The sequence below is a fragment of the Bacillus sp. FSL K6-2839 genome (genome assembly GCF_038003365.1).
Lineage (GTDB): Bacteria > Bacillota > Bacilli > Bacillales > Bacillaceae > Bacillus.
The window spans coordinates 1954272-2068701 of sequence record NZ_JBBOOZ010000001.1 but is presented as its reverse complement, the minus strand read 5'-3'; the positions used below and the strand labels follow the sequence as shown (position 1 = coordinate 2068701).

The following is a 114430-nucleotide window of genomic DNA, read 5'->3' as shown; positions in this document are numbered from 1 at the left end:
GGTTGTTGAAGTAGGAGAAGGCGTGAGCAATTACAAAGTAGGCGACCGAGTGGTTGTTGAGCCTATTTTTGCGACTCACGGACACCAAGGTGCTTACAACTTAGATGAAAACATGGGCTTTTTAGGACTTGCCGGAGGCGGCGGTGGATTCTCTGAATATGTATCTGTCGATGAAGAATTACTTCATTTATTACCAGACGAAATCTCATATGAGCAAGGTGCGCTTGTAGAGCCTTCTGCAGTTGCTTTATATGCGGTTCGTTCTAGTAAAGTACAAGCTGGGGATACAGCGGCTGTGTTTGGCTGCGGACCAATTGGCTTACTTGTCATTGAAGCATTAAAAGCAGCTGGTGCTACTGATATTTACGCAGTAGAATTATCTAAAGAACGCCAAGAAAAAGCTAAAGAGCTTGGAGCGATCATTGTTGATCCTTCTCAATATGAAGATGTTGTTCAAGAAATCGCAAGCCGTACAAACGGTGGCGTCGATGTTTCTTTTGAAGTGACAGGTGTACCTGTTGTATTGAAGCAAGCAATCCAATCAACAAGAATTTCAGGTGAAACAGTCATTGTGAGCATTTGGGAAAAAGGCGCAGAAATTCTGCCAAATGACATTGTCATTAAAGAACGTACAGTCAAAGGAATTATCGGCTACAGAGACGTATTCCCATCTGTATTAAACTTAATGAGAAAAGGCTATTTCTCTGCAGATACGCTCGTCACGAAAAAAATCAAGTTGGACGATGTGATCGAAGATGGTTTCCATGCATTAATCAATGAAAAAGATCAAGTGAAAATTTTAGTTAGTGCTGAATAAGTAGGATGACAAAGGGAATGGCAGAGGCCATTCCCTTTTTTTGTGCACATATTCTGCTCATTTTCATAAAGAGGCATGCGGTTGAATAGTGATAAGTGAAAAGATGTTTTGATAAGGGAGATGACATCATGTTTTATCACATCAAAGAACTGCAATATGAAGCAAAGCCCTCAAAGCCTGATCCGCTTTACGCGAAAAAGCTGCAAGAAGTATTAGGCGGACAGTATGGAGAAATTAGTGTCATGATGCAATATTTATTTCAAGGCTTTAATTGCCGGGCAGATCAAAAATACAGAGATTTATTGTTTGACATAGGGACAGAGGAAATTGGTCATGTCGAAATGCTGGCGACGATGATCGCGCGTTTACTAGATAAAGCACCAGTTAAGGAACAAGAAGAGGCGTATCAAAGTGACCCCGCACTAGCAGCTGTTATGGGAGGAATGAATCCTCAGCATGCAATTGTTGCCGGTTTAGGAGCAATGGCAGCGGATAGTCAAGGGTATCCGTGGAATGCCAAGTATATCATTGCAAGCGGAAATTTAATGGCTGATTTTAGGGCCAACTTAAATGCAGAATCACAAGGGAGGCTTCAGGTCACAAGGCTCTACGAAATGACCGATGATCGCGGCGTGAAGGATATGCTTTCTTTTCTTATTGCCCGTGATACATATCATCAAAATATGTGGCTTGCGGCCATTAAAGAATTAGAAGAACGAGAAGGGGACGTCGTCGTACCAACCACCTTCCCGCGCTCACTAGAAAAACAGCAAGTATCCTATGATCTGTTTAACTTCTCAAGAGGAGAAGCAAGCAAGGAAGGCAGATGGGCATATGGCCGAAGCATGGATGGAAAAGGGGAATTCAGATATATTTCTGCACCAGTCGTGTTCGGTTCCGCACCAAAACTAAAACCCGCACCAAAGGAACTGTTTAACACACCGAAAAAAGGCGAATAAAAAAAGCCGGTCAGGTATTTGAGCCTGATCGGCTTTTTTAACGTCCAAGAGATCTTCCGTACACGCTGACACGTTTCTCTAACAAGGCAAAAGCGAGTTCAAAGAAAATGCTCAGCAGCCAATAGATCAAAGCAGAGACGAGGTACGTTTCTAAAAACTGATAGCCGTCATTCGCAATGATCCGGGAAATCCCCATGATTTCAAGTACTCCAATCGTAAACGAAAGAGAGGTGGCTTTTAATAGCTGAATGAGCTGATTGCCTAGGTTCGGTAAGGCGACCACAAAGGCCTGCGGCAAAATAATGCGCATCATCGCCTGGCGCGTCGTCATACCCACAATTTTTGCCGCTTCAAGCTGCCCTTTGTCTACCGCAAGGAGTGCACTCCGAACCACCTCTGTTAAATGGGCGGCTGAATGGAGGCTGAAGGTAATGAGGGCAACAGCTAATGGGGAGACCATATCTGGATGAAAGGTCAGCCCGAATGTACCGCTCACTTTGGTTAGAACAAAAGGGAGCCCATAAAAGAAAGCGAACAGCTGAACAATAAGAGGCGTTCCTCTAAAAAAGGAGACATAGAGTGTCACAAGCTGCCTGAGTACAGGAATGCGAAAGAGACGAATGAAAGCAAAAACAGATCCGATCAAAAGGCTCACAGCCATGGAAACGAGTGCAATCAATAAAGTAAAAGGAACGCCTTTTAGAATATGAGGTACTTGGTCAATCGCAAATTGAATATCAATGGTTTGCATCAAATCGCCTCCTTAACGTGACAGGCTGGTGCGGCCTTTTACAAATTTCCTTTCAAGCAGCATGGTGATCAGTTCAATGCTCATGCAAATGAGCCAATACACAATCGCAATGATCGCGTACACTTCAAACATGCCGATCCCGTAGTTATTTCCTAAAATGATCTTCACCTGTCCCATGATATCAATAAGTCCGATTGTAAAGGCAATCGCTGTGTCTTTCACGAGATCAATGGTGTAATTTCCGAGGTTTGGCAGTGCAATGAGAAAGGCCTGCGGGATAATAATCCTGATCAAGGCCTGTGTATCTGTCATCCCAACAATGTAGGCGGCCTCCAGCTGGTCCTTCCCAACAGATGAATACGCACTGCGAAAGACTTCAGATAAATAAGCGCCAGTATGTAAAGAAAACGTCATCATCACAAATAACACACGATCCCAATGATTGATTTGAATCCCTGCCACAAGTAAAAGCTGAGGCAGTCCAAAATAAATCAAAAACAACTGAACAATTAAAGGCGTACTTCGTGTAAAAGATAAATAGATAACAGCCAATTGCTTCAGCACTGGGATTTGCTTGATACGAATGAAAGCAAATAGCAACCCGATGATGATAGCAAAAAACAATGACACCATAATAATGAGAAAAGTGAGTGGCAGGCGTTCAAGCACCTGTAAAAAGATGCGCAGCCAATCTCCAGCTGTAAACGTCATGACGCTTCCTTCCTTTCTTCATTTTGATCCCCTTGCTCTGAGATGTCATCAATATTTTGAAAGAAATCAACACCAAACCACTTTTTCGCAAGCTTAGGCAGTGTTCCATCATCAATCATTTCTTGTGTGATCCGGTCCAAATCTGCTGCAAGCTGCTTCTCGCTTGGCTGTAAGACAAGATAGATAGGCTCCTTTGACACAATGCCGCCAACTTTGACCTTTAGGTTCAAATGCTTTTGAATGGTATCAAAGGTTGAAATGTTCATAAATGCTGCATCGGACCGTCCGCTTTCAACACGTTTTAAGTTGAGTTCATTTGAAGGACTTTCAATGGTCGTCAGTGGAATATCCGGATCATGCTCTTTATTATATTGATTTAATATCGAACGCAAGCCTCCGCTAGGACTGACAGGAGCCAGTTTTTTAGATGTCATATCATCAAGCGATCGAATCTCCTTGTCTGATTCATTCACAATTAAACCTGTCATCGAATAGCTATACGGGACCTTAGGGTAAAGGAACCGCTTTTCACGTTCAGGGTTACTAAAAAACCAATTAGCCGCCATTTCAAACTTCCCTGCGCCTACACCGATTAAATTGGATTCTTCCTCGCCAAAAATGTAATCAAAATGTACGTGGGGAAGCCTCTTTTCCACTTCATTTAAATAATCAATGTTATAGCCAATCGGTTCGTTTCGGTCATTTGTTGCTAAAAAGGGTGGATTGACCTCTGCACTCAGTGCGACTTTCACAATTTGTCTGCCGTCATCTGTCGTGGTTTTCACACTGCTGCAGCCAATCAGAGAAAGGAGAAACAGAAGGACACCGGACATCATGAATGCTGTCTTTTGCTTCATTTGTCTTTCTCCGATCCTTGCCACATTCCGCGATGAATCCTTGATAAAAATTGTTTCGTTCGTTCATGCTGTGGTTTCAACAGGACGTCTTCTGGTGAGCCTTTTTCAACAATTTCGCCATCTGCCATAAAGATCACCGTATCCGCCACGTCCTTTGCAAAAGAAATTTCATGTGTCACAATGACCATCGTCATTCCTTGGCTCGCAATATCTTTGATCATTTCAAGAATTTCTCCTACCATCTCTTGGTCCAGTGCCGACGTAGGTTCATCAAACAAAAGCACCGAAGGGTTCATCGCAAGAGCGCGGGCTATGCCAATTCGCTGCTGCTGACCGCCAGATAATTCACTCGGAAATGCATCTTTTTTATGAAGCAGTCCAATCCGCGTTAAAAATTGCTCTCCGACCTTTTCTGCTTCTTTCTTAGACATGTTTTGAGACACAATCAATCCTTCTGTAATATTTTCAAGTGCTCGTTTATTTTGAAACAAGTGATAATGCTGAAACACCATGGAAGATTGCTGCCTGAGTTTTAGCAGATCTTTTTTTTGATATCGTTCAAATTGAATCGTGGCTTCACCAACCGTCAGCTCTCCTTTATCTGGAATGTCGAGGCTGTTTAAACTGCGAAGAAGTGTTGTTTTTCCTGAACCGCTCGGTCCAATAATTGCGACCACTTCACCTTCCTGTACGGTGAAATCAATGCCTTTTAACACATGGGTCTGCCCATAAGATTTATGTAGATTAGTAGCTGAGATCATAAAAGCATCACGTTCCTTTGACATATGTACTTAATATTGATAAAATTTAACACATTAAATCCTATAAGTAAAGTGTGTTTTATTTATTCCGATTGGAAAAATCAGATATGATAGATTGTAAGAAACAGAGGAGTTGGATACGTTTTGTCTAAAGCATTATTTGTCGATACCGATTTTCAAAAAACATGGCTCAATCAACTAGAATCTCTTCGTGAAACGATCGAACAAACGGCAAAAGAACATGATGAAGGCGCATATTTTCCTGAAAAAAATATTGAATCATTAGTAGAGATGGGCTATACGACGTTGTCTCTTCCTGCTGAATACGGAGGCGGAGGTCAATCTGTGAAGGATATGGTTCTGTTTCAAGAGACGCTCGGCAGCATGGACGGAGCAACTGCCTTATCAATCGGCTGGCACCAAGGGGTTGTAGGCGAAATCTACGAAAAGAAACAATGGAGTGAAAAGCAGCTGCAATTCTTTGCGAAAGAAGTGAAGAAGGGCGCCCTTGTCAACCGTGCTGTGAGCGAGGCGCAGACAGGCAGTCCAACAAGAGGCGGGAAGCCTGGGACAACAGCCACTAGATCAGGTAATGAGTGGATCATCAATGGACGTAAAATTTTCACAACGATGTCACCAGCACTTACATACTTTTTAGTCGGCGTATGGATTGAAGAAAAAGAGGCAATGGGCTTCTTCTTAATTCATCGCGAGACAGAAGGTGTCTCAATAGAAGAAACATGGAATGTTGTGGGGATGAGAGGAACTGAAAGCCATGATTTAATCTTAGATCAGGTGAAGGTTTCAGATGACATGCTTGTTGAGGTGCAAAAAGGGCCGCGCGGTGGTACGCTAAATCCTTGGATTGCACATATTCCATCCTGCTATTTAGGCATTGCGCAAGCGGCAAGAGACTATGCTGTTCAGTATGCCATCACCCATTCACCGAACAGTATCAGCGGAACGATTAGTGATCTACCAAATGTCCAAACACTTATTGGTGAAATTGACTTACTATTAAAGCAAGCACGCCACGTCATCTATTCAACGACCACATTGTATGAAAAGCCGGAGAAAAGAGAGCTGTTAACCAATGAATTCGGCGCTGTGAAACATACAGTCGTCAATCACAGTCTGCAAGTTGTTGATAAAGCCATGCGTTTAGTCGGTGCAAAAAGCTTAAGCCTTGACTGTCCGCTGCAGCGTTACTATCGAGATATTCGTGCCGGGCTCCATAACCCGCCAATGGACGATATGACGATTTCAAAAATCGCGAAGCAGGCCATTGAAGAGAAAAAAGAAAGCTAATATACAGCAAAAAGCCGGATGAACCGGCTTTTTTTGTTTGAAAGAAAAGAGGACAAGCGTACCTTATATCTCATCGCTCAACATGCTACAATCAATGGAATCATGGGAAAAGGAGCGATTGTTTTGAAGAAAAAGTATATAAAATGGCTCATTACTGGCATGATGCTGATGGCACTTTGTATAAGCCAGCCTTCATCAACTGAGGGAACATCACCAGCATGGTCAGTAGATGAATTCTTGAAAGACCGAGAAGGCACATTTGTGATTCAAGAAGTAAAAGAAAAGTCGCCCTGGGTGTATAACAAAAAAAGAGCGAAAGAGCGCTTTGCACCTCAATCGACATTTAAGGTAGCAAATGCCTTAATCGGACTCCAAATAGGCGCAGTGAGAGATGAATACGACATCAAATATTGGGATGGAGTGAAAAGAGAGATTGATAACTGGAATAGGGATCATACACTTGGTTCCGGCATGAGAGATTCAGTCGTCTGGTACTATCAAGCCATGGCCCGTGACATCGGTGAAGAACGCATGAGTCAGTGGGTGAAAGCCATTCATTATGGGAACGAAGACATATCTGGCGGAATCGATCAATTTTGGTTAAGCAGTACGTTACGTATTTCTCCAATTGAACAAGTTCGTTTCCTCAAACAGCTATATGAAGAGACTCTCCCATTTGACCTAAACACCATGAGAACGGTCAAACGAATGATGGTACAAGAAGAAGAGAAACACACCACCCTATACGGAAAAACAGGCTCCGGCTCAGGCATCGGCTGGTACGTAGGCTTCATCAAACATGAAAACAAAACCTACATCTTCGCCACAAATATCGAAGGCACCGGAATAGAAGCAAAAGAAATCACCTATCGCATTTTGAAAAAATATCATTTGATTGAAGCATCCGTTTAGGGTGCTTTTTTATATGAACTTATTATGGTTATCTACAAAACTAATGTTTTATTAATCAAAAAATTTGACGAGTAAGAGAATAGATAATGACCGTTGAATAAAGAGTTGTCATATAAATTAGTGAATAGACAAACATAATTGATGCCCACTTCTCGGAATGCATTCGCTTGTAACCCAAAATACTTAAGCAAATCCATATAAGGCCTAAAAAAAAGGATACAAGCACAAGCCCTATGCTTAAAGAATGGAAAAGAAAACTGCTTAAGGTAATTGCTAAGATATAAAGATTCGTTTGTAAGTATGTTCTTTTCATTCCTTTTACAACCGGTAACATGGGAATGTTTGCTGCCTTGTATTCATTTTGTTTTCTAATAGCTATCGAATAAAAATGCGGCATCTGCCAAATAATTGTAATGAAAAACAACCCCATAATAGCTGGGTGTGATATATCTGGTGAAATAGCTGCCCAACCAATGAGAGGAGGCATTGCTCCAGAAATACTACCAATTTCTGTGTTGTATACGGTTTTTCTTTTACTCCATATTGTATAAGGAAAAATATAAAAAAATAAACCAATCAATCCTATAATAGCTGCTAGATAGGTTGTAAATGCTAAAAAGCCTAGTCCTAAAACAGACATTAAAATACTAAGCCATAGAACTTTTTTAGGATTGACTTCTCCTGTTACAGTAGGTCTGTTTTTTGTTCTATTCATCACTGAATCTATGTCCCTATCATACAAATTGTTTAAAGCTCCAGCAGCACCAATTAATAAAATTGAACCTGCAAAAGCCAATAGTATCTCAATAGATTTATGAAGGATGTCAATTTGATATGTGTATAATGCCAAGGTTAAGCCAGCACACATTGGGATCAAATTTGATTTAATAATCCCTGATTTAACTGTTTGAGCGATTATTTCCATTTTCGTTTTGTGAATTTTTTTCCCCATCTGTCGCATTGTTTTTCTCCTTTTCACATTATATACCCTTTTGAATTTATATACTAATTGGTATATTAATTCTATATGGTATGATTGTCAAGAAAAGGAGGTAAAGGAATGATTAGACAAAGAAAGACGCAAAATGAAAGGAAAGAAGAAACAAGAAAATTACTCTTAAATTCTGCAGTTGAGAATTTCGCCAAGTATGGTTTTCATGGGGTCTCCATTGATAAATTGACAGAACATGCGGGATTTAGCAAAGGGGCCTTTTATGCGCATTTTCATTCAAAGGAAGAGATCTTTTTGGCACTATTGAAACAACAAATGCAATTACATGTAGAAAAAATTAATGCTTTAATAGCAGAACAACCTTCTCTTTTACATTTTTCAGAAAAAATGAATCAACAGTCTATTCAAAGTCGTGAAGAAAATCGAACGTGGAGTCTGCTAAACATGGAATTTCTTCTGTATTCAATGAGAAATGAAGAAGTAAGGTGTAAGTGGTCAAATATGATCCTACAATCGGTAAAACAAATATCGCAATCCCTTGAGAATTTGATGAAAAAAGAGAACCTTCCATGTACTCTTTCACCTGAAGAAATGGCATGGGCAATTCTTTCACTGGAAAATGGTGTAGCAATATTCCACTATATTAGTCAAGACCATATACCAATTGATTTATTAGAAAAATCCCTAAAAAGAATAATTTCATATAAATAAAAATTATGGTCTATCAGTTGAATATGGAAGGTGTTTTTAGTCAAGATTTGAAAAGTAAAAAAATAGCTCAAACTCAACATGAAATACGATTTATGAATGTGGCGTGCCTTTACCCTAATGGGGAGATGGTGATTCTAGAAAGGAGGTATAAGGAGTGTACTTAAAATATATCCAATTAATGTCAGATGATGACCGTGGGAACTTAGCCAGCCAATCCCTTTGTGTGACAGAAATGTTTTTATGGGAATTAGGGAAAAAAATTTAAACGAAAGATTGTGAGGCTATTATTTTTATATGTGGCTCTTTTAAAGATTACAAATTACTGAGTACTTCTAAAAAAGAACCTGACATCTTATTTTTAAAAAATACGTACGAGCTAGAATTACCCTTTAGTTACAGTGAATTTGAAAATGTAACAAATAAGAAAAAGATCTTAGCTGATACTTTGGAAAAAGCGATGCTCTATCTGTGTGAATTAAAAAACTGGGACAGTCAGCAAGTCAAAGCGGCATTTCAAAAAATGAAAGAAAAGGAATATAAAGCAGAGATAAAAGGAAAACAAAGAAAATTAAGTCCTGATAAAACAAAGAAAGCATATACTCTGATTGAATTAGATTTAAAGCAGTTTACTCTTTATCTTGTAGTTGCAGACAATAAAAGAAATATCTTCCTACTTAGAAGATATTTCGTATCATATGAGAGAGCTTAAATGGTTAACGGATCATGAAGTGGCACTTTTCAAACGTGCACATAAAACAGTTTATACAAGTATACGTTTATCATGATAAAGCAAAATGAGAATAACATACATAACACTTGATGTTCTTTTTCTTATGTTCTTCTTCCCAAAAGCCCATTTAAAATACACTCCTTATATATTGCGTTCTTGATACTAGATATTTTTGAAGAAGCGATCGAACAATTTTATGAAATGACTGAGGAACATTTGGAAAGAAAGCCAACGATTGATGAGATGCTTTTGACAATCATGACGGTCTTAAACAATGGAGGCAGTCACTATTTTGATGATTTAAATGAGAAAGAAGTAACGGATATTAAAGTAACAACTAAAAAAGCAAAAACTTTAAGTGACATTGAACCAGGAGCTATTATTGAACTCCCATTAAAAGAAGTTGGAAAATTGAGCTATGCTTTGATCATTTCAGGTGAGGGAAAAAATCAATATGATGAAATTTTAATCCAATACTATGATTTGTTTGTTGATGAAAGAATAGAAAAAAGAGAATTAAAACAATTGATGAAAAAGGAGAATGAGCTATTTGTTGCAAGTACAGGTTTGACAGGCTTTTTAAGTGGTTCATGGAAAGTCATCACAAAAATAAATAAAGACTTTATAAAAGAAGAGGATCTTCAAAATCTGAAATTCGTGACATATAGAGATGAAAATTATTACGTAAGCGAGGGGAAAGAAGGTTCAACTGCACCTGTAATGGACTTAGAGGTTGCTGATCCAAAAACGGCTAAGACTATATTTAACCCGATTGGTATATATGGCGAATACACTATTACGAACATTCTTTCTTTATATTTTAAAGGTATGTCAATGGAGGATATTATCAAATATGAAATATAGGCAGTTTACAACGTGAAGTGAGTTTTAAGAAAGGAATGGTGTAATGAATGGATGAACCCAAAATGCTAGACTGTTTAAATAAAATAAGACAAGTCTTGAAGGGGACGATCACAAGAGAACAAGTATCTGATTGGGCTGAAATTTACGTTTCTGCAGACGATTCAGAAATAAACGATGATCAAGTTTGGGATATGCTGATTCTTTTGAGTGGAATTGATTTGAAAGATTCACCTAATTCTTACTTGCATTGTGTAGATGATTTGAATGATTGGATAGAAAAGTACCAATAGCTCCTATATATCAGCTTACTATATTCTTATGGTTAAGCCCCCATCTATTAAAAGGAGTGAATGTTATGCCGAAACAGTCATCGCAATTCCAGGATTTTGGTCACATCATTTAAAAGAACTTGAAGAATTGAATGATTATATATTCGTGAATGATCGAATCATACATAAACGAACTGGAACTGATTACGAACTTGAAGTAGTGGATCATATTGATCAATTAAGCGAGACTTTCTTTCCAAATGAACAATTCAATTCAGAAGAACTTAAACAAATAGATACGCATCAAACATGCTTGTATATCATTGGGATGACTGAATCCTTAGAAGAAATAAACGCGTTTGTACAAGTTACTACGGATTTACTAAAGATTGATGGCATGGCGATAAAAGTTGATTCATCAGGTCGTTCTTTTATGAAGAAGACATGGCAAAGTTTAATAGAAGAATTCAATCCTTATCAATATATGCAACAATTTGGAGAGCCGGAAATGATGTTTGAAGGGTTTCAAATGAAGACGAAGACTCCAATGCCGCTTATTGTGCGATTGAACAATGGGGAAAATCTATGCCAGAAATGATTGATATAGACGATTCTTTAGAAGAGTGGCTGCCGGGAATGATAGCAGATGGAATCAATCCGTCCATTTTCTATAATCGAAATGATTCGGTTTCAATTGAAATTCAAACATTAAAAGAAGATATAGAGGAAGAATTAAAAAACTACTAGTTCGACAAGAGTGGAGGTAGTTGTTTGAAACGGCTTGAAGACTTATTTATTCGTTCAGAAAAAGAATTCAAATTCTATCAGAATTTAGTAGACCATGTGTTTCACACAAATAAAGAGCTACCACAACAAGTCTTCCGTAAGACATTTGATTGTTTTTTGTTTCAAGAGTTTGATTGGGCATTGAGTGATGATATTTTACCAACCATTAAAGAGTTATCAACTGTTACACAAGATAGAGAATTTTTGACTGCAGTCCTTCAACCAGATCCAACCGAATATTATTTGAAGGAATTTGGTTATTTTAATTGGCTGAAAGCGAGTGTGAACATTTCAGGTGAGGGTTATGTAAATGCACTATGGATGCACCCAAAAGGGTCTTTAGCAGATGATATCATAACGAATTCAAACATAGTGGTCTGGCTATCGCATTCGTTGCAGTGGGCGATTTGGGCAGATAGAGATATGGATATTTGTATCATAGGGTTGGTATCAACAAAAGATTCTGTGAAAAATAGGTTATTGAAAGAAGGATGGAAACCAATGGATCATCCTGTTTTAACAAATTGGCTTGAAGGATTATTGAAGGATCAAAAAACATTCAATGACTATTACACTCAAATGCTATCTCATTATGCGTCATGTTACAAGCGTTGAAATGGAGTATTAGTGGCTGATGATAGACCTATCCGAAGATATGAAAGGAGCATAAAGTGAAACAATTGTTTATATCCAATCCAAAAGAATTTGAACATGTTCTATCGTTTGTTCATTCGCTCGTTCACAGTACAAAGACATTCCGATCAAGTGTTGAAAACGAAAACACCTCATTATTTATTCGAAGAATTCCATTGGTTGTTATCAGACGATAGCTGGGAAATCATCATGATGACTATATACTCATGGCTGTATTAGATGAGCAGAAGACTATGGATGATTATTATCGTGATTTTGGTTATTATCACTGGGTGAAAATCCCGTTAAACCTCACACCAAGTGATTACCTTGCTGGAAATTATGGTCATATTTTGATACTGTAATATATTTTTAAATTAGTCTTGTGTTTTAAATTGATGAGGTGGAGCAAGTAATGAGAATCGTATTAGCAAAAGAAAAAGATTTATTCGAAGCAAATGAATTAATAAAGAAAATCAATTTAAACGTAGAAGAGTATCATTGGGTCATAAGTGATGTGACACTCACAATGCTTTATGATCGGAAAAATCAATCCCATTCAGAAGTAATGCCTGATTATACGGATTTTTTATTTCTGAAGGGTGAACATTTCAAAAAATTCTTAAATGACTATTCTTATTCTTTTATTTTCGCTGTTTGGACCGCATTGCCTCGTCATGTACATCATTTGAATATCAACTCAATACCTCAAATTGAAGACCATGATCTATATTGGAACGTGAATTATACACCCGTTATTCCTCAAGCTGTGTTTGAAATCGGTTTTTTTGATTCGACAGATGTTATTTTTACAAGAGATCAGAAAATCTTAAGCGAATTTCGAAAAAAAGCAGACTTTATTTCATTTGAAGAATATTTACAAACTCCGTGACACGATAAGAATAGGGTTCATTCTGAAAAATACGTTAGGAGAGTGAATGATTAAAAACATTAAGAGAAAGGGGAAAGGTCCATGAAAATCAGCCGTGATAAACAAGGTTTATTCGATGATTTAAAACAACGTTATCAATACTTATTAGATTCCGCTTATCCAGATGATATCGTCTTTTTTGAAGAAGAAACTGGTATGTTCTCAGATGATTTTTATGAATTTTTCACACTTGTAACAGGCAGCTTAAGTTATGTGATCGATAACAAACGAATACCGAAAAAACAGTTAAACGTGTTGCGTCAGTCATTTGAAGAGCAATACCCTCAAATCAAATCGTATCAACATATCCTTGAATCGTATCCTTTATTACATTCCTATATCCAGTATCATGAAGAAACAAGAAAACGAATCATTGCACTTATACAATAACCTCTTGGGGGACAAACGATGACATGGTTTTTAGATGAAAAAATCCAGAAACAAATCCCTGATTTCGATATCAACCTTCTAAAGCAAATCAATGAATTTCACTACTTTAAAGAGTATAATGAACATTACGACTTGATCAACTGTATTGTCCTGCAAATCTCATACGAATCTGCGACCCAACAAGCAGAAATCCATCTAAAATTCACCAATGTATCTTCTGTTCAAATCAAAGATTTGGACTTAACAAACGATTCTAGTCTATATTTAAATATTGAGCCTTTGAATAGAGGCTGGGAAAACATCAATTATTTCGTAGAAGACTATGAAGAAGATTATTTTTCATTTTATTGTCAAACGGTTCAAGTCATACAAGTCGTATCAAATGAATCGTGCTAGTCTACCTACATATGTGCCAATCATGCTTCTCCATCCCAACATAGAAAGGTGCAATGACATTGAAACGAATCACGAAATGGCTCTTATTTGCGGCAGTCATCGCTGGCTTATTGGTATGCGCATTCTTTGTGTTCCGTTTAAACCAGCCTAAGCCGACAACAAACATCCATTATGCAGACACACAAAACAAACAGCAAACACTCGATATGTACATGCCGAAGGGCAAAGATGAAGACAAAAAGAAGAAGCATCCAGCCATGATTTATCTCCATGGCGGCGGCTGGACAGGCGGCGATAAGAATAGAGTCGCTTCAAAGGCTGATTATTTTACGGGTCAAGGGTATGTGTTTGTTTCGATGAATTACAGGCTTCACCCTGATGCCAACTATGAGCAGATGGCAGATGATACAGCAAACGCCATTAAATGGGTCAAGGATCATGCAGGTGAATATCAAATCGATTCATCAAAAATCAACGTGATGGGACATTCGGCAGGCGGTCATTTAACGGCATTGGTGGCCACAGATTCAACTTATTTAAAACGTGTTGGATTGTCGCCAAAAACGATCAATTCCATCGTGATTCTAGATGGTCCGTTAAACATCAATCAATTTATACAAGCCATTCCATCGTATAAAAAAGTATTTGGTAAACAGGAGAAGAACTGGACAAAGGCATCACCTGTCACTTATATGAATCAAGCGAATGTACCGCCTGTTTATTTGGTCACGGGCTGGGAAAATCCTGAGGTATACCAATTTGCTGAAAAACTGAATCATGATAAAGGCTCTCGGTTTGTTTTTCTGGTTCATTCGCTGAGCCACAGTGACTTGAATAAATGGTTTGGATCAGACAGGGCGCCAAAAGAAGCGCAAGACATGACAAAAGCTGTTATGGCTTTTGTCAAAAAACAAAATCAATAACGAAGACCGTATGCTAGGCAATCCATTTTGCCGCAGTATATGATAAAGCGTAAATGGTTTGTACCAAAGGAGTGTATGTCGTTGTCATCACGTATGGAAAATAAAGTGTTTAATTGCGAAAAAGAGCTGACGCTGAATATTATCGGCGGTAAGTGGAAAATGCTGATTTTATGGCACCTTGGCAGAGAAGGGACAAAACGGTTTGGTGAGCTAAAGACGTTAATGCCTGGGATTACGCAAAGAATGCTTGTCAATCAGTTAAGAGAATTAGAGGAAGATCACATTGTGCATCGGGAGGTTTATCCTGTCGTTCCGCCAAAAGTTGAATATTCCCTCACAGAACTAGGAGAAAGCTTAATGCCGATTTTAGAGGCGATGTATGATTGGGGAAAACAATATCTCGACAGCAATTTTTTAAAGGATGATAAATAGTAATACTGCAAAAGATACTGGTCGAAAGACAGTATCTTTTTTGTGACCATATGCGAAAAAGTATAGTATGTAAAAAAAAAGTGCGTACTTGGATTGCTGCCATCCTGTTGTTATACTCATTTCATCGTTCAAGAAGCACCATCCGCGAAGCTCTTGAAGATGAGATGAAAAAACGGGAGTGAAAGTGAATGAAATTACAATTAGCATTAGATTTAGTGAATATACCAGAAGCGATTGAGCTGATCAAAGAAGTAGAAGCATCTATTGATGTGGTCGAAATTGGGACACCTGTTGTGATCAATGAAGGCTTGCGTGCTGTAAAAGAAGTCAAACAGGCTTTTCCGAATTTACGTGTACTCGCTGATCTGAAAATTATGGATGCGGCCGGTTATGAAGTGCAGCAGGCATCTGAAGCTGGAGCGGATATCGTCACCATTCTTGCAGCGGCAGAAGATATGTCCATTCAAGGAGCGGTGAAAGAAGCGAAAGCAAGAGGGAAACAGATTTTAGTTGATATGATTGGCATCAAAGATATCGCTGGCCGGGCAAAAGAGCTGGATGAGCTTGGAGTCGATTATATTTGTGTGCACACAGGCTATGATCTGCAAGCGGTTGGTCAAAACTCATTTGCTGACCTTATGACCATTAAACAAGTCGTCAAACAAGCGAAAACAGCCATTGCAGGCGGGATTAAGCTTGATACGTTACCTGAAGTCGTGAAATTAAATCCTGATTTGATCATTGTCGGCGGCGGTATCGCAAGCCAGGACAATAAAGCAGAAGTGGCCGCACAAATGAAGCAGCTGATCGCACAATCATGAAGACCAGTGACTATGTGAAAGCCATTTTGAATGAGCTTTCTGAGCACTCGCCCGCTATTCAAGACGAACAAACGGAGCGGCTTGTCTCAAGCATTTTAGCTGCACGAAAGGTCTTTGTGGCAGGTGCTGGCAGATCTGGTTTGATGGGAAAATCATTTGCCATGAGACTCACACATATTGGCGTCAAGGCTTATGTGATCGGTGAGACCAATACTCCTTCCTTTACAGAAGAAGATCTCTTGATTGTTGGGAGCGGCTCTGGTCGAACAGAGACATTGCTAATCCTTGCAAAAAAGGCAAAAGCAATTGGCGGAAAAGTGGCAGCATTCACGCTTTCAGTTGACTCACCTCTAGCTGATCTATCGGATGAAGTCATTTTACTGTCAGGTGCGCCTAAGGATCAAAAGGAAGGAAGCCATCATACCATTCAGCCAATGGGCTCGCTATTTGAGCAATCGCTTCTTCTGACATACGATGCGGTCATTTTGCGTTTAATGGAAATAAAAGAGCTCGACACACATACAATGTACGGTCACCATGCAAATTTAGAATAGATATTTTCAAAGCCTTTCCTTTCTTAGAAGGAGAGGCTTTTTTTATCTAAATCAAGAGCAGAATCTTGACATCATCTATTTGATGTAACTATAATTGTTACATCGTTAAAGAAAAAGCGTAAGCTCGGAAGGAAGATGAAGATGAAAGTACAAATCTGGTCAGATATCGCCTGTCCTTTTTGTTATATAGGAAAAAAACAACTAGAAACAGCGCTTGAACAATTCCCTCAAAAGGAACAGGTAGAAATCGAGTTTAAAAGCTTTGAGCTTGATCCACATGCACCCGTTGATGTCGATTATGATGTCCATGATATGCTCGTCAAAAAATATGGGATGAGCCGCAGCCAGGCCATGGCGATGAATGAGCAGGTGAAGCAGGCCGGCAAAGAGAAAGGAATCGATTTTCAATTTGATCCACTCGTGTTGACAAACACCTTTGATGCCCATCGATTGGCGCAATATGCTGGTCAAATGGGGAAAGGCGATTTCGTCATGGGAGAGCTGTTTCAAGCATATTTTACAGATGGAAAGCATGTTGGTGATCGTCAAACCCTTTTAGATATTGCAGAAAAAGCAGGTCTTGATTTGCAGGAAGTACAGCAAGTTTTAGGCGGCGAAGAGTTTGCAGATCATGTACGAGAGGACGAAAAAGAGGCGAGACAGCTTGGCATTTCTGCTGTTCCTTTCTTCTTATTGAATGGCAAATATTCAGTGGCAGGTGCACAGCCACCCGATACCTTCCTTCGTGCACTTGAAACGGCTTGGACAGAAGAAGCAGCTCAAGCTGAGAAAGCGGCTGCCAATTCATTTGAAGCAGCATGTGCAGACGGCGTATGCGCAGTTCCTACCCCTAAAGAAGAGATCTAATCATATAAAAAATGAGCCTCCTCCAAAAAGGGCTCATTTTTTTCTTGCATTCATATGTTTGATCGTTTCACCTGGAACCAATTCAGGTTCGTAAAAGGTTTGATGAGGGAGATTCTTTTTTCCTTGAACTTTTTTAATCATCCAGTCTGCCGCATCCCGGCCCATTTGCTCCTGAGGGTGGGTCAATGTTGTCAGCTTCACATGGGCATTTTTCTGGGCAATATACGAATTATCCTGTCCAATAATGGAGAGATCCTCTGGAATGGACAGCCCGATGTCACTGCATACATTGGCAACTTCTAATCCAACCTCGTCGTTATAGCAAACAAGGGCAGTCAGCTCATGCTGATGCTCTATTAAGAAAGTTTTGATATCATCTCCCAAATGCTGCTTCGATTCTGTATCGAAAAAGAGGACGTGCTCAGGCAGAAAGTTAAGCTTGGCTTCACCGAGCGCTTGAATATATCCCTTCATTCGGTACTTTCCCTGTAAGTCATCTGTTTTTGAGATCAGGCCGATTTGCTGATGTCCAGAGGCGATCAGCTCTTTTGTGGCTAAATAACTGGATTTCACATCATCTAAACAGAGAAAAGGAACCTCTAACTGTTCATAATAGGCATTGATCATAATGAGCGGTACATCCTGTTCTTTAAAAGATAGGTAGTACGAGATGTTCGGATTATATAAATTGCTTTTCGTCGGCTCGACAATGAGTCCGTCCACACCAAAGGACAGCATCATTTCTAGCGCTTTTTTCTCCTGTTCCACATCATTATTCGTACTTGCCAGTAACAAAGAATAGTTCTCTTCGTTTAATCGGCTTTCAATGCCTCGAATGATGGAAGGGAAAATGTAATCGGATATGTATGTCGTCATGACGCCAATCGTTTTCATATGCGTATGTCCAGCAGGCTTTGTTTGATATTGATTGGTCACAAATGTGCCTGAACCTTTTTCACTTCGTAAAAACCCTTCGCTCGACAATTCTAAGATGGCCTTTCGAACCGTATGCCTGCTCACTTGATACATCTCCTGCAGGCTTGATTCGGTTGGAATACGTTCCCCGATCCGGTAATCCCCTGTGAGTATTTTGCTTTTTATATCATCGATAATGATCTGGTACTTCTTTTTCATCGTTTCACTTCTTTCTCAGTTGATCATCTACTCGGATTGAGAAGAAATTGTATGGACATATTTTAACATGGTTGTCGAATCAAAAACAGGCGCTTTCCCTTTCTGTCGTCTCAGCTTTAGAAAAGTGAAGGTTTTTGTCATATTGTGTATGTACAACTACATTTAATGTTGACATATGTACGTACAAATATTATATTGTGAATGTGCACAGAGAATCAATGAATCTAGAAAATTAAAATTGAAACCGCTATCAATAATGGAGGTGAACGCAGAATGGATCATGAAGAGACGACCAAAGCCTTAAAAGAAGGACGGACATCTTTAGGCATTGAATTTGGTTCAACACGAATTAAAGCCATTTTAATAGATGAAGCGTTTCAGCCGATTGCTCAAGGTACATTTGAATGGGAAAGTTCTCTCCAGGAAGGAATTTGGACGTACAACTTAATTGATATCATTACAGGTCTTCAAGTGGCGTACCGGGAGATGAAAGAGCAAGTCGAGCAAAGGTATGGCGTGACCATTCAAACCATTGGCTCAATTGGAGTATCAGCTATGATGCATGGCTATGTGGCATGTGATCATACAGGAGAGGTCCTCGTTCCATTCCGAACATGGCGGAATGCAACAACCATTGAGGCGAGTCAAAAACTGACGAATGTCTTCCAATTTCATATTCCAGAAAGATGGAGCATTGCCCATCTGTATCAAGCGATATTAGAGGAGGAAAAACATCTTTCCCGTTTAGAATATATGACCACCCTATCAGGGTACATTCACTGGCTGTTAACCGGAAAGCAGGCCATTGGCATTGGTGATGCGTCAGGCATGTTTCCAATTGATGAACAAACGAAGGACTACAATGAAGTAATGCTCCATCAATTTGAAGACTTGATCGTAGAAAAAGGCTACCCGTGGAAGCTGCGTCACCTTCTGCCACGTGTTTATTTAGCAGGCGAGGAGGCTGGCGTGTTAACGGCAGCAGGAGCAGCCATTTTAGATCAAGGCAAACACTTGAAGCCAGGCATCCCATTTTGCCCCCCGGAAGGTGACGCCGGAACGGGAATGGTGGCAACAAACAGCGTAGAAAAACGGACAGGGAACATTTCAGTTGGGACATCTGTTTTTGCCATGATTGTGCTAGAGCAGGAGCTAAAGGGTGTGTATCCAGAAGTGGATATGGTCACAACGCCAGACGGACTGCCAGTCGCAATGGTTCATGCGAACAACTGTACAAGTGACTTAAATGCTTGGATGAATATATTCAGAGAGGCATTTGAAGCATTGGGTATGCAAGTGGCGTCAGAAAAGGTATACGAAGCCTTATTGCAGCAGGCGTTAGAAGCAGATCGAGATGGCGGCGGACTCTTAAGCTATGGCTATTATTCTGGTGAAAATATTACAAGATTTCCAGAAGGAAGGCCTCTTTTTGTCAGATCAGCTGAAAGCCGCTTTAATCTGGCTAATTTCATGCGTACCCATCTTTTTTCTGCTTTTGGTGCAATGAAAATAGGGATGGATCGTTTAAAAGAACATGAACAGGTTGTGATTGATCGGTTACTAGGGCATGGGGGGTTATTTAAAACCCCGCTCGTTGGTCAAAAAATGGTGGCCGCAGCGCTTGATACACCTGTATCAGTCGTTTCCACTGCGGGAGAAGGCGGTGCGTTTGGAATGGCTGTCCTTGCTTCCTATATGGTCCATCATCAAAAGCAAACATTGGCTGAATTTCTCACGCATCAAGTGTTTGCCCATACATCAGAAGAACTCATAGAACCCGATCCGCTTGATGTCAAAGGCTTTGACGAATTTTTAAAGCGCTATCAAGAGGGCCTTGCGATTGAAGAAGCGGCAGTAGCACATCTGATGCCAAAGAAAGGAGTGACAACTGTATGCTAGAGCGCTTAAAAGAAGAAGTATTTGAAGCGAATTTAGATTTGCCGAAATACGGACTTGTGAAATTTACATGGGGCAATGTCAGTGCGTGTGATCGTGACAGCGGTCTATTTGTTATTAAGCCGAGCGGTATAGCGTATGACCAATTATCAGCAAAAGACATGGTTGTGGTCGACTTTGACGGTGAAGTAGTGGAAGGGGAATTCAGTCCTTCATCAGATACAGCAACACATGCTGTTCTTTACAAACACTTTGAGGAAATTGGCGGTATATCACATAGCCATTCCATGTGGGCAACCGTTTGGGCGCAGGCGGGTCTTGATTTACAGGCAATGGGCACAACGCATGCCGATACATTTTACGGCGCTGTTCCGTGTGCTCGATTTCTGACAGAAGAAGAAGTCAACCGCGGTTATGAGGTAGAAACGGGCCGGCTGATCATCGAAACGTTTGAGGAAAGAAACCTAGATGTGATGGCGGTGCCGGGTGTATTGCTTCAAGGTCACGGCCCATTCACGTGGGGAAAAGATGCAAAAAGTGCGGTCACAAACAGTGTGATTTTAGATGAAGTTGCCAAAATGAATCTGTTCGCAAAGCAATTAAACGAATACGCGGAGCCTCTCCCGCAGCGAATTTTAGATAAACATTACTTAAGAAAACACGGAGAACATGCGTATTACGGACAAAAACCTTCAAGATAAAGAAAAGAGGGATTTCTATGTTAACAAGTCAACATAAAGAATGCTGGTTTATTGTTGGATCGCAGCATTTATATGGAGATGAAGCACTGCAGAAAGTAAAAGCAGATGCTCAAAAGATGACGGATGCCTTAAATGAGAGTGGTTTACTTCCTTACCCAGTGATCTTGCAGGAGCTGGCTGTCAGCGCGGATCAAATCACAAAGCTCATGAAAGAGGTCAATTATCGCGATGAGGTTGTCGGCGTGATGACGTGGATGCATACATTTTCACCGGCAAAAATGTGGATACGCGGAACCGATCTCTTGCAGAAGCCTCTTTTGCATCTTGTCACACAGTATTATGAGAAGATTCCGTGGGACACGATCAACATGGACTATATGAATCTTCATCAATCTGCACATGGAGATAGAGAATATGGCTATATCAATGCACGCTTAAATAAACAAAATCAAATTGTCGCCGGTCATTGGTCTAAGCCGGATGTGCAGCAGCAAATCGCTGATTGGATGGACGTGGCGGCTGCTTATCATGAGAGCTTTCAGATTAAAGTAGCTAGGTTTGGTGACAACATGCGCCACGTGGCTGTAACAGAAGGCGATAAAATTGAAGCCCAGATTCAATTAGGGTGGACTGTTGATTACTTTGGAATAGGCGATCTCGTCGAATATGTCAATGCAGTAGAAGAAGCAGAGGTAGATGCATTATTTGCGGAGTATTTAACGCAATATGATGTGGATTATGGAACGTATTCAGTTGAAGAATGGGAAAAAAGTGTCAAGGTGCAAGCGCGTTATGAAATTGCCATCAAACGCTTCTTAGATGAAGGCGGCTACAATGCCTTTACGACAAACTTTGAAGATTTACATGGAATGAAACAGCTGCCAGGACTAGCGGTACAGCGGCTGATGGCAAAGGGATATGGCTTTGCTGGGGAAGGCGATTGGAAAACTGCTGCACTGGACCGATTATTAAAGGTGATGAGTCATCATCAATCCACTGGTTTTATGGAGGACTACACGTATGAAATGACCTCTGGACAGGAAGCGGTGCTGCAATCTCATATGTTAGAAGTAGATCCAGCGCTCGCCCATACGAAACCAGTGATTGTCGTATCTCCACTTGGTATCGGAAACAGGGAAGATCCAGCGCGTCTTGTGTTTGATGGAAAAGCAGGCGAAGGTGTTGTTGTTTCCATTGCTGACTTTGGAACCCATTTCAAATGGCTCATACAAGAAGTCGAAGCCTTTGAGCCGGAGGAAGCAGCACCTCATTTACCGGTTGCACGTGTGCTCTGGAAAATCAAGCCGAATTTTCAGGATGGCGTCAAAGCGTGGATTAAGCAAGGCGGGGGTCATCATACAGTCGTATCCCTTAATTTAACAGTTGATCAAATTGTTCATTTTGCAAAGCTTGTCAATGCAGAATATGTGGTTTTATAGAAGGGTGAAAGGTCTTCTACTGATTGCAGTAGAAGCACGGGATGAAATGAAAGCGGTTAATTAAGTGAGGGGGTCATCCACTTGGAGAAAAAAGTGTCAAGCAAATTTATCTTCTTTTTCGGGTCCTTTGCAGGCATCTTATTCGGATATGATATTGGAATTATTGCAGGGGCAGAAGGACATATTCAGGAAGAATTTCAGCTAAGCCCATTATGGCTTGGAATAGTCGTCTCTTCATTAATGGGCGGAGCAATCATTGGTTCGATTTTAAGCGGCCTCATGGGGGATAAGTTCGGCCGCAGAAAGCTCATTTTGGTCTCATCGATCATCTTTTTTGTCGGAGCTATAGGGTCAGCCATCGCACCAGAAGAGATTTCATTAACCATTGCTCGTATCTTTTTAGGGACAGCAGTAGGAACAGCCTCATCTTTGGTGCCGGCTTACATGTCTGAAATCGCTCCTGCTAAAATCCGCGGGAAATTGTCTGGGCTCAATCAGCTTATGATTGTGAGCGGACTATTGCTGAGCTATATTGTCGCGTTTGTGTTTGAACCTATTCCAGACAGCTGGCGCTGGATGCTGGGAAGTGCCGCTTTATTTGCTATCGTGCTTTATATTGGTATGCTGAGGCTCCCTGAATCTCCGAGATATTTAATTAAACACGGAATGGCTCATAAAGCACGGGAGGTATTAGGATCACTGCGTTCTTCCCGTGAAGAAATCGAAGCAGAAATGCAGGAAATTTTAGAAGTCGCGAAAGAAGAACGCTCTGGTATTCGTGAATTGTTCCAAAAGAAATTCAGAATGGCTCTTTTCATCGGGGTTGGGATGGCGACCCTTCAGCAAATTCAAGGCGCGAACTCCATTGTGTATTATGCAACGAGTATTGCTCGGAATGTAGGCCTTGCGCCGCAGGTCGCAGCAGGCTTTACAGTCATTGTCGGTGTCATTTTTGTCGTGACAACCGTTATCTTTTTACAATTTGTCGACCGGTTCGACCGCCGAACGATTCTCACCGTAGGAGGCACAGGTATGGCACTTTCCTTCTTTGCACCAGCGGCATTAGGTGCACTTGGCGTTAGTGAAGGGATTTTAAACTGGGTGACATTGATTTCCCTTTGCTGCTTTATCTTGTGCTATGCTTTCTCATGGGCACCGATCACGTGGATCATCATCGGCGAAATCTTCCCACTCTCTGTCAGGGGCATTGGAGCAGGCATTTCATCTGCCTTTAACTGGACGGGATCGTTAGCTGTTGGACTCGTTTTCCCTATCTTAGCTGATAAGTTCAGCTTTGGGGTCATTTTCTCCTCATTTGGGGTTATCTGCTTAATCGGACTATTGTTCACCCGCTTTGTACTAGTTGAAACAAAAGGAAGAAGCTTAGAGCAAATCGAAACCGATATGGCAGCACGTGTATAAAGAAACCCCTCTATCCTATGTGGATAGAGGGGTTTTTTACTCAAGCGTCTGTTTTAGCTCAGCGGGCAATAAATCAATCAATTGATCATAAGAAGATAAATCCAGCACTTCAAGCAGCGCATAATATTTCGCATAAACCTCACTCAACTGATCAGGATGACTCGTTTCATATCGATTCAAATGCAATTGAGTCAGTTCAAGTGCAATGTCTAGCTTGTTTCGTTCGATTGGTTGTGTCGTATTGATCATATCGTTCACCTCGTATTTGATAAGTGGGAAGGTTATGGGCCACAATTTCTTCTACCACAATATATCATTTGTATAATATGTTAAAATTGTCCTTTTGTAAAGGAAGAGAAAACGAGATGAATAGTGGATTTTTTTAAAAATAGACAAGCATCTAGTCACGAAAGGCGCTTCTTACATACGATAGAGTGTAAGTGAAAGACAACTTGAAGGGGTGTTGAGATGAGCCGGAATCGATTAGATGACTTTTTCTTTGGTCCTCGCAGAGGAAACCAAGGAGGAGATGAAACGGTTGTTTTCCCCACACGTCAAATTGTCAACACGACAACGAATGAACAAACCATCAGAAAAATTCATCCAACGCATATCACAAACGTCAATAAAAACATCAAAAGAATTGAAAACTACTACCCTGTCACTCAATCTACTCATAACGAGTACATTGTGGAAGAATACGATTGCGGCAGGGATATCAAAAACCCTTGCTGCCGTCCAGTGAAACGCTGTAAGTGGTAATGTGATCGAGAAAAAGAAGAGAGGCATCCTTTTATGGGATGCCTTTTGTATGTCTAACGTTCCACTTCGTTTAATTGTCCTTGATCCAGCTGGAAGAAACGATTTCCTAATTCTGAATAAAGGTAGCGCTGATGGCTGGTAAATAAAACACATCGATGTGAGAATTCTTTTTTTAATAAAGAAATCGATTGTATCTGTGAGGCCTCATCAAGAGAGGTAAAAGGCTCATCAAGAATGATCAGCTCTGGAGATCTTGCCACCATACAATTAAAGAAAAGTTTATATCTCATGCCCAATGAATACTGTTTGACTGGCATCTTTAGGGCATGCGTTAAATCAAATGCATCACAAAGCGATAGGAAAGTCTCTTTGTATAATTCTTTTTCTGACTTGTTCATTTTCCATAAAGACTGGACAAGCTCCATGTGCTCAAGACCAGTGAGCGCATCATAGACTAAAGGCTTATCAGGGATGTACGCCACCAGACTTTTATATTGAGTGGTCCCGGGGTGAAGCTGTTTGTTGAGTAAAATCGTTTCTGATACAGAAGGAAGCAGACCAGCGATGATCTTTAAAAGAGTCGATTTACCACTGCCGTTCTTTCCAATGATACAAGCTCGATCACTTCCTTTCAGATCAAACGAAACTTGATCGAGGAGGAGAGAGCTTTCTTCTGTTGTTTCATAGCGAAAAGATAGTTGAGACACTTGAAGACTAGCCATTGATGAATCCTCCAATAACAAACACAGTGGTCACCAGCATATACAAGATCACTGTCGCAAGGGCAGCCTTTTTCGACCCTTCTGCATAGTAAATGATGCCATCATAAAGGATGCGCAAAAGATATAAGTTGATGAAGAAGGAAATTGCTTGTATCAAGATAAAATAGTGATCTAATTGTAACACCATCACACAATAGATCGCTGCACTATTCACTAATAAAAGAAATGCATTATAAACCAAAATGACAAGATACATTTTGCGTAAAATAAAAGCTTTATGAAAAAAATACATATAAATAGAAGTGAGAACGGTACTGAGAAAATTTAAAATGAAATACAGCGGGATCGTCAGCAAAAAAATAAAAACAATGCTGGCTACTTGTTTTCCAGCAGATAACGGTTCATCTACTAACAAATCAATAATAAAAAATGTTAAAAAGACAGTCGAAACAAATAATGATAGTAAGACAAGGCCTACAATGGTTTTAATCGATTGATTCTGATTGAAAAATTCCTTAGGTCGTAGAAGTAGCTCCATGGAACCACATTCCCCTTTCTTCTATGGTAGATGTACATGGCTAACGTATTCCTCTAAAAGAGATGCTGCGAATAAGAGAACAATTGCTGCAAAAATCAATTGAAGCACAGTCACAGTCAGCTTTTTTAAATCAATTGTTTCTCCTTTTATAAATCGATAAAGATAAATAAAAGGAAAAGAGCTGACTATTGAAAACAGGATGAAACCAAGAATCTCTACGAAAGCATGAGGCAGTAATCCTGTGAATATCTGCTGCACTTCTTGATTGACAATCAAATACTGAACTAGTTTGCCAATAATGTATCCGTTGTAAAAAAGAATGCCAGCAGCCATGATGCCGCCTGTAAAAGCTCCGATCCCTAATATCGCCATCCCAACTTGCAAATTGTTTAAGAAAATAGATAGAAAAAACATCTCTTCATCCTTTTTTAAATAAGGAATCTGATCATAAGGAAGAAGGCTACCAATCAGCACTGCTGCAATAAAGATAGCAGCATAAATGTAGCCGAGTCGTAAAATCAGTCTATTCTCCGATAGAAAATATCTTATTTTTTTCAACATACTCAATCCCTTTATAGATGGTCTTGCGGCATAACACCCAGCAGATCAATGAAACGATCACAAAATATAAAGCAAACAGAAAGTTTATGAGACCTGAGGATTGCTGCAAAATAGGTAGAAAAGAGGTCAAGATCATGTAGTACATAAAAGGTAATACAAGAAAGTTTCTTGCAAAAGCCTGCCCTTTATCGATAACTTCTATTTCCTCATTGGTTGTCCCTATTTCATGCTCATGAATAAAATTGAATTTCGTTGTAAATGGAAACAAGTAAAGCTGAATCAAAGGGAAAATGAAAAAACCAATCCCTAATGCCACAAATTGAATGAGCATCTGAATATCAAAAAGCTGATATACACCCATGATTGCTAGATTAATGAATAGCAGAAAGAGAGCTGGTATGGAAAATAAACAATAAAATAACTGGATTTTTGATAAGAAAAACTGAATAAGAGATGTTTGAGAAAGCTCAAAAAGCCAAATATTCTTTTTTTCAGCACTTAAAGAAAAAATAGAAGGGGTCAGCATTCTCATCTCATACGTTTGATTTGCTAAAATCATCACATTTAATGTAAAAAGCAGCTGAATCTGCAAAGCCGGATGATCAATAATGGAGATCAAACTAGTCATAACCCCGATATAAAAGAAGGCTTCATATGACATAAACATATAATTAAAAAACTCTTTAGACAGCAGCCATCTTTTTTCTTTTAACACCTTGAGGTCTTTTTGGATCAACATATTCTTTTGAAACAGCGAGCCTTGAATTTTATTAAGTACTTGAAAGTACCAATAAAATAAATCTCGAAAATGTGTTGAGTTTTGATCATGATCTTTCCCAGTTGGAATCCAGCGTACAGGACTCTTCATGACGAGTATAGCTGCTAATATCACCACGAAAAATGTGACAGGTGAAGTGAAAAGCGCTTGAAATTGTAGAAATACAGAATCCTTTGAGAATAAAGCATGATGGATATGCTGAAGATCATTTTGATATAAAGCCACCAAATTGTTGGAAAGTGTAATCCAAAACGAATCCTCTGCAAGCGATGAAATCGACTGAAAAAGTTGTTGGAAGGTGTGATAAAAAGGGAAAATAATGTTCAATATCAGGACTCTTCCAAATAAGAAAAAAAGTAAAGAGATGCTTGCGAAAAAAAGAACACGAATGATCCCGATTTTTTTCACGACAATATTATAGATGTAAGCACCAAATATCTTATTGCTGACGATAAAAAGGAAGAAACCTGTCAACATGACATTGAGATGCTTTAACCAGAATATCCAGTCATGTGTTTGTGCAATGGAATATTGAAACAGAAAATAGATTAAATAAGTACTCAAACTGGTCAACATCAACCAGATCAGTTCTGAAAACAAAAGCGTTTGGAAAAGGTGTCTTGAGGAAACAGGTGCAAGCTGTATCAATTCTTCAAAAGGAAGAATATGAGTTCTTCTATAAGATTCAATCCCTTTGACGATAGAGAAAAGAAACAAAAATATCACAAAAGCACTTTCCCATTCTATTTGATAGATCGGAGAGTAAAGAAATGAAGAAATAACGAATACAATCACACATCCGAATAAAGTATCAAGGATACAAGAAAATAATATGTACTGTTTAGAAGAAAACGATGTGAAAAATGGAACCTTACGTATTATAAACTGAGCTAGATTTGAATATTGTTGTTGAATTCTAATTGATAGAAGTAGTGATAATAATGGATATAACATCTTCTCACCTGCATCAAAATTTAAATAGAAGGAGAACAAAGTCTCCTTCTATTGAGTCATAAAAATGAATTACCAAGCAATAACGGCTTTACGGCCTTTTTTCTTAATTTGGGCTTTAAGGTACTGACGAATGGTCTCTTTACCAGCCGCTGCAATAAGAGAAAGACCACCTGATCCTACAGCAGTTAAAATGGAGACGATTGTTGTAACAGCTCCGCCCGCTTCAACAACGTTCAAAACAACAGCTGCAACACTGCCTGGAATACCAAATTCTTTTGCTAGATCAGCAACTGGCAGCATCTGTAGCGAGAAGGAAAAAAGAGCTAGCATAAGGAAACCTACTGCTAAAGCACCAAAAAGAACATGTAGTTTGATTTCGTTTCTTGTTTCTGTCATATCAAATTCCTCCCTTTTTTGTCTTTTTATTACTATTCTATCTTATGATATCTTTTCATTCATAGCAATCCTTTTTTTTCTTTTTTTTCATGAATTAGTTATAGATTAATATAAAAAAGGTGAAAAGATAAGTGAGAAAAGAATCGTTTTTGCTAGGATAAAACGAGTAAACATGATCGGAAATACCTTGTTTTCACAGATGGATAAGCAAGTCTAATTGCATATAAGAAAAGAGATTGGTGCTAAGGGATCAATATCCTTTGATCAAAACCTCCTTTCAAGATAAAATTGGAAGTATCAATCATTCTGTTGGAGGTGGTTGTCTGAATATTCAATTGTTAACGCAGGTGATGCTGAAGAATTTACAGCATTAAGACTAGAAGCACTGCGATTACATCCAGAGGGCTTTGCGATGAGCTATGAAAAAGAACAAATAGATACAAAAGACAAATATGCGGCTCGTTTTACTTCGGCACAATCTATGTGGACCTTTGGCACCTTTTACCAAGGGCAGCTTGTGGGGACGGTCACACTCATCCAAGAAACCTTACAGAAATTAAAGCACCGAGCGAATGTAGCAGCGATGTATGTAACGGCTGGTGCCCGCGGAAAGGGAGTAGGCAAGGCTTGATGACGGAAGCTCTTTCCTTCGCACGAGAACGACAGGACATCGAGCAAATGTATTGATCAGTGCACTAAAATGGACGGATACATATGCAGATGAAGAAAAAATGGGTTTATTTTTATCATCGTTTGGAGGAGATACAAGTGGAACAACAGACCATGCGCATCACATTAGCAACAGGACCAAATAGTGAGCTAGAATCTTTTGCCCTGCGTGCAGCATTTGAGAACTTTGGTGCAAAAGTCGATATGCATTGGATAGGCAGACCCAATGATCTGATTGATGTGTTATCTGGGAGAAATAGAAGGGAGACGGACTACTTTCTTTTATCTTTTCATGGGGAAGAAGGAGCGTTTCTCATGCCAGAGTTAGGGGAAGATGTATACGAAGATGGGGAGCCTAGAGGTGTAACTTTTGGAGCGGATGAAATCAAGCGGTATGCTTCGTTAAAAGGGGTTCACGTCATATCAACCGGCTGCACACTAGGTGAGAAAAAACTTGCAGAAGCCTTTTTAGAAGCAGGTGCTTTGTCCTATACAGCGCCTGATGATTACATTGATGGAGATGCGGCATTTATCTTTGTCCTGACAATGCTGTATGAGCTCATGAACAATACGAAGACGGTTAGAGCGGCTTTTGATCGAGCGAGTTCTATTGATGAAGAAACGAAATTATTTCAACTATATATGCAAAAATAATCAAAGGGCTGAGAGATCAAGCCCTTTTTTTCAACCTCTCTTAATTGTGACGAAAATGTGACAAATGTGTTTTTTGAAAACTAAATCGAGTTCGCGCAAAGTCTATCCTACAAACACACGTCATCAAGACATGACGCCATCACGAGAGGGGAATCATTGTGTCAATGAAATGGAAAATTAGTCTCGTCCTATGCGGACTTGCAATCATCATCGGAATCGCTGCGTTTTATCATAATCAGCAGGCAAGCGGGACAGAGAAGAAGAAGGTAGAACCAGATGCGAGCTATAAAGAAGTTGAAATTGTCACTCTCGTGAATGACGGGAGATACTTGAGATATGCTGTGAACTATCCAGTGTTTCATCAAAAAAAGCTAGATCAAGAGATGAAAAGATTTGCAGAAACAGCGCTCGACAAATTCAAAACATCATTTAGTGAAGCAAGCGATGTCGATGAAGATCATCGATACGAATTAAACATAGATTACGAGATTACTCATTATGCCAAACAAACCGCTGCGATCAAATTCAATACATATGAATTGAAAGGCGGAGTAAAAGGCGCACATCAAACGAAGTTGTTCAATTTTGATTTCAAGAAACAGCATTTTTTATCAATAGATGATTTATTTTTATCAAAGAAAGAAGATCTGCAAAAACTGTCTCAAATGACATTTGAGGAATTAAAGAAAGATCGCACTCTTGCTGAAAACGAGCATTTGCTCAAGCAAGGAACGTCTCCTGCGGCAGAGCATTATCAGTATTTTGCCATCAAAGATCGTTTTATTGAATTCTACTTTCCAGCAGGACAAATCGCACCAAGCAAACAAGGTCCTCAAGTGCTGGCGATTAAAAAAACGCTGCTTAAAGGAATGTTAAAGCCTGAATACATTCATAAAGAAAAGAACAAAAATGAGAAAAAAGAACCGATCTCAAAAAGAAAGCTTGTAAAACTGCCAAAACAGGCAACATTCAACCCAAATCAAAAAGCCATTGCCCTGACATTTGACGATGGACCAAATCCATCCACGACCTCAAAAATCTTAAAAGCCTTAAAAGAAAACAAAGGACATGCGACATTTTTTGTATTAGGCAGCAGGGTTCAATATTACCCCGATATGCTGGGTGAGATCAGAAAGGGTGGGAATGAAATCGGAAATCATTCCTATAGCCATCCTTTACTCACAAGACTGCCGTTAAAACAAGCTATCAAACAAGTAGAAGATACGCAGCAAATTATTGAAAAAGCAGGCGGATTCACACCGACTCACTTTAGACCGCCATATGGTGGAACAAATGGGCAGATCAACGAAGCTGTCAACATGAAAGTCACGCTTTGGGACGTAGATCCTGAAGACTGGAAATATCGCAACAGCCAATACGTCGCCAACTATATTCTTACACATGCGTCTAGCGGAGAAACCGTCTTAATGCACGACATCTATGACACCTCGGCAAACGCAGCTGTCACAATTATCAAGGAATTGACCAAACAAGGATATCAATTATTAACAGTTTCAGAGCTTGAGCAGTGGAAGGAAGCGCGGGCGAAGAAACGTGAATTGAATACGTAATGATTATGCGAATCTTAGTGGATTCGCATTTTTTAAAGCCAATTATGAAAATAAAGGGAAATCATGTTAAAGTGAGTGTAGAAAGGGAGGGCTTCGTATGATATTGATGAGGTTGATCAGTCTGTATATGCTGACAGCGTTTTGTTTGGGTTTTATCGTCAACTATGTACCTGGTTTGATGCTCCCCATCTATATTCTTGCGATGATCGGGCTCATTTTATGTCTCGTTCATATTGCACTGCATTATATTCGTCGAATCAGATATATGTTGCTTCATGAGAAATGATAAGAATAATTGCTTACTCTAAAAACCTCTCTCTAAAAGGGTGAGGTCTTATTTTTTAGGTTTTTGATGTTTTAACAGTTGTATGATTTTCTCGTTCGACTCTTTCATCTGTCTTAATAAAGAAACGATATTCCCTGTAAATCCAATGAGGACAATAAGTAAAATGATGATGATCCACATGCTGTGGCCTCCAATCTGCCCACGAATGCTGTTTTGCTTTCTTATCCATTATCTTGTATCAAGGATACAGTATAATGAATGTATTGAAATGAACAGTTCGTGCTATTTATTCGACAATTGATGTGAACAGAGAATGATTGAGGGGGATTCATTTGAAACGAGTAGACGTAGTATCAGCTATTATTTATGATGAGGAAGAAAATATGTTAATGGTCAAAAATGTAAAAGGATATTGGGAACTTCCGGGTGGTGCTGTAGAAAAAGGAGAACACCTGAAGCAGGCCGTGATCCGTGAGGTGAAAGAAGAGACAGGATATGTTTGCAAAGTAAATGAACTTCATTCGGTTCGAGAAGCGTTTTTTCAAGATAAAAAGCATCATGCGCTGATGATCACCTTCTTTGCTGAAATCACCGGGGGACAAATGAGTATTCTCGATCCGGATCATGATATTGAAGAAGTAAAATGGGTCAGCACGCAAACCTTTCAAAAGCTAAATCCAAAGTTATATAACATGCTAAAATTAAACGAAGAACCACAAGCTTTTTATAAATTTGAAGGAAATAGAACAGTTGGTTAACAAGTTGATATAGGTATGAAGGAGAGATATGGATGTTTTTATACTACGGCCCCACAGGAGCTCCAGTAGAAAATCCGGGAGAAGAATTCATGAAAAGAATTTTCTTTCAGGAGGGTGAAGAGTATTGGAAACAAGGAAATGGCGAATCTTCCATTGAGATAGAAGAAGAGTGGGAATGTGAAAGTCTAGTTTTCTTTTATACGGAACCGTATGGTTTCTTGATCATGAGGTATCCAAATTTTTTGGTTCCTTTTAAAAAGGGAGAAAAAATTGAAACTATCGAGCATTTGGTCGCAGGAGCCCCATTGTATGTGCCATCGTGTAGCTACATCAATCGGGATCAAGCTTATCAAATCGTTCACCTTTTTTTGACGACAAAAAAGGTACCTGATTTTGTTGAATGGGTCGAGTTGAGGGATATTGATTTTCAGCATGATATGGAAAGTTAAGGGGGTAAGATGAAAGTGAGTACAGCAGAAAAATTACATAGTTTAGACGATACTATGCATTTACATGTAGGATATTATGAACATGGTTTTGATTATGAAGGCGTGTTTTTTAAGAGTTTAGAAACAGGAAGATGGCTCTTGTTTTTTAATCAAAAAAGTTATGGGATAACGCTTTTAAAGGAATATGAGAAGTGGAATGATCTAGGGCTATTGATTGGAAAATATCTTGTTGAAGATGACCAAATTGAGGAAGAAGGTCATAAACTTTTTGAGCGTTTTTTAAAAGAAAACAATATAGTGAAATAAATGAGGATAAAACATGACATAGTTTTCTTTTGTGTATGTGGGCTAAATTGTGATGATAAAATAAAAACAGACCCAACAAGGTCTGTTTGTTATTAGAAGTTGGAAAGAGTTTGTTTTCACTTCCCCTTTTCCCGCTTCCGTTTCTCCTTCTCCGCCCGGTAAAACTCATGAAACATCTTCATCAGCGCCCGCTTCTCAATACGGGATACATAGCTCCGCGAAATCCCGAGCTCCTTTGCTATTTCCCGCTGCGTTTTTTCTTTCTTTAAATCAAGACCGAACCGGCCGACGATGACTTCTTTTTCCCGGCCGTCGAGAATGTCGATATACTCCTTTACTTTTTCAAGCTCCATGTTGAGCTGAATGGTATCGATCACATCTTCACTTTCTGATTTTAAGACATCAATTAAAGAAATTTCGTTGCCTTCTTTATCCTGACCGATGGGGTCATGTAAGGAGACATCCTTTTTAGTTTTTTTGAGTGCGCGTAAATGCATCAGAATTTCGTTTTCAATACACCGCGCCGCATACGTTGCCAGCTTTGTTCCTTTTCCAGAGGAATAGCTTTCGATGGCTTTAATGAGTCCGATCGTCCCGATGGAGATGAGGTCTTCAGCGTCTTCCCCGGTATTTTCAAATTTCTTGACAATATGGGCGACGAGCCGAAGGTTATGTTCAATCAGCATATTTCTCGCGTGTTCATCGCCCTGTGCCATAAGGGCTAAGTATTTTTTTTCATCATCTCCTGAAAGGGGCTGTGGAAAGGCATTGTTTTTGACATAGGACACTAAGAACACCAATTCTTTGACCATCAATCCCATCGCTGTAAATACTCCTGCCACGATTTTCACCTCCACCATGTTTAGGCCACTGCCTATATCCTCAAATGTATGTGAAGGGGGGATTGTCTGTGTCTGTACGATGAAAAAATCATCTTTTTCGAAAAAAACGGGCTTCTGTTCGTCTGTTTTTGCTGCCCTTCTCATATGTTTGCGGTTTCTTTGCGGTGCTTGGCGGTCAAGAAGCGTGCTAAAATATGTAATATTAGACCGAAAAGGAAGGGGTTTTTTCGGAACATGGGGAAGGTTCTTTCTTCACATGTAGGTATGAAAATTAATGAATGGTATCGAATGATACGGCAGTTTAGTGTTCCAGATGCGGAAATCCTGAAAGCAGAAGTAGAAGCGGAAATTGAACGGATGGAAGAGGACCAGCATTTACTGATTTATTATCAGCTCATGTGTTTTCGGCACCAAATCATGCTTGACTATATACACCCTTCAAAATATCAACCTTTCTCAGTATCTAATCTTGTCGATAAAATCGAAAATTCCAATCATGAGTTATCTGATATGCTGCATTATTACCATGCATTTTTTCGTGGCATGCATGAGTTTAGTCAAAAAGAATATTTAGAAGCCGTCAAATATTATCGAGTGGCAGAAAAACAGCTGTCCATGGTATTTGATGATATTGAGCAGGCTGAGTTTCATTTTAAAGTAGCAGAAGCCTACTATATAATGAAGCAAACGCATGTCTCGATGCATCATATTTTAAAGGCGCTGGAAATATACGATCAGCATGATGCCTACTCTATTCGCATCATTCAGTGCCTTTTTGTTATCTCAGGAAACTATCAAGATCTAAAACGAAAAGACCGGGCACTGCCTCATTTAAAAAAGGCAAAACAGCTCGCATCACAGATTGATCACCCGCGGATATACAGTTCAGCGCTTTATAATTTAGGAAAATGTTATGGGGAGCTGGGCTATAGAGAGGAAGCAGAACGCTATTTAACGGAATCGGCTGACATTGCCTGTAAAGAGCAGCTTCCGACGCTTCCGCATACGCTCTATACGCTGGCAAAACTGCTTTTTAGACAAAATGAACAAGTGGAAGCACGCCGCATATTAGAAAATGGAAAATTAGCTGCAAAGAAGCATGAAGACCAGCTGTTTTGTCATATGTTTGAGTATCTGGATGCTTTATATGTTCAAGGAATGAATGAAGAACAACTGCAAAAAACCATTGATTATTTGGAAAAACTTAGCCTATACTCTTATATAGAGGATATCTCACTAGAAATTGCGACAGCCTTAGAAGCCTCTCAACAATACCAGAAGTCCAACCAGTATTATCAGAAATTATTATGGGCTCAAAATCAAATCCAAGAAGGAGAGTGTCTGTATGAATTCTAAGCAACGTTCGACAGTTGAAGAGAGAAACCAAACGTGAAACAAAAAGCGGGCCTGATGGGCCGGCTTTTTTTTATGTCAAAAAAGAAGTCAGAGATGCGGACCGTGACTATGAATGCTGAATGATTCATCAAAAAACGGGCAATTTAATCTGTAAGAATGTTCTGTGGAGGCGGTCAAATGAGAGGGTTGCATGTCTTGATGTGTATATTGCTGCTATGCACGTTTGTTCCTAATAAAATAGAGGCTCGAACATTAAAAAGGATCGACCTAGAAAAAACAGGACGAGCTTTTTGGGACATGAGACAGGAACGAAAAAAGATTGCACTGACCTTTGATGATGGACCTCATCCAGTGTACACGAATCAAGTATTGGATGTGCTGAAGGAGCATCAAGTGAATGCCAGCTTTTTTGTTGTAGGCAGCCGTATCCATACATATCCAGAGATTGCGGAACGAATCGTAGGCGAGGGAAATGAGCTTGGCAATCACACGATGAATCATACGTATTTTGACCTGTTATCATCAAAGGAGATCAAGCAGGAATTAAAAGAATCAGCGGCTCATATCGCTTCACTTCAGCCTGGCGGACCCTTATTATTTCGCCCCCCTGGTGGCCGCTTGACGATGACATCATTCCGCATTTTGTCAAAGCAAGGATATGATGTGGTCATGTGGTCCTTTACGCAAGATCCGAAGGACTGGTCAAGACCAGGCTCACGCAAAATTGCGAGCCGGATTATTGATCATATTCAAGGCGGCGATATCATTCTTTTGCATGATGGCGGGGGCAATCGGAAGCAGACGGTAGAAGCACTGAAACAAGTGATTCCTGAATTAAAGGATCGAGGCTATGAATTTGTCAAAGTGAGCGAACTGCTGCATCATGACAAAGCGTATGTACCTGTTCACCTGCAATAGGAAGCATTCGTCAAAAACAGTCATTCATTGAAACCAAAAGTCTTGTCGTTTACTATATGAAGAGGGCTTTTGGAGGTGAATGTTGTGAAGAAATGTGTTGTCCTTTTTATCCTGCTTTGTGTCGCTGCTGGGTGCTCAAAGCCAGAACAAGAAAGTGTCATTGCATTTGGCGACAGCAATACAAGGGGATCAAACTGGGACTTTCGAGATTATCCAACATCTGAAAAATGGGTGAATCTCATGAAAAACGTCGAGCGCGGCCAAATTCAAGTGAAGAATGCAGGCATTGGCGGGCAGACAACTGAAGACGCGAAGCTTCGCTTTGAGCAGGATATTTTAAAGCAGAAACCAACTTACGTCCTCATCATGTTCGGTACGAATGATGCGGCGATTTTAGATGGGAAACATCCCCGCGTGACGAAAAAACGATTTAAAGAAAATGTATCCTACTTCATTTCTGAAAGTAGAAAAGAAGGCATTACCCCGATTCTCATGACCTGTGTACCTGTTGTAGAAGGCGGAAAAAAGGGCTTGTATTACTACTCTAGGTATAAGTCATCTTATTTTGCTGAGAGAGGCGGGGCAAGAGCTTGGCAAAATTCCTATAATGACATTACGAGAGAAATAGCCAAGGATCAGCAAGTACCGCTTGTCGACAATTGGAAAGCGTTCATCCGTGAAGCTGGTGAAGATAGTGACAATGCGCTGATTCAATCAGGTTTGATCGACCCTTCTGGCAATCATATGACGCCAAAAGGGGCAAGAATTATTTATAACGAAATCAAAGAGCGTGATGTTATCAAACATTTTTAAATGATGGCCATCTGCCTAAACAAGACCATCCAACCAGCATAGTCTAACAGTATATCTTCCTAGAAGGAGGTAACTGATATGTGGGGATGCCCTTATCCTTACCCTGCGTGTTCACCTTATCCAGCTCAAGGAGCAGGAATCGGTTACGCTTTTCTTGTTGTGTTCCTTGTGGTCATTTTGGTCGTAGGCGGAGGGTTATGGTTTTGGAATGAACAGCCTTGCAAATAAGACACCTCTTCTTTGATGAGAAGGGGTGTTTTTTACGGAAAATAGTAGTAAGCCTATAGCGCAAGTGATATAATATCAGTCACCTGAGTTTAAAAAAGGAGAGTGCTCGGGAGGCATGGTTCCTGCGAAATGGAATTAAGAGGAAACAGAGAGCATATGCCCGAGCGAACGTCTTTTCATTTCTGTCTCAATTAATTCAATGAAGTCGCGATTTAAGTTCATTTCATTTGCTTTATAATACGATTCTATAAGTAAATCATCTGACAGCTTTTTCATACTAGAAACCCATATGATGGGAAAAACACCTCCCCTGAAAAAGTTGGCATAAAACTTAAGGAAAAGACATATCATCATAGGTTGATCGAATGTCTCTGAAGTACCTTTAATCTACCATGAATGGGAAACAAGAACAATCGTTCTGTTATCCACATGGTGAAGTGGATAACTTGTGGGTAGAGTGTTTATAATTGAATGAAAGCGTGATGAAATATAGGTGGATAATGTGTGTAAAATTATCCACACCTGTTGAAGGTCCTCGTCATATGTCGAAAACTTTTTCATTGTATTCGATAGACAGACAAATTGTGATTTGATTCGACACCATCGCTGAAAAACCAATGGAAGAAAGGGTGCAAATTGTGCTAAAGAAGTATTTCTTACCGGATGAATTTGTGAAAAGCATTTTCCACATTTCACCGCAAAAACTAAAAGAACGAAATGTAAAAGGAATTATTACCGATTTAGATAACACACTAGTAGAATGGGACCGTCCAAGTGCGACGCCCCGCTTAATTGAATGGTTTCAAGAAATGAAGGATCACGGGATACAAGTGACGATTGTATCGAACAATAATGAAAAAAGGGTCAAGCTTTTTTCTGAACCAGTTCATATCCCGTTTATTTATAAAGCGAAAAAGCCTATGGGAAGAGCCTTTAATAAGGCAGTCTCTGATATGCAATTGAAAAAAGAAGATGTGGTGGTCATTGGGGATCAGCTCATGACCGATGTACTAGGCGGGAATCGTCATGGCTTCCATACGATTTTGGTCGTCCCTGTCGCTGCCTCGGACGGATTTTTCACCAAGTTTAACAGGCAGATTGAACGCAGAATTTTAGGAGCCTTAAAGCGTAAGGGCCACATTCAGTGGGAGGAAGAGTAATAATGGAAAAGGTTGTTTGTATTGGCTGCGGTGTAGCCATTCAGACGGAAGATAAAGATCAATTAGGATATGCGCCGGCAGCATCTCTATTGAAAGAAGATGTGATCTGTCAGCGCTGTTTTAGGTTAAAGAACTACAATGAAATACAAGATGTTTCTTTAACAGAAGACGACTTTTTAAATATATTGCACAGCATTGGAGAGACAGATTCTCTGATTGTAAAGGTCGTTGATATTTTTGACTTTAACGGAAGCTGGATCAATGGGCTGAGTCGTATTGTCGGTGGTAATCCGATTTTACTCGTCGGCAATAAAGTAGATATTTTACCGAAATCCGTGAAAAAAGATCGTCTGATTCATTGGATGAAACGGGAAGCGAAAGAAAACGGATTAAACCCGATCGATGTTTTCTTAATCAGTGCAAGCAGAGGTCAGGGCGTACCTGAGGTGATGGAAGCGATCGATCATTACCGCGAAGGAAGAAATGTCTATGTCGTCGGCTGTACGAATGTTGGAAAATCCACATTTATCAATCGAATCATCAAAGAAGTATCTGGCGAAGAGAACGTGATCACCACATCCCAATATCCAGGTACAACACTTGATGCCATTGAGATCCCGCTTGATGACGGGTCTGCTTTATTCGATACGCCGGGCATTATCAACCGCCATCAGATGGCGCACTATGTCAGCAAAAATGACTTGAAGATCTTAACGCCGAAAAAAGAATTGAAACCGAGAACGTTCCAATTAAATGAAGCACAAACGCTTTATTTTGGCGGGCTTGCTCGATTTGATTATGTAAAAGGCGGCAGAACGTCATTTGTCTGCTATATGCCAAATGAGCTGAACATACACAGAACAAAGTTAGAGAACGCAGATGATTTATATGAAAAACATGCCGGAGAACTGCTATCACCGCCATCAAAAGAGGGGATGGAAGATTTCCCTCCGCTCGTTCCGCATACCTTTACGATTGATCAGCCGAAAATGGACATCGTCTTTTCAGGCTTAGGATGGGTAACGGCAAATGATGCAGGGAAGCAAATCAAAGTCTATGCGCCAAAAGGCGTTCATGTGTTTATGAGACGTTCGTTAATTTAAATGTTCAAAGGGGGAGAGACCTTGAAACCTTTATACGGATTAATCGGTAACCCTGTTGGTCATTCAATGTCTCCGGATATTCATAATGCAGCATTGAAGGATGCTGGGATTGATGGACATTATCATGGCTTTCAAGTAGAAGACGAAGACCTTAAAGATGCCATTCGCGGTATGAAAGCCTTAGGAATAAGCGGCTTTAACGTCACTGTTCCGCACAAGGTAGACATTATGCAGTACCTTGATAAAATTGATGTGACAGCTGAACGCCTGCGTGCAGTCAATACGGTGCGGCTTGAAGGAGGTCAGCTCGTCGGGTACAACACAGATGGAGAGGGCTTTCTTCATTCATTGCTTGAAGCCTTGGATCAGCCTTTAACAGAGCTGTCATTTCTAATGATTGGTGCTGGCGGAGCAGCAAGAGCGATTTATACGACAATCGCTAACTATGCACCGAAAAGCTTTGATATCACCAACCGCACCATTGAAAAAGCTGAGGCTTTAATTGAAAGTGCAGATGGGAACATCACATCTAGTGCCATTACTTTAAAGACAGCAGAAGAACGACTTGGGGAATATGATGTCATCATCCATACGACCTCAATCGGTATGTACCCGAATGTTGAAGAAACCCCGATTTCTTTAGCAAACGCAAAAAAAACAGCGGTCGTTTGTGATATTGTGTATAATCCAATAGAAACAAAGCTGCTCAAAGAAGCAGCCGGGTTAGGTTTGAAAACAGTAGATGGTGTCGGCATGTTTGTTGGACAAGCAGCAAGAGCCTTTGAACTGTGGACAGGCATCACGCCTGATGCCAGAAAAATGAAGTCAATTGTAATAGAGAAATTAGGAGGAACACCATGTTAAAAGGGAAACAAAAACGTTTTTTACGTGCAAAAGCACATCATTTATCACCTATTTTTCAAGTAGGAAAAGGCGGGGTAAATGACAATATGATCAAGCAAATTTCCGAGGCGCTTGAAGTAAGAGAACTGTTAAAGGTCAGCGTATTACAAAACTGCGACGAGGACAAAACGGAAGTTGCGAAAGCACTTGTAAAAGGTGCAAAAGCTGAACTTGTTCAAACGATCGGAAATGTGATTGTCCTTTATAAAGAATCGAAGGAAAATAAACAAATTAAGCTGCCGTAAAGGTGGATGTGATATGAAAAAAATAGGATTGTTCGGCGGTACGTTTGATCCTCCTCATAATGGTCATTTGCTGATGGCGAATGAAGTGCGTTTTCAAGTGGGGCTTGATGAAATGTGGTTTATCCCAAATCACAAGCCCCCTCATAAAACAGACCGGAAACGAGCAGATAGTCGTCACCGGGTGAAAATGGTGGAAGCGGCGATCCGGTCAAATCCTTATTTTCGGCTGGAGCTCATTGAAATGGAGCGAGAGGGACCATCTTATACAGTGGATACGGTGGAGCTTTTAAAGAAGCGTCATCCTGAAGATGAGTTCTTTTTTATGATTGGAGCGGACATGGTCGAGTATTTGCCAAAATGGCATCGGATTGATGATTTGCTTCAGATGATCACCTTTATTGGGATGAAAAGACCGGGTTATGCCGGAAGTACGGCATATCCTCTTTTATTTGCAGATGTTCCAGCTTTTGATGTATCATCGACATTGATTAGGCAGCGAATAAAGCAGGAAAAACCTGTCGATTATTTGATACCGAAAGCTGTTGAGCGTTATATAAAGGAGCATCATTTATATGAATCGTGAAGAAGCATTGAACTGTGTCAAAGAGCAGTTAACAGAGCATAGATATACACATACACTCGGGGTCATGAGTACAGCCATTTCATTAGCGGAACGGTTCGGTGCAGATGTGAAAAAAGCAGAGATCGCCGCTATTTTTCATGATTATGCGAAATTTAGACCAAAGGAAGAAATGAAGGGAATTATCCAGAAGGAACAGATGAACCCTCTATTGCTTGAATATTCGCCTGAGCTTTGGCATGCCCCGGTTGGTGCTTATCTGGTTAAAAAGGAAGCTGGAATTGACGATCAAGATATTTTAACTGCCATTGAATTTCATACATCAGGCAGACCAAACATGACATTACTTGATAAAGTCATTTATGTCGCTGATTATATCGAACCAGGTCGTCATTTCCCTGGTGTCGAAGAAGTAAGAGAGTTAGCAGAGCATGATTTGGATAGCGCGCTGGTTCAGTCACTAAAAAACACCATCAGCTTTTTAATGAAAAAGAATCAGCCGGTCTTTCCAGATACGCTTGCTACTTACAACTCGCTTGTGCATAAGAACAACTAAGGAGGAATTTGGATGGATTCATCATCAATTTTAAACGTCGCGGCAGGAGCGTGCGATGATAAACGGGCTGAGGATATTATTGCCCTTAATATGCAAGGAATCTCACTTGTTGCCGATTATTTTCTCATTTGTCACGGGAACTCTGATAAGCAAGTGCAGGCCATTGCAAGAGAAGTAAAACATCTTGCAGAGGAAAGTGGAATCGAAGTGAAGAAGATGGAAGGCTTTGATGAAGCAAGATGGGTATTGATTGATCTTGGTGATGTCATTGCCCATGTGTTCCACAAAGAAGAAAGAGGATACTACAACCTAGAGAAGCTATGGGGAGATGCGCCGAGAGAAACGCTTTCACTTGGCATTAACTCATGATTTATCAAGGGTTTGCAGGTGTGTATGACGAGCTCATGACACATGCACCTTATGATGAATGGGTTCAGTGGATCCAGCAGAATATCAAGCCGAATGCTGCCATTATTGATGTTGGCTGTGGAACTGGAGAGATTTCTCTTCGGTTAGCTGAAAAGGGCCACACAGTCACAGGAATTGACCTCAGTGAAGAAATGCTGGTCTTCGCGCAGCAAAAAGCACAGGCGAAAAAGCAGTCCATTCAATTTTTACATCAAGATATGAGAGAGCTTACGGGTTTTGAGCAAGTCTTTCAAGCAGCGGTTATTTGCTGTGATTCCTTGAATTACTTAAAAAACGAAAATGACGTCAAAAAAACCTTTAAAAACATGTTTCAGCTTTTAGAGGAAGATGGGGTTTTACTCTTTGATGTTCATACACCTTATAAAATGGAAGAGGTATTCCCAGGTTCGACTTATGCCGATCAAGATGAAGAGATCAGCTATATTTGGCAGAGTGATAAAGGGGATGACGTGTATTCGGTCATTCACGATTTAAGCTTTTTTGTAAAGGACGGAGACGTGTATCAGCGTTATGATGAGACACATGAACAGCGTACATTTCCATTTGAGACATATGCGGCGTTCCTTGAGTCCGCTGGCTTTGAACAGATAGAAGTGACCGCTGATTTTACAAATGAAGTCCCTGGGGAATTCGCCGAAAGATATTTCATTTCAGCTAAGAAACCAAAAACCATCGTTTAATGGAACGATGGTTTTTTAAAACCCTTTTTTCGCTTGTTGCAGAGATGATTAATTTCTGCGATCATCAGTAAACACACTTGGCGGGTATTGATGCGCAACCGCTTCAAGGTCTTCATCGAATTTTTCATGGGTGTTTTGAAAGAGGCGGTGAAACATATCTTGAACACCTGCTTCAAGTGCTTTAATCCCTTCACCAGTGACGCCGCCTTTAACACACACTTTGTCTTGCAGTGTCGGAAGGGTATAGACTCTTTTTTCAATCAAACGGCCAAGTCCTACAAGCATATCTTCTGATAAGGTGGTGGCTTCTTCTTTAGAAATATCTGTTTCTTCGACAGCTGCTTCAATCATTTTCTGAACGAGAAAGCTGATAAAGGCAGGACCGCAGCTGACGATATCTGACGCCGCTCTTGTAATCGAATGATGAATCTCAATGGGTGTTGAAATGCAGGAAGCTAACTGTCTTAACGCTGTTTTCGTCGCGACATTGCATGACGATCCAAATGTTAAAAGTGACGCCCCTGATAAAGCGCGGTTCGTAATGCTTGGAATCAGCCGGGCTGTTTGACAAGGAACGATATCCTGAAGCTGTTCAGGATGTACCGGGCTTGTGATGATGACAATGGTTTGGTGCTCTGTTAAAAGAGGGCTCAGCTCTTTTAAAAGTGGATAAATATCAAGTGGTTTGACACAAACAAAGATAAAATCTTTATTCGTGACAGCTCCTGTAAGCTGTTTCGTAACTTCAAGCTCTGGGTGGTTCTTTTTTATATTGAACGCTTTTTCAATGGTCCGGTTTGTGATGGTGATGGATGAGGGATTGACTGCCTTTGATTCAATAAATGCCTCAGTAAGTATGGTACCCATGTTTCCTGTACCGATTATCCCGATATTCAAACGTTCTCCCTCCTTAGACGCATAGGATCTGTTATCTTCTAAACAGTATGTTGAGCAATAGAAAAATATGATTGAAAGAAGCGTGAGCACGTGAAGCGACTCATTCCATTGAAAAAATACAGTCTTTATATCGGAGCTGGGCTCATGGTCGTGATCATCATCACTTTCTTCCTTTTCGCAGGAAATAGGGAGAGCAGCAGAGATCCAAGTGTATTGAAGGAAGATAAAGACATACAAGTCACATTAGAAGACAAACGAGAAAAGACCGATCATGAATCATCTCCCATTTTTGTAGAGGTCAAAGGAGCTGTGAAAAAGCCAGGGGTTTATACGTTTCAATCTGATGCACGGGTAGAAGAAGCGATTCGGAGAGCAGGGGGCTTTACTAGTAAAGCAGACACGGTTGAAATCAATCAAGCAGCAAAATTAGAGGACAGTATGATGATTTATGTCCGGAAGCAGGGAGAAGCGGAGAGGCAGACACAAATAGCAGCTGCTGACGCTCCATCGGGTAAAGAAAAGAGTCAAGGTGTCAATGTCAATCAGGCTGATGCTGCGGAATTGCAAACCATTAACGGAATAGGGCCAGCTAAAGCAGAAGCCATCATTACGTACAGAGAGGAACACGGAGAATTTCAACAAATTGAAGATTTGCGGAACATTTCAGGTTTTGGGGAGAAGACCATTGAACGGCTGAAAAGTGAATTGACCGTTAAGTAGAATTGACGGTATAGAAGGAAGGCATGTACACTTAATACCAACCATCATTCTGGAGGGATCAGCTCGTGGAAAGAATTTCATGGAATCAATATTTTATGGCACAAAGCCATTTGCTTGCTTTACGAAGCACCTGTGAGCGGTTAGCTGTTGGGGCGACCATCGTCAGAGACAAGCGTATCATTGCAGGGGGATATAATGGCTCAATTGCTGGTGATGTCCACTGTGCAGATGTGGGATGCTATGTCATTGATCATCACTGCGTTCGCACCATCCATGCGGAAATGAACGCTATTTTACAATGTGCCAAATTTGGTGCACCTACAGCGGATGCTGAAATATATGTCACGCATTTTCCTTGTTTGCAGTGCTGTAAAGCCATTATTCAAGCAGGTATTCGAACCGTGTACTATGCAAAGGATTATAAAAATCACCCATATGCCGTTGATTTATTTGAGCAGGCAGGTGTTCAAACGGAACAAGTTGAACTGGATGAAATGATCATCGACTTAAAAAATCAAGAAAAATTGGCCTTTGTTGCAGATTTAATTGGCAAGCTAAGTGAATCAGGACTTAGTGAAACAGAAATTCGCGTTATGCATGAGAAGGCGAATCAATTATTTACTTCCTATGTTTAATTATTTGCCGTTTGGGGCAATTTCAGCAGCTGTTGGAATTGCTCTGGCTGCATATCATCTTCATGTGTATTTCCTTCTCCTTCTTCTCATCATATTACTTCTCAGCCTACTGAAAAAAATTCCCCGGCTCTTTCTGATGGTCAGCCTATGTGGAGCTGTTTATACTCTTATTTTTATGGTTCATGAGTTTTTTGAAACGGATCAACCTGTACAAGAAAAATTTCTTTCCGGCTCCGTTGTGATTGAAAGTATTCCGAAGACAGATGGCAATCGTTTTTCAGCAACTGTGTCTACAGAACATGAACGGCTAGCTGCTTTCTATACCATTCAAACAGAGCGTGAAAAAGAGGCGCTAAAAGATGTAGAGCCAGGTATGAGCTGTCATATGACAGGTGAAGTTCGGCCGCCTAAACAGGCAACCATTCCTAACGGGTTTCAATACGATCAATTTCTAAAATCAAAAGCTATTAGCGCCATTTTCTTACCGCAGTCAATCAAAGGCTGTGCAAAAAAAAACAGACCTTCCTATTATCTTCAAGCGATGAGGCAAAAGGGCTTAAAATTCTTAGAAGATCATGTGCCAAAAAACTCTGTAGGCATTGTACAGGCCCTTATTTTTGGTGACCGTGAGTTGATTGATCCTGACACATTAAGAGACTATCAAATGCTCGGCATTATTCATCTGTTAGCGATCTCAGGACTGCATGTGCAAACGCTTCTTGCCTGTTTATTTTGGTGTCTGCTTCGTGCCGGTGTGACAAGAGAGACAGCACGTATTCTTCTATTATGCTTTCTTCCTGTTTATGCTTGTTTGACAGGTGCTGCACCATCGGTTTTAAGAGCTTGTCTCATGGCAGGAATCTATTTAGTGATGACGAGCCTGCCGAAAAAAATGAAACAGCCTTCTGCTGTCGTATTAAGTGCAACGTTTTTACTCTTATTAGCGATTCATCCTCTATATCTATTTGATATCGGATTTCAGCTTTCATTCGTGGTAACGTTCTTTATTTTGTTATCGACCAAAATCTTATCACAAGCGAAAAGTGCAGTGATGCAGTTATTCCTTATATCCTTTGTTGCGCAGCTTGCCTCGCTTCCTGTTCTTTTATATCATTTTCAGCAATTTTCTTTGCTGAGCATCCCATTGAATATGATGTTTGTCCCTTTTTATACGACGGTTGTCCTGCCTCTGTCCTTACTCTTTTTTCTTTTGTCCATCATTTATCTCCCTCTTGGACAAGCATTGTTCCAGCTGCTTGATTCGGTCATCCAGCTAAGTCATCAGTTGTCAGCACATATGGCAGTTTTTGATGGGTTTAACTTGATTTTTATGAAATCTACTTGGTGGCATATTCTTCTGGAAGTGAGTGCCATTGTTTTTCTGCTGTTTGTGATGGAGTGCAAAGCTTCTGTGAAATCCTATTCTGTGCCAATTCTTTTTTTTATTGGTGTTTTGAGTGTACACTTTTTTACTCCGAACTTTCTCCAAAAAGGGGAGGTCACGATGCTGGATGTAGGGCAGGGGGATAGTTTGTTTATTCAACTGCCCTATCGAAAGGGGCATCTGCTTGTGGATACAGGGGGCAGACTTTCTTTTGAAGAGGAACCGTGGAAAAAAAGACGTAAAGTATCTACGATCGGTGATCAAACGCTGATCCCGTTTCTGCATTCTAAAGGTATAGCAAAACTTGATGTGCTGATTCTTACGCATGCAGATCAAGACCACATGGGAGAAGCGGTTCGTTTAATCAACCGAAATAAAGTAAAGCGGCTGGCCATACCAAAAGGCTTTGCCCGAAGTCCAGAGGACGCAAAGCTGCTAAAAGAAGCAGCTAAAAAAGGGATATTTATTGATGAATTAGAAAGAGGAGATCAGCTCCGAGTTGGAGAGCACATATTTGAGGTTCTGCACCCTTCGCAAGACCGGGTGACAAGTAAGAACAATGATTCACTCGTTCTAGCTTTTACTCTTGGTGGGAAACGTTTTCTGTTCACTGGAGACCTTGAACAAGAAGGGGAACGAGACATCATAGAAGCCTATCCCCACCTGCGAGCGGATGTCTTAAAGGTTGGGCATCATGGCAGTAAAGGGTCAACAAGTGAGGAGTGGCTTCGACATCTGGAGCCGTCCTATGCACTCATTTCGGCTGGTGAACGCAATCGTTATCAGCATCCTCATCAGGAAGTTTTGAAAAAACTAAAGGATCATCAAATGGAGGTGTACCGCACAGATCGAGACGGAAGTGTGACCTATGAATTTCTTGAGAAGAAAGGAACGTTTTACACGCAACCTCCATATGATATCTTACAAAATCAATAAAAAAACTGCCAAAACGGCAGTCATTTAGCAATCATGAAGTTAAGATCCAACGAGGTGTATAATTGTTGCCAAAATAAACATTGAGGCGAAAAATCCGAATGTGACGATAAAACCAACGGCTGAGTCGGTCACATCATTCCGCTTGCTTTGAACATTTTTTTCAAATTCATTCATTTTCATCCCTCCTGGCTAATTTTAGTATACTTGAACTCATTTGGAATTGCTAGAAGGTAAAGTAACCGTTTTCCATTTTCATGATCATTTTATGAATATCGTCTGACAGCGAGCTGACCCGGGAGCTTGCACCAGACGTTTACTATAAATGAGGAGGCGGCACTTTCAGCTTCCTCTTTACTAATGTCTTCACACACTTTAGGATAGAGGAGGAAGTGAAAGAGAGGGATTCAATTTATGGTCTTTGAAGTTTGGAACAATTTAAAAAGAGGGGATATCCATCCCGTTTATTGCTTATATGGAAAAGAAACGTATTTACTGCAAGAAACAGCAGCTAAATTAAGACAAGCTGTAGTAGACGAGGAGACGAAGGATTTTAATTACTCCGTCTTTGATATGGAAGAGGTGCCGCTTGAACAGGCTGTGACGGATGCAGAAACCTTTCCGTTTATGGGAGAAAGGCGGCTCGTTGTGATCAAGAATCCTTATTTTCTTACAGCGGAAAAGAAAAAGGAGAAGATTGAGCATGAGCTTTCTGTGTTAGAAGCTTATTTAGAAAAGCCGGCGCCTTATACCATTCTCGTGTTATTAGCACCATATGAAAAGCTGGATGAACGGAAGAAAATCACCAAATTGCTAAAAAAGAAAGCGGCTATGGTTGAGGCAAAAGAGTTAAACCCAAAAGAAACAACGGATTTCACCATTACACTGGTGAAAACAGAAGGAAAGGCGATGACATCTGAAGCGGCTGAGCAGCTTGTGATGCTATGCGGTGGGAGTCTATCCTCATTGTTTCAAGAGGTCAGGAAGCTGAGTACATATATTGGAGAACGAGAAGAAATTGAATTAGCGGATGTCAATCAGCTCGTTGCAAGAAGCTTAGAGCAGAATATTTTCGAATTAATTAACCAAATTGTCAACAGACGCCGCTCTGAGGCCATGCAGATGTTTTATGATTTGCTGAAACAAAATGAGGAACCCATTAAAATATTAGCACTCATATCAACCCAATTTCGATTGATTTTGCAGACGAAGTATTTCGCTCAGCAAGGATATGGGCAAAAACAAATTGCTTCAAATCTAAAAGTCCACCCATTCCGCGTCAAACTTGCTATGGATCAGGCAAGGCTGTTTTCAGAAGAAGAGCTCAAGCAGATTGTCAAAGAGCTATCAACGATCGATTATGAAATGAAAACCGGTAAAAAGGACAAGCAGCTATTGTTAGAATTGTTCCTGCTTCGACTATTGGGCGCTTGAACATAAAAAAACGACCTTCTAAAAAGAGGGTCGTTTTTGTTTAGATGTATAATTGCCAGTCTGTCCTAATGGCTGAGCCGGTCAGGACGGACGTACAGTTAAACAGTTGCCTCATCACTGAGGCGTTGCAAGCATTATGCAGAAAGTCCGTTTACTTGTTTAGCAAGTCTTGACTTGTAACGCGCAGCTGCGTTTTTGTGTACAAGACCAGTTTTAACGGCTTTGTCAATGCGTTTTGCAGCAGAAGAAAGAGCAGCTTTTGCTTGCTCAGCATCGTTGTTAGCTACAGAAACTTCAACTTGTTTAATCGCAGTACGCATCGCAGACTTGATTGTTGCGTTGTGTGCACGGCGTTCGTTATTCGTTTTTGTACGTTTGATCGCTGATTTAATATTTGGCATGTGTTTCACCTCCTAAGATACAACCTAAACACAATTGTCTTAAGGTTAAATCTTCACAATAGAACAAGTTGTATTCTATCAAACACACCTTTAGAATGCAATATAAATGTAAAGTATTTTTCATTGATGAAGCGCTCGAATGTTTCTTTAAAGAGATGGAAAGACTACTGTTAATTACTTGGTGGAAGGAGTCTTTTTATGGAGAAACAGAAACTTGATTTAAGTGCTTATCAAATCCGGACAGACTTGGCTGTTGAAACAAAAGAGATACTAGAACAAGAGAACGATCCGAATGTCGTCAAAAAGGACGGAATTCAAGGGATTGTCGAAAAGGAAAAAGAGGAGCACGGCATCCGTATACGCACAGTGGAGATCACGAAAGAAGGGGAGGAGCTCACCAGCAAAAAGGCAGGAACATACTTGACGCTTGAGGCGCAGGGCATTCGGGAGAAAGATTCTGAGATGCAGGAAAAAGTCGTCGAAGTATTTGCGCGTCATTTTGCTCAGTTTTTAAAAGACCGAGGCATTCAGGCTGATGCGAGCTGTCTTGTAGTAGGACTAGGAAACTGGAATGTCACGCCAGATGCGCTAGGCCCGCTCACGGTTGAAAGCCTGCTTGTGACAAGGCATCTCTTTGAATTGCAGCCGGAAAATGTACAGGAAGGGTATCGCCCAGTGTCCTCTTTATCACCGGGAGTGATGGGACTGACCGGTATTGAAACAAGCGACATTATACAAGGTGTAATCGAGCGGTCCAAACCTGATTTTGTCATTGCAATCGATGCTCTTGCTGCTCGTGCAGTGGAACGGGTGAATACCACGATTCAAATCTCTGATACAGGCATCCATCCCGGTTCAGGTGTAGGGAATAAGCGGAAAGAATTAAGCAAAGAAACGTTGGGAATTCCAGTGATTGCGATTGGCGTTCCAACAGTGGTAGATGCAGTAACCATTGCAAGTGACACAATTGATTATGTCTTAAAGCATTTTGGTAGAGAACTGAAAGATGACCGGCCGTCCCGCTCTCTTGTGCCGGCTGGTTTGACTTTTGGGAAGAAAAAAGTGCTAAACGAAGAAGACTTACCAGATGAGGAAACGCGTCAATCATTTTTAGGTATCGTAGGGACTCTTCCGGAAGAAGAGAAACGGCAGCTGATCCATGAAGTACTTGCGCCGCTAGGGCAAAATTTAATGGTCACGCCTAAGGAAGTGGATACATTCATTGATGATATGGCAAACGTACTCGCCAATGGATTAAATACAGCACTCCATCAAAAAATCTCTCAAGATAACATGGGTTCTTATAATCATTAATCGGTTCTACTTTCTCTAGCTCGCTCATAGTGTAATTACTAGAAAGCGTGCTGGAGGGAGTAAATCATGAAAAAAAGACCCCGCCGTCCTCGACAGTTGGTCGTTGCGATTAATGGAACAAAAGTAGTGAAAAGCATTTTCTTATTTATAGCCTCGCTTGTTGTGGTGTTTGTGATGTCAGGGGCGTTGACATCTTTAAAGCCAGAGCTGAGGCCACAAGCCTCACTATATGGTGTAGCAGATGAGCTTTCCGGAGCGTTCTTCGCTACATTAATGGGTATGGAAAATCAATATTTCGCCTCAGCAGTCCCGAAAGATCAAAAAGGGTTTCATTTCTCTGGACTGTCACTCAAGCTTGCGACTAGTATCAATTTAGAAGACCCGCGTAGTTTTCTAGGGAGAGAACTCCCAGGTTTTGAACATTTTGATACAAAAATCATCTTAGCGGGTGAAGGAACAGACTATACCAACATGCCAATGGAATCGCCGCCGCCAAGTGAAGTCATCCAAGATGAAAAAGAAGCAAATTTGGCAGAGCTGGACAAGCTCGACAAAGATGTGCCGAAAAAGCCTGCGAAAGAGCCGGACCGGTCGACAGGAAAACGAAAAGCCGTGTACATTTACCACACACATAATACGGAATCATATTTACCATTTTTAAAAGGAGAAACGAATCCAAACAATGCACGGCACTCAAAAGTGAATGTCACCCTTGTCGGCGACATGTTCGGAAAGGCGCTTGATCAGCAAGGAATCGGGAATACGGTCGACAAAACGGAAGTTGAAAAAAGGCTCCTGCAAAAAGGATTAAAGTATCCCCAGTCTTATAATGAATCAAGATTGGTCGTAAAAGAAGCCTTAGCGAAAAATGATGACCTCGAATACTTAATTGATATCCACCGTGACTCAAGAAGAAAGAAAGACACCACTGTCGACATCAAAGGAAAAAAATATGCGAGAATTGCGTTTGTTGTGGGGAAGAAGAATCAAAGCTATGAGAAAAACCTCAAGCTTGCGACGGAGTTCCACCATTTGATGGAGAAAAAATATAAAGGTCTCAGTGTTGGTGTGTTTGCCAAAGGCGAAATTGGCGATAATGGAATTTATAATCAAGATTTATCCGACAAAGCCCTTCTTTTAGAATTTGGCGGAGTGGATAATAATATGGATGAATTGAAAAATGCATCCAATGCAGCAGCTGATGTCTTCAGCGACATTTTCTGGGACGCGGAAAAGGTAAACGGCAAAGCAAAGGATGAGAAAAAACGCTCTTAAGGTGGTGACGGTGCATGGGATCATTTATTGGAAAAACCATTATTTTAGGACTTGTCTTGCTATTTGGCGTCTTTTTAGGAATGCAGCAGGCGAATAATGGCATGCTGCAAATGAAGGGTTACCATGACCCGCAATTAAAAGGCGCTTTCTCCATCCAAATGAACGAAGATGAAGAACGAGAAGCCTCTATCTTAGGAACGGCTGTTACAGAAAAGGATCTTGCCGAAAAACAAAAGCAGCTTGAGGAAATAGAGAGCTTTAATGCCTTCTCCAAGGCAGGAAAAGCGCTGTCTGATGGCATGACACATGCAGCCCGTTCTCTTTATGATTGGATGAATGGGAAATAAACAAATCAACACCATATGACTAAAGCCGCTGACCGATGAGCGGCTTTTCTTGATTTCGATTGAATCTTTACAGCCCTATTGATATAATCTAAGCTAGCGCAACCCGCGTTTTATAGTAGGAGTGATAGATTGTGACAGATAAAGAAAAACGATTAGAACGGCAATCAAGAATTCGAAATTTCTCCATTATCGCCCATATTGACCATGGGAAATCCACATTGGCGGACCGTATTTTGGAAAAAACAGCGGCGATTACTCAGCGAGAAATGAAAGAACAATTACTTGATTCCATGGACTTAGAGCGTGAACGCGGCATAACGATTAAATTAAACTCTGTCCAGCTGAAATATAAGGCGAAGGATGGAGAAGAATATATTATGCACCTGATTGATACACCAGGGCATGTCGACTTCACCTATGAGGTATCTCGAAGCCTAGCTGCCTGTGAAGGTGCAATTCTTGTAGTAGATGCAGCACAAGGAATTGAAGCACAGACACTTGCGAATGTTTATTTAGCTCTTGATAACAACTTAGAGATTCTTCCGATTATCAATAAAATCGATCTGCCAAGTGCAGAGCCTGAGCGTGTAAGAGAAGAAATTGAAGATGTCATCGGGTTGGATGCGTCTGAAGCTGTTCTCACCTCTGCTAAGGCGGGTATTGGGATCGAAGATATTTTAGAACAAATCGTCGAAAAGGTGCCGGCACCTGCTGGAGACCCAGAAGCACCGCTTCAAGCTCTTATTTTTGATTCTCTCTACGATGCGTATCGCGGCGTTATTGCGTACATACGAATTGTTGAAGGAACCGTCAGACCAGGTCAGAAAATCAAAATGATGGCGACGGGCAAAGAATTTGAAGTGCTTGAAGTCGGCGTATTCACACCAAAAGCCATGCCAACAGATGAACTCACTGTTGGAGATGTTGGCTACTTAACAGCAGCGATTAAAAATGTCGGTGATACACGTGTGGGGGATACGATCACAAGTGCGGAGAACCCAGCGAAAGAAGCGCTGCCAGGATACAGAAAGCTGAACCCAATGGTGTACTGCGGGCTTTATCCGATTGACACAGCGAAATATAATGACTTACGTGAAGCCCTAGAAAAGCTTGAATTAAATGATTCTTCCCTTCAATATGAGGCAGAGACATCCCAAGCACTTGGCTTCGGTTTCCGCTGCGGCTTTCTTGGAATGCTTCATATGGAAATCATCCAAGAACGGATTGAACGTGAATTCAAAATCGATCTTATTACGACAGCACCAAGCGTTATTTACGATGTGTATATGACAGACGGAGAAAAAATCGTCGTAGATAACCCGTCCAATCTGCCTGATCCGCAAAAGATTGAGCGAATTGAAGAACCATACGTGAAAGCAACAATGATGGTGCCGAATGACTATGTAGGCTCTGTCATGGAGCTTTGCCAAGGAAAGCGCGGCAATTTCATTGATATGCAATACCTTGATGCAAACCGAGTGAGCATTGTGTACGAAATTCCTTTGGCGGAGATCGTGTACGAATTCTTTGATCAGCTAAAGTCCAACACAAAAGGCTATGCGTCCTTTGACTATGAGCTGATTGGCTATCGCCCATCTACTCTAGTGAAAATGGATATCATGCTGAATGGCGAAAAAATCGATGCTCTATCCTTTATTGTTCACCGTGATTACGCATATGAACGAGGCAAGATCATCGTAGAAAAGCTGAAAGAACTCATTCCACGCCAGCATTTTGAAGTACCAGTTCAAGCAGCGATTGGACAAAAAATCGTGGCTCGTTCTACCATTAAAGCGATGCGTAAAAACGTACTTGCTAAATGTTATGGTGGAGACATTTCCCGGAAAAGGAAGCTTCTTGAGAAGCAAAAAGAAGGGAAAAAGCGCATGAAACAAGTGGGCTCTGTTGAAGTCCCGCAAGAAGCATTTATGGCTGTGCTGAAGATGGACGACAGCACACCAAAAAAATAACACCCTCAAGGCAACCTGCTTTACAATGTCAGCCTTGGCGTTTATAGTCGAAAACAAACAAAGGTGCCGCAGCGATAAACTGCGGCTCTTTACCTGTAAAGAAGGTGTCATCAAATGAAAGCAGCATACATTCATATTCCATTTTGTGAGCACATTTGCCACTATTGTGATTTTAATAAATTTTTCATTAAAACGCAGCCAGTCGATGAATACTTAGCGGCTCTTGAAAAAGAGATGCAGCACACGATCGAGCAAAAGGGCGAGCAAGAACTAAAGACGATCTTTATTGGCGGGGGAACTCCGACATCACTGACCGTCAGCCAGCTAGACCAGCTCATGAACAGCATTCACCGTGTGTTAAAACCGGCAAAGCATCTGGTTGAATTTGCAGTGGAAGCGAACCCAGATGAATTATCACTCGAGAAGCTGCATGTATTAAAAGCAGCCGGCGTCAATCGGCTAAGCTTTGGGGTGCAAACCTTTGAAGACGATTTACTCAAAAAAATCGGACGAGTTCATCAAAAGAAAGATGTCCTCACGTCTTTCCAGCGAGCAAGAGATGTTGGGTTTGACAACATTAGCCTTGACCTCATGTTTGGCTTGCCGCATCAAGAAAAGCATCATGTCATGAATTCACTTGAGACAGCTTTCTCATTAGGGGCAGAGCATTATTCTGTCTACTCACTGATTGTGGAGCCGAAAACAGTTTTTTACAACTTAATGCAAAAAGGCAAACTGCATTTACCGCCGCAAGAACGTGAGGCTGAAATGTATGAGCTTGTGATGGATGAAATGGAGCGACATGGATTAAAGCAATACGAAATTAGCAATTATGCCAAACCTGGCTTTGAAAGCCAGCATAACCTGACCTATTGGAGCAATGAAGACTACTTCGGTTTCGGTGCAGGAGCACACGGGTATGTAGATGGCATCCGAAATGTGAACGCAGGGCCTGTGAAGCATTACTTGGAACTGATTGAGCAAACTGGGTTCCCGTATAAGGAAACTCATCAGGTCACAAAAGCAGAACAGATAGAAGAAGAAATGTTCTTAGGCCTTCGAAAGATCGAAGGGGTGGAAAGTGCCGATTTCCAAGCCAAATATGGTGTTGCACCAGAAGCTCTTTTTTCCACTGTTCTTGAAGAATTAGAAGAAAAAGGTCTCATTGTAAAAGATGACATCGGCATTCGTTTAACAAGAAAAGGGAAATTGTTAGGAAATGAAGTATTTCAAGCGTTTCTCGGTGAGTTATAATTGACATTTTAATTTGAGTTTGGTAATTTTGTTTATACAATTAGCACTCGTTGAAAGAGAGTGCTAACAGGGGTGATGATGATGTTAACAAATCGTCAGCTTTTGATTCTGCAAGTCATCATTAATGACTTTATTCGTTCGGCGCAGCCAGTGGGGTCAAGGACTCTTTCTAAAAAAGAGGACATCACATTCAGCTCTGCGACGATTAGAAACGAAATGGCTGATTTGGAGGAACTTGGTTTTATTGAAAAGACCCATTCTTCATCTGGAAGAATTCCTTCAGAAAAAGGATATCGTTATTATGTAGATCATTTGCTCTCTCCGCGAAAACTGTCGTCTAAAGAGCTTGTGCTCATCCAGTCGGCTTTTCAGGAGAAAATTTTTGAGCTGGAAAAAACAGTTCAAAAATCGGCGGAAATTTTATCAGATCTCACAAACTATACATCGATTGTGCTTGGTCCAAAGCTGAGTGAAAATCGATTAAAGCAAATTCAGCTTGTCCCCGTTCAGCCAAACAAAGCAGTAGCGATCATGATTACAGACAGCGGGCATGTTGAAAACAAAACCATTACCTTCTCTGAGCATCTCGATGTCTCCGATATTGAGAAGCTGATGAATATTTTGAATAGCCGATTAGCTGGCGTTCCAATGGACCAGCTGAAGGACAGGATGTATAAAGAAGTGGTCATGCTTCTGCGCACACATTTAAAAGATTATGATCACATTTTAGATGCGCTGGGCAACACATTTACATCGACACAAAATGAATCAAAACTTTTCTTTGGCGGGAAGATTAATATGTTGAATCAGCCAGAGTTTCATGACATCGACCGCATTCGCTCACTCATGATGCTGATTGAGCAAAAGAATGATGTCATGCAGCTGTTTCATCCAAATCAGCAAGGAATCACCATTAAAATCGGTTCAGAAAACAATTTGGAAGCAATGGAGAACTGCAGTTTGATCACAGCCACTTATTCGATTGATCAAAAATCACTTGGCTCGATTGCCATCATCGGTCCAACCCGCATGGATTACGGGCGAGTCGTTAGTCTTTTGCATCATGTATCAAAAGACTTGTCAAACGCACTTTCCAATTTGTATGATGAGTAGGGTGATAAAAGATAGGGGCATTGCCCCTTCGTATTCTTGAATCTTTTGAGGGAGGTGAACACAATGTCAGAAGAAAAACAGACACCTGGGCAAGAAGCAGAGGTTGAAGCACAAGAAGAAGCAGTTCAAGCAGATACTGAGGAAGTAACACATGATGAACAGTCTGCCTTCCAAGAGAAAATCGATGAATTGCAGCAGCTTCTAGATGAAAAAGAAAACAAAATTCTGCGTGTTCAAGCAGATTTTGAAAACTATAAACGCCGTGCTCGAACTGAAGTGGAGACCGTGCAAAAATATCGTTCTCAACATGTTGTCAGCGATCTTCTCCCAGCTCTTGACAACTTTGAAAGAGCGCTTGGAATTGATCCAGACAATGAGCAGACGAAAAGTTTGTTAGAAGGAATGCAAATGGTTTACCGCCAGCTGGTAGAAGCGTTGAAAAATGAAGGCGTTGAACCGATTGAAGCTGTCGGCAAAGAGTTCGATCCAAACCTTCATCAAGCCGTCATGCAAGTTGAAGATGAAAATGTCGATTCAAATATCGTAGTAGAAGAATTGCAAAAGGGCTATAAACTCAAAGACCGAGTTATTCGTCCATCAATGGTAAAAGTAAATCAATAACTACATAATGGGAGGTCATCGATTATGAGTAAAATCATTGGGATTGACTTAGGAACAACAAACTCATGTGTTGCAGTACTTGAAGGCGGAGAGCCAAAAGTTATTGCAAACGCTGAAGGAGCACGTACAACACCATCTGTTGTCGCTTTTAAAAACGGAGAGCGCCAAGTTGGTGAAGTAGCGAAACGTCAATCAATTACAAACCCGAACACGATCATGTCTGTTAAAAGACATATGGGTACAGATTATAAAGTAGAAGTTGAAGGCAAGAACTATACACCGCAGGAAATCTCTGCAATCATTCTTCAACACCTTAAATCTTATGCTGAAGGCTATCTTGGCGAAGAAGTAACAAAAGCTGTAATCACAGTTCCTGCTTACTTCAACGATGCAGAACGCCAAGCGACAAAAGATGCTGGTAAAATTGCTGGTCTTGAAGTAGAACGTATCATCAACGAACCAACAGCAGCTGCACTTGCGTATGGTTTAGATAAAACAGAAGAAGATCAAACGATTCTTGTATACGACCTTGGCGGCGGTACATTTGACGTATCAATCCTTGAGCTTGGAGACGGGGTCTTTGAAGTACGCTCAACTGCTGGTGACAACCGTCTTGGTGGAGACGATTTTGACCAAGTTATCATTGATCACCTAGTAGCTGAATTCAAAAAAGAAAATGGTATTGACCTTTCTAAAGATAAAATGGCGCTTCAGCGTTTAAAAGATGCTGCTGAAAAAGCGAAAAAAGATCTTTCAGGTGTATCTTCTACACAAATCTCATTGCCATTTATCACAGCTGGAGAAGCAGGTCCTCTTCACCTTGAATTAACGCTGACACGTGCTAAATTCGAAGAGCTTTCTGCAGATCTTGTAGAGCGCACAATGACACCTGTACGTCAATCATTGAAAGATGCTGGTTTATCTGCTAGCGAGATTGATAAAGTCATCCTTGTTGGTGGATCAACTCGTATTCCTGCAGTACAAGAAGCAATCAAAAAAGAAACAGGCAAAGAGCCTCATAAAGGTGTAAACCCTGATGAAGTGGTTGCTCTTGGTGCGGCGATCCAAGGTGGAGTCATCACAGGAGATGTCAAAGACGTTGTTCTTCTTGACGTAACACCACTTTCTTTAGGAATTGAAACAATGGGCGGCGTATTCACGAAGCTGATTGAACGTAATACAACCATTCCAACAAGTAAATCTCAAGTATTCTCAACGGCTGCTGACAACCAAACAGCGGTAGATATCCATGTCCTGCAAGGTGAGCGCCCAATGGCAGCAGACAACAAAACATTAGGCCGTTTCCAATTGACTGACATCCCGCCAGCACCACGCGGCGTACCACAAATCGAAGTATCTTTTGATATCGATAAAAACGGTATTGTCAACGTACGTGCGAAAGATATGGGTACAGGCAAAGAGCAAAACATCACAATCAAATCTTCTTCAGGTCTTTCTGATGATGAGATCGAAAAAATGGTAAAAGAAGCAGAAGAAAATGCTGAAGCAGATGCGAAGAAAAAAGAAGAAATCGAAGTGCGCAATGAAGCAGATCAATTAGTGTTTACAACTGAAAAAACATTAAAAGATCTAGAAGGCAAAATCGATGAAGAGCAAGTGAAAAAAGCAAACGACGCGAAAGATGCACTAAAAGCTGCGATCGAAAAAGGCGAGCTTGAAGACATCAAAGCGAAAAAAGATGAGCTGCAAACAATCGTTCAAGAACTAACGACAAAGCTCTATGAAGAAGCTGCAAAACAAGCACAAGCTCAGCAAGAAGGCGGCGCTGAAGGTGCTCAAAAAGCAGATGACAATGTAGTGGATGCAGAATACGAAGAAGTAAACGACGATCAAGAGAAAAAATAATCACCTTTACTTTTGAAAAAGACTGCTGAAACGTACTCGTCAGAAAGTCAAAGTCAGGATCTCTTGGCTTTGACTTTTTTTCTTTCCAATGATGAAAGCAATTGAAAAAGGTCAAATCAAAATGATACAATCGTATTTATGTGAGAAAATCGGGAGTGTGAAGAGATGAGTAAGCGTGATTACTATGAAGTGCTTGGCGTGAGTAAGAGCGCCTCAAAAGACGAGATCAAAAAGGCATACCGCAAGCTTTCAAAAAAGTATCACCCTGATATTAATAAAGAAGCTGGCTCAGATGAGAAATTCAAAGAAGTAAAAGAAGCCTATGAAACCCTTTCTGACGATCAAAAACGTTCGCAATATGACCAGTTCGGTCATACCGATCCAAACCAAGGCTTTGGCGGCGGCGGTTTTGGCGGCGGCGGAGACTTTGGCGGCTTCGGCGGCTTTGATGACATTTTCTCTAGTATTTTTGGCGGCGGAGCCAGAAGAAGAGATCCAAATGCACCGCGTCAAGGAGCAGACTTGCAATATACAATGACGCTTTCATTTGAAGAAGCAGCATTTGGGAAAGAAGCAACGATTGAAATCCCTCGCGAGGAATCATGTGAAACATGTCATGGATCAGGGGCAAAGCCTGGGACAGAAGCGAAGACTTGTTCACATTGCGGCGGCTCTGGTCAATTAAATGTTGAGCAGTCAACTCCGTTTGGTAAAGTGGTCAACCGCAGAGTATGTAACTACTGCAGCGGAACAGGAAAACAAATCGATCACAAATGTTCTACATGTGGCGGCTCTGGTAAAGTGCGTAAGCGTAAGAAAATCAATGTAACGATCCCAGCAGGTGTTGACGATGGTCAGCAGCTCAGAGTGTCTGGTCAAGGGGAACCAGGTGTAAATGGAGGACCTCCAGGCGATCTATTTGTTGTGTTCCATGTGCGTTCGCATGAATTCTTTGAACGTGACGGAGATGATATTTACTGCGAAATGCCGCTAACTTTTGCACAGGCTGCATTAGGTGACGAAATTGAAGTGCCGACATTACACGGTAAAGTGAAATTGAAAGTCCCTGCTGGCACGCAAACTGGCACGAAGTTTAGACTTAAAGGAAAAGGTGTGAAGAATGTACGCGGCTATGGCCAAGGTGATCAGCATATCGTTGTACGAGTCGTCACACCGACAAATTTAACGGACAATCAAAAAGATATCATTAGAAAATTTGCTGAAGTGAGCGGAAATAAACCGGACGAACAAGAAATGAGCTTCTTCGATAAGGTGAAACGCGCATTTAAAGGCGAGTAAGACGGATAAGGAGTTGGTAGTATTGAAGTGGTCAGAAATTAGCGTCCATACAACAAATGAAGCGGTGGAACCGATCACCAATATTTTGCATGAAGCAGGTGCTAGTGGTGTCGTGATTGAGGACCCGCTTGATTTAGTCAAGGAACGTGAAAATGTATACGGTGAGATCTACCAGCTCGATCCGAATGACTATCCTGAAGAAGGGGTCATCGTTAAAGCCTATCTTCCAATGAACAGCTTTTTAATGGAAACGGTAGATGAGATCAAAGAAGCCATCAATAATCTTCTTCTATACGATATTGATCTTGGACGAAATACGCTGTCCATTTGTGAAGTAAATGAAGAAGAATGGGCCACCGCATGGAAAAAATACTATCATCCTGTGAAAATCTCTGAAAAATTCACCATCGTTCCAACATGGGAAGAATATACTCCGGTTCATTCTGATGAGCTGATTATTGAAATGGACCCAGGAATGGCCTTTGGAACAGGGACACATCCAACAACCGTTCTTTGTATTCAGGCGCTTGAGCGCTATGTGAAGGAAAACGATACGGTGATTGATGTTGGAACAGGCTCCGGGATTTTAAGTGTGGCAGCAGCGATGGTTGGTGCAAAGGACATTCAAGCCTTTGATCTCGACACCGTTGCGGTTGAAAGTGCGAAGCAAAACATCGAGCTAAATGGTGTAAGCAAACAAGTGACGGTCAAGCAAAACAACTTACTTGATGGGATTTCAGGTGAACGTGATGTGATCGTCGCCAACATTCTCGCAGAAGTGATTTTGCGCTTTACAGATCAAGCCTATGACTTATTGAAGAAAGATGGCTATTTCATTACATCAGGCATCATTGGACAAAAGAAATTACAAGTCAAAACAGCATTAGAAGAAGCAGGTTTTGACATTGTTGAAGTGCTGTCCATGGAAGATTGGGTCAGCATTATAGCGAAAAAATAAAGCGAGTAGGTGTCAGGACACGTATGCAACGATATTTTATCGACCTCACGAAAGAAGAAGTGATCGCAAAGGGATCTATCGTCATCAATGGTGAAGATGTACATCACCTTTCCAACGTCATGCGCATGAAAGCAGGGCAGGAAATCCTTTGCTTAACGACAGACGGCTTTGAAGCGCTCAGTAAAATTGATACAATAACAAAGGAAGAAGTCATTTGTCACGTTGAAGGCTGGACAAATCAGGACAGAGAGCTTCCGGTAAAAGTAACAATTGCGAGCGGTCTCCCAAAAGGAGATAAGCTTGAGCTGATTATCCAAAAAGGCACAGAGCTTGGCGCAAGTGCATTTATCCCGTTTCAAGCGGCTCGTTCTATTACAAAACTTGACCAAAAGAAGTCACATAAAAAACGAGAACGCTGGGAGAAAATCGCGAAAGAAGCAGCTGAGCAGTCCTACCGGAATATCATTCCTCGTGTTTATCCAGTATCAACGTTTAAAGAGCTGACTCAATTAGCTGGTGAATTCGATAAATGTGTCGTTGCATACGAAGAATCATCGAAAGAAGGAGAGCAAAGCCGCTTTCAAACTGTGCTCCAACAGATGAAAGGCGGACAAACCTTGCTCGTGGTTTTTGGCCCTGAAGGCGGTTTGGCAGAAAAGGAGATTGACGAGCTTGAAACGCTTGGTGCAGTCATTTGCGGGCTCGGACCACGCATTTTAAGAACGGAAACAGCTCCTCTTTACGCGCTTTCTGCTATATCTTATCAAACAGAGTTATTAAGAGGTGAATCATGATGGGAACAGTAGCGTTCCATACACTTGGCTGTAAGGTCAATCACTATGAAACAGAAGCGATCTGGCAGCTGTTTAAAGAAGCTGGCTATGAAAGAAAAGATTATGAATCAAAAGCAGACGTATATGTCGTAAATACATGTACGGTCACGAATACAGGCGATAAGAAAAGCCGCCAAGTTATTAGAAGAGCCATTCGTCATAACCCGGATGGTGTCATTTGTGTAACAGGCTGTTATGCGCAAACATCTCCAGCAGAAATCATGGCGATTCCTGGCGTTGATATTGTCGTGGGAACACAAGACAGACATAAATTACTCGGTTACATTGAAGAATATCGCAGAGAAAGACAGCCGATTAATGGGGTTGGCAATATCATGAAAGCACGTGTGTTTGAAGAACTCGATGTTCCTGCATTTACAGACAGAACACGCGCTTCATTAAAAATCCAAGAAGGCTGTAACAATTTCTGTACATTCTGCATTATTCCTTGGGCTCGCGGACTTCTTCGTTCTCGTAACCCAGAAGAGGTCATCAACCAAGCGCAGCAGCTTGTGGATGCCGGCTATAAAGAAATTGTATTAACAGGTATTCACACAGGCGGATACGGAGAAGACTTAAAGGATTATAACTTTGCAAAGCTTCTGAAAGAGTTAGATGAACGTGTCATCGGTTTAAAACGAATCCGTATTTCATCGATCGAAGCAAGCCAAATTACAGATGAAGTGATTGAAGTGCTTGATCAGTCAGATAAGATTGTCAGACACCTGCACATCCCGCTTCAATCTGGCTCGAATACAGTCCTGAAAAGAATGCGCCGTAAATATACGATGGAATTCTTTGCAGAGCGTTTAACAAAGCTGAAACAAGCATTGCCAGGCCTTGCTGTCACCTCTGATGTGATTGTTGGATTCCCTGGGGAAACAGAGGAAGAGTTTTTGGAAACGTACAATTTTGTCAAAGACCATCAATTCTCTGAACTGCACGTATTCCCTTACAGCAAACGTACAGGTACGCCAGCTGCAAGAATGGAAGATCAAGTGGATGAAAATGTGAAAAACGAACGTGTCCACCGCTTGATTGCTCTTTCTGACCAGCTTGCAAAAGAATATGCATCAGCTTATGAAGGAGATGTCCTAGAGATTATTCCGGAAGAATCCTTCAAAGAACAAGAAGGAAAGCACAATCTTTATGTGGGATATACAGATAACTATATGAAGGTTGTTTTTGAAGGAACAGAGGACATGATCGGCCGTTTGGTCAAAGTGAAAATCATGAAAGCGGGTTATCCTTATAACGAAGGACAATTCGTTCGTATGAGCGATGATGTGCAAACAGACAAAGTGAGAATGACCTCATAATAGATAAAAAAACCGGCTGCCAAAAGGGCAAGCTGGTTTTTTTATTTTGACTGATTTGGTAAAAGACATAAGATCAATGTGTGAAATGGATGAATGAACGGGAAGAAAAGCAAAGAGCTTGCCACATTAAACAGCAGGCTGAAGTGCGCAATTTGCTGGGCTGGAGCGTTTGCAAGAAGGGCGACGAATTCCGTCATCATGGCGAGAAATGGGAGACATAAAAGCACGCCGAGCACATTAAACAAAACGTGTGCATAAGCCGTTTGTCGTGCTGCATAGCCGCCAGATATGGCAGCCATTACGGCTGTAATACATGTCCCGATATTTGACCCTAACACAAAGCTTATGCCTTCCTGAAGCCCAACAGTTCCTTCATTCATAAACCCCATTAAAATGCCGATACAGACGGAGCTCGAATGAACAATCGCTGTGAAAATGGTACCCGAAAGCAGCGCCGTCCAGTCAGAATGCTGCATCATTTCAAGAAAGCGCAATGTCTCAGGCTGACTTGTCATCATACCTGCAATTTTAGAAAAGCCTTGAATACAAAAAAAGATCATCCCGAGCCCAAATATACTTTTTCCTGCATGCCTAAAAGATTTTCTGCCAAACATGATGCATATCAGACCAGCTAGGATCAAGACCCACATGAAAACATCCATTTTAATGGCTATAAATTCTGTTGTAAACGTGGAGCCAATATTGGTGCCAAGAATCATTGGAATGGATTTTTTAAAAGAGAGAATGCCTGTACTGACAAAGCCGATCACGATGACCATAAACGCTGAACTGCTTTGAAGAATCCCTGTAAATACGATGCTGACCAAGAATGCTTTTATTGGGTGATCTGTAAAGAGTAGAAGTGATTTCTCAATACGAGACGACGCAAGCGCCATTAATCCTTTTCTCAGCAAACCCATTGACCATAAAAAAATGAAAATAAGTGCACAAAAATAAATGATCGCCATCATAGAAAAGTCCTCCTCTTACCAATGAATATATGGACTTGTCTACCTGCTCATGACGAAAATATATTTCCAAATCACTTAGTTGACCTCACACTAGGCTTATATTATAATGTCTAGGTACATGTTTTGCATGTATATCTTTTTTTAATGCAGTCGATTGGTGTATTCGGAGGGAGGGAAAGAGAATGTCAAAAACGGTCGTTAGAAAAAACGAATCGCTTGAAGATGCTCTTCGTCGCTTTAAACGCAGTGTATCCAAAACTGGAACATTGCAAGAAGCAAGAAAGCGTGAATTTTATGAAAAGCCTAGCGTAAAGCGCAAGAAAAAGTCTGAAGCTGCTAGAAAACGTAAATTCTAAAGAGGGTGGATTTTATGAGTCTTCTTGAGCAATTAAATACTGATATGAAGCTTTTTATGAAAAACCGTGAGAAAGACAAGCTTGTTGTCATTCGTATGGTAAAGGCTTCGCTCCAAAATGAAGCAATTAAGCTTAAGAAAGACAGTTTGACCGGCGATGAGGAACTAACCGTCCTTTCCCGCGAGATTAAGCAACGTAAAGACTCCCTCCATGAATTTTCGAAAGCTAATCGCTTAGATTTAGTAGATAAAGTTCAAAAAGAGATTGACATCTTAGACGTTTATTTACCTGAACAGCTTTCTGAAGAAGAACTGCAAACGATCGTGAAAGAAACGATCGCTGAAACAGGTGCTTCATCGAAGGCTGATATGGGTAAAGTCATGAGCGCTATTATGCCAAAAGTAAAAGGTAAAGCTGATGGTGCTGTCATTAACAGACTTGTCAGCGAGCAGCTGTCTCAATAAAAAAGTATCCTTCTATTGTTAGAAGGGTACTTTTTTTATACCTTCATCATTCTGTCATATAAAAATGAAACCTATGATACATTTGTAACGTATGTAAAGGAACGGTAAAATGGAAGATAGAGAGGAGGGATCACCAAATAGATGAAAAAAATAAAAATTTCTATTGCTCTCTTCAGTTGTTTTATAATATGCTTGTTATTAGGGGTTCAATTGACCGCGAAATCAGCAGATCAGAAAGTTCATGTTATCCCAATTGAAGATACAGTAGAAAAAGGACTTTCAAAATTTATTGAACGATCATTTGAGCAGGCAAAGTCCGAACGAGCGAAACATATCATTCTAGACATCAATACACCAGGTGGTGCAGTCGATGCGGCGCTTGAGATCGCAGATACCATTCGTGCGTCTGATATCCCTGTGACAGCATTTGTGAATCATAGAGCGCTTTCAGCTGGGGCATTCCTTGCACTAAATGCCGACGAGATTTATATGACCCCAAATGGAAAGATGGGAGCTGCTGCGATCATTGATGGGGAAGGCAATGCTGCCGATCAAAAATCTGAATCGCTATGGCTTGCTGAAATGAGTGATGCTGCCGAAAAGCAGGGGCGTGATCCGAAATATGCGCTTGCGATGGCTGATCCAGACATAGATGCGAAAGATGCTGGTGCACCAAAAGGAGAACTGCTCACCTTTAATACGGATCGAGCGCTTCAATTTGGTTACGCAGAAGGTGAAGCGAAGAATTTAGATGACTTGCTTCAGAAGCTGAAATTAGCAGACGCTTCTGTTCAATACGATGAAGTGAGCTTTGCTGAAAAGGTTGCGCGCTTTCTCACGCACCCAATCGTCATTCCAATCCTTTTATCCATCGCAAGCTTAGGGTTAATTGTTGAGCTCTATTCTCCTGGCTTTGGGGTTCCAGGCACCATGGGAGTGACAGCGCTTCTTTTATTCTTTTATGGACATCTCGTGGCTGGTTTTGCAGGATATGAGACGTTGTTCCTGTTTTTAGCAGGGATATTGCTCATTATTCTGGAATTGTTTTTGCCGGGGGGAATCGTAGGTGTCATTGGACTGATCTGTGTTGTTGCCAGCTTATTTTTAGCAGCTGGAAGCTTTACAGAAATGGCGATTTCCATCTTGATTGCCACTGCTGTTTCAATCATAGCAGTTATTTTATTGACAAAGGTGTTGGGGAAACGTATGAAATTTTTTAAAAAGTTCATTTTAACCGATTCAACCAATAAAGAAAGCGGTTATGTCTCAAATGAAACAAGAGAGGATCTTGTTGGACAGATCGCTGTTACATTAACAGCGCTTCGCCCATCTGGGACGGCTGTACTCGGAGATGAGCGCATTGACGTTGTGTCAGAAGGTGCGTTTATTGACAAGGATGAACAGGTTAAAATCGTCAAAGCGGAAGGCTCACGCATTGTCGTGAGGAAAGTATAGATAACTGATTTTATAGGAGGAATAAAATGGATCCATCTACTTTACTATTATTTGTGATTATCGCAGCAGGTCTGATCGTTCTATCGATCTTCTTCACCTTTGTACCGGTGATGCTGTGGATTTCTGCCTTAGCGGCTGGCGTAAGAGTGAGCATTTTTACACTTGTAGGAATGAGACTTCGTCGAGTCATTCCAAACCGAGTGGTCAATCCGCTCATCAAAGCACATAAAGCAGGTCTTGATGTGACGATTAACCAATTAGAAAGTCACTACCTGGCAGGTGGTAACGTTGACCGTGTTGTGAACGCATTAATCGCAGCTCAACGTGCGAATATCGAATTGAACTTTGCACGTTGTGCAGCGATCGACCTAGCAGGCCGTGACGTACTTGAAGCTGTACAAATGAGTGTAAATCCTAAAGTCATTGAAACACCATTTATCTCTGGTGTGGCAATGGACGGGATTGAAGTAAAAGCCAAAGCACGTATTACAGTTCGCGCAAACATCGAACGACTTGTCGGTGGTGCAGGGGAAGAAACAATCATTGCTCGTGTAGGTGAAGGAATTGTCTCTACAATCGGTTCATCAAATAATCATAAAAAGGTTCTAGAGAATCCTGATATGATTTCTCAAACGGTTCTAGGAAAAGGATTAGATTCAGGTACTGCATTTGAAATTCTCTCGATTGATATCGCAGATGTGGATATCGGTAAGAACATCGGGGCGATTCTGCAAACGGACCAAGCAGAAGCAGACAAAAACATCGCACAAGCGAAAGCGGAAGAACGCCGCGCAATGGCTGTTGCCCAAGAACAAGAAATGCGTGCAAGAGTTGAAGAAATGCGCGCGAAAGTCGTAGAAGCAGAGGCTGAAGTACCACTTGCAATGGCTGAAGCATTACGCGAAGGTAATATTGGAGTCATGGACTACATGAACATTAAGAATATCGATGCTGATACGGATATGAGAGATTCATTTGGTAAAATGACAAAAGGTCCATCTGATAATGAAAACAAATAAGCATCCTCTCACGCTTTAAGGAGGGAGCCCAATGGACATTCTATTTGAAAATCCGTTACTAATTGCGATTATCATCGGTATCATCTCTGCTGTATTTGGGAAAATCGGCAAACAAGAGGAGAAGGAACAAAACAACCAGCAACATAAGCCGGCTCCTCAGAATAAGCCTATGCCTCAAAAGAAAGCAGAACAAACTAGCCCGAACCCAGTCAAAACAGACCAGTTGGACGATTTCGGCGATGTACATGATCATGGCGGGATGAAGAAACAAGGTTCACAGTCCTTACAGGATCGTTATACCGCTACACTAGCTGAAATGGAAGAAAGAAAAAGCGAGCTGAATAAAGAGTTCAAATCTCTTGAAAGGCAGCTGACCAGACCGAAAGCTTCTGCTGCGGAAATGAAGCCGCACGTCATTGACAGGCTTAACCAAAATACTGTTGTTCAAGGCATGCTTCTTGGAGAAGTATTTGGAGAGCCGCGCGCGAAAAAGCCGCACAGAACGATGAAACGGCCATATAAAAGATAAAGAAGAAAGTCCCTTTATATAAAGGGGCTTTTTTGTTTTTCCTGATGGAGATTTCTCGCAATAAAAATGATGAAACGGCTGTTTTGCGGGATTCATTAGCATGATCTGAACCGCTGAGGAATAGGATGATATAGAGGCTTTCTCATCAGTCTCACCATCTTTCAGTTTGATCTCATACACATGGGGCGGGAAGGGGTTCTTATTGAATGGGAAAAAGAAAAAATCGACTTAAAGCATGGCTGACAAGAACACTTGAAATCCCTCCAGACGTCATGATGGATCTTCCCCGTATTACGATGGTTGGCAGACTCCACATTTACATAGAGAACCATAAAGGGCTTTTGCTTTTCAGTGATCAAGAGGTAAGGCTGATGCTCAAACAAGGACAATGCATTATTTCAGGGAAAGATTTTGTGATTAAAACGATTTTGCCAGAAGAGATCTTATTAGAAGGGAGAATCGATGAGGTCCGTTATATTGATTCTTAACTGACGGAGGGGAGAAGTGTGAAGAATAAATGGTTCGCCTATTTTATTGGCAGAGTGGAAGTGGAGATCAAGGGAAACGGCATTGAGCGGCTCATCAATGAGTGCACGAGACAGGGGATCACAATGTTTCAAGTGAGCCGCCGTCAAGACAGCGTGCGCTTATTTATTCGCTTATCAGATGTACATGCCTTCAGAAAAGTACAAAGACATCATGAGGTAACATGTTCATTTCATCAAAAGAAGGGATTTCCGTTTCTTCTCCTATGGTCAAGGAAGAATATTGGGTTTACCCTTGGGATTGTGTGTTTTCTAGCGACGATATTGGCGCTTTCAAACATGGTGTGGAAAATTGAGATTAAAGGAGCCAATCCAGAAACTGAACATCAGATGAGAAAGCATTTAGACGAGATTGGAGTGCAAAAAGGCCGTTTTCAGTTTCTAATGGGAACACCTGAGAAAATTCAAAAATCACTGACCGCCAATATTCAAAGCATTACTTGGGTCGGCGTTGAACTAAACGGTACAACATTTCAAATGAAAGTTGTGGAAAAAAATGAGCCGGAAAAAGAGAAATATACGAGTCCTCAGCACATCGTTGCCAAGAAGAAGGCTGTCATCACGAGAATGTATGTGGAAAAAGGGGAGCCGCTTGCCGCAGTTGATGAGCATGTGAAGAAAGGGCAGATGCTCGTCTCTGGCCTCATCGGCAGCGAAGACCAGCAAAAAACGGTGGGTGCTAGAGCGAAAATTTATGGTGAAACGTGGTACCGTTCTGAAGTTTCTGTCCCTCTTCGAACATCTTTTGATGTCTTTACGGGTAAAATGAAGACAAAGCACAAGCTCTCCGCATTTGGAGGTTCAATGCCATTTTGGGGCATTTCCTTTAAAAAGGATGATTTTAAGCAGCCAAAAACAGAAACAGAAGTTCACCCACTACATTTCTTAAACTTCCAGCTCCCATTTTCCTATGAAAAAGAAATGACACGCGAAAGTGAAAAAATAAATCGGACATACACAAATAAAGAAGCGGTTCAAGCAGGGATTAAAATGGGTAAAAAAGAATTAGAAGAGAAGCTAGGTCAAACAGGAGAGGTGAAAAGTGAAAAAGTTTTGCACGAGACAACAGGGAATGGTAAAGTTAAGTTAATCATCCTTTACCAAGTAATAGAAGATATTGTTCAACCAACACCTATTGTTCAGGGAGACTAGAGAATGACAGAACATTTACTTGAAATTCAACAAAAATTAGATAGCCCAAACGAAGCGATTGCTTTATTTGGAAATCAAGATGCTTATCTGAAACTGATGGAAAACGAGCTGAATGTCTCCATTATTACGCGGGGAGAAAAAGTGTATGTTTCTGGTCAGGAAGCATCAAGAGATACAGCGAGCCGTCTGATTACATCTCTCTTACATCTCATCCGAAAAGGAATTGAGATTTCTGAACGGGATGTCGTCTATGCCATTAAAATGGCGCAAAAAGACAAGCTCAATTATTTTGAAAATATGTATGAAGATGAAATTACGAAAAATGCTAAAGGGAAGTCAATCAGGGTAAAAACCATTGGCCAGCGGGAATATGCTGCGGCGATGAAAAAAGATGACCTGGTCTTTGGAATTGGACCAGCTGGAACAGGGAAGACGTATTTGGCAGTCGTCAACGCGGTACATGCACTGAAAAATGGACATGTGAAACGGATTATCCTGACAAGACCAGCTGTTGAAGCAGGAGAGAGTCTTGGCTTTTTACCAGGTGATCTAAAGGAAAAAGTAGATCCTTATTTAAGACCACTATATGATGCCTTGCATGATGTGCTTGGCAGTGATCATACGGAACGTTTAATCGAGCGCGGCGTGATTGAAATAGCGCCTCTTGCCTACATGAGAGGACGGACACTCGATGATGCATTTGTTATTTTAGATGAAGCGCAGAATACAACGCCTGCCCAAATGAAAATGTTTTTGACGAGACTTGGGTTTGGCTCTAAAATGGTCATTACAGGAGATATTACACAGATTGATCTGCCGAAGGGCATGCAGTCTGGCCTTGCAGCTGCAAAGGACATGCTTGCAGAGATCAAGGGCATTTCATTTATTGAGCTAGACCAGACAGATGTGGTCAGACACCCGCTTGTGGCGAAGATCATCGGAGCATACGAAAAGCAAAAATGAACTTAGTGACCCGATCGTCTTCATCGGGTCATTTTGTTTCGATCGTGGTTTAAAGTAAAAAAGGAGGTACTTTCCTTGAGAAAGAATCAGAAAGACAGTAAGCGCAAAAGACTGCTGTCTAAAAAAGAACCTCAGAAAATGGAGCGCTCACGTTATTTAAATGTTTTGCTATACGCTGGTTTAGCAGCCATTCTATTCGTGGTGCTCTTCTTCCATGTAAAGCCTGAATCGCTCGACTTAGATTTATTTTCAGTGAGCGAACAGACCATCTATTCTCCATCAACCGTCGATGATCAAGAAGCGACAGAAGAAAAGAAGCAAGAAGCAACAGATCAAGTAGAGGATCAATATACACTCAAAAAAGCGTATTCTGACAATCGTGTTGACCTCATCTCCTCCCTTTTTGAAGCCATTAAAGAAGAGAAGAAAGCAGCTGATGAAAAAGAGAATCCGCCATCAGATAAAGAAATGGTCAAGCGTGTCAAAGAAAAACTCACATCAGATATGCAGGAGGCTGTTTCAGACCAATCCATCAAAGCACTGCTTCAGGCAAGTGACGAAAATCTCTCTTTTACTAAGGATTCCATCATCACAGTGGTGAATTCACTGATGAGTAAAGAAATCACAGCAGCGAAATTACAAGATGAGAAAAAACAAGTGAAAACAGAGCTTGAAAATAACTCAATTCCATCAAAATACTTAAATGCAGCAAAAGAAATCGGTGAATTTGCGATCATTCCAAACTATGTATTTGATCCAGTGGCTACAGAGAAGAAAAGACAAGAAGCCGCTGATAATATTCAGCCGGTTCAGATTAAGCAAGGGCAAATTTTAGTCGAAGAAGGAGAACTTATCGACCGGGAAGTGTATCGTAAATTAGAACTGACAGGCCTCTTAAACAGCTCCAATTTGATTAAGCCTGTAAGCGGTCTTATGATATTGATTGGTCTGTTTTTAGCAGCGATTATTCATTCACTTGAAACGAGGAAAAAATCGCTTGTTCATAAGAATAAGTCGCTTCTGCTCTACTCGCTTATTTTCACCATTATTTTAGTCATCATGGAAGTATTCAGTCTCTTCCAGGAAACGAAGTATACGACGATAGGTTATGTGGTACCAGTGGCACTTGGCACGATGCTGATCAAGCTGCTTATCAATGAGCGGCTAGCGATCTTCTCTGGCCTTGTATTTGCTCTTTGCGGCAGTATGATGTTTAATCAAGGAGTAACCGGCGTCTTTAACTATGTGATCTGTGCTTATTACCTTGTGAACGGGATGGCGGGCATTTTATTTTTGAGAAAGCATAATGCACGTTCAAAAATATTGCAGGCAGGGCTTTGGGTCGCTTTGGTGAATGTCCTTGTGGTTCTATCCATTACGCTGATCCAAAACTCCTCACCATCAGGGCTTGAAATCGGTGTGAACCTCATGATGGCGTTTGTGTCAGGGTTTGCATCATCTATTTTGGTCATTGGGTTAATGCCTGTGTTTGAGAGTATGTTCGGCATCCTTTCAACAATGAAGCTGATTGAATTATCAAACCCAAATCATCCACTGCTCAAAAAGATTTTAACAGAGACACCAGGTACATATCATCATAGTGTCATGGTGGCAAATTTAGCGGATGCTGCATGTGAAGCAGTCGGCGCAAACGGTCTTTTAGCAAGGGTTGGCGCTTATTATCATGACATTGGGAAAACGAAAAGACCGCAATACTTTATCGAAAACCAAATGAACATTGATAATCCGCATGACAAGCTTTCTCCTCAGCTAAGTAAAAATATCATTATTGCCCATACGACAGATGGAGCTGATATGCTGAGAGAAAAGAAGTTTCCTGAAGAGCTTGTCGATATTGCAGAACAGCATCACGGGAAGTCACTGTTAAAGTTCTTTTACTATAAGGCAAAAGAGCGTGATGATCAGGTGACAGAGGAAGAATTCCGTTATCCTGGTCCAAAACCGCAATCAAAAGAAGCGGCAATTATTTCTGTAGCGGACAGCGTTGAAGCGGCAGTACGATCGATGCATAATCCAAATCCAGAGCGAATCGAAAAGCTCGTCAAAGGCATTATTTCAGATAAAATGCAGGATGGGCAATTTAGTGAGTGTGATCTGACATTTAAAGAATTAAGTATTATTGGTCAAACGATTTGTACAACATTAAAGGGGATTTTTCATTCTCGGATTGAATATCCAGATGCCCCGAAGCAGAAGGTGAAGTAAATGACATTGTTAATCGATTTAATAGATGAAACAGGACAAGTATCAAAAGAGCAGCTTGAAGAAGTGGAAAAGCTTCTTCAGTTCGCTGCAGATGCCCTTGAGGTCAAAGATCAAGCGGAGGTATCAGTGACGATCGTCTCGAATGAAGAGATTCATCAAATCAATAAAGAATACCGCGGGAAAGACGCACCAACGGATGTCATCTCCTTTGCACTTGAGGAAGAAGGAGAAGGGGAAATTGAAATCATTGGTGCTGATGATATTCCGCCTGTACTCGGCGACATCATCATTAGTGTGGACCGTACGAAAGAGCAGGCAGAGGAATATGGACATTCCTTTATGAGAGAGCTTGGATTTCTCACAATTCATGGGTTCCTTCATTTGCTCGGGTTTGATCATATGACAGAAGAAGATGAAAAAGAAATGTTCGCCAAACAGACAAAGATCTTGGATGATTATGGCCTTTCAAGATCTTCGTAAGAAAAGAAGGCCGCTTGTCCGTTTTTTTCGGAGTTTTTATTATGCATTTAGAGGAATATGGCGAACTTTCTTGAATGAACGGAATTTTCGATTTCACACAGTCGCAGCCATCATCGTGGTGATCTGCGGCTTTTGGTTTCACATTGAACCATTCGAATGGACGATCGTTTTGCTTTTATGCGGGGGGATGTTTGCGCTTGAACTTGTCAATACAGCCATTGAACATACAGTGGACCTGATGACAGAAGAGAAGCACCCTCTTGCAGAGAGAGCGAAGGACGCTGCAGCAGGCGCTGTTTGCGTTTACGCCGCGATTTCGGTTATGATTGGGGTGATCATCTTCTTACCGAAGATCATGCAATAGAACAATATTACTATTTATTAACATTTTTAGAAATGGGCGTGAAAATGTCACGTGAATTATGTAAAATATAAATGTGACAGTGGGTCCATTTCTTCTGAAAGTGGGAACTAGGAATGAACAAACAAGAGTTGATTTCAGAAGCAGTTAAAGCAAGAGATTTTGCATATGTACCCTATTCAAAATTCAAAGTCGGTGCAGCATTATTGTCGAATGATGGAAAAGTGTATGGCGGCTGCAACATTGAAAATGCAGCATATGGCATGTGTAATTGTGCGGAAAGAACAGCACTTTTTAAAGCCTATTCAGAAGGCATCACATCGTTTCAAATGCTAGCGGTAGTGGCTGATACAGACCGACCTGTTTCGCCGTGCGGCGCATGCAGACAGGTCATTTCAGAGCTATGTGCACCTGATATGCCAGTGATTCTAACGAACTTAAAAGGACATATATACGAAACAACAGTAAACGAACTATTGCCAGGCGCATTTTCACCGGAGGATTTAAATGACTAACGAAAGCTTCAAATCAGGATTTGTATCAATTATTGGAAGACCAAATGTAGGAAAATCAACCTTTCTTAATCGTGTGATTGGACAAAAGATCGCGATCATGAGTGATAAGCCCCAAACGACACGTAACAAAGTGCAAGGTGTCTTAACAACAAACACGTCACAAACGATCTTTATCGATACACCAGGGATTCATAAACCTAAGCATAAACTTGGTGATTTTATGATGAGAGTGGCTCAAAATACACTGAAGGAAGTCGACCTGATCTTGTTTATGATCAATGCAAAGGAAGGCTATGGCAAGGGTGATGAATTCATCATTGAACGACTCAAGCAAACATCTACACCGGTATTCCTAGTCGTCAATAAAATCGACCAAATTCACCCAGATGAGCTGTTCCTTTTAATTGATGAATACCGCACACGTTATCCATTTAAGGAAATTGTGCCAATTTCAGCTCTTGAAGGAAACAACATTGACACGCTTCTTCAGCAAATTGAAGGTTATCTTCCTGAGGGCCCTCAATTTTATCCGGCAGATCAAGTAACAGATCATCCAGAGCGGTTTATTATTTCTGAATTAATTCGTGAAAAAGTGCTGCATTTAACGAGAGAAGAGATCCCGCACAGTATTGCAGTTGCGATCGAATCCATTAAGCCAGATGAAAATGGCAAGATCCATGTTGCGGCGACCATTGTCGTAGAACGTGATTCACAAAAAGGGATCGTCATTGGTAAACGAGGCAGCTTATTAAAAGAAGTGGGACAAAAAGCGCGCAGAGATATTGAAGCACTTCTCGGTTCAAAAGTGTATCTGGAGCTTTGGGTAAAGGTTCAGAAGGACTGGCGTAATAAATCCACTCACCTTCGTGACTTCGGATTTAGAGAAGACGAATATTAAAAAATCGCTGCTGTTGTCATAAAATCTGACAATGGTGCGGTTCGATTAGTAAAAATTGTTTATCATGAAATGGAGGTAGCTTGGTCAAGATAAAATTAATATGTTGGATGTAGCGTTGCTGCTTCTAATAAAGAAAGGTGGGGTTTTTATGTTGAATTTTACATGGAACGTATTTTCACAAACAGGAAGCGTTGACACGTATCTGCTTTTCAAAGAGTTAGAAAAGGAGAACCTGGAAAGACCCGATGTACTTGAAGAAGAGATAGCACGATTTGATTTTCCAATCTTATAATTCTTGACCCCCTCCAATGCTCGGAGTGTAGACAAATGCTCATTAAAAGTGAAGGAATCGTCCTTAGAACAACAGATTATGGCGAAACAAACAAAATTGTCACGCTGCTCACTAGAGAACATGGGAAAATTGGCGTGATGGCAAGAGGTGCAAAAAAATCAAACAGCCGCCTGTCAGCCATAAGCCAGCCGTTTTTATACGGAACCTTCCTGATCCAATCATCAACAGGACTTGGAACGCTCCAGCAAGGCGAAATGATTGAAAGTATGCGAACCATTCGGGAGGATTTATTTTTGACCGCATATGCCGCATATATGACAGAGTTACTCGATAAAGGCACAGAAGAAAAAAAGCCAAACCCTTATTTGTTTGAGCTCCTGCTTCAATCTCTGCGTCATCTGAATGAAGGCACAGATGCTGATATTATCTTATTTATCGTAGAGGTCAAAATGTTATCAGTAATGGGAATGAAGCCTGAACTTGATCAATGTGTCCATTGTGGTCAAAAAGAAGGGCAGTTTCATTTCTCTATTAGAGATAACGGCTTCATTTGCCAAAATTGCTTTTCTAAAGATCCGTATAAACTGCCCTTATCCCCAGCAGCTGCAAGGCTGCTCCGTTTATTTCATTATTTTGATTTATCAAGGCTCGGTCAGGTTGATGTGAAACCGCAGACGAAACAAGAAATTCGTCAAGTGCTCGATCACTACTATGACGAGTATTCAGGCCTTTATTTGAAATCAAAAAAATTCATGAATCAGATGGAATCCATGAAAAAGCTAATGGGCGGGGAAAACAAAAGTTGACATCTCCCATGACTTTTTGTAAGATCATCTAAGATAAAATATGTTGCATTGACAGAAAGAAGTACTTACGCAGAATTCATTAAAAGCGACCTTAGGGCGGTGTGAGCTAAGGATGGAGGCGTAACGAAAGGCATTCTTGAGCAACGTAAAACAAAGCGGCTGGATGCTACGACACCAGCAAATAGGGTGGAACCGCGGGAAAAACTCTCGTCCCTATGTTTGCAAGGAGCCTTGCGAGCATAGAGACGGGAGTTTTTGTGTTCTCTTGCGGGGTTCTCATCCCCACCCGCCATATCATAGCGGATGGTGTAGAAAAGATGGAGGTGCGATCATTGAATATTCAAGACATGATTTTGACGCTGCAAAAGCATTGGTCAAATGAAGGCTGCGTATTAATGCAGGCGTATGACACAGAAAAAGGTGCCGGAACGATGAGTCCATACACGTTCCTGCGAAGCATTGGCCCAGAGCCGTGGAAGGTAGCATATGTAGAGCCTTCAAGACGCCCGGCTGATGGCAGATATGGAGAAAACCCAAATAGATTGTATCAGCATCATCAATTTCAAGTGATCATTAAGCCGTCACCTGACAATATTCAAGAACTGTATCTTGAATCATTGAAAGCACTTGGTATTGACCCGCTGAAACATGATATTCGTTTTGTGGAAGACAACTGGGAAAACCCATCTCTTGGCTGTGCAGGACTTGGCTGGGAAGTATGGCTTGATGGGATGGAAATTACACAATTCACGTATTTCCAGCAAGTCGGCGGCTTAGAATGTAAGCCTGTTTCCGTTGAAATCACATACGGTATTGAACGTCTTGCTTCCTACATCCAGGACAAAGAAAATGTCTTCGATCTTGAATGGACAGACGGGTTTACAGTCAGAGATTTATTCTTAATGGCTGAATATGAGCACTCTGTTTATACATTTGAAACATCTAATACTGACATGCTGTTTGAGTTATTTACGACCTATGAGAAGGAAGCGCATAGCCAAATGGACAAAGGGCTTGTTCACCCAGCATACGATTATGTGCTCAAATGCTCTCATACGTTTAACCTGCTCGATGCAAAGGGCGCGATTTCTGTTACCGAGCGAACTGGCTATATCGGAAGAGTGCGCCAGTTAGCCAGAAAAGTAGCCAAAACATATTATGAAGAACGAGAAAAATTGGGATTCCCTATGCTAAAAGAGGAGGCGGCTTCTCATGAATAAACAAGATGTATTACTCGAAATTGGCTTAGAAGAGATGCCGGCTCGTTTCATGCCGGAAAGCACAAAGCAGCTAGGTGAGAAAGTAAAAGCATGGTTTGAAACGCAAAATATTTCATTTGAAGATGTTGCTTTATTCAACTCACCAAGACGTCTTGCTGTACTCGTGAAAGGTGTCGCAGAAAAACAAGAAGACATCAAAGAAGAAGCAAAAGGCCCAGCTAAAAAGATTGCGAAAGATGCTGAAGGCAATTGGACAAAAGCAGCAGAAGGCTTTGCCCGCGGACAAGGTGCCTCAACAGCTGATCTCTATTTTAAAGAGATCAAAGGAGTGGACTACGTTCATGTCCAAAAGTTTCAAGAAGGAAAGCAAGTCAAAGACCTTCTGCCAGCGTTAGGTGAGATCGCCGCCTCATTAAGTTTTCCAAAGAACATGAGATGGGGAAGCAAAGATTTACGCTATATCCGTCCGATTAAATGGATTGTTTGTTTATTTGGAGAGGAGATTGTACCTGTTGAAATTGCTGGAGTGAAAAGCGGCCGTGAGACAAGAGGACACCGTTTCCTTGGTAGGGCAGCCACCATCGACTCGCCTGCTTCTTATGAGCAAACATTGCGCGATCAATTTGTCATTGCAGATTCAGATAAAAGAAAACAATCCATTACTAAGCAGCTAAATGCTCTATCTTCAGAAAAAGGCTGGGTCATTCCTGTTGATCCTGAGCTTCTAGAAGAAATCAACGATCTTGTAGAATATCCAACGGTGCTTTCTGGTTCCTTTGAAGAAGAATTCCTTGCATTGCCGGAAGAAGTATTAGTGACCACAATGAAAGAGCATCAGCGCTACTTCCCTGTGAAAAATGAGCAAGGGGAATTATTGCCGCACTTTATTACGGTCAGAAATGGAAACAGTGAGGCGCTTGAAAATGTCGCAAGAGGGAACGAAAAAGTACTTCGTGCACGTTTATCAGATGCTGCATTCTTCTATAAAGAAGACGAAAAACTAGTCATTGATGACAATATTAAGAAGCTTGATAAAGTTGTATTTCATGAGAAACTTGGCACAATTGGCGACAAGCTAAAAAGAGTGACAGACATTGCGACCCGTCTAGCAGCGCATGTCGGTGCAGATGACGAAACGACAAAACGAGTGGCAAGAGCAGCAAGTATTTCGAAGTTTGATCTTGTGACTCAAATGGTCTATGAATTCCCAGAATTACAAGGAATCATGGGCGAGAAATATGCAAAAGCACTTGGCGAACATGAAGAAGTGGCAAAGAGCATCAACGAGCACTATATGCCGCGCTTTGCCGGTGATGAGGCGCCCTCCACTTTGATTGGTGCGATTGTGGCAGTAGCAGATAAGCTGGATTCTATTTGTTCCTTCTTCTCAATTGATGTCATTCCAACAGGCTCTCAAGACCCTTATGGACTGAGAAGACAAGCGAGCGGTATCGTTCAAATCCTGCTCGATCGTCATTGGAATATTTCATTTAAAGAGCTTTTGGCACTTGCTCAAATAGAAGCAGAACATGAAGCTGCTCTGATTGAATTTTTGACACACCGTTTAAAATATGTCCTCCAAGCAGAGCATATCCGTCATGATGTTGTGGATGCAGTGCTGGATGTTGAAAATATTGAACCTTATGCAGTCGTGAAAAAAGCAGCTGTTCTTGAAGAGAGCGTGAAACAAGAAAGCTTCAAAGAAACGGCAGAAGCATTAGGACGCGTCATTTCAATCAGTAAAAAAGGGGAAGATGCAGAGATTCAGCCTGAGCTGTTTGAAAATGAGCATGAGCAAAAGCTATATGAGGCGTATCAACAAGTAGAGACAGCTGTCAAGGAACATGTAGCAGCAGGGCAATACAGCGCAGCACTTGAGGCGCTAGATACGTTAAAAACACCGATTGTTCATTATTTCGATCACACAATGGTACATGCGGATGATGAAAAGCTGAAGCGAAATCGTTTGGCGCAAATGGTCAAACTAGCCAAAGTCATTCAATCATTTGCGAATATGAACAATTTAATTGTAAAATAAATACCTAAGAACGGTTGCCTTTTTCGAAGGGCAATCGTTTTTTACTCATTTAATTCACGGTTTTTGAGTGGATTTTTGTTTCATTCGGACAAAGATGCGCTATAATATGATGAGTTATGAAAATGATATACATAAAGTAAAGATTCGCTCTCTCTATTTAAAGGTGGTGAGTACAATCGAGTTAAATAAACGGCAAGAGCAGATTTTACAGATTGTCAAAGAGAATGGTCCGATCACTGGAGAGCATATCGCCGATCGGCTGAACTTAACTAGGGCGACCCTCAGACCGGATTTAGCCATATTAACGATGTCAGGCTTTTTAGAAGCAAGACCAAGGGTCGGCTACTTTTTCACAGGAAAAACAGGCACGCAGCTTCTAGCAGATAAGCTGAAAAAACTTCAAGTAAAAGATTTTCAATCCATTCCAGTGGTGATACATGAGAATGTTTCAGTTTATGATGCGATTTGTACGATGTTTTTAGAGGATGTGGGCACATTATTCGTTGTGGATGATCACTCTATTTTAACAGGCGTGTTGTCAAGGAAAGACCTCCTTCGCGCAAGTATTGGAAAACAGGAGCTTCCATCTATCCCTGTCCATATTATTATGACAAGAATGCCGAACATCACCGTTTGCCGCAAGGAAGATTTTATTATGGATGTGGCGAAGCACTTGATTGAAAAGCAGATAGATGCACTTCCTGTTATAAAAGATACGGATAAAGGCTTTGAAGTGGTCGGCAGAATTACGAAAACAAACATGACGAAAATACTTGTTAGCTTATCGGAGAATGAAATAATCTAATGACAGAAGACTGCGAGGGGATGTTATGAGTAATCGCGTAATTTTTGTGGTATCAGATTCAGTAGGAGAAACGGCAGAGCTCGTGGTCAAAGCGGCACTTAGCCAATTTGATGGCGGCTCATCAGACCATTCAAATATTAGAAGAATTCCGTATGTAGAGGATGTCGGTACGATTAAAGAAGTCATTTCACTGGCGAAAGCAGATAACGGAATCGTCTGCTTTACTCTTGTTGTGCCAGAAATGCGCCAATTCTTAATTGAAGAGGCAGAAGCAAACGGAGTCGTTTATTATGACATCATCGGACCACTCATCGATAAAATGGAGACTGCTTATGGAAATGAAGCGAAACATGAGCCGGGGCGTGTACGTCAATTAGATGAGGACTATTTTAAAAAGGTTGAAGCCATTGAGTTCGCAGTGAAGTATGATGACGGCAGAGACCCAAGAGGCATTCTAAAGGCTGATATTGTGCTCATCGGTGTATCACGCACATCTAAGACACCATTATCTCAATACTTGGCGCATAAACGGCTGAAGGTAGCGAACGTTCCAATTGTTCCTGAAGTAGATCCGCCAGAGGAGTTATTTTCAGTTGATCCAAAAAAATGCATCGGTCTAAAAATCAGTCCAGACAAACTAAATCATATTCGTAAAGAGCGTTTGAAATCTCTAGGTTTAAATGATCGCGCAATTTATGCGAACATTGAGCGGATTAAAGAAGAACTAGAGTATTTTGAAAAAGTGGTGGACCGCATTAACTGTCAAGTCGTTGATGTATCGAATAAAGCAGTTGAGGAAACGGCAAATGTCATTCATCAAATGCTGACCAAAAGAGGTTCCGAATAAACTCAGGATGCTCCTCCTGGGTTTTTCCTATGGTGGGAAACGGGTAAACAAAAACAATGGCATATTTGCTGCATTTGTATTATAATAAAAAATTGTGATAAAATGATTGATTTTAGGTTTAAGTTAAGTCAAGAACGAATAAACTAATATTGGCAGAAGTCAAGTGATTCTGAACATAACTTTTCGACAAAATGAGTTTTACTGTTGTTTGCTATATGGGGGGAAAGTATGGTCTTTTTGCTTCTCTAAAGCAGGAATAAGGTGGAGGGATGGAGAATTAGTCACCTGAATGAACATAAACAAGAGAGGACGATTTATGTCGATGCAGATGCTTGTCCTGTAAAAGACGAAATCCTTTCTGTCGCATCTCAATTTCAAGTACCTGTGATGTTCATTGCTTCATATGAGCATTTTCAAACCAAAAGATCTCCACTTGAAGATTGGCGGTTTGTAGATACACATAAGGAAGCAGCGGATTTAGTCATTGCGAACTCAGCTGCCGCGCATGATATTGTCGTCACCCAAGACATTGGTCTTGCCTCCTTACTGCTTCCAAGACAGGTCATTGTACTGTCTGAAAGAGGACGGATGTACACAAACGAAACAATTGATTTTGATTTGGAACGCAGACATGTTTCCAGTAAACAGCGAAGAAAAGGTGTATATGGAAAAGGTCCCAAAAAGCTTTTAGAAGAGGATAAAAAGCGATTTATTGCGCAGCTACAAAAAATCCTGTCGAATCATGAAGGATTTTTGAATTAAAAGGCGAATAATGTACGACGGAGTGTTATAGGATGAGCAAACGTATACCAGATGAACTTTTGGAGCAAATCCAAAAAAACGCAGACATTGTCGAAGTGATTGGAGAATACGTACAGCTTAGAAAGCAAGGTCGAAATTACTTCGGTCTTTGTCCATTCCATGGTGAAAATACTCCTTCATTCTCTGTTTCAGCAGATAAGCAAATCTTCCATTGTTTTGGCTGTGGTGCAGGAGGTAATGTATTTTCGTTCCTCAGACAAATGGAAGGCTACTCATTTATTGAAGCCGTTTCACATGTTGCTGATAAGTACCATATTGATTTGCCTGATCATGTAGCAAATGCTCAGGTCAGCTCCTCACAGCAAGAGGACACTGCAGATCATAAAATGATTGAAGCGCATGAGCTTCTTAAGAAATTTTACCACCATTTGCTGGTAAATACAAAGGAAGGTCAAAACGCACTCGATTATTTACGGGCGAGAGGCTTTACGGATGAAACAATTGCCAAGTTTGAGATCGGATATGCTCTTGACTCTTGGGATTTCGTGACCAAGTTTTTAGAAAAACGAGGGTTTGATCCTGTGATGATGGAGAAGGCTGGTCTTTTGATTCAACGTGAAAACGGAACAGGCTTTTTTGACCGCTTTAGGGATCGTGTGATGTTTCCCATTCATGATCATCATGGGACAGTTGTCGCTTTTTCCGGAAGATCGCTTGGTGATCAGCAGCCTAAGTATATGAATAGTCCTGAAACGCCACTTTTTCATAAAAGTAAGCTGCTTTATCACTTTCATGACGCGCGTATGCATATACGAAAACGCGAACGGGCGGTTCTTTTCGAAGGATTTGCTGACGTCATTTCAGCTGTCACATCAGGTGTCGGCGAAAGTGTTGCAACAATGGGTACGTCTCTAACAGAAGAACACGTAAAACTTCTCAGACGTAACGTAGAAGAGATCATTCTTTGCTATGACTCTGACACGGCCGGTTATGAAGCCACCATGAAAGCATCAGATTTGCTTGGAAAAAGAGGATGTAAAGTTCGCGTTGCCATGATACCAGATGGACTTGATCCAGATGATTACATTCGTAAATATGGCGGCGAGAAATTTAGGAATGACATCATAGATGCAAGTGTGACATTAATGACTTTTAAGATGAACTTTTTCCGTAGGGGAAAGAATTTATCTGACGAAGGAGACCGGCTTACTTATATGAAGCAGGTACTCCGAGAAATTAGCCGGTTAAACGGTTCCTTGGAACAAGAGATTTACATGAAACAGCTTGCTGGAGAGTTCTTGATCTCACTTGATTCATTAAAAGAACAACTGGAGCTCTTTGAAAAACAGCAGCGGCAAGAAGCCAAAAGCACACAGGAAGAAAGCGGGCTTGAAAAACGGCGTGCACATCTGTCAACACAGGTAAGAAGAAAGCGTCTGCGGCCAGCATATGAAAATGCAGAGCGAATGCTGCTTGCTCATATGTTAAAAAGTGATGACGTGATCCGAAAAGTACTTGACAGAGTAGGGATTGAATTTAATATAGATTCTCACAGGGCGCTGGCCACGTACATTTATGCTTTGTATGAAGAAGGGAAAGAACCAACGCCCCAGCATCTGATGAACCGTATAGAAGATGATATTATCAATCAGCTTCTGACGGATATATTCATGATTCAAGTTGGAGACGAACTAAGTGAAGCTGAATTAAGTGATTATGTAAAAAAAGTGTTGAATCATCGGAATTTGTCAATGATAAAGGAAAAAGAACTAGAACGTGCAGAAGCGGAGAGGCAAAAAGATTTCTTCAAAGCGGCAACACTTGCAAAAGAAATTATTCAGTTGAACCGTTCGCTGAAGTAATACGTCTAATATTTATGACAAGACTTACGGCTGGCAATGAATCCTTTACGGGAGGAGCATAAGACCGCAAGCATCTTGCCTTCATCATTATTTATTTTATTCCTATTTGCTCATCTGTTTGATAAAGAGAGAAAAGCAGAGCGAAAGCAAATCGCAAGTTACTTTAGAATTCGTTGCAAGCTTTGGAAGGAGGGATCCATAATGGCTGATAAACAAGCCCACGAAACCGAAACTGAATTAACCTTTGAACAGGTGAGAGATAAGCTCACTGAAACGGGTAAAAAACGGGGCGTTTTAACATACGAAGAAATTGCAGAGCGTATGTCTAGCTTTGAAATTGAATCAGACCAAATGGATGAATACTATGAATACTTAGGCGAACAGGGTGTAGAGCTCATCAGTGAAAACGAAGAGACAGAAGACCCAAATGTTCAGCAGCTGGCTAAAGCAGAAGAGGAATTTGACCTGAATGATTTAAGCGTACCACCAGGTGTCAAAATTAATGATCCTGTTCGTATGTACTTAAAAGAAATCGGACGCGTCAATTTGTTATCTGCTAAAGAAGAAATTACGTATGCTCAAAAGATCGAAGAAGGCGATGAGGAATCAAAAAGAAGATTAGCGGAAGCAAACCTTCGTCTCGTTGTCAGCATCGCGAAACGCTACGTCGGTCGTGGTATGCTGTTCCTTGACTTGATTCAAGAAGGAAACATGGGTCTTATGAAGGCAGTTGAGAAGTTTGATTACCGCAAAGGATACAAATTCTCAACATATGCAACCTGGTGGATTAGACAGGCGATCACGCGTGCGATTGCCGATCAGGCCAGAACAATCAGGATCCCGGTTCATATGGTGGAAACCATTAATAAATTGATCCGTGTTCAAAGACAGCTTCTGCAAGACCTAGGCAGAGAACCAACGCCAGAGGAAATTGCTGAAGACATGGATTTAACTCCAGAAAAGGTAAGAGAAATTCTTAAAATTGCGCAAGAGCCTGTATCTTTAGAAACACCTATTGGTGAAGAAGATGACTCGCATCTTGGTGATTTTATTGAAGACCAAGAGGCGACATCTCCATCTGACCATGCTGCATACGAATTGTTAAAAGAGCAGCTTGAAGATGTATTAGACACGCTAACGGACCGTGAAGAAAATGTACTGAGACTACGCTTCGGACTAGATGACGGAAGAACACGTACGTTAGAAGAGGTTGGAAAGGTGTTCGGCGTCACAAGAGAGCGTATCCGCCAAATTGAAGCGAAAGCTCTGCGTAAATTAAGACACCCAAGCAGAAGTAAACGATTAAAAGACTTCTTAGAGTAGAAACTGGACGGATCTTGAAAGAGATCCGTTCTTTCTTCATCAAAAATGAAAACGCTTTTTTCAATCTGATTATATTTTACTGAATAACAAATGAATTTGCAACGTTCTTAGAGAAAAGATGTATAAAAAATACATCAAAATGTGCTGAAGTCTTCATTTCTCATCTTGCATCATTTTTGTCTAATCTGTGAACTTGACCAAAGTTTTGTATCATAATTCGTTTACTTTTTGTAAAATTAAAGTAGAATTAGAATTGTTTGCATAGTCTCAAAGGGGTTTTCACAAAGGGGAGGATGAAAGAAATGAAACGGAATCCACTTATACCATTCTTATTGATTGCCATTTTAGGTATTGGACTCACTTTTTTCTTATCAATGAAGGGGTTGAAAGATGAAGACAAAATCGCCTCTGGAGGCGAGGAGCAAAAACAAGAAGAGACAGCGAATGCGACGCCGGAAGAATTGTATAAGCAAAACTGTTTGAGCTGTCACGGGGAAAACTATGAAGGCGGCGCAGGTCCTGCATTAAAAGGCGTTGGAGACAAGCTTGAAGTGGCAGACATCAAGAAGAAAATTCAAGAAGGCGGCAACGGGATGCCAGGCGGGCTGATCCCGAATGAAAAGCTCGATGAAATGTCGGAATGGGTATCCAAAATTAAATAATGTTACGCAAAAAGCTCTTTTTCATCAGAAGAGCTTTTTTCATTTGAAAACGACTTTTAAAAAGTCCATAATTTATATAAGATAGACAAGTATGAACATTAAAGAAAAGTAGTGATACGTATGAATGAAATGAATTTATCAAAACGATTAAAAAGAGTCGCAGACTTTTTACCACATGAGGCCGTCTTTGCTGATATCGGCTCAGATCATGCCTATTTGCCATGCTATGCGATCCTGCATCAAAAAGCAGTAAAAGCCATTGCTGGTGAAATTACAGAGGGACCGCTTCAATCGGCGAAGCAGCAAGTACATAGACTTGAATTAGATGACCAGATCTCGGTCAGAAAAGGTAATGGCCTTGAAGTTATTGAAAAGGGCGAAGTGAATGCTATCACGATTGCAGGTATGGGCGGAGCACTCATCGCAAGCATTTTAAATGACGGCAAGCATAAGCTCGCAGGCCATGAGAGGCTCATTCTTCAGCCAAATATCCATGCTCACCACATTCGTTTATGGCTCTATCAAGAGGGGTATGAATTGATGGATGAAGTCATTTTAGAAGAGGATGGCAAAATATACGAAATCATGATCGCAGAAAAAGGCGACAAAGATAAAGCCTATGAAGGGATGTCGATTGAAACAGGCATGCTAGTTGGTCCGTTTCTTGCGAAAGAGCAAAACGACGTCTTCCGGCGCAAGTGGATGCAAGAGCTTCAGCATATGGAGAAAATAGAAAGTCAAATTCAGCAGGCAGCGCGGGCAGAAGAGAATAAGGAGCGCCTTGAAGAGCTGCATGTAAAAATAAAGATTCTAAAGGAGGTTTTGACTGTTGGCTAAAACAGTAAACGGACATGAAATCATCCAATTATTTGAACAATTTTCACCAAAGGCGTATGCCGTAGAAGGTGACAAAATCGGTCTCCAGATTGGGACGTTAAATAAAAAGGTAAACAATGTCATGATCACCTTGGATGTATTAGAGAATGTGGTAGATGAGGCGATCGAAAGAAATGTGGATCTCATTATTGCTCACCATCCACCGATCTTTCGTCCGTTAAAACATGTAGCGACAGATCAGCCAGCTGGACGGATCATTGAGAAATGCATCAAACATGATATTGCGGTATATGTGGCACATACGAATTTAGATGTGGCTGATGGAGGAGTCAATGACTTGCTTGCGGAGGCTTTAGAGCTTGAAGAAACAAGTGTGTTAGTCCCGACATATGAAGATCAAATCAAACAGCTTGCCCTGTATGTCCCGCAGGAATTTGAAGAAGCCATCCGTACAGCTTTAGGAAATGCGGGCGCAGGCCATATTGGCAACTACAGCCATTGCGCGTTTTCAAATGAGGGGACAGGCAGCTTTTTGCCATCAGAAGATGCGGATCCGTTCATTGGTGAGAGCGGTCAATTGGAATTTGTCAAAGAAGTGCGGATTGAAACCATTTTCCCGGCAAGTATAGAAAAACAAGTGATTCGTGAAATGATCAAAGCACACCCTTATGAAGAAGTCGCTTATAGTGTACACACGACAGATCTTCCTCCAATTCAAAAAGGCCTTGGCCGTATAGGGGAGCTAAGAGAGCCTATGACCCTTGGAGATTTTACACGATTTGTGAAGACAAAGCTGGATGTAAATGGTGCTCGCTTTGTAGGTGATCAGGACGCTGTTGTGAAAAAAGTGGCTGTGCTTGGCGGAGACGGAAATAAATACATTCATCAAGCGAAAAGAATGGGTGCTGATGTGTATGTGACAGGGGATCTTTATTTCCATGTCGCCCATGATGCCATGATGCTCGGGCTAAACGTAGTGGACCCAGGGCATTATGCAGAAAAGATTATGAAAGAGGGCGTAAAGGCGAAGCTTCAATCGCTATGTTCAGATAAAAAGTATGATGTACAGCTCTTTGTTTCTGAATCGAACACAAACCCATTTCAATTTATGTAAACAAAAAAACGTCAGAGCTGCTATGCTCTGACGTTTTCTTTATTTCTTTGTTTTCACGCGCGGTAGTATTTTCGAAAGAGGAACCGACCGTTCAATCTTCCAAGTTGCTTCATCATCCGGCTCGTAGTTTTCTAAGAAACGTATGACTTCCTTTGTAATAGGTGTTGGTGTTGAAGCACCAGCCGTAACGGCAACGGTATTTACGCCTTGCAGCCACTCCAGCTTGAGCTCACTTAGGTCACCAATACGGTAAGCCTGCGTTCCAGCAATCTCCATGGACACTTGTGCCAGACGGTTGGAGTTATTACTTTTTGGATCGCCGACAACAATGGTAAGATCAGCTTGGCCAGCTTGCTCGGAAACAGCTTCCTGACGTACCTGTGTCGCAAGACAAATTTCTTGATGGTACTCGACGTGAGGGTATTTCTCTTTAATCAGCTCCATTAGATCGTGAACATCCCACTGAGACATCGTCGTCTGATTGGTGATGAGCAGTTTATCTGATGTTAAATCGAGCGCCTCAATGTCGGCTTCTGTTTCGACAAGATGCACCTTGTCAGGAGCTACTCCGACAGCTCCCTCTGGCTCAGGATGACCCTTTTTCCCAATATAAATAATGTCATATCCATCGGCTGTTTTCTCTGAAATGAGTTCATGTGTTTTCGTTACATCGGGACAGGTTGCATCAATGGTGATAAGGCCTTTTTCTTCTGCAATTTGACGAACCTCAGGTGAAACGCCGTGAGCGGTGAAAATGACTGTTCCGCTTTCAACCTGCTTTAAAATGTCCATGCGGTTTGGTCCGTCCAGTGTGTAGATCCCATCTTCTTCGAAGGCATCTGTCACGTGCTTGTTGTGCACAATCATACCTAATATATAAATTGGGCGTGGCAAGTTTTTATCAAGTGCGGCATTTTTAGCAATGACCATTGCATCCACAACGCCATAGCAATAGCCACGCGGCGAAATTTTAATTACATTCATTTATTCGTCCTCCTGTAGGGAAGTGCTGCTAGAGAAGAACAATATAAAAAGCCGTAAAAAACGGCTTTTTATCATTCTCTAGCTTCCATTATAGCCAAAGTAAGCGCATATATCAAAGATTGTTATACGCAGTGAACACTTCGCCGTTAAAAGATCACTAGACATATAGTTTTGGAACAGAGCTGCCAGGTCTTTTTTTCGGTTTTGCTTCAGGAGCAGGTGATGTGTGAGGAGCTGCTTTTTTGACGAGGATGTCCTCTGGTTCTTTGTTTTCTTCTATTTCATCATCTCGTGCTGCTTCTTCTTGCGGCACTTCTGTTTCCTTGCCGATCTCTTTAGGATCTTCATCTGCGCTTGTTTCATCATCATCCGCACTGCCGAGCTGGCTGTACAGCTTAATCATGGCAGGCAGATTTCTTACTAAAGGACCGTATTGCTGAATCATTGGTGTAAATTGCTGCGCCATACCGAGCACTTTTTGTACATTTCCTAACATGCTTGAGAGGGTCGCAGGATTTGTGAAGCTCTGGATTCCTTGTAATCCCGCACCACCTCCAGAGACCCCTGCTCCCCCTGCGCCAGGAAGAAATTTAGCGAGCATGCCTTTCATTCCTGCTCCGCCGCCTAGTGCGCGGCTCTCGCCTCCTGGAATTCCGTCCATCCCGCGTATACCGCCTCCCTGTACAGACGGGGAGCGAGGCATCATTTGCTGAAATTGATTGCCTTGCCCTTGAAAAGGCTGTTCGATAGGAGGCTGCTGCCCTCTTTGAAAAATCCCGGGTTGTCCGCCATTTCCAAGATGCCGGCGTGAGGGACGGTGCGGCTGAAAATCGCCCATAGGCCTTTGCCCTAACATACTTGTACCTCCCTTACTGCATTCTCTTTCTCTTCATAGGTTATGCAAGGAAGCATCAATTGGTTTCCTGTAAGAAAAGCGGACATGGTTTTTTTGCTGAAAATCAGCTATAATGAGGAGATGAGCAAAAAGGCATTGCCTTAAGGAGTGAAAACATGAACGAAACAAAATTTACGACATATGAATTAAAGTCTTTTATAATAGATGCTATTCATGAACTGGGCTTTTATGAGCCAACTGATATTCAAAAAAGAATCATCCCTGCTGTGTTAAAAGGAGAAAGCGTGATTGGTCAATCACAAACAGGAACAGGAAAAACTCACGCGTACTTATTGCCGCTTATTCATTCAATTGATCCAAGCAAAGAGCAAGTACAAGTTGTGATTACTGCACCTACAAGAGAATTAGCCAATCAAATTTTCAAAGAAGCCCAAACGATTTTAAAGAATGCCTCTCCAGAAGAAGAGATGAAAGCAAAGCTTTACATTGGCGGAACGGACAAGCAGAAATCCATTCAAAAGCTAAAAACCCAGCCGCATTTGGTTGTCGGTACACCTGGACGTATTGCTGACCTCATTCATGAGCAGGCGCTGAACGTTTACAAAGCGACATCTCTTGTCATTGATGAAGCGGATTTAATGCTGGATATGGGATTTTTAGAAGATGTGGACCGTATTGGTTCACAAATGCCAGAACAGCTGCAAATGCTTGTGTTCTCAGCAACTATTCCAGAAAAACTAAAGCCGTTCCTGAAAAAATATATGGACAATCCAAAATATGCCCATGTTGAACCAAAACGAATTACAGCTGAAAACATTCAGCATATTTTAGTCCCATCTAAACAGCGTGACAAGCTAAAACTGCTCCATGAAATGGTGACGAATGTACAGCCTTATTTAGGCATCATTTTTGCCAATACAAAAACAACCGTTGATGAAATCGCATCATTCTTACAAGAAAAAGGAATGAAAGTTGGAGTGCTTCATGGCGGATTAACGCCGCGCGAACGTAAAAAAGTAATGAAACAAATTGATGATTTAGAGTTCACTTATATTGTGGCATCTGATCTTGCAGCCCGCGGAATTGATATTAAAGGCGTCAGCCACGTGATCAACTATGAACTTCCATCTGATCTTGATTTTTATGTTCACCGTGTTGGTAGAACAGCTCGAGCTGGTTCATCTGGAATTGCAATGACTATTTATGAGCTTGCTGATGAGGATGCACTCATTCAAATCGAGAAAATGGGCGTTGTGTTTGAAAACAAAACCATTGTTCATGGCGAATGGCGAGATGCAGATGATCGCTTGAAGCGTCAAAGACGTAAAAAAGCACCTAATGAAATTGAAGAAAAAGCAAAGCGTCTTGTGAGAAAACCGAAAGCCGTCAAACCTGGATATAAAAAGAAAATGACACGTGAGATGGACAAAATCAAGAGACAGGAACGTAGAAAGTCAAAGCGTAATGGAAAGTAGGGGGAAACATTGTTGAAGATTGGTTCACATGTATCCATGAGCGGAAAACATATGCTTCTTGCAGCGAGTCAAGAAGCTGCCTCTTATGGTTCGAATACGTTTATGATTTATACAGGTGCACCGCAAAATACGCGCCGCAAAAAAATTGAAGACCTCAATATTGAAGCTGGACAAGCGCATATGAAAGAGCATGGTATGACAGATATCGTCGTACATGCACCGTATATTATTAATATTGGGAACACCGTCAATCCAGCGACATTTGAGCTTGGCGTGGACTTCCTTCGCTCTGAGATTGAACGTACAGAAGCGCTAGGTGCAGGGCAGATTGTTCTCCACCCAGGTGCACATGTCGGAGCAGGACCAGAAGCAGGAATCCAAAAAATCATTGAAGGTTTAAACGAAGTCATCGTAAAAGGGCAAAAGGTTCAAATTGCACTTGAAACAATGGCAGGCAAAGGATCAGAGTGCGGAAGAAGCTTTGAAGAGCTTGCCCAAATTATCGACGGAGTGACACATAACGAAGCACTTTCTGTCTGCTTTGATACGTGTCACACACACGATGCTGGTTACCCGATTGTGACTGACTTTGATGGGGTGTTAGAAGAATTTGATCGAATCGTCGGTATTGACCGAATCAAGGTTCTTCATATTAATGACAGTAAAAACGTACAAGGCGCAAGAAAAGACCGACATGAAAATATCGGCTTTGGTGAAATTGGCTTCGATGCACTGAACTATATTGTGCATCACCCGCAGCTTCAAGATGTGCCCAAAATCTTAGAAACGCCTTATGTAGGTGAAGATAAAAAGAACAAAAAACCACCTTACAAATTCGAAATTGCGATGCTGAAAGAAAAGCAATTTGACGAAGGCTTACTAGATAAAATTAAGGGTCAGTAAAAAAAGCATACAACATCATGAGGTGCCGCTAAATGCGGCCCTTTTTTGCTTAACTTGTAAACTGATTAAACAGATCATTGACAGTCTGAGCTGTCTGTTTAGAAGTAATCGCTTCCACTTGCTTAAGAAGCCGGTTACGCTCTGCATCATTAAAAATATTGACGTTTTTCCCATTCATGAGTTTGGCCACCTCGACAGCTTGGTTTGACGTTAAACTGACACCATACTGTTTCGCATACCTTAACAGATCATTTGCTGTGATCTGATTGAGCCGCTGCAGGACAATTTTTTGAATTAAAATCAATTCCATTCCTCCCCTCTGTAACAATGTATGGGCGAAAACGGAAAATGTGCAAAAAATTTTATTTTATCCTGTGAAATGATAAAATAGTAAAGTGAATAAAATGTTCATTGAAAATTTAACATGTGTAGAAGGGAGAACGTATGGCAAATAGTAAACAGCATAGAAAGGAATCAGTGCCTCATTTTATTTTGAGAATTTTCCTGATTCTAGTAGGAGCTACATGCGCAGCAGTCAGCATTGAATTATTTTTAGTGCCAAACAATATTATTGATGGAGGCATCATCGGTATTTCGCTTATTTTGGATTATCTCTTTACAGATAACCCATTCATCAATTTTGCGACGATTGTTGTCATTTTAAATATTCCATTTATGATATCAGGATACAAACATATTGGGAAAACTTTTCTGGTTTCCACAATGATTGGGATTGTCAGCTTAGCCGTGATTGAATCTTCACTCCATCATGTAGAGGCATTTACAAATCAGCCGATCTTAGCCACTGTATTTGGCGGGCTATTACTTGGTTTTGGTGTTGGACTTGTCATCCGTAATGGAGGCTCAATGGATGGAACAGAGATCTTAGGAATTCTTCTGACGAAAAAAATTCCTTTCTCCGTCGGTGAGTTTGTCATGATCGTCAATGTGTTCATTTTTATTTGGGCAGGCTTTGTCTTCGGACCAGAGCAGGCTATGTATTCTGTCATGACATATTATTTGGCAATGAAAACAATTGATGCTGTCATTCAAGGGCTTGATGAAACAAAAGCTGTCATTATCGTGTCAGATTATTATGATGAAATTTCAGATGCGATTCTTCATCGACTTGGCAGGGGAACGACAAAGCTGAGAGGGAAAGGCGGCTATACAGATGAAGAAAAGGATGTCATCTACGCCGTTGTCACAAGACTTGAAATTACAAAGCTAAAATCCATTGTATTTGAAATTGATGGTCAAGCATTTATTACGATTATGGATACGCATGAAACAAAAGGCGGTAAGTTCAAAACAGCCATTCATTAGCTTTTATTTTACTTTTTAATCTTTCTTTTATATAATGAAATGTATGTATGGACAGAGAAAATGGCAAAAGCCATTTTCTTTTTGTTGTATAAATCGTAATCATTCTTTTTATATTGATTAAAGGTGGAAAGATTCATGGCAAAGCCAATTATTGAAATGAAGGACATTTCGTACTCGTATGGACAGCGAAATGTCATTGATCACATTCATTTAACAGTAGAGGAAGGGAACTTTCTAGCACTTGTTGGACCGAATGGATCTGGTAAAACAACCTTATTAAAATGCCTGCTTGGGCTCATTAAACCACAGCAAGGTGAATTAAAGCTATTTGGCACGCCTGCGTCAAAATTTAGAGACTGGGATCAAATTGGATTTGTTTCTCAAAAGGCGAATAGTTTTAATACGGGTTTCCCTGCTTCTGTTTACGAGGTCGTTGCAAGTGGATTGACGGCGAAAATTGGTTTATTCAAACGAATGAGCAAGCAGGACAAATGGCAAGTTGAGGATGCCATTCGCTCAGTTGGCATACAAGATTTAAAGCACCAAAACATCGGTGAACTTTCAGGCGGTCAGCAGCAACGTGCTTTTATTGCCCGTGCGCTCGTCAGTCAGCCAAAGCTGCTCATTTTAGATGAACCGACGGTTGGTGTAGACCAGCGGACAGTAGAAGGCTTTTATCAGCTGCTCGAAACATTGAACAAAGAAAAAGGAATGTCTTTAATTCTCGTTACACACGACGTTGGCACCGTTTCTGATAAAGTCACCCATGTGGCTTGCTTAAATCAGACACTTCATTTCCACGGGGATGCAGAAACGTTTGATTCAATGGATGATCAAGCGTTATCTCAATTTTACGGACATGACATTCAAGTGATTCATCACGACCATCACCATCATGGGGGACATGAATAATGCTATTTCCATTTTTTCATTATGAATTTTTACAAAATGCGTTTATCGCAGGAATGCTGATCGGCTTTATTGCGCCCTTACTTGGTGTATTTATCGTCGTGAGAAGGCTCTCGCTGATTGCAGATGCCCTCAGTCACGTATCACTTGCCGGTATTGCAGCAAGCTTATTCCTTGATAAAAAGTTTGGCCTCTTGACAGGGGTGAGCCCGCTGTACTTAGGGATGGCGTTTTCTGTTGCCGGTTCATTGTTTATTGAACGTCTGCGCTCCGTGTATAAGCATTATCAGGAGCTTGCGATTCCTATTATTTTATCAGGTGGTATCGGGATTTCCGTCATCTTCATTTCACTAGCGAATGGCTTTAATACCGATTTGTTTAGTTATTTGTTCGGAAGTGTCAGTGCGGTTTCGAGATTAGATCTTTGGATTATTGTTGGGATTTCACTCGTTGTTGTGTTAGTTGTCGTGCTTTTATATAAAGAATTGTTTTTACTTTCTTTTGATGAAGAGCATGCAAAGGCTTCTGGTATTTCAGCGAAATGGATTCATTTTATTTTTATCTTAGTCGTCGCACTCGTCATTGCGGCATCAATGCGTATCGTAGGCACACTGCTTGTCTCCGCGCTTATGACGCTTCCTGTTGCGGCAAGTATCCGTATTGCCAAAGGATTCAAACAGGCGATCTTCCTTTCGATCTTGTTCGGTGAATTGTCTGTATTGGCCGGATTAATCTTAAGCTATTATCTAGATTTAGCGCCAGGCGGAACCATTGTGATGCTGTCCATTTTGATTTTAATCGGATGTATTAGTATTGGAAAATTCAGAAGGGGGAATCATCATGAACGTACAAGAAGCGCTTGATTTATTAAAGGAAAAAGGCTACAAATATACAAGCAAACGTGAAGATATGCTTCAATTGTTTTCTGATTCTGATAAATATTTGACCGCTAAAAATGTGCTAACGGCACTAAGTGAAGACTACCCAGGTCTTAGCTTTGATACGATATATCGAAACTTATCGCTATATGAAGACTTAGGTATATTAGAAACAACGGAATTGTCAGGGGAGAAGCTTTTTCGTTTTAAATGCTCATTTTCTCATCACCACCATCACTTTATTTGTCTTGCATGCGGTAAAACAAAGGAGATCGATGCCTGTCCTATGGACAAGCTAGACGCCGATTTAGAGGATTATCACATTAGCGGACATAAATTCGAAATCTACGGAACGTGTCCTTCCTGCGAACCGAAGGAAGTTCACTCATGAAAAAGCCAGCCGCAGAGCTGGCTTTTTCTTTTGTCTTTTTGAAAACGTTTTACAAAGGGCGGCTGTTTCATTAAAATGAGAACAAGGTACGATTCAGCAATTAGCGTCTTTTGGAGTAAAGGGAGGGGTCAAAAGTGGCGTATTATGTCGTGTTCGATGTAGGCGGGACGAGAACAAAACATGGATTAATGGATCAGGATGGGGAGCTGGCCACGAGCGGTGACTATCAAACGAACTGCCGGCAGCTTGAACCGTTTTTAGAAGTTATGGCGGATGTGGTCAAGCAATATCAGAGAACGTCGGATGTCAGCGGAATCGCCATTAGTCTTCCGGGCTTTGTGGACAGTGAAACAGGTTATACAGAATTTGCAGGAGCCATCATCGCCTTAAATGGTCAAAATGTAAAAACACTTTTAGAAGAGAAAACATCTCTTCGTGTTGAAGTTGAAAATGATGCGAATTGTGCAGCTCTTGCAGAAAAATATAGTGGCCATGCGAAAGATTGTGACAGCTTTATTTGTATGACGATTGGCACAGGTGTTGGCGGTGGTCTTTTCGCTGGCGGTCAGCTTGTGCGCGGGGCTTCCTTCCGCGGCGGTGAATTTGGCATGATGCTGACAGAGACAGAAAATGGACAATTTACAACACTCAACAGCAGTGCTTCAACGGCTGGATTAATTCGCAGCTATAAAGAAAAGCAAGGAATTCCGCAAAGTACTCAAATAGACGGTCAAGAAATTTTTGAAAAGGCAAAGCACGATCCGTCCATTGAGAAGCTGGTGGATCAGTGGTACAAACGAATCGCCATTGGTATTTACAATGTAGCAACTGTCCTTAATCCAGAGAAAATCCTCATTGGAGGCGGCGTAAGTGCAAGACCGGATTTACTATCAAGCATTGAGAAACATTTACATACACTGCATGCGTGGAAGAACATTCAGGTGAAGCTGGAAACGTGCCACTACTTGAATCAGGCAGGCATGAAGGGAGCACTGTACCATTTTCTCATGAAAGAAGGTCAGCTTGTTCCATCAAAAAAGCCGATACATTAAGGGTTTTCAACTATGCTGAAATGAAGCCAAAGAGATAAAATAAAAATCATTTTATCTCTTTGTGCGCAATCAAAAGCCGATACATTAGCGTATCGGCTTTTCTGTATTAATAAACAGTTTCAAAACGCTGCTCGTATTGTTTAATCCATTGAGATGCTTCCTGCCAGTTGTTGACGCGTATAATCCTGTCATCTATGGGCATTTGATTATATGGGGAGTTAAAAAGAATAACCGGTATGTCAGCCTCTTTTGCAATCATTGTGGCATTCCCATGATGATCCTCGAAAAACACATCAATCTTGTGCTTTTGAACAGCTTCGAGCTTATGATGACCGCCAACCAGCTCAATGTCATCATAGTGCACGTGATGTTTGTGAAACCACTCGTAGGTGATATCCGCATGATGCTGCCTTCTCGCTGTAATATAGATCAGCCTGTGTTGATGTTTCATTTGATCAAGAATCTCTTTTGCGTCCTTAGCAGGCTTTGCCTGTTTATATATATGAGGCTCATGCTGATTCATCCAGCCCCAAAACTCTTCTTGAGAAATATTTAAAAGCTTCGTCAAATCATATTCTGTCATATCATCTAGTGTCATGGCACATTGGAACGACTCATTTAAATAGGGAACAAAGGTATCCTGCGCCGTCACTGTGCCATCTATATCAATTCCTAAACGTAACATGCCCACACTCCTCATTTTTATACTCTTAAAGTGTAACATAATCAATTCACAATTCCAGCAAGTTTTAGCAAACATGAAACAGACATTTTTGCTCATACTAAAAAAGCTCCTTTCTATTAACCAAAAGGGGGAATTGATCATGGAAAGAGACGAAGATTTCAGAAGAAATGATCGTGAAATCGACACACACTTTAGTAATGATGATGGCTATCTAGAGGAAACAGCTGCTGAAATTGCAGAGCCATATCAGGCTTCAAGAGATCGAGTAGATAGACGAGAACGTGACCAAGCTGGTGACGATTCAGGCAGTAAGGGGATAGGCTATACAGCACTCGCGATTGCGATTATCTCGTTATTTGTCTTGCCGGTGCTATTAGGAGTAGCGGCAATCGTCGTTGGTTATATTGCAAGAAGAAAAGGAGCACATGCGCTTGGCGCATGGTCAATCGGGATCGGAATTGTTTCCGTCATCCTTGGCATATTTATCACCCCGTTCTTTTAACAAGAACAGAAAAACGCCTGACAGTGACGTCAGGCGTTTTTTGTTATGCGTTGGCTTTTGCTTTTTCAGCTTCCATTTTTGCATAATGCTCTTCAGCGATTTTATCGATTTCTTTTTTCAGTTCTTCAACCATTGTTTCTTCTGGCACTTTACGAACAATTTCACCTTTACGGAACAATAGGCCTTCGCCTCTAGCGCCGGCAATTCCGATATCAGCTTCACGCGCTTCACCTGGACCGTTTACAGCGCAGCCGAGAACAGCTACTTTAATCGGTGCTTTAATCGTGGAGATATATTCTTCGACTTCATTTGCAATGCTTATGAGGTCGATTTCAATTCGGCCGCAAGTTGGGCAAGAGATCAGTGTGGCTGCATTTGATGCAAGACCAAATGATTTCAACAGTTCACGTGCTACTTTTACTTCCTCAACTGGATCAGCACTTAATGAAATGCGGAGTGTATTCCCAATCCCCATATTCAAAATAGCGCCGAGACCAGCTGCACTTTTGACCGTACCTGCAAATAATGTACCTGATTCTGTAATTCCAAGGTGAAGAGGGTAGTCAAACGCTTTTGCTGCTTTTTCGTACGCCTCAATAGCTAGGTTGACATCAGATGCTTTCATGCTGACGATGATATCATGAAAATCTAGATCTTCTAGAATTTTAATGTGGTGCAGTGCACTTTCGACCATACCATCTGCTGTTGGGTAGCCGTATTTATCAAGAATTTTTTTCTCTAATGAACCAGCGTTTACCCCAATACGGATTGGAATGCCTTTTTCTTTTGCTGCTTTTACAACCGCTTCGACTTTTTCTCGTCTTCCGATGTTTCCTGGGTTGATTCGAATTTTGTCTGCACCTGCTTCAATGGCCTTCAGTGCAAGCTTGTAGTCAAAATGAATATCGACAACAAGCGGGATGTTGATTTGTTTTTTTATGTCTGCAATCGCATTTGCTGCACGCTCGTCTGGGCATGCGACACGCACGATTTGACAGCCTGCTTCTTCAAGACGCTTAATTTCAGCTACTGTCGCTTCGACATCATGTGTTTTGGTTGTTGCCATACTTTGAATGACAACCTCATTATTTCCACCTATAGTTAAAGGTCCCACTTTGACGGGACGCGTTTTAGTACGATGTGTGACTTCACTCACTTGTCAATCGCTCCTTAGTGTACAAGCAATCATTTGCCATGTACGTCTTGTTTTACAGTTCATATTGTAACAGTCTCTTTGTATGAATGACAAGGAATTAACGTTTTATCTCTTATATACCGGAAACTTATATGTGCTGCCTGCCCGAATTTCGTTTGCTTTGACGCCTTGATTCAGCTCTTCAAAATCCTCAATGACTTCATCAAGTGGCTTGTTTGTATGGACGATAGAGACGACAGTTTCACCTTGTTTCACCGTGACCTTCTTATATGCTTTTTTCTCAGGTGTTTGAAAGGCATTTGCAGGGACAGCTGGACCTTCTTCAACGGGGATGGTGCCATTTTTTAAATCAAAAAAGATAATAAAGAGGACAAACAAACTGATTAGCAAAAAAATAATACGCCGCATTTCACTCACCGCTTTTAAGAGTTTACTTCAGTCTATGCATGTCCTGAAATGATAGAACCAACATGAGGAGAAAAGGTGAAAAGGGAGGTTCTAGTTCGTTCTAGTGAGTCTTGTATTGAATTTACGCTCGGCGATGCTTTTTCAAGCTTCTATCACCATTATGATAAAATAAAAACAGGGGGAGAGTTTATGTCTCGTCAAATTGAACGAATTCAGCGCAGTGTGGAAAGGTGCGCAAAGGATGAAGCCTACATGCACGGTATTTTCTTAAATGAAACAGATGACTTAATTGGGACAATCTCATTAAGTTCTGTCGTTAGAGGCCCGGTAGAAGGAGCTTGGCTAGGGTATGTACTTGATGAAAAGCATGGCGGGAAAGGGTATATGACGGAAGCCATTCGTTTAATCATTGATTATGCCTTTGATGAACTGCACCTTCATCGTATTGAAGCTGGAGTAAAGCCGAGTAATATAGGTTCTATTCGTGTACTTGAAAAGACAGGTTTTGAAAATGAGGGATTGAATCGTAAAAAAGTAAAGATTAATGGTGTGTGGGAGGATCATTATTTGTTTGCGATCATTCATCCAGATGAATCATAGAGCATGAACATACATAAAAAGCTCCTCCAAGTTGGGGGAGCTTTCATTTACTCATTAACTTTTGACAAGTGGTTTATGTTTAGCGGGTATTTCCTTTACGACGAGATATAAGAAGATAAAGTTAATGATCCAATTTAATAAAAATGAGTTCGCAACAGGCGTGTTTAATGCACTCATGATAGCGAAAAAGACCGTTGTTAATGTGAGTGAATAAGCGGAGAGCTTCCATAGCATTTGGAAAGACAGCTCTTTTTGCTGCATGCGTTTAATAAATGTACCAAGCATCGCAAGGAATGTTGCGCTAATGAACATGAGAGCCGCAGTTGATAGATACAGCAGCACCCAGATAACTGGGATAATAATCGCTTGATTCTGATTTGTGACGCGGGCGAGTTCGTCTTTTGTCAGCGTTCCGCCAAGCAGCTGGTATGGGATATCTGTCATTTGTCCATCAATGGCAATCACTGCTTTTTCTTTTAATAATGCGATGGCCGTTTGCTTTGATTCAAGCTCACTTGCTTTTATTTTTTCAGCAGGATCAAAGATGATCGTAATGCCGTTTTCTTCTTTTTCTATCGGTGCACTTTGATCCGCTTGAAGCTTTCCTTTTTCGATTGAGAAATCAGGTAAATCTTTTTTGATCACATGCTGAAATCCTGACATCGCATTCGAGATCTCCTGACTCATATGATAACCCTGAGGAACTGCTGCGATGATCGAAAGGATAAAAATGAATAAAATCGCTTTGCCAATCCCTGTAAACCGTGCTTTAGCAATATCTTTTGGTGAATAAATGCCTTTTAACAATAGTTTAAATACGTTCAATCAATTCACTTCCTACATTCTTTTCTATTTCTCATATTGTATCAATGTCTATCTATCAAGTACAAGTATGGCCTTCATCGCTGGTTAAGATAGATGGAATGAGGCATAATGTATACAGCATATAAAAAGGAGGCGGCAGTGACTTGGACGTGCTGTATTGGATTCTGGTTATCTGTGCATTTATCATTGCGTTTGTTGGACTTGTGTATCCAATTATCCCTAGTGTGGTCTTTATGGTTCTCGGATTTATTCTATATGGTTTCTTTTTCAGCTTCGAGCCGCTTACACTGACGTTCTGGCTCATTCAAGCCGTGTTTACCGCGGTATTATTTGCGGCAGATTATGTCTCAAACCTCATTGGGGTCAAGCGTTTTGGCGGCAGCCGCGCAGCCATTTGGGGAAGCACCATTGGGTTATTAGTTGGTCCTTTTGTGATTCCCATTGCAGGAATTATCATTGGTCCATTTATCGGAAGTGTTATTGCAGAGCTCCTTGTTCATCAAAAAGATGTGAAGACGAGTGTGAAAGTAGGATTAGGCTCATTAATCGGATTTATATCAGGTGTATTTGCCAAAGGATTGATTCAAGCGCTGATGCTGGGCATCTTTTTATTTTATGTCCTTCGCTAAATAGAAAAAGGGAGTTTAAAACTTTTTCTAAAGGGCTAAATACAAAATAAACACTGAAATGTTTCAGATCATGAGCAATAACATTGAAACAAGCCAATTCTTTTGATACTCTTTGAGTAGGTTGAATTGCTTGCTTACGACCTAAGGAAGCATTTCAGTACATACATTTCTAAGGAGGAATTTAACCATGGCTTTTAAACTTCCAGAATTACCATATGCTTACGATGCATTAGAACCACATATCGACAAGGAAACAATGACGATTCACCACACAAAACACCACAACACATACGTAACAAACTTAAACAAAGCAATCGAAGGTGTATCAGCTCTTGAAGATCAATCAATCGAAGAGCTAGTGGCTAACCTAAACTCTGTGCCTGAAAACATTCGTACAGCTGTACGTAACAATGGCGGAGGACATGCTAACCACTCATTATTCTGGACGCTTCTTTCACCAAACGGTGGCGGCGCACCAACTGGTGAACTTGCAGATGCAATCGAAAAAGAATTAGGCGGATTTGAAAAATTCAAATCTGATTTCGCTGCAGCAGCTGCAGGACGCTTTGGTTCTGGTTGGGCATGGCTTGTTGTGAACAATGGCAAACTTGAAATCACAAGCACGCCAAACCAAGATTCTCCTTTAACTGAAGGAAAAACACCAATTCTAGGACTTGACGTTTGGGAGCATGCTTACTACCTAAACTACCAAAACCGTCGTCCTGATTACATTTCAGCTTTCTGGAATGTTGTGAACTGGGATGAAGTGGCTCGCCTTTACAGCGAAGCTAAATAAATCATTCGATTTGAAAAGACCTGCTCTTTAGAGAAGCAGGTCTTTTTATATTTTCCCTCCTTTTTTTACATATCTGTCTTTTGATGAGACAGACTATTGTGTAGAAAAGGAGAATGAAATATATGAGCAGATTAAAGAAAATGTTCGGGGACATGGATGTTACAAGAGATTTAATGCTCCTCCTCACGATTGGCGGATTATATGCACTTGCCATTGCGCTTTCAAATACGTTTGTAAACGTGTATTTATGGAAACAGTCTGGGAAATTCACGGATCTTGCAATTTACAATCTGGCTATTGTTGTGCTTCAGCCCATTACATTTTTATTCGCAGGCCGGCTCGCTAAAAAAATAGACCGGGCGTTTGTCCTTCGTTTCGGCGTTATCTTTTTAGCCGCTTTTTACTTAATTGTCTTAATGGCAGGAGAGCAAGCGGCCGCGCGGCTTGTTTTATTAGGGAGTGTCCTTGGGATCGGCTATGGTTTTTACTGGCTTGCTTTTAACGTACTTACCTTTGAGATCACTGAGCCTGAAACAAGAGATTTCTTTAATGGGTTTCTCGGAGTGCTGTCATCTACTGCTGGCATGATCGGTCCTCTCATTGCGGGGATTGTCATTTCTCAATTAACGGATGATACAGGCTATACGGTGATTTTCACGTTATCGCTTTTTTTGTTTTCACTAGCGGTTGTGATGAGCTTTTTCCTCAAGAGAAGGCAGTCAAAAGGGAAATTTATCATCAAGCAAATATGGAAAGAACGCCATGCCGACGAGAATTGGCGTAAGATTACAACAGCTCACTTTTTTCAAGGGCTTCGTGAAGGGGTATTTGTCTTCTTAATCAGTGTCTTTGTGTTTATTGCAACAAACAGTGAGCTTGCTCTCGGGACGTTTGGTTTAGTGAACTCCGGTGTTGCTTTTTTCGCTTATTTCTTCGCTACACGTTTGATTAAGAAAAAATGGCGAAAGAAGGCCATTATGCTTGGCGGGCTGATTTTATACGGCGCCTTGTTCTTAATCGTCTTTCACTTGTCCTATGTATCACTTCTCATGTATGCGGTAGCCATTGCGATAGGATACCCGCTTCTGCTTGTTCCATATGTATCCTTAACATACGATGTCATCGGTCATGCAAGGTATGCAAGGAAAGCCCGAATTGAATATATTGTGGTCAGGGAGCTGTTTTTAAATGCTGGCCGTATTTGTTCCATTGTGTTGTTTCTTCTATCTGTCACCTTACTGGGTGATGAGCTTGGGATTCCTGCATCTCTTGTTGTGCTTGGAGCGGGACACACACTCATTTATTATTTTGTAAAAGATATTCATTTAAAAGAAAAAACAGCTGATATGAAAGAGACTGACGGTCAAAAGCCAGTTTCTCACACGAACCTTATTAAGGGAGAAAGGTAAAATTTCTTACCAATGGAACATCAAATTTCTAGATAAATAATAGAAAAACCGCTAAAATGATGATGGCACCTTTTATACACAAAAAGGGGTGCCATTTCTTTCTTGATAGAAAAGGTGATGTGATGAGAAACAAGAAAAACAAAAAAGACGCAAAGGAAGGGCGCAAAACACTTCCACTCCGGCTGAATTTACTATTTTTAGCTGCGTTTATTATTTTTACCGGTGTTGTTGTGAGACTCGGATTTGTACAAATTGTCAATGGAGAAGATTATAAAAAGCAGGCAGAAAAACAAGAAGATGTGAATATCAGCTCATCTGCTCCGCGCGGAAAAATTTACGATCGAAACTATAATACGATTGTCAGCAATAAAGCGCTAAATGCCATTACATATACGAGAACCTCGACAACTTCACAAGAAGAGCGGCTCAAAGTGGCAACAAAATTAGCGGATATGATTCATGTGAGTACGAAAAAAATCACAGATCGTGACAAAAAAGATTTCTGGATCTTAACGCATCCGAATGAAGCGAAAAAGCTTGTTCAAAAGGAATCGGAATTAAAGGGTGACGATAAGGTCTCTGATGATAAACTATATGAGCTTCAACTAAAACGCATCACGGACAAGGAATTAAATCAACTGACGAAAAAAGACTTGCAAGTGCTTGCGATTAAAAGACAAATGGATGCAGGCTATGCACTTACGCCTCAGTTCATTAAAAATGAAGATGTGAAGCCAAGCGAAATTGCTTACGTCTCTGAGCATTTGGACGAGCTGCCAGGTGTGGATGTCACAACAGACTGGTCACGCAGCTATCCGTATAAAGGACTGCTCCGCAGTATGCTCGGCAGTGTGTCCTCAAGTGATGAAGGACTTCCGCAGTCACTTCTTGAACATTATTTATCGCTCGGCTACAGCCGAAATGATCGTGTAGGAAAAAGCTATCTAGAATATCAATATGAAGATGTCCTGCAAGGCCAAAAGGAAAAAGAACAGAGCACAACCGATAAAGAGGGCAATGTGACAAGCTCTAAAGTGCTAACAGAAGGAAAGAGCGGGAAAGACCTTGTGCTCACCATTGATATTCAGCTGCAAAAAGCGGTTGAAAAAATCGTTGAAAAGAATTTGAGAAGTGCGAAACAAAGAGGCGGAACAGAGCTTCTTGATCGCGCGTTTGTTGTCATGATGGACCCGAGAAATGGAGAGGTTCTCTCAGTTGCGGGGAAACAGATTTCAAATAAAAACGGAAAATATAAATTTGATGACTACGCATTAGGAACGATGACATCATCCTATGCGATGGGCTCAGCTGTCAAAGGGGCAACTGTACTGACGGGATATAAAACAGGCGCGCTGCACATTGGAAGTACCCAGTATGATGAACCGCTGTATATCGCGCAGTCACCGCCAAAGAAATCCTATCAAAATATGGGACTTGTTAATGATTTAACGGCACTCGAGCGTTCATCAAACGTGTATATGTTCAAAACAGCGATCGCCATTGGGAAAGGGGAGTATCGTAAGAACCAGCCGCTCCCAATCGATACGAAAGCATTTGATACGTTCCGCTATAATTTCAGTAAATTTGGTCTTGGGGTCAAAACAGGGATTGACCTGCCAAACGAAGCAACGGGCTATCGGGGAACATCTACACAATCTGGTCTCCTGCTTGACTATTCAATTGGACAGTATGATACGTTTACACCGCTGCAAATGGCGCAATACGTTTCAACAGTTGCCAATGGCGGATATCGTTTACGTCCGCAGCTTGTCAAAGAAGTGAGAGAGCCAGATCCGCAGCGCGGCATTGGTGCTGTGACAGAATCCGTCAAACCAGACGTATTGAATAAGCTAGACATGACAAGTGAAGAGATCAAGCGTGTTCAGCAAGGCTTCAAGCTTGTTATGCAGAATCCAAGAGGGACAGCCTATTCGAACTTTGGTAACAAAAAATACAACCCAGCTGGCAAAACAGGGACCGCTCAATCATTCTATGACGGCCCAATTAAAAGTAAACGCGGCACACCGACGTATAACACCACACTTGTTGCGTATGCGCCTGCTGATAATCCAGAGGTGGCCATTTCCGTCGTTGTACCGTGGGTGTATCAAGACTACAACCAGCGCTATCCAATTACAAATGATATCGGTGAACAAGTATTAGACAAGTACTTTGAGCTGAAATCAAAACAGGAAAGCAATGATACACAAGCGAAGAACAAAAATAAAATTGAAAATGAAGCAGAAACAAATGACTAGACCTTTTCTAGGTAAAAACGCTCACTTTTTGTGGGCGTTTTTTTACGTTTTCTTCAAATTTTTCGAGATAAATTGACAAAATGCATAAAAAACATCGCAAGATCTCTACAAAACTTCGACATTTACAAAACCTTAACATTCCATTTAAACGAAATTAATAAAGAACCTTTAATGTATTACTCGTAGGACAAATTATTCAGGGGGTATTCTTGAAATGAAAAAGAACAAATTATGGCTGCTTACTTTCCTTACTATCGCATTGTTAGCATTCGTCACAGCATGCGGAAACAGCAGCTCAAGCGGAGATTCAAAAGACAGTAAAGGAAATGCTTCAAACAAAGATGAGGCATCAGGTTCCATTACCATCTCAGGATCATCTGCGATGCAGCCTTTAGTTCTTGCGGCAGCAGAAAAATTCATGGATAAACATCCAAAAGCCGATATTCAAGTGCAAGCCGGCGGTTCAGGAACTGGACTTTCTCAAGTTTCAGAAGGATCTGTACAAATTGGTAACTCAGATGTATTCGCAGAAGAGAAAGACGGAATCGACGCAAAAGCTTTAACAGACCACAAAGTAGCAGTTGTTGGAATGGCCGCAGCTGTAAACCCTGAAGTGGGTGTCAAAGACATCACAAAGGACGAATTGAAAAAAATCTTCACTGGTAAAATCAAAAACTGGAAAGAGCTTGGCGGGAAAGACCAAAAAATCACTCTTGTGAACAGACCTGACTCTTCAGGAACTCGTGCAACATTTGTGAAGTATGCACTTGATGGTGCAACACCTGCAGAAGGAATCACAGAAGATTCTTCAAACACAGTGAAAAAACTGATTGCAGAAACACCAGGTGCGATTGGATACCTAGCATTCTCTTATTTAACAGATGACAAAATTACACCGCTTAGCATTGATGGTGTGAAACCGGAAGAAAGCAATGTAGAAAGCGGTAAATATACAATTTGGGCTTACGAGCATTCTTATACAAAAGGTGAGCCGGATGGTCTAGCAAAACAATTCTTAGATTACCTCATGAGTGATGAAGTACAAAAAGAAATCGTCAAAGACCAAGGCTACATCTCAGTTTCTAATATGAAAGTAGAAAGAGACGCAACAGGGAAACAAACAGATAAGTAAGAGGTCTTGAATTGCTGATGAAGGAAAAGTGGAGCTTTTCACTTTTCCTTTTATGACATTCATAGGAGTGTAGAAAAAGATGAAGCAGATAGAACATACAGAAGCGAGCGATCGACTGATCAGCTCGAAGAAAAATAGGCAAATGGATGAAGTAAGAGGAAGTATTTTGGTGAGATTCTGCGCATTCTTAATGATTGCTGTATCAATCGCCATTACCATCTTCCTTGGCATTAAGGGTTTACAATCTTTCATCGTAAATGGTGTAAGCCCAATTGAGTTCTTAACCAGTATCAATTGGAACCCAACAGCAGAAAACCCGCAGTACGGTGCATTTCCGTTTATCTTTGGATCAATCGCCGTCACGCTCCTATCGGCACTCATTGCAGCGCCGCTAGGCATCGCAGGCGCCATCTTTATGACAGAAATTGCACCTGCTTGGGGACGTAAAATCCTCCAGCCAGTCATTGAATTGCTTGTAGGGATTCCATCCGTTGTTTACGGATTCATAGGTCTTACAGTATTGGTGCCGTTTATCGGACATTTCAAGTCAAGCGGCTCAGGACATAGCGTGCTAGCAGGAACGATTGTCCTGTCTATTATGATCCTGCCAACCGTTACATCCATTGCGACTGATGCAATGGGTTCACTACCAAAAAGTTTACGTGAGGGATCGTACGCATTAGGCGCAACAAGATGGCAAACGATTAGACGTGTGCTTGTCCCGGCAGCTCTGCCAACATTAATGACAGCGGTCGTGCTCGGCATGGCTAGAGCATTTGGAGAAGCCCTTGCTGTACAGATGGTCATTGGAAACACGCGTAATTTACCAGAGAGCATTATGGATACAGCTGGTACATTAACAACCATTATTACGTTAAACATGGGTCACACAACGTATGGAAGTGTTGAAAACAATACACTTTGGTCAATGGGACTTGTCCTTCTAGTTGTATCATTTATGTTCATACTTATTATTAGATACTTGTCGTCTAGGAGGAAGATTTAATGAATAGCAAAATGACCGATCGTTTTGCCACGTTTGTTTTTGGATTATGTGCTGCCATTATTACGGCGATCCTCGTTGGTTTGTTTTCTTATATCATTTTCAATGGTGCAAAAGAATTAAACTTTGACTTTTTGACCACTCGCTCAAGTGCGATTGGCTCTGGCGGCGGCATCAGGGATCAGCTGTTTAACTCGTTTTATATTTTGTTTATTACGATGCTGATCACAGTCCCGCTTGGCGTCGGCGGGGGAGTGTATATGGCAGAGTATGCACCTCAAAACAAAGTCACAGATTTTATTCGTACATGTATTGAAGTGCTGTCTTCACTTCCGTCTATCGTCATTGGGATGTTTGGTTTACTCATGTTTGTGAATTTAACAGGCTGGGGCTATACGATCATTGGAGGAGCTCTTGCGCTCACTGTGTTTAACCTGCCGGTGATGGTCAGGGTGACAGAAGATGCGCTGCGCTCTGTACCGAAGGATCAAAAGGAAGCATCACTTGCGCTTGGTGTAACGAAGTGGCACACAGTCAAAACGGTCCTTATCCCAGGTGCGCTTCCGTCTATAATCACTGGTGCGATTTTAGCATCAGGAAGAGTCTTTGGTGAGGCGGCTGCCCTTCTTTTTACAGCAGGTCTCTCCACACCGCGCCTTGATTTCACAAACTGGAGTCCTTTTTCTGATACGTCACCGCTGAATGTGTTTAGACCGGCTGAAACATTAGCCGTTCATATATGGAACGTCAATACACAAGGAATCATTCCAGATGCAGAGGCCATTGCAAATGGTGCATCAGCCGTACTTGTGCTTTCAGTCTTATTGTTCAACTTAGCAGCTAGATGGCTTGGTTCATTTATTCATAAAAAGCTTACGTCAAAATAATGTGAGAGAGGTGTGAAGGGGATATGGTTCAAATGCTGGCAGAAAAAAAAGAGATTGCAGCGAAAAAGGCTCCACTTCAAGCGGAACAGATTTTACAGGTGCAGGATTTAAGCATTTATTATGGTGAAAAAAGAGCGGTCAATCACATTTCATTCGAGATTGAGAAGAATGCGATTACCGCATTAATCGGCCCATCTGGCTGCGGGAAGTCTACCTTTTTACGCAGCATTAACCGCATGAACGACTTAATTCCAGGTGCGAGAAGTGAAGGGGCGATCATGTACGAAGGGTTAAATATTTTGGATGACCGCATTAATGTGGTGAATTTAAGAAGAGAAATCGGCATGGTCTTCCAAAAGCCAAATCCATTTCCTAAATCGATCTACAATAACATCACCCATGCGTTAAAGTATGCCGGGGAAAAAAGAAAATCTGTGCTTGATGATGCGGTTGAGGAAAGCTTAACAAAGGCGGCGCTATGGGATGAGGTCAAAGATCGTTTGCACAGATCTGCTTTGTCATTGTCAGGCGGTCAGCAGCAGCGCCTTTGTATTGCACGTACACTTGCGATGAAACCTAGTGTCTTGCTATTAGATGAACCAGCTTCTGCTCTAGACCCTATCTCAAATGCGAAAATTGAAGAGCTATTAGGCGAATTGAAAAATGATTATTCAATCGTCATTGTGACACACAACATGCAGCAAGCGCTCCGTGTATCTGATCGTACGGCCTTTTTCTTAAATGGAGATCTAGTAGAATATGATGCCACAGAACGTATCTTTACACGTCCTGCGCAGCAAAAAACAGAAGACTATATCAATGGTCGATTTGGATAAGGCGGGTGGATTTGATGAATGCAGTAGCAACTGAAACAGCAAAAAAAGAAGTGTTTCGTGTGAATGATATGAACCTTTGGTATGGACAGCATCATGCATTGAAGCATATTGACTTAGCGATTAGAGAGCATGAAGTCACAGCGATTATCGGCCCATCCGGCTGCGGAAAGTCAACGTTTATTAAAACGTTAAATCTTATGGTCAAAACAGTGCCAGGTGTGAAAATCACTGGGGATATGATGTATAAAGATGACAACATTTTAAAAGGCCGTGTCGATTTAGTGGAGCTGCGTAAAAATGTCGGTATGGTGTTTCAAAAAGGGAATCCATTCCCTCAGTCAATTTTTGATAATGTCGTATACGGACCAAGAATTCACGGAGTTAAGAGCAAGCAGCAATTGAAAGAAATCGCTGAAAAAGCGCTTCGAGATGTTGCCCTATGGGATGAAGTGAAAGATCGATTAAGTGCTCCCGCTCTAGGCCTTTCTGGCGGTCAGCAGCAGCGTCTTTGTATCGCAAGAGCCATTGCCACAAGCCCAGACATCTTATTAATGGATGAACCAACATCAGCGCTTGATCCTGTCTCAACATTAAAGATTGAAGAATTGATTATGAAATTGAAAGAGAAATATACAATTGCCATTGTGACGCATAACATGCAGCAAGCGGCTAGGGTATCAGACCGAACGGCATTCTTCTTAATGGGGGAGCTTGTTGAGGTTAATGATACGAATGTGATGTTTTCTGAGCCAAACGATCAAAGAACGAATGATTATATATCTGGTCGATTTGGATAATAAAAACCCCCTGGAGGTCAGTGCCGCCAGGGGGTTTTTATTGTTATTTTGTTAAGGCTTTGACGATTTGTTTGAACGTCATCCCTGTTTTTAAATTGAACTTGCCTGCACGAATTTCTTTATGGTAGCCGGCGTCAATCACGTAATCATTAAAATCTTTAGACGAGTTGATGATGCCGTCCTTTTCCAGCATGTCTGAAACATCACTTGTACTCATACCGTTTTTAATCACGAATTTGATCGATTTGCCTTTAGGCTTTTGTTTATCACTCTTAGAATCGCCGTCTTCATTTGCCTTCAGCGCTTTTTCTTTATAGTCAAGAAGCTGCTGGTACGTTTCACGGCTGACAGTGACTTCTTTTTTGGAGTCTAAATAGTTTTTCACGTCAGTGTCTGTTACTTTCTGTGCGAGGGTTTCTTTTGTTGTTGTATCAGCTGCTGCCTCGTCTTTCCCAGTGAGAAAAAAGACAATCGCAAGAACCCCAGTTGCAAGAATCATACCTGCTGCAAACGTTTGGATGCTTTTTTTCGTCATACAAGCACCCTCTCGTTGTCTTTAATGATCATGTTGACATCTTCTACAGATACATGCTCAGCGCGCGCAATGGCCTCAGGAGACATGCCATTTTGGTGCTTTGAAATGATCTGTCTTGCGATGGATGGATCAATTTCTGAATGCTTGCGAACGACGATGTTTGTTTCAAGTAATTCTTCTTCAAGCACTTTCATTTTCTTTTTCAGTTTATAGATTTCTTGCATTGCAGATAGTTGAAGTGTTTCAAGTTCCTGCTCGACTTCTTTAATCGGCTCTCTTTGAAAATATGAGAATGCGATCAGTACAATACTGACAACAAGCAATCCGATAATTGCAATTTCCATGTTTCATCACCTTTTATTCATATTTTAATGCTGAAAGCCATAAAAGGCTTTCAAGATTGTTTCAGACAGTTTTCGACCCTTCTTTTTTATACCATAAAAAAGCTAGTTTCAAAAGGAATTGCTGAAGAAAATCACCTTTTTTTCATCTTTTTTCTTTTTATATGTAAAACGAGTATGAAAACCTTGCTCGCTGTCAAAATAAAAGAGAGCGGCGGGGAGAAGAGGGGGTCTCATGTATACAGTACGACAAAGGATAAGGTTTTATAGGGGAGCAGACGATTTTTCATGACATGACCGTGCGATATGTAAGAGAACACGGACGGAATGCACTCAAAATGAAATTGGTGAAAAAACATTCTAGCATTCCTAAGCTAGAAGTGGTATTATAGTTAGGTCTGAATGTGAATTGATTTTAGTTTGGAGGGAAAAATATGCGCGTAAATATTACTCTAGCTTGCACTGAATGCGGTGAGCGTAACTATATTACTAAAAAGAATAAGCGAAACAATCCAGATCGCGTTGAATTCAAAAAGTATTGCTCACGTGATAAAAAACAAACTTTACATCGTGAAACAAAGTAAGCAGCAGGGAATTTTCCTGCTGTTTTTTTATGATGGGAGATGATCTGTATGAAAAAGGAGCTTCGCCTTCAAACATTAGCCAAGCTGGATCAGATAAGCGCTGAAGAGTTTGAGCGCAGCACCGCTTTACTTCATGAGCACTTATTGCAGCTGCCGGCATGGAAACAGGCGAAAACGATCGCTTTGACAATGTCTAGAGGAAAAGAGATACCGACAATGCCTCTGATTGAAAAAGCGTGGGAAGAAGGAAAAACAGTATGTATACCCACCTGTTTTCCGGAAACAAAAGAGATGATGTTTTATGAATATACACCCGAAACAAAGATGACATCCAGCTACTTTGGGCTATTGGAGCCAGACCCACGGGCGTCGGCAGCTGTACATAAAGAAGCCATTGATTTAATCATTGTGCCTGGGGTATGCTTCGATCAAAAAGGCTACCGGATTGGATTTGGTGGCGGCTATTATGACCGCTACTTAGCTGACTACCACGGCGTAACCATTGGCCTTTGTCTGTCGTTACAGCAAATCGAGCATGTGCCGGCTGAAGCACACGACATACCGGTGTCTATGATTGTCAGTGAAAAAGGTACGTTATATCAAAAGTAAAAGTCCGCTGATTGTCCAAAGAACGGGCTTTTTGTGTTGAGATCGTTTCATCAGAGTTGCAGGTACGGTAGGGTGAAACGCAATATGATTTCACATTGATTAAAAACCAGCATGTAATGGCATTTTGCTAGGAGGTCCGTTTTGAAAAAATTTCGTGGAAAGAAAAGATACTTCCGTAATATGTGGGAGGAAGTGAATAATGACGTTTCTTATGATCAATCAGAGTGTGAAGAGGTCTATTATATTCAATCAAAAGAACAAGGGATTAGATTGTGAAAGCCGCTAATGAAAAGAACCATTGAAAGTGATAAAAATGATCGTTCATGCATAAACAAATCCTATTTAAGCCACGATACGAACATAGGAGGGAATATGATGAATAAAATGATTTGGAGCATTGTGTTCACATTGTTTGCATTCGTTCTCGTGCAAAATCGTTATCGGCTGATGAATTTGATCTTAGGTCAAAATCAAGTGCGTCACTTTTTTATTAAGTGGCTGATGAAAATCCCATATTTTCGGACGAAATTTATTCGCCAAGCATTCTAATCCCGCAGAAGCCGGGATTTTTTTGTTCAGAAATGCGGATAAGAACGATTCTTGTTATAATAATGTAAAAAATGGAGCGCGAATGAATGAATGTCATAGATAGTCTATTTTGGCGAGTTGTTGATGAATTAAGACAAAAAGGGTACGAGATGATTCAAAGTCCGTATCCAGAAGATGAAATATTTTTTGAAGCACCACGAAACTCAGGGTATGATTTCATCCGTCTATATAGAAAAGATGTGAATTTTAGACAGGAGATCGTTCGAGATATCGAAGAGCAGACGTATCGGATGAATCAGCTGAGAGAGGCGATGCGTAAACGGTCTCTTCATCTCTTGCAGCTCCAATTTACAGCTGACAATCCTGTAGATGATTGGGAAGACTTAAACGGTCAGCCGCAAAAAAAACAAAAGGTGACGGTTACACCTGTATTACTGAATGAAGACACTCTTCAACACGACGTAAACGAGCTGCAAAAATGGCTCAACACCTCGCTGACAGTGGATGTAGAAGAGGCGAAGAGAGACACAGCTGAAGATGTCATGCGGCTTAAAGTGAACGTACTTCAGGCATTTGATGATCAGGAAAAGCAGCGTGAACGAGAACGGGCCGTTTTTCAAAATGGCAGACCGATTTTCACCTACTTGCTCATCGCTGTTCAAGTGGTGATGTTTCTTTTGCTTGAACTATCTGGCGGAAGTACCAATACGGCAACTTTAACAGCGTTTGGTGCTAAAAATAATGGGCTGATCTTAGATGGAGAATGGTGGCGCCTGATTACACCAATGTTTTTGCACATTGGCTTGACGCACTTACTCTTTAATACATTTGCTCTTTGGTCTGTCGGAGCGGCTGTTGAGAGAATTTATGGCTCATGGAGATTTTTGCTCATCTAT

135 protein-coding genes (2 of these 135 only partly in view) are annotated in these 114430 nt (G+C 41.1%); 107 read left to right on the top strand and 28 right to left on the bottom strand.

The window, feature by feature from the left end:
• Together MHH26_RS10625 and MHH26_RS10620 are read left to right on the top strand one after the other, a co-directional pair.
• Window positions 1-817, top strand: the 3' portion of a protein-coding gene (locus MHH26_RS10625) for a 2,3-butanediol dehydrogenase (RefSeq protein WP_034661461.1). The gene continues 224 nt to the left of window position 1, outside the view; the window shows 817 of its 1041 coding nt (coding positions 225-1041); its start codon lies off the left edge, out of view; it ends in the stop codon at window positions 815-817.
• 128 nt (window positions 818-945) lie between these two features.
• Window positions 946-1776, top strand: coding sequence for a manganese catalase family protein (locus tag MHH26_RS10620; RefSeq protein ID WP_034661459.1), 831 nt, complete (start codon window positions 946-948; stop codon window positions 1774-1776).
• 37 nt (window positions 1777-1813) lie between these two features.
• On the opposite strand, the gene MHH26_RS10615 is transcribed toward MHH26_RS10620, so the two are convergent.
• From MHH26_RS10615 to MHH26_RS10600, 4 genes are read right to left on the bottom strand one after another with little or no spacing between them, the layout of a single operon-like run.
• Window positions 1814-2527 carry an amino acid ABC transporter permease gene (locus tag MHH26_RS10615; protein ID WP_187703979.1) on the bottom strand — a complete coding sequence of 238 codons (714 nt, stop codon included), beginning with the start codon at window positions 2525-2527 and terminating at the stop codon, window positions 1814-1816.
• A 12-nt stretch (window positions 2528-2539) separates the two neighbouring features.
• Window positions 2540-3238, bottom strand: a complete 699-nt coding sequence (locus tag MHH26_RS10610; RefSeq protein WP_307499974.1) for an amino acid ABC transporter permease — start codon at window positions 3236-3238, stop codon at window positions 2540-2542.
• A complete protein-coding gene (locus MHH26_RS10605; RefSeq protein WP_340973408.1) occupies window positions 3235-4095 on the bottom strand; it encodes an amino acid ABC transporter substrate-binding protein in 861 nt (286 codons plus the stop codon). Before MHH26_RS10605 ends, MHH26_RS10610 begins: the two co-directional genes overlap by 4 nt.
• Entirely contained in the window at window positions 4092-4856 is a 765-nt protein-coding gene (locus MHH26_RS10600; RefSeq protein ID WP_427847067.1) for an amino acid ABC transporter ATP-binding protein, read from the bottom strand. The genes MHH26_RS10605 and MHH26_RS10600 overlap by 4 nt, the downstream gene beginning before the upstream one ends.
• 144 nt (window positions 4857-5000) lie before the next feature.
• Here MHH26_RS10600 and MHH26_RS10595 point away from each other — a divergent pair, with 144 nt between their 5' ends.
• Window positions 5001-6164, top strand: a complete 1164-nt coding sequence (locus MHH26_RS10595; protein WP_340973405.1) for an acyl-CoA dehydrogenase family protein — start codon at window positions 5001-5003, stop codon at window positions 6162-6164.
• 123 nt (window positions 6165-6287) lie between these two features.
• Window positions 6288-7076, top strand: coding sequence for a BPU family class D beta-lactamase (gene blaBPU / locus MHH26_RS10590; RefSeq protein WP_307499971.1), 789 nt, complete (start codon window positions 6288-6290; stop codon window positions 7074-7076).
• Window positions 7077-7131: 55 nt separating this feature from the next.
• On the opposite strand, the gene cyoE is transcribed toward blaBPU, so the two are convergent.
• Window positions 7132-8028, bottom strand: coding sequence for a heme o synthase (gene cyoE, locus MHH26_RS10585; RefSeq protein ID WP_370876314.1), 897 nt, complete (start codon window positions 8026-8028; stop codon window positions 7132-7134).
• A gap of 108 nt (window positions 8029-8136) precedes the next feature.
• On the opposite strand from cyoE, the gene MHH26_RS10580 reads away from it, so the two are divergent.
• From MHH26_RS10580 to MHH26_RS10510, 15 genes are all read left to right on the top strand, one after another.
• Complete coding sequence (locus tag MHH26_RS10580; protein WP_340973402.1) at window positions 8137-8739, top strand: TetR/AcrR family transcriptional regulator; 603 nt, start codon at window positions 8137-8139, stop codon at window positions 8737-8739.
• Between the two features lie 445 nt (window positions 8740-9184).
• A complete protein-coding gene (locus MHH26_RS10575) occupies window positions 9185-9448 on the top strand; it encodes a hypothetical protein (protein ID WP_340973401.1) in 264 nt (87 codons plus the stop codon).
• Between the two features lie 177 nt (window positions 9449-9625).
• Complete coding sequence (locus tag MHH26_RS10570; RefSeq protein WP_340973400.1) at window positions 9626-10333, top strand: hypothetical protein; 708 nt, start codon at window positions 9626-9628, stop codon at window positions 10331-10333.
• A 47-nt stretch (window positions 10334-10380) separates the two neighbouring features.
• The gene (locus tag MHH26_RS10565; RefSeq protein ID WP_340973399.1) at window positions 10381-10623 is read left to right on the top strand and encodes a DNA-binding protein; all 243 of its coding nucleotides are present in this window, start codon (window positions 10381-10383) and stop codon (window positions 10621-10623) included.
• Window positions 10624-10768: 145 nt separating this feature from the next.
• Entirely contained in the window at window positions 10769-11200 is a 432-nt protein-coding gene (locus MHH26_RS10560) for a hypothetical protein (protein WP_340973396.1), read from the top strand.
• Complete coding sequence (locus MHH26_RS10555) at window positions 11188-11349, top strand: hypothetical protein (RefSeq protein WP_307499968.1); 162 nt, start codon at window positions 11188-11190, stop codon at window positions 11347-11349. The genes MHH26_RS10560 and MHH26_RS10555 overlap by 13 nt, the downstream gene beginning before the upstream one ends.
• A gap of 24 nt (window positions 11350-11373) precedes the next feature.
• The gene (locus tag MHH26_RS10550; RefSeq protein ID WP_307499967.1) at window positions 11374-12003 is read left to right on the top strand and encodes a hypothetical protein; all 630 of its coding nucleotides are present in this window, start codon (window positions 11374-11376) and stop codon (window positions 12001-12003) included.
• A gap of 433 nt (window positions 12004-12436) precedes the next feature.
• Window positions 12437-12913 carry a hypothetical protein gene (locus MHH26_RS10545; protein ID WP_334749840.1) on the top strand — a complete coding sequence of 159 codons (477 nt, stop codon included), beginning with the start codon at window positions 12437-12439 and terminating at the stop codon, window positions 12911-12913.
• 81 nt (window positions 12914-12994) lie between these two features.
• The gene (locus MHH26_RS10540; protein ID WP_340973393.1) at window positions 12995-13342 is read left to right on the top strand and encodes a YxiJ family protein; all 348 of its coding nucleotides are present in this window, start codon (window positions 12995-12997) and stop codon (window positions 13340-13342) included.
• A gap of 18 nt (window positions 13343-13360) precedes the next feature.
• On the top strand, window positions 13361-13738 hold the full coding sequence (locus tag MHH26_RS10535; protein WP_340973391.1) for a hypothetical protein: 378 nt from the start codon (window positions 13361-13363) through the stop codon (window positions 13736-13738).
• 53 nt (window positions 13739-13791) lie between these two features.
• Window positions 13792-14661 carry an alpha/beta hydrolase gene (locus MHH26_RS10530; RefSeq protein WP_340973389.1) on the top strand — a complete coding sequence of 290 codons (870 nt, stop codon included), beginning with the start codon at window positions 13792-13794 and terminating at the stop codon, window positions 14659-14661.
• A 75-nt stretch (window positions 14662-14736) separates the two neighbouring features.
• Window positions 14737-15093: a winged helix-turn-helix transcriptional regulator gene (locus MHH26_RS10525; RefSeq protein ID WP_340973387.1), complete on the top strand. Its 357-nt coding sequence runs from the start codon at window positions 14737-14739 to the stop codon at window positions 15091-15093.
• A gap of 188 nt (window positions 15094-15281) precedes the next feature.
• The gene (gene hxlA / locus MHH26_RS10520; protein WP_024718772.1) at window positions 15282-15914 is read left to right on the top strand and encodes a 3-hexulose-6-phosphate synthase; all 633 of its coding nucleotides are present in this window, start codon (window positions 15282-15284) and stop codon (window positions 15912-15914) included.
• The gene (hxlB, locus tag MHH26_RS10515) at window positions 15911-16468 is read left to right on the top strand and encodes a 6-phospho-3-hexuloisomerase (RefSeq protein ID WP_334749834.1); all 558 of its coding nucleotides are present in this window, start codon (window positions 15911-15913) and stop codon (window positions 16466-16468) included. The genes hxlA and hxlB overlap by 4 nt, the downstream gene beginning before the upstream one ends.
• A 141-nt stretch (window positions 16469-16609) precedes the next feature.
• Entirely contained in the window at window positions 16610-17335 is a 726-nt protein-coding gene (locus MHH26_RS10510) for a DsbA family oxidoreductase (protein WP_334749833.1), read from the top strand.
• Between the two features lie 33 nt (window positions 17336-17368).
• Here the strand turns inward: MHH26_RS10510 and MHH26_RS10505 are convergent, their stop codons facing one another.
• A complete protein-coding gene (locus MHH26_RS10505) occupies window positions 17369-18469 on the bottom strand; it encodes a GntR family transcriptional regulator (protein WP_340973383.1) in 1101 nt (366 codons plus the stop codon).
• Window positions 18470-18742: 273 nt separating this feature from the next.
• On the opposite strand from MHH26_RS10505, the gene MHH26_RS10500 reads away from it, so the two are divergent.
• The 4 genes from MHH26_RS10500 (at window position 18743) to MHH26_RS10485 (ending at window position 23927) form a co-directional block, all read left to right on the top strand.
• Complete coding sequence (locus MHH26_RS10500; protein WP_340973382.1) at window positions 18743-20368, top strand: xylulokinase; 1626 nt, start codon at window positions 18743-18745, stop codon at window positions 20366-20368.
• Window positions 20362-21066, top strand: a complete 705-nt coding sequence (locus MHH26_RS10495; protein ID WP_034661424.1) for an L-ribulose-5-phosphate 4-epimerase — start codon at window positions 20362-20364, stop codon at window positions 21064-21066. The genes MHH26_RS10500 and MHH26_RS10495 overlap by 7 nt, the downstream gene beginning before the upstream one ends.
• A gap of 17 nt (window positions 21067-21083) precedes the next feature.
• Window positions 21084-22505 (top strand): L-arabinose isomerase, encoded by a 1422-nt coding sequence (gene araA, locus MHH26_RS10490; protein ID WP_340973381.1) that lies wholly within the window; start codon window positions 21084-21086, stop codon window positions 22503-22505.
• 81 nt (window positions 22506-22586) lie between these two features.
• Entirely contained in the window at window positions 22587-23927 is a 1341-nt protein-coding gene (locus MHH26_RS10485; RefSeq protein WP_034661417.1) for a sugar porter family MFS transporter, read from the top strand.
• A 36-nt stretch (window positions 23928-23963) separates the two neighbouring features.
• Here MHH26_RS10485 and MHH26_RS10480 read toward each other — a convergent pair whose 3' ends face one another.
• A complete protein-coding gene (locus tag MHH26_RS10480; RefSeq protein WP_340973379.1) occupies window positions 23964-24176 on the bottom strand; it encodes a hypothetical protein in 213 nt (70 codons plus the stop codon).
• Window positions 24177-24395: 219 nt separating this feature from the next.
• Between MHH26_RS10480 and MHH26_RS10475 the strand changes: the two genes are divergently transcribed.
• On the top strand, window positions 24396-24689 hold the full coding sequence (locus MHH26_RS10475) for a CotD family spore coat protein (protein ID WP_060596629.1): 294 nt from the start codon (window positions 24396-24398) through the stop codon (window positions 24687-24689).
• A gap of 53 nt (window positions 24690-24742) precedes the next feature.
• Here MHH26_RS10475 and MHH26_RS10470 read toward each other — a convergent pair whose 3' ends face one another.
• The 5 genes from MHH26_RS10470 to MHH26_RS10450 all read right to left on the bottom strand — a co-directional run bounded on the left by MHH26_RS10470 (window position 24743) and on the right by MHH26_RS10450 (window position 28638).
• Window positions 24743-25411, bottom strand: a complete 669-nt coding sequence (locus MHH26_RS10470) for an ATP-binding cassette domain-containing protein (protein ID WP_106042467.1) — start codon at window positions 25409-25411, stop codon at window positions 24743-24745.
• Entirely contained in the window at window positions 25404-25949 is a 546-nt protein-coding gene (locus MHH26_RS10465) for a hypothetical protein (protein WP_034661406.1), read from the bottom strand. The genes MHH26_RS10470 and MHH26_RS10465 overlap by 8 nt, the downstream gene beginning before the upstream one ends.
• A gap of 21 nt (window positions 25950-25970) precedes the next feature.
• On the bottom strand, window positions 25971-26510 hold the full coding sequence (locus tag MHH26_RS10460; protein WP_223249893.1) for a stage II sporulation protein M: 540 nt from the start codon (window positions 26508-26510) through the stop codon (window positions 25971-25973).
• Window positions 26473-28014, bottom strand: a complete 1542-nt coding sequence (locus MHH26_RS10455; protein WP_340973375.1) for a hypothetical protein — start codon at window positions 28012-28014, stop codon at window positions 26473-26475. The genes MHH26_RS10460 and MHH26_RS10455 overlap by 38 nt, the downstream gene beginning before the upstream one ends.
• A gap of 297 nt (window positions 28015-28311) precedes the next feature.
• Window positions 28312-28638 (bottom strand): uberolysin/carnocyclin family circular bacteriocin, encoded by a 327-nt coding sequence (locus tag MHH26_RS10450; protein WP_034661404.1) that lies wholly within the window; start codon window positions 28636-28638, stop codon window positions 28312-28314.
• Window positions 28639-28957: 319 nt separating this feature from the next.
• Between MHH26_RS10450 and MHH26_RS10445 the strand changes: the two genes are divergently transcribed.
• From MHH26_RS10445 to MHH26_RS10430, 4 genes are all read left to right on the top strand, one after another.
• Window positions 28958-29269: a GNAT family N-acetyltransferase gene (locus MHH26_RS10445; protein WP_340973373.1), complete on the top strand. Its 312-nt coding sequence runs from the start codon at window positions 28958-28960 to the stop codon at window positions 29267-29269.
• 137 nt (window positions 29270-29406) lie between these two features.
• Entirely contained in the window at window positions 29407-29961 is a 555-nt protein-coding gene (locus MHH26_RS10440; protein WP_034661402.1) for a hypothetical protein, read from the top strand.
• 158 nt (window positions 29962-30119) lie between these two features.
• On the top strand, window positions 30120-31532 hold the full coding sequence (locus MHH26_RS10435) for a polysaccharide deacetylase family protein (RefSeq protein ID WP_340973371.1): 1413 nt from the start codon (window positions 30120-30122) through the stop codon (window positions 31530-31532).
• Window positions 31533-31629: 97 nt separating this feature from the next.
• Complete coding sequence (locus MHH26_RS10430; RefSeq protein ID WP_340973369.1) at window positions 31630-31818, top strand: hypothetical protein; 189 nt, start codon at window positions 31630-31632, stop codon at window positions 31816-31818.
• A gap of 48 nt (window positions 31819-31866) precedes the next feature.
• Here the strand turns inward: MHH26_RS10430 and MHH26_RS10425 are convergent, their stop codons facing one another.
• The gene (locus MHH26_RS10425) at window positions 31867-31998 is read right to left on the bottom strand and encodes a hypothetical protein (RefSeq protein WP_334749816.1); all 132 of its coding nucleotides are present in this window, start codon (window positions 31996-31998) and stop codon (window positions 31867-31869) included.
• Window positions 31999-32150: 152 nt separating this feature from the next.
• On the opposite strand from MHH26_RS10425, the gene MHH26_RS10420 reads away from it, so the two are divergent.
• The 3 genes from MHH26_RS10420 to MHH26_RS10410 are packed head-to-tail and all read left to right on the top strand — an operon-like array spanning window position 32151 to window position 33331.
• The gene (locus MHH26_RS10420) at window positions 32151-32576 is read left to right on the top strand and encodes an NUDIX hydrolase (protein ID WP_340973368.1); all 426 of its coding nucleotides are present in this window, start codon (window positions 32151-32153) and stop codon (window positions 32574-32576) included.
• A gap of 32 nt (window positions 32577-32608) precedes the next feature.
• On the top strand, window positions 32609-33025 hold the full coding sequence (locus tag MHH26_RS10415) for a hypothetical protein (protein ID WP_340973366.1): 417 nt from the start codon (window positions 32609-32611) through the stop codon (window positions 33023-33025).
• A gap of 15 nt (window positions 33026-33040) precedes the next feature.
• Complete coding sequence (locus MHH26_RS10410) at window positions 33041-33331, top strand: DUF3986 family protein (RefSeq protein WP_340973364.1); 291 nt, start codon at window positions 33041-33043, stop codon at window positions 33329-33331.
• Window positions 33332-33447: 116 nt separating this feature from the next.
• Here MHH26_RS10410 and sigK read toward each other — a convergent pair whose 3' ends face one another.
• Window positions 33448-34173, bottom strand: coding sequence for an RNA polymerase sporulation sigma factor SigK (gene sigK, locus MHH26_RS10405; RefSeq protein ID WP_034620857.1), 726 nt, complete (start codon window positions 34171-34173; stop codon window positions 33448-33450).
• Between the two features lie 234 nt (window positions 34174-34407).
• Between sigK and MHH26_RS10400 the strand changes: the two genes are divergently transcribed.
• From MHH26_RS10400 to MHH26_RS10385, 4 genes are all read left to right on the top strand, one after another.
• On the top strand, window positions 34408-35529 hold the full coding sequence (locus MHH26_RS10400; RefSeq protein ID WP_334749803.1) for a Rap family tetratricopeptide repeat protein: 1122 nt from the start codon (window positions 34408-34410) through the stop codon (window positions 35527-35529).
• A 177-nt stretch (window positions 35530-35706) separates the two neighbouring features.
• The gene (locus MHH26_RS10395; protein WP_106031285.1) at window positions 35707-36447 is read left to right on the top strand and encodes a polysaccharide deacetylase family protein; all 741 of its coding nucleotides are present in this window, start codon (window positions 35707-35709) and stop codon (window positions 36445-36447) included.
• A gap of 84 nt (window positions 36448-36531) precedes the next feature.
• Window positions 36532-37260, top strand: coding sequence for an SGNH/GDSL hydrolase family protein (locus tag MHH26_RS10390; protein ID WP_223249890.1), 729 nt, complete (start codon window positions 36532-36534; stop codon window positions 37258-37260).
• A 78-nt stretch (window positions 37261-37338) separates the two neighbouring features.
• Complete coding sequence (locus MHH26_RS10385) at window positions 37339-37488, top strand: hypothetical protein (RefSeq protein ID WP_003217499.1); 150 nt, start codon at window positions 37339-37341, stop codon at window positions 37486-37488.
• Window positions 37489-37623: 135 nt separating this feature from the next.
• Here MHH26_RS10385 and MHH26_RS10380 read toward each other — a convergent pair whose 3' ends face one another.
• Complete coding sequence (locus tag MHH26_RS10380) at window positions 37624-37764, bottom strand: sporulation histidine kinase inhibitor Sda (protein WP_003217327.1); 141 nt, start codon at window positions 37762-37764, stop codon at window positions 37624-37626.
• 362 nt (window positions 37765-38126) lie between these two features.
• On the opposite strand from MHH26_RS10380, the gene MHH26_RS10375 reads away from it, so the two are divergent.
• Genes MHH26_RS10375 through MHH26_RS10340 form a run of 8 tightly spaced genes read left to right on the top strand, consistent with a single transcriptional unit; the run spans window position 38127 to window position 43144 of the window.
• Window positions 38127-38648: a YqeG family HAD IIIA-type phosphatase gene (locus MHH26_RS10375; protein ID WP_034662006.1), complete on the top strand. Its 522-nt coding sequence runs from the start codon at window positions 38127-38129 to the stop codon at window positions 38646-38648.
• A gap of 2 nt (window positions 38649-38650) precedes the next feature.
• Entirely contained in the window at window positions 38651-39751 is a 1101-nt protein-coding gene (gene yqeH / locus MHH26_RS10370; protein WP_034661381.1) for a ribosome biogenesis GTPase YqeH, read from the top strand.
• A 21-nt stretch (window positions 39752-39772) separates the two neighbouring features.
• The gene (gene aroE, locus MHH26_RS10365) at window positions 39773-40615 is read left to right on the top strand and encodes a shikimate dehydrogenase (protein ID WP_340973358.1); all 843 of its coding nucleotides are present in this window, start codon (window positions 39773-39775) and stop codon (window positions 40613-40615) included.
• Entirely contained in the window at window positions 40609-40899 is a 291-nt protein-coding gene (yhbY, locus tag MHH26_RS10360; protein ID WP_034661378.1) for a ribosome assembly RNA-binding protein YhbY, read from the top strand. The genes aroE and yhbY overlap by 7 nt, the downstream gene beginning before the upstream one ends.
• A gap of 13 nt (window positions 40900-40912) precedes the next feature.
• Window positions 40913-41482 (top strand): nicotinate-nucleotide adenylyltransferase, encoded by a 570-nt coding sequence (locus MHH26_RS10355; protein ID WP_340973357.1) that lies wholly within the window; start codon window positions 40913-40915, stop codon window positions 41480-41482.
• On the top strand, window positions 41472-42035 hold the full coding sequence (gene yqeK, locus MHH26_RS10350) for a bis(5'-nucleosyl)-tetraphosphatase (symmetrical) YqeK (protein WP_334749798.1): 564 nt from the start codon (window positions 41472-41474) through the stop codon (window positions 42033-42035). Before MHH26_RS10355 ends, yqeK begins: the two co-directional genes overlap by 11 nt.
• A 12-nt stretch (window positions 42036-42047) precedes the next feature.
• The gene (rsfS, locus tag MHH26_RS10345; protein ID WP_003217467.1) at window positions 42048-42404 is read left to right on the top strand and encodes a ribosome silencing factor; all 357 of its coding nucleotides are present in this window, start codon (window positions 42048-42050) and stop codon (window positions 42402-42404) included.
• Window positions 42401-43144, top strand: a complete 744-nt coding sequence (locus tag MHH26_RS10340) for a class I SAM-dependent DNA methyltransferase (RefSeq protein ID WP_340973354.1) — start codon at window positions 42401-42403, stop codon at window positions 43142-43144. The genes rsfS and MHH26_RS10340 overlap by 4 nt, the downstream gene beginning before the upstream one ends.
• Window positions 43145-43192: 48 nt before the next feature.
• Here MHH26_RS10340 and comER read toward each other — a convergent pair whose 3' ends face one another.
• Window positions 43193-44041, bottom strand: a complete 849-nt coding sequence (comER, locus tag MHH26_RS10335; RefSeq protein WP_106042452.1) for a late competence protein ComER — start codon at window positions 44039-44041, stop codon at window positions 43193-43195.
• A 90-nt stretch (window positions 44042-44131) separates the two neighbouring features.
• On the opposite strand from comER, the gene MHH26_RS10330 reads away from it, so the two are divergent.
• The 3 genes from MHH26_RS10330 to MHH26_RS10320 all read left to right on the top strand — a co-directional run bounded on the left by MHH26_RS10330 (window position 44132) and on the right by MHH26_RS10320 (window position 47716).
• Window positions 44132-44761 carry a helix-hairpin-helix domain-containing protein gene (locus tag MHH26_RS10330; protein WP_340973353.1) on the top strand — a complete coding sequence of 210 codons (630 nt, stop codon included), beginning with the start codon at window positions 44132-44134 and terminating at the stop codon, window positions 44759-44761.
• A 65-nt stretch (window positions 44762-44826) separates the two neighbouring features.
• On the top strand, window positions 44827-45396 hold the full coding sequence (locus MHH26_RS10325; protein WP_034661371.1) for a ComE operon protein 2: 570 nt from the start codon (window positions 44827-44829) through the stop codon (window positions 45394-45396).
• Window positions 45389-47716, top strand: coding sequence for a DNA internalization-related competence protein ComEC/Rec2 (locus MHH26_RS10320; RefSeq protein ID WP_340973816.1), 2328 nt, complete (start codon window positions 45389-45391; stop codon window positions 47714-47716). Before MHH26_RS10325 ends, MHH26_RS10320 begins: the two co-directional genes overlap by 8 nt.
• A 39-nt stretch (window positions 47717-47755) precedes the next feature.
• Here MHH26_RS10320 and MHH26_RS10315 read toward each other — a convergent pair whose 3' ends face one another.
• A complete protein-coding gene (locus MHH26_RS10315) occupies window positions 47756-47890 on the bottom strand; it encodes a YqzM family protein (protein WP_012010638.1) in 135 nt (44 codons plus the stop codon).
• Between the two features lie 237 nt (window positions 47891-48127).
• Here MHH26_RS10315 and holA point away from each other — a divergent pair, with 237 nt between their 5' ends.
• Window positions 48128-49147, top strand: coding sequence for a DNA polymerase III subunit delta (holA, locus tag MHH26_RS10310; protein WP_060596647.1), 1020 nt, complete (start codon window positions 48128-48130; stop codon window positions 49145-49147).
• 134 nt (window positions 49148-49281) lie between these two features.
• Here the strand turns inward: holA and rpsT are convergent, their stop codons facing one another.
• On the bottom strand, window positions 49282-49548 hold the full coding sequence (gene rpsT / locus MHH26_RS10305; RefSeq protein WP_008342485.1) for a 30S ribosomal protein S20: 267 nt from the start codon (window positions 49546-49548) through the stop codon (window positions 49282-49284).
• Window positions 49549-49746: 198 nt separating this feature from the next.
• Between rpsT and gpr the strand changes: the two genes are divergently transcribed.
• From gpr to mtaB, 12 genes are all read left to right on the top strand, one after another.
• Window positions 49747-50862: a GPR endopeptidase gene (gene gpr / locus MHH26_RS10300; protein WP_034661368.1), complete on the top strand. Its 1116-nt coding sequence runs from the start codon at window positions 49747-49749 to the stop codon at window positions 50860-50862.
• A 66-nt stretch (window positions 50863-50928) separates the two neighbouring features.
• Entirely contained in the window at window positions 50929-52137 is a 1209-nt protein-coding gene (locus tag MHH26_RS10295; RefSeq protein WP_340973352.1) for a stage II sporulation protein P, read from the top strand.
• Window positions 52138-52151: 14 nt separating this feature from the next.
• The gene (locus tag MHH26_RS10290) at window positions 52152-52484 is read left to right on the top strand and encodes a YqxA family protein (RefSeq protein ID WP_060596648.1); all 333 of its coding nucleotides are present in this window, start codon (window positions 52152-52154) and stop codon (window positions 52482-52484) included.
• A gap of 131 nt (window positions 52485-52615) precedes the next feature.
• Window positions 52616-54454 (top strand): translation elongation factor 4, encoded by a 1839-nt coding sequence (gene lepA, locus MHH26_RS10285; protein WP_024423038.1) that lies wholly within the window; start codon window positions 52616-52618, stop codon window positions 54452-54454.
• 114 nt (window positions 54455-54568) lie between these two features.
• Entirely contained in the window at window positions 54569-55708 is a 1140-nt protein-coding gene (hemW, locus tag MHH26_RS10280) for a radical SAM family heme chaperone HemW (RefSeq protein WP_340973350.1), read from the top strand.
• Between the two features lie 81 nt (window positions 55709-55789).
• A complete protein-coding gene (gene hrcA, locus MHH26_RS10275; RefSeq protein WP_060596651.1) occupies window positions 55790-56821 on the top strand; it encodes a heat-inducible transcriptional repressor HrcA in 1032 nt (343 codons plus the stop codon).
• A 63-nt stretch (window positions 56822-56884) separates the two neighbouring features.
• Window positions 56885-57442: a nucleotide exchange factor GrpE gene (gene grpE, locus MHH26_RS10270; RefSeq protein WP_334749787.1), complete on the top strand. Its 558-nt coding sequence runs from the start codon at window positions 56885-56887 to the stop codon at window positions 57440-57442.
• A gap of 24 nt (window positions 57443-57466) precedes the next feature.
• Window positions 57467-59308, top strand: a complete 1842-nt coding sequence (gene dnaK / locus MHH26_RS10265) for a molecular chaperone DnaK (protein WP_034661361.1) — start codon at window positions 57467-57469, stop codon at window positions 59306-59308.
• A 165-nt stretch (window positions 59309-59473) separates the two neighbouring features.
• A complete protein-coding gene (gene dnaJ / locus MHH26_RS10260; RefSeq protein ID WP_003217525.1) occupies window positions 59474-60607 on the top strand; it encodes a molecular chaperone DnaJ in 1134 nt (377 codons plus the stop codon).
• Window positions 60608-60629: 22 nt separating this feature from the next.
• On the top strand, window positions 60630-61565 hold the full coding sequence (prmA, locus tag MHH26_RS10255; RefSeq protein WP_334749786.1) for a 50S ribosomal protein L11 methyltransferase: 936 nt from the start codon (window positions 60630-60632) through the stop codon (window positions 61563-61565).
• A gap of 23 nt (window positions 61566-61588) precedes the next feature.
• Entirely contained in the window at window positions 61589-62359 is a 771-nt protein-coding gene (locus tag MHH26_RS10250; RefSeq protein WP_334749785.1) for a 16S rRNA (uracil(1498)-N(3))-methyltransferase, read from the top strand.
• On the top strand, window positions 62359-63717 hold the full coding sequence (gene mtaB / locus MHH26_RS10245; RefSeq protein WP_340973815.1) for a tRNA (N(6)-L-threonylcarbamoyladenosine(37)-C(2))-methylthiotransferase MtaB: 1359 nt from the start codon (window positions 62359-62361) through the stop codon (window positions 63715-63717). Before MHH26_RS10250 ends, mtaB begins: the two co-directional genes overlap by 1 nt.
• Before the next feature lie 41 nt (window positions 63718-63758).
• On the opposite strand, the gene MHH26_RS10240 is transcribed toward mtaB, so the two are convergent.
• Window positions 63759-64688 carry a Na/Pi symporter gene (locus MHH26_RS10240; RefSeq protein ID WP_034661358.1) on the bottom strand — a complete coding sequence of 310 codons (930 nt, stop codon included), beginning with the start codon at window positions 64686-64688 and terminating at the stop codon, window positions 63759-63761.
• Window positions 64689-64870: 182 nt separating this feature from the next.
• On the opposite strand from MHH26_RS10240, the gene rpsU reads away from it, so the two are divergent.
• The 25 genes from rpsU to MHH26_RS10115 all read left to right on the top strand — a co-directional run bounded on the left by rpsU (window position 64871) and on the right by MHH26_RS10115 (window position 88219).
• Window positions 64871-65044: a 30S ribosomal protein S21 gene (gene rpsU, locus MHH26_RS10235; protein WP_003152957.1), complete on the top strand. Its 174-nt coding sequence runs from the start codon at window positions 64871-64873 to the stop codon at window positions 65042-65044.
• A 14-nt stretch (window positions 65045-65058) separates the two neighbouring features.
• Entirely contained in the window at window positions 65059-65508 is a 450-nt protein-coding gene (locus MHH26_RS10230; RefSeq protein ID WP_034661357.1) for a GatB/YqeY domain-containing protein, read from the top strand.
• A gap of 141 nt (window positions 65509-65649) precedes the next feature.
• Window positions 65650-66963 (top strand): NfeD family protein, encoded by a 1314-nt coding sequence (locus tag MHH26_RS10225; protein ID WP_340973345.1) that lies wholly within the window; start codon window positions 65650-65652, stop codon window positions 66961-66963.
• Between the two features lie 26 nt (window positions 66964-66989).
• Window positions 66990-67982, top strand: coding sequence for a flotillin-like protein FloA (gene floA / locus MHH26_RS10220; RefSeq protein WP_034661354.1), 993 nt, complete (start codon window positions 66990-66992; stop codon window positions 67980-67982).
• A 31-nt stretch (window positions 67983-68013) separates the two neighbouring features.
• A complete protein-coding gene (locus MHH26_RS10215) occupies window positions 68014-68511 on the top strand; it encodes a hypothetical protein (protein WP_106042442.1) in 498 nt (165 codons plus the stop codon).
• A 206-nt stretch (window positions 68512-68717) separates the two neighbouring features.
• A complete protein-coding gene (gene yqfC, locus MHH26_RS10210; protein ID WP_334749779.1) occupies window positions 68718-68999 on the top strand; it encodes a sporulation protein YqfC in 282 nt (93 codons plus the stop codon).
• An 18-nt stretch (window positions 69000-69017) separates the two neighbouring features.
• Window positions 69018-70208, top strand: coding sequence for a sporulation protein YqfD (gene yqfD, locus MHH26_RS10205; protein WP_340973344.1), 1191 nt, complete (start codon window positions 69018-69020; stop codon window positions 70206-70208).
• 3 nt (window positions 70209-70211) lie between these two features.
• A complete protein-coding gene (locus MHH26_RS10200; RefSeq protein ID WP_034661351.1) occupies window positions 70212-71171 on the top strand; it encodes a PhoH family protein in 960 nt (319 codons plus the stop codon).
• 114 nt (window positions 71172-71285) lie between these two features.
• Entirely contained in the window at window positions 71286-73397 is a 2112-nt protein-coding gene (locus MHH26_RS10195; protein ID WP_400559210.1) for an HD family phosphohydrolase, read from the top strand.
• The gene (gene ybeY / locus MHH26_RS10190) at window positions 73398-73877 is read left to right on the top strand and encodes an rRNA maturation RNase YbeY (protein WP_012010615.1); all 480 of its coding nucleotides are present in this window, start codon (window positions 73398-73400) and stop codon (window positions 73875-73877) included. It abuts the gene before it with no gap.
• Window positions 73855-74241: a diacylglycerol kinase family protein gene (locus MHH26_RS10185; protein ID WP_334749775.1), complete on the top strand. Its 387-nt coding sequence runs from the start codon at window positions 73855-73857 to the stop codon at window positions 74239-74241. The genes ybeY and MHH26_RS10185 overlap by 23 nt, the downstream gene beginning before the upstream one ends.
• A 113-nt stretch (window positions 74242-74354) precedes the next feature.
• Window positions 74355-74753 (top strand): cytidine deaminase, encoded by a 399-nt coding sequence (locus MHH26_RS10180; RefSeq protein ID WP_034661347.1) that lies wholly within the window; start codon window positions 74355-74357, stop codon window positions 74751-74753.
• Window positions 74746-75651, top strand: a complete 906-nt coding sequence (gene era, locus MHH26_RS10175; protein WP_099726610.1) for a GTPase Era — start codon at window positions 74746-74748, stop codon at window positions 75649-75651. The genes MHH26_RS10180 and era overlap by 8 nt, the downstream gene beginning before the upstream one ends.
• Window positions 75652-75799: 148 nt before the next feature.
• Complete coding sequence (locus MHH26_RS10170) at window positions 75800-75943, top strand: YqzL family protein (protein ID WP_003217288.1); 144 nt, start codon at window positions 75800-75802, stop codon at window positions 75941-75943.
• Window positions 75944-75978: 35 nt separating this feature from the next.
• Complete coding sequence (recO, locus tag MHH26_RS10165; RefSeq protein ID WP_012010612.1) at window positions 75979-76749, top strand: DNA repair protein RecO; 771 nt, start codon at window positions 75979-75981, stop codon at window positions 76747-76749.
• Window positions 76750-77081: 332 nt separating this feature from the next.
• Window positions 77082-77969: a glycine--tRNA ligase subunit alpha gene (gene glyQ / locus MHH26_RS10160; protein ID WP_012010611.1), complete on the top strand. Its 888-nt coding sequence runs from the start codon at window positions 77082-77084 to the stop codon at window positions 77967-77969.
• Window positions 77962-80007 (top strand): glycine--tRNA ligase subunit beta, encoded by a 2046-nt coding sequence (gene glyS / locus MHH26_RS10155; protein WP_340973340.1) that lies wholly within the window; start codon window positions 77962-77964, stop codon window positions 80005-80007. Before glyQ ends, glyS begins: the two co-directional genes overlap by 8 nt.
• A gap of 166 nt (window positions 80008-80173) precedes the next feature.
• A complete protein-coding gene (locus MHH26_RS10150; RefSeq protein ID WP_024423017.1) occupies window positions 80174-80812 on the top strand; it encodes a helix-turn-helix transcriptional regulator in 639 nt (212 codons plus the stop codon).
• A 25-nt stretch (window positions 80813-80837) separates the two neighbouring features.
• Entirely contained in the window at window positions 80838-81659 is an 822-nt protein-coding gene (locus MHH26_RS10145; RefSeq protein ID WP_008342399.1) for a pyruvate, water dikinase regulatory protein, read from the top strand.
• Between the two features lie 261 nt (window positions 81660-81920).
• On the top strand, window positions 81921-82421 hold the full coding sequence (locus tag MHH26_RS10140; protein WP_106042432.1) for a YaiI/YqxD family protein: 501 nt from the start codon (window positions 81921-81923) through the stop codon (window positions 82419-82421).
• A gap of 32 nt (window positions 82422-82453) precedes the next feature.
• Window positions 82454-84283 carry a DNA primase gene (dnaG, locus tag MHH26_RS10135; RefSeq protein ID WP_340973338.1) on the top strand — a complete coding sequence of 610 codons (1830 nt, stop codon included), beginning with the start codon at window positions 82454-82456 and terminating at the stop codon, window positions 84281-84283.
• Between the two features lie 201 nt (window positions 84284-84484).
• Window positions 84485-85606: an RNA polymerase sigma factor RpoD gene (gene rpoD, locus MHH26_RS10130; protein WP_008342392.1), complete on the top strand. Its 1122-nt coding sequence runs from the start codon at window positions 84485-84487 to the stop codon at window positions 85604-85606.
• Window positions 85607-85908: 302 nt separating this feature from the next.
• Window positions 85909-86268, top strand: coding sequence for a cytochrome c550 (gene cccA / locus MHH26_RS10125; RefSeq protein WP_003217503.1), 360 nt, complete (start codon window positions 85909-85911; stop codon window positions 86266-86268).
• Between the two features lie 120 nt (window positions 86269-86388).
• The gene (locus tag MHH26_RS10120) at window positions 86389-87105 is read left to right on the top strand and encodes a tRNA (adenine(22)-N(1))-methyltransferase (protein ID WP_106030984.1); all 717 of its coding nucleotides are present in this window, start codon (window positions 86389-86391) and stop codon (window positions 87103-87105) included.
• Window positions 87098-88219: a Nif3-like dinuclear metal center hexameric protein gene (locus tag MHH26_RS10115; protein WP_060596667.1), complete on the top strand. Its 1122-nt coding sequence runs from the start codon at window positions 87098-87100 to the stop codon at window positions 88217-88219. The genes MHH26_RS10120 and MHH26_RS10115 overlap by 8 nt, the downstream gene beginning before the upstream one ends.
• A gap of 39 nt (window positions 88220-88258) precedes the next feature.
• Here the strand turns inward: MHH26_RS10115 and MHH26_RS10110 are convergent, their stop codons facing one another.
• A complete protein-coding gene (locus MHH26_RS10110) occupies window positions 88259-89203 on the bottom strand; it encodes a 4-hydroxy-3-methylbut-2-enyl diphosphate reductase (protein WP_034661333.1) in 945 nt (314 codons plus the stop codon).
• A 157-nt stretch (window positions 89204-89360) separates the two neighbouring features.
• Window positions 89361-90059, bottom strand: coding sequence for a VrrA/YqfQ family protein (vrrA, locus tag MHH26_RS10105; RefSeq protein ID WP_334749755.1), 699 nt, complete (start codon window positions 90057-90059; stop codon window positions 89361-89363).
• A 155-nt stretch (window positions 90060-90214) separates the two neighbouring features.
• Between vrrA and MHH26_RS10100 the strand changes: the two genes are divergently transcribed.
• Both MHH26_RS10100 and MHH26_RS10095 read left to right on the top strand, forming a co-directional pair.
• A complete protein-coding gene (locus MHH26_RS10100; RefSeq protein WP_340973336.1) occupies window positions 90215-91534 on the top strand; it encodes a DEAD/DEAH box helicase in 1320 nt (439 codons plus the stop codon).
• 9 nt (window positions 91535-91543) lie between these two features.
• Window positions 91544-92437, top strand: a complete 894-nt coding sequence (locus tag MHH26_RS10095; protein ID WP_106039262.1) for a deoxyribonuclease IV — start codon at window positions 91544-91546, stop codon at window positions 92435-92437.
• Window positions 92438-92486: 49 nt separating this feature from the next.
• Here MHH26_RS10095 and MHH26_RS10090 read toward each other — a convergent pair whose 3' ends face one another.
• Window positions 92487-92741 (bottom strand): DUF2624 domain-containing protein, encoded by a 255-nt coding sequence (locus MHH26_RS10090; RefSeq protein WP_034661327.1) that lies wholly within the window; start codon window positions 92739-92741, stop codon window positions 92487-92489.
• Between the two features lie 140 nt (window positions 92742-92881).
• On the opposite strand from MHH26_RS10090, the gene MHH26_RS10085 reads away from it, so the two are divergent.
• The 5 genes from MHH26_RS10085 (at window position 92882) to MHH26_RS10065 (ending at window position 96993) form a co-directional block, all read left to right on the top strand.
• Window positions 92882-93763, top strand: a complete 882-nt coding sequence (locus tag MHH26_RS10085) for a YitT family protein (RefSeq protein ID WP_340973334.1) — start codon at window positions 92882-92884, stop codon at window positions 93761-93763.
• Between the two features lie 135 nt (window positions 93764-93898).
• Window positions 93899-94675, top strand: coding sequence for a metal ABC transporter ATP-binding protein (locus tag MHH26_RS10080; RefSeq protein WP_095285396.1), 777 nt, complete (start codon window positions 93899-93901; stop codon window positions 94673-94675).
• Window positions 94675-95535, top strand: a complete 861-nt coding sequence (locus MHH26_RS10075) for a metal ABC transporter permease (protein ID WP_060596671.1) — start codon at window positions 94675-94677, stop codon at window positions 95533-95535. Before MHH26_RS10080 ends, MHH26_RS10075 begins: the two co-directional genes overlap by 1 nt.
• A complete protein-coding gene (locus MHH26_RS10070; protein ID WP_012010595.1) occupies window positions 95513-95941 on the top strand; it encodes a Fur family transcriptional regulator in 429 nt (142 codons plus the stop codon). Before MHH26_RS10075 ends, MHH26_RS10070 begins: the two co-directional genes overlap by 23 nt.
• 134 nt (window positions 95942-96075) lie before the next feature.
• The gene (locus tag MHH26_RS10065) at window positions 96076-96993 is read left to right on the top strand and encodes an ROK family protein (RefSeq protein WP_340973332.1); all 918 of its coding nucleotides are present in this window, start codon (window positions 96076-96078) and stop codon (window positions 96991-96993) included.
• Between the two features lie 106 nt (window positions 96994-97099).
• Here the strand turns inward: MHH26_RS10065 and MHH26_RS10060 are convergent, their stop codons facing one another.
• Entirely contained in the window at window positions 97100-97678 is a 579-nt protein-coding gene (locus MHH26_RS10060) for a 5' nucleotidase, NT5C type (protein ID WP_334749753.1), read from the bottom strand.
• Window positions 97679-97817: 139 nt separating this feature from the next.
• Here MHH26_RS10060 and MHH26_RS10055 point away from each other — a divergent pair, with 139 nt between their 5' ends.
• Complete coding sequence (locus tag MHH26_RS10055) at window positions 97818-98180, top strand: DUF308 domain-containing protein (RefSeq protein WP_034661320.1); 363 nt, start codon at window positions 97818-97820, stop codon at window positions 98178-98180.
• Window positions 98181-98223: 43 nt separating this feature from the next.
• On the opposite strand, the gene ispG is transcribed toward MHH26_RS10055, so the two are convergent.
• Both ispG and MHH26_RS10045 read right to left on the bottom strand, forming a co-directional pair.
• The gene (gene ispG, locus MHH26_RS10050; protein WP_034661319.1) at window positions 98224-99336 is read right to left on the bottom strand and encodes a flavodoxin-dependent (E)-4-hydroxy-3-methylbut-2-enyl-diphosphate synthase; all 1113 of its coding nucleotides are present in this window, start codon (window positions 99334-99336) and stop codon (window positions 98224-98226) included.
• 105 nt (window positions 99337-99441) lie between these two features.
• Window positions 99442-99744: a hypothetical protein gene (locus MHH26_RS10045; RefSeq protein ID WP_340973327.1), complete on the bottom strand. Its 303-nt coding sequence runs from the start codon at window positions 99742-99744 to the stop codon at window positions 99442-99444.
• A gap of 75 nt (window positions 99745-99819) precedes the next feature.
• Here MHH26_RS10045 and MHH26_RS10040 point away from each other — a divergent pair, with 75 nt between their 5' ends.
• A complete protein-coding gene (locus tag MHH26_RS10040; protein ID WP_340973325.1) occupies window positions 99820-100344 on the top strand; it encodes a GNAT family N-acetyltransferase in 525 nt (174 codons plus the stop codon).
• Window positions 100345-100398: 54 nt separating this feature from the next.
• On the opposite strand, the gene MHH26_RS10035 is transcribed toward MHH26_RS10040, so the two are convergent.
• Complete coding sequence (locus tag MHH26_RS10035; RefSeq protein ID WP_034661315.1) at window positions 100399-101169, bottom strand: DUF1189 domain-containing protein; 771 nt, start codon at window positions 101167-101169, stop codon at window positions 100399-100401.
• A 143-nt stretch (window positions 101170-101312) separates the two neighbouring features.
• Between MHH26_RS10035 and MHH26_RS10030 the strand changes: the two genes are divergently transcribed.
• The 9 genes from MHH26_RS10030 to pstB (MHH26_RS09990) all read left to right on the top strand — a co-directional run bounded on the left by MHH26_RS10030 (window position 101313) and on the right by pstB (MHH26_RS09990) (window position 110916).
• Window positions 101313-101798 (top strand): DUF456 domain-containing protein, encoded by a 486-nt coding sequence (locus MHH26_RS10030; protein WP_095285394.1) that lies wholly within the window; start codon window positions 101313-101315, stop codon window positions 101796-101798.
• 187 nt (window positions 101799-101985) lie between these two features.
• Window positions 101986-102594, top strand: a complete 609-nt coding sequence (sodA, locus tag MHH26_RS10025) for a superoxide dismutase SodA (RefSeq protein WP_007501264.1) — start codon at window positions 101986-101988, stop codon at window positions 102592-102594.
• A 122-nt stretch (window positions 102595-102716) separates the two neighbouring features.
• Window positions 102717-104003, top strand: a complete 1287-nt coding sequence (locus MHH26_RS10020) for an MFS transporter (RefSeq protein WP_060596680.1) — start codon at window positions 102717-102719, stop codon at window positions 104001-104003.
• Window positions 104004-104125: 122 nt separating this feature from the next.
• Window positions 104126-106261, top strand: coding sequence for a peptidoglycan D,D-transpeptidase FtsI family protein (locus tag MHH26_RS10015; protein ID WP_340973322.1), 2136 nt, complete (start codon window positions 104126-104128; stop codon window positions 106259-106261).
• Window positions 106262-106475: 214 nt separating this feature from the next.
• Window positions 106476-107393: a phosphate ABC transporter substrate-binding protein gene (locus MHH26_RS10010; RefSeq protein ID WP_034661310.1), complete on the top strand. Its 918-nt coding sequence runs from the start codon at window positions 106476-106478 to the stop codon at window positions 107391-107393.
• 79 nt (window positions 107394-107472) lie between these two features.
• Window positions 107473-108399, top strand: coding sequence for a phosphate ABC transporter permease subunit PstC (gene pstC, locus MHH26_RS10005; protein ID WP_003217329.1), 927 nt, complete (start codon window positions 107473-107475; stop codon window positions 108397-108399).
• Window positions 108399-109283, top strand: coding sequence for a phosphate ABC transporter permease PstA (gene pstA / locus MHH26_RS10000; protein ID WP_034661309.1), 885 nt, complete (start codon window positions 108399-108401; stop codon window positions 109281-109283). Before pstC ends, pstA begins: the two co-directional genes overlap by 1 nt.
• Before the next feature lie 23 nt (window positions 109284-109306).
• Window positions 109307-110119: a phosphate ABC transporter ATP-binding protein PstB gene (gene pstB, locus MHH26_RS09995; RefSeq protein ID WP_034661308.1), complete on the top strand. Its 813-nt coding sequence runs from the start codon at window positions 109307-109309 to the stop codon at window positions 110117-110119.
• 14 nt (window positions 110120-110133) lie between these two features.
• Complete coding sequence (gene pstB, locus MHH26_RS09990) at window positions 110134-110916, top strand: phosphate ABC transporter ATP-binding protein PstB (protein WP_034661307.1); 783 nt, start codon at window positions 110134-110136, stop codon at window positions 110914-110916.
• Window positions 110917-110959: 43 nt separating this feature from the next.
• On the opposite strand, the gene MHH26_RS09985 is transcribed toward pstB (MHH26_RS09990), so the two are convergent.
• A complete protein-coding gene (locus tag MHH26_RS09985; protein WP_034661306.1) occupies window positions 110960-111451 on the bottom strand; it encodes an endolytic transglycosylase MltG in 492 nt (163 codons plus the stop codon).
• Window positions 111448-111795, bottom strand: coding sequence for a hypothetical protein (locus MHH26_RS09980; protein ID WP_003217285.1), 348 nt, complete (start codon window positions 111793-111795; stop codon window positions 111448-111450). The genes MHH26_RS09985 and MHH26_RS09980 overlap by 4 nt, the downstream gene beginning before the upstream one ends.
• A gap of 431 nt (window positions 111796-112226) precedes the next feature.
• Between MHH26_RS09980 and rpmG the strand changes: the two genes are divergently transcribed.
• From rpmG to MHH26_RS09955, 5 genes are all read left to right on the top strand, one after another.
• Entirely contained in the window at window positions 112227-112376 is a 150-nt protein-coding gene (rpmG, locus tag MHH26_RS09975; RefSeq protein ID WP_008360061.1) for a 50S ribosomal protein L33, read from the top strand.
• Window positions 112377-112424: 48 nt separating this feature from the next.
• Complete coding sequence (locus MHH26_RS09970; RefSeq protein WP_340973320.1) at window positions 112425-112985, top strand: 5-formyltetrahydrofolate cyclo-ligase; 561 nt, start codon at window positions 112425-112427, stop codon at window positions 112983-112985.
• A gap of 141 nt (window positions 112986-113126) precedes the next feature.
• Window positions 113127-113261 carry a hypothetical protein gene (locus MHH26_RS09965; protein ID WP_258182066.1) on the top strand — a complete coding sequence of 45 codons (135 nt, stop codon included), beginning with the start codon at window positions 113127-113129 and terminating at the stop codon, window positions 113259-113261.
• A 99-nt stretch (window positions 113262-113360) separates the two neighbouring features.
• Window positions 113361-113534: a hypothetical protein gene (locus MHH26_RS09960; RefSeq protein WP_017367602.1), complete on the top strand. Its 174-nt coding sequence runs from the start codon at window positions 113361-113363 to the stop codon at window positions 113532-113534.
• Between the two features lie 86 nt (window positions 113535-113620).
• Window positions 113621-114430: the 5' portion of a rhomboid family intramembrane serine protease gene (locus MHH26_RS09955; protein ID WP_340973319.1), read on the top strand. The gene runs 729 nt beyond the window's last position; only the first 810 of its 1539 coding nucleotides appear in the window; the start codon lies at window positions 113621-113623; the stop codon falls past the right edge of the window.

Bases quoted from the DNA above. Each gene is read 5' to 3' on its own strand.
- MHH26_RS10500 (WP_340973382.1), top strand. From the start codon at position 18,743: ATGGATCATGAAGAGACGACCAAAGCCTTAAAAGAAGGACGGACATCT.
- hxlB (WP_334749834.1), top strand. From the start codon at position 15,911: ATGAAGACCAGTGACTATGTGAAAGCCATTTTGAATGAGCTTTCTGAG.
- MHH26_RS09970 (WP_340973320.1), top strand. From the start codon at position 112,425: ATGAAAAAGGAGCTTCGCCTTCAAACATTAGCCAAGCTGGATCAGATA.
- MHH26_RS10215 (WP_106042442.1), top strand. From the start codon at position 68,014: ATGGACATTCTATTTGAAAATCCGTTACTAATTGCGATTATCATCGGT.
- rpsU (WP_003152957.1), top strand. From the start codon at position 64,871: ATGTCAAAAACGGTCGTTAGAAAAAACGAATCGCTTGAAGATGCTCTT.
- mtaB (WP_340973815.1), top strand. From the start codon at position 62,359: ATGGGAACAGTAGCGTTCCATACACTTGGCTGTAAGGTCAATCACTAT.
- era (WP_099726610.1), top strand. From the start codon at position 74,746: ATGACTAACGAAAGCTTCAAATCAGGATTTGTATCAATTATTGGAAGA.
- yhbY (WP_034661378.1), top strand. From the start codon at position 40,609: ATGTTAAAAGGGAAACAAAAACGTTTTTTACGTGCAAAAGCACATCAT.
- MHH26_RS10460 (WP_223249893.1), bottom strand. From the start codon at position 26,510: ATGTTGAAAAAAATAAGATATTTTCTATCGGAGAATAGACTGATTTTA.
- MHH26_RS10145 (WP_008342399.1), top strand. From the start codon at position 80,838: ATGAGTAATCGCGTAATTTTTGTGGTATCAGATTCAGTAGGAGAAACG.
- MHH26_RS10605 (WP_340973408.1), bottom strand. From the start codon at position 4,095: ATGAAGCAAAAGACAGCATTCATGATGTCCGGTGTCCTTCTGTTTCTC.
- rpsT (WP_008342485.1), bottom strand. From the start codon at position 49,548: ATGCCAAATATTAAATCAGCGATCAAACGTACAAAAACGAATAACGAA.
- MHH26_RS10120 (WP_106030984.1), top strand. From the start codon at position 86,389: ATGAATGAAATGAATTTATCAAAACGATTAAAAAGAGTCGCAGACTTT.
- sodA (WP_007501264.1), top strand. From the start codon at position 101,986: ATGGCTTTTAAACTTCCAGAATTACCATATGCTTACGATGCATTAGAA.
- araA (WP_340973381.1), top strand. From the start codon at position 21,084: ATGTTAACAAGTCAACATAAAGAATGCTGGTTTATTGTTGGATCGCAG.
- MHH26_RS10400 (WP_334749803.1), top strand. From the start codon at position 34,408: ATGGGGAAGGTTCTTTCTTCACATGTAGGTATGAAAATTAATGAATGG.
- hemW (WP_340973350.1), top strand. From the start codon at position 54,569: ATGAAAGCAGCATACATTCATATTCCATTTTGTGAGCACATTTGCCAC.
- MHH26_RS10170 (WP_003217288.1), top strand. From the start codon at position 75,800: ATGTTGAATTTTACATGGAACGTATTTTCACAAACAGGAAGCGTTGAC.
- MHH26_RS10555 (WP_307499968.1), top strand. From the start codon at position 11,188: ATGCCAGAAATGATTGATATAGACGATTCTTTAGAAGAGTGGCTGCCG.
- MHH26_RS10180 (WP_034661347.1), top strand. From the start codon at position 74,355: ATGAACAAACAAGAGTTGATTTCAGAAGCAGTTAAAGCAAGAGATTTT.
- pstC (WP_003217329.1), top strand. From the start codon at position 107,473: ATGAAGCAGATAGAACATACAGAAGCGAGCGATCGACTGATCAGCTCG.
- dnaK (WP_034661361.1), top strand. From the start codon at position 57,467: ATGAGTAAAATCATTGGGATTGACTTAGGAACAACAAACTCATGTGTT.
- pstB (WP_034661307.1), top strand. From the start codon at position 110,134: ATGAATGCAGTAGCAACTGAAACAGCAAAAAAAGAAGTGTTTCGTGTG.
- recO (WP_012010612.1), top strand. From the start codon at position 75,979: ATGCTCATTAAAAGTGAAGGAATCGTCCTTAGAACAACAGATTATGGC.
- MHH26_RS10430 (WP_340973369.1), top strand. From the start codon at position 31,630: ATGATATTGATGAGGTTGATCAGTCTGTATATGCTGACAGCGTTTTGT.
- MHH26_RS10480 (WP_340973379.1), bottom strand. From the start codon at position 24,176: ATGATCAATACGACACAACCAATCGAACGAAACAAGCTAGACATTGCA.
- MHH26_RS10240 (WP_034661358.1), bottom strand. From the start codon at position 64,688: ATGATGGCGATCATTTATTTTTGTGCACTTATTTTCATTTTTTTATGG.
- MHH26_RS10060 (WP_334749753.1), bottom strand. From the start codon at position 97,678: ATGTTACGTTTAGGAATTGATATAGATGGCACAGTGACGGCGCAGGAT.
- grpE (WP_334749787.1), top strand. From the start codon at position 56,885: ATGTCAGAAGAAAAACAGACACCTGGGCAAGAAGCAGAGGTTGAAGCA.
- rsfS (WP_003217467.1), top strand. From the start codon at position 42,048: ATGGATTCATCATCAATTTTAAACGTCGCGGCAGGAGCGTGCGATGAT.
- gpr (WP_034661368.1), top strand. From the start codon at position 49,747: ATGGAGAAACAGAAACTTGATTTAAGTGCTTATCAAATCCGGACAGAC.
- MHH26_RS10465 (WP_034661406.1), bottom strand. From the start codon at position 25,949: ATGGAGCTACTTCTACGACCTAAGGAATTTTTCAATCAGAATCAATCG.
- MHH26_RS10010 (WP_034661310.1), top strand. From the start codon at position 106,476: ATGAAAAAGAACAAATTATGGCTGCTTACTTTCCTTACTATCGCATTG.
- MHH26_RS10620 (WP_034661459.1), top strand. From the start codon at position 946: ATGTTTTATCACATCAAAGAACTGCAATATGAAGCAAAGCCCTCAAAG.
- MHH26_RS10020 (WP_060596680.1), top strand. From the start codon at position 102,717: ATGAGCAGATTAAAGAAAATGTTCGGGGACATGGATGTTACAAGAGAT.
- MHH26_RS10200 (WP_034661351.1), top strand. From the start codon at position 70,212: ATGACAGAACATTTACTTGAAATTCAACAAAAATTAGATAGCCCAAAC.
- MHH26_RS10380 (WP_003217327.1), bottom strand. From the start codon at position 37,764: ATGAAAAAGCTGTCAGATGATTTACTTATAGAATCGTATTATAAAGCA.
- rpoD (WP_008342392.1), top strand. From the start codon at position 84,485: ATGGCTGATAAACAAGCCCACGAAACCGAAACTGAATTAACCTTTGAA.
- MHH26_RS10320 (WP_340973816.1), top strand. From the start codon at position 45,389: ATGTTTAATTATTTGCCGTTTGGGGCAATTTCAGCAGCTGTTGGAATT.
- MHH26_RS10080 (WP_095285396.1), top strand. From the start codon at position 93,899: ATGGCAAAGCCAATTATTGAAATGAAGGACATTTCGTACTCGTATGGA.
- dnaJ (WP_003217525.1), top strand. From the start codon at position 59,474: ATGAGTAAGCGTGATTACTATGAAGTGCTTGGCGTGAGTAAGAGCGCC.
- MHH26_RS09980 (WP_003217285.1), bottom strand. From the start codon at position 111,795: ATGGAAATTGCAATTATCGGATTGCTTGTTGTCAGTATTGTACTGATC.
- cyoE (WP_370876314.1), bottom strand. From the start codon at position 8,028: ATGGGGAAAAAAATTCACAAAACGAAAATGGAAATAATCGCTCAAACA.
- vrrA (WP_334749755.1), bottom strand. From the start codon at position 90,059: ATGTTAGGGCAAAGGCCTATGGGCGATTTTCAGCCGCACCGTCCCTCA.
- MHH26_RS10525 (WP_340973387.1), top strand. From the start codon at position 14,737: ATGTCGTTGTCATCACGTATGGAAAATAAAGTGTTTAATTGCGAAAAA.
- MHH26_RS09985 (WP_034661306.1), bottom strand. From the start codon at position 111,451: ATGACGAAAAAAAGCATCCAAACGTTTGCAGCAGGTATGATTCTTGCA.
- MHH26_RS10045 (WP_340973327.1), bottom strand. From the start codon at position 99,744: ATGCGGCGTATTATTTTTTTGCTAATCAGTTTGTTTGTCCTCTTTATT.
- MHH26_RS10230 (WP_034661357.1), top strand. From the start codon at position 65,059: ATGAGTCTTCTTGAGCAATTAAATACTGATATGAAGCTTTTTATGAAA.
- MHH26_RS10615 (WP_187703979.1), bottom strand. From the start codon at position 2,527: ATGCAAACCATTGATATTCAATTTGCGATTGACCAAGTACCTCATATT.
- MHH26_RS10225 (WP_340973345.1), top strand. From the start codon at position 65,650: ATGAAAAAAATAAAAATTTCTATTGCTCTCTTCAGTTGTTTTATAATA.
- MHH26_RS09960 (WP_017367602.1), top strand. From the start codon at position 113,361: ATGAATAAAATGATTTGGAGCATTGTGTTCACATTGTTTGCATTCGTT.
- floA (WP_034661354.1), top strand. From the start codon at position 66,990: ATGGATCCATCTACTTTACTATTATTTGTGATTATCGCAGCAGGTCTG.
- MHH26_RS10075 (WP_060596671.1), top strand. From the start codon at position 94,675: ATGCTATTTCCATTTTTTCATTATGAATTTTTACAAAATGCGTTTATC.
- MHH26_RS10185 (WP_334749775.1), top strand. From the start codon at position 73,855: ATGGCCTTTCAAGATCTTCGTAAGAAAAGAAGGCCGCTTGTCCGTTTT.
- MHH26_RS10530 (WP_340973389.1), top strand. From the start codon at position 13,792: ATGACATTGAAACGAATCACGAAATGGCTCTTATTTGCGGCAGTCATC.
- MHH26_RS10290 (WP_060596648.1), top strand. From the start codon at position 52,152: ATGGGATCATTTATTGGAAAAACCATTATTTTAGGACTTGTCTTGCTA.
- MHH26_RS10495 (WP_034661424.1), top strand. From the start codon at position 20,362: ATGCTAGAGCGCTTAAAAGAAGAAGTATTTGAAGCGAATTTAGATTTG.
- MHH26_RS10355 (WP_340973357.1), top strand. From the start codon at position 40,913: ATGAAAAAAATAGGATTGTTCGGCGGTACGTTTGATCCTCCTCATAAT.
- MHH26_RS10425 (WP_334749816.1), bottom strand. From the start codon at position 31,998: ATGTGGATCATCATCATTTTACTTATTGTCCTCATTGGATTTACAGGG.
- MHH26_RS10505 (WP_340973383.1), bottom strand. From the start codon at position 18,469: ATGAAAAAGAAGTACCAGATCATTATCGATGATATAAAAAGCAAAATA.
- MHH26_RS10100 (WP_340973336.1), top strand. From the start codon at position 90,215: ATGAACGAAACAAAATTTACGACATATGAATTAAAGTCTTTTATAATA.
- cccA (WP_003217503.1), top strand. From the start codon at position 85,909: ATGAAACGGAATCCACTTATACCATTCTTATTGATTGCCATTTTAGGT.
- MHH26_RS10055 (WP_034661320.1), top strand. From the start codon at position 97,818: ATGGAAAGAGACGAAGATTTCAGAAGAAATGATCGTGAAATCGACACA.
- MHH26_RS10610 (WP_307499974.1), bottom strand. From the start codon at position 3,238: ATGACGTTTACAGCTGGAGATTGGCTGCGCATCTTTTTACAGGTGCTT.
- dnaG (WP_340973338.1), top strand. From the start codon at position 82,454: ATGAGCAAACGTATACCAGATGAACTTTTGGAGCAAATCCAAAAAAAC.
- MHH26_RS10580 (WP_340973402.1), top strand. From the start codon at position 8,137: ATGATTAGACAAAGAAAGACGCAAAATGAAAGGAAAGAAGAAACAAGA.
- rpmG (WP_008360061.1), top strand. From the start codon at position 112,227: ATGCGCGTAAATATTACTCTAGCTTGCACTGAATGCGGTGAGCGTAAC.
- MHH26_RS10540 (WP_340973393.1), top strand. From the start codon at position 12,995: ATGAAAATCAGCCGTGATAAACAAGGTTTATTCGATGATTTAAAACAA.
- MHH26_RS10600 (WP_427847067.1), bottom strand. From the start codon at position 4,856: ATGATCTCAGCTACTAATCTACATAAATCTTATGGGCAGACCCATGTG.
- ybeY (WP_012010615.1), top strand. From the start codon at position 73,398: ATGACATTGTTAATCGATTTAATAGATGAAACAGGACAAGTATCAAAA.
- hxlA (WP_024718772.1), top strand. From the start codon at position 15,282: ATGAAATTACAATTAGCATTAGATTTAGTGAATATACCAGAAGCGATT.
- pstA (WP_034661309.1), top strand. From the start codon at position 108,399: ATGAATAGCAAAATGACCGATCGTTTTGCCACGTTTGTTTTTGGATTA.
- MHH26_RS10545 (WP_334749840.1), top strand. From the start codon at position 12,437: ATGAGAATCGTATTAGCAAAAGAAAAAGATTTATTCGAAGCAAATGAA.
- MHH26_RS10475 (WP_060596629.1), top strand. From the start codon at position 24,396: ATGAGCCGGAATCGATTAGATGACTTTTTCTTTGGTCCTCGCAGAGGA.
- MHH26_RS10015 (WP_340973322.1), top strand. From the start codon at position 104,126: ATGAGAAACAAGAAAAACAAAAAAGACGCAAAGGAAGGGCGCAAAACA.
- MHH26_RS10295 (WP_340973352.1), top strand. From the start codon at position 50,929: ATGAAAAAAAGACCCCGCCGTCCTCGACAGTTGGTCGTTGCGATTAAT.
- MHH26_RS10070 (WP_012010595.1), top strand. From the start codon at position 95,513: ATGAACGTACAAGAAGCGCTTGATTTATTAAAGGAAAAAGGCTACAAA.
- MHH26_RS10470 (WP_106042467.1), bottom strand. From the start codon at position 25,411: ATGGCTAGTCTTCAAGTGTCTCAACTATCTTTTCGCTATGAAACAACA.
- MHH26_RS10535 (WP_340973391.1), top strand. From the start codon at position 13,361: ATGACATGGTTTTTAGATGAAAAAATCCAGAAACAAATCCCTGATTTC.
- MHH26_RS10395 (WP_106031285.1), top strand. From the start codon at position 35,707: ATGAGAGGGTTGCATGTCTTGATGTGTATATTGCTGCTATGCACGTTT.
- MHH26_RS10315 (WP_012010638.1), bottom strand. From the start codon at position 47,890: ATGAATGAATTTGAAAAAAATGTTCAAAGCAAGCGGAATGATGTGACC.
- MHH26_RS10110 (WP_034661333.1), bottom strand. From the start codon at position 89,203: ATGAATGTAATTAAAATTTCGCCGCGTGGCTATTGCTATGGCGTTGTG.
- MHH26_RS10510 (WP_334749833.1), top strand. From the start codon at position 16,610: ATGAAAGTACAAATCTGGTCAGATATCGCCTGTCCTTTTTGTTATATA.
- yqfC (WP_334749779.1), top strand. From the start codon at position 68,718: ATGGGAAAAAGAAAAAATCGACTTAAAGCATGGCTGACAAGAACACTT.
- MHH26_RS10565 (WP_340973399.1), top strand. From the start codon at position 10,381: ATGGATGAACCCAAAATGCTAGACTGTTTAAATAAAATAAGACAAGTC.
- glyS (WP_340973340.1), top strand. From the start codon at position 77,962: ATGAATAAACAAGATGTATTACTCGAAATTGGCTTAGAAGAGATGCCG.
- MHH26_RS10250 (WP_334749785.1), top strand. From the start codon at position 61,589: ATGCAACGATATTTTATCGACCTCACGAAAGAAGAAGTGATCGCAAAG.
- MHH26_RS10085 (WP_340973334.1), top strand. From the start codon at position 92,882: ATGGCAAATAGTAAACAGCATAGAAAGGAATCAGTGCCTCATTTTATT.
- hrcA (WP_060596651.1), top strand. From the start codon at position 55,790: ATGTTAACAAATCGTCAGCTTTTGATTCTGCAAGTCATCATTAATGAC.
- MHH26_RS10385 (WP_003217499.1), top strand. From the start codon at position 37,339: ATGTGGGGATGCCCTTATCCTTACCCTGCGTGTTCACCTTATCCAGCT.
- yqeK (WP_334749798.1), top strand. From the start codon at position 41,472: ATGAATCGTGAAGAAGCATTGAACTGTGTCAAAGAGCAGTTAACAGAG.
- MHH26_RS10450 (WP_034661404.1), bottom strand. From the start codon at position 28,638: ATGACAGAAACAAGAAACGAAATCAAACTACATGTTCTTTTTGGTGCT.
- yqeH (WP_034661381.1), top strand. From the start codon at position 38,651: ATGGAAAAGGTTGTTTGTATTGGCTGCGGTGTAGCCATTCAGACGGAA.
- holA (WP_060596647.1), top strand. From the start codon at position 48,128: ATGGTCTTTGAAGTTTGGAACAATTTAAAAAGAGGGGATATCCATCCC.
- MHH26_RS10340 (WP_340973354.1), top strand. From the start codon at position 42,401: ATGATTTATCAAGGGTTTGCAGGTGTGTATGACGAGCTCATGACACAT.
- pstB (WP_034661308.1), top strand. From the start codon at position 109,307: ATGGTTCAAATGCTGGCAGAAAAAAAAGAGATTGCAGCGAAAAAGGCT.
- MHH26_RS10415 (WP_340973366.1), top strand. From the start codon at position 32,609: ATGTTTTTATACTACGGCCCCACAGGAGCTCCAGTAGAAAATCCGGGA.